Origin of the sequence: Alcaligenes sp. AB3 (genome assembly GCF_031844565.1) — a bacterium.
GTDB classification, from domain to species: domain Bacteria; phylum Pseudomonadota; class Gammaproteobacteria; order Burkholderiales; family Burkholderiaceae_B; genus Alcaligenes; species Alcaligenes faecalis.
In genome coordinates this window covers 56,655-152,823 of sequence record NZ_JAUZVM010000008.1, presented here as the reverse complement: position 1 = coordinate 152,823, position 96,169 = coordinate 56,655, and the positions used below count along the sequence as shown (strand labels likewise).

Annotated in this window: 93 protein-coding genes, 1 tRNA gene, 1 pseudogene and 1 riboswitch (1 of these 96 running past the window's edge); of the genes and pseudogenes, 45 read left to right on the top strand and 50 right to left on the bottom strand. The window is 56.8% G+C overall.

Annotated elements, in window-relative coordinates:
• Window positions 1-738: 738 nt before the first annotated feature.
• The 3 genes from thiC to Q9R35_RS15495 all read right to left on the bottom strand — a co-directional run bounded on the left by thiC (window position 739) and on the right by Q9R35_RS15495 (window position 3,811).
• Entirely contained in the window at window positions 739-2,655 is a 1,917-nt protein-coding gene (thiC, locus tag Q9R35_RS15505) for a phosphomethylpyrimidine synthase ThiC (protein WP_009460552.1), read from the bottom strand.
• A gap of 55 nt (window positions 2,656-2,710) precedes the next feature.
• Window positions 2,711-2,805: riboswitch (TPP riboswitch) on the bottom strand.
• Between the two features lie 40 nt (window positions 2,806-2,845).
• Window positions 2,846-3,223 carry a helix-turn-helix domain-containing protein gene (locus Q9R35_RS15500; RefSeq protein WP_042486484.1) on the bottom strand — a complete coding sequence of 126 codons (378 nt, stop codon included), beginning with the start codon at window positions 3,221-3,223 and terminating at the stop codon, window positions 2,846-2,848.
• A gap of 213 nt (window positions 3,224-3,436) precedes the next feature.
• The gene (locus tag Q9R35_RS15495; RefSeq protein ID WP_311220091.1) at window positions 3,437-3,811 is read right to left on the bottom strand and encodes a helix-turn-helix transcriptional regulator; all 375 of its coding nucleotides are present in this window, start codon (window positions 3,809-3,811) and stop codon (window positions 3,437-3,439) included.
• 112 nt (window positions 3,812-3,923) lie between these two features.
• Between Q9R35_RS15495 and Q9R35_RS15490 the strand changes: the two genes are divergently transcribed.
• A complete protein-coding gene (locus tag Q9R35_RS15490) occupies window positions 3,924-4,700 on the top strand; it encodes a response regulator transcription factor (RefSeq protein ID WP_086068623.1) in 777 nt (258 codons plus the stop codon).
• 72 nt (window positions 4,701-4,772) lie between these two features.
• On the opposite strand, the gene Q9R35_RS15485 is transcribed toward Q9R35_RS15490, so the two are convergent.
• From Q9R35_RS15485 to rplU, 5 genes are all read right to left on the bottom strand, one after another.
• Window positions 4,773-6,026: a D-amino acid dehydrogenase gene (locus Q9R35_RS15485; protein ID WP_109089134.1), complete on the bottom strand. Its 1,254-nt coding sequence runs from the start codon at window positions 6,024-6,026 to the stop codon at window positions 4,773-4,775.
• A 129-nt stretch (window positions 6,027-6,155) separates the two neighbouring features.
• Window positions 6,156-7,313, bottom strand: a complete 1,158-nt coding sequence (gene proB, locus Q9R35_RS15480) for a glutamate 5-kinase (RefSeq protein WP_042486473.1) — start codon at window positions 7,311-7,313, stop codon at window positions 6,156-6,158.
• Window positions 7,314-7,446: 133 nt separating this feature from the next.
• Window positions 7,447-8,535 (bottom strand): GTPase ObgE, encoded by a 1,089-nt coding sequence (gene obgE / locus Q9R35_RS15475; RefSeq protein ID WP_311220090.1) that lies wholly within the window; start codon window positions 8,533-8,535, stop codon window positions 7,447-7,449.
• A gap of 286 nt (window positions 8,536-8,821) precedes the next feature.
• Window positions 8,822-9,082: a 50S ribosomal protein L27 gene (gene rpmA, locus Q9R35_RS15470; RefSeq protein WP_009460566.1), complete on the bottom strand. Its 261-nt coding sequence runs from the start codon at window positions 9,080-9,082 to the stop codon at window positions 8,822-8,824.
• 50 nt (window positions 9,083-9,132) lie between these two features.
• Window positions 9,133-9,444 carry a 50S ribosomal protein L21 gene (gene rplU / locus Q9R35_RS15465; RefSeq protein WP_003801901.1) on the bottom strand — a complete coding sequence of 104 codons (312 nt, stop codon included), beginning with the start codon at window positions 9,442-9,444 and terminating at the stop codon, window positions 9,133-9,135.
• Window positions 9,445-9,839: 395 nt separating this feature from the next.
• Here rplU and Q9R35_RS15460 point away from each other — a divergent pair, with 395 nt between their 5' ends.
• Both Q9R35_RS15460 and Q9R35_RS15455 read left to right on the top strand, forming a co-directional pair.
• Window positions 9,840-10,043, top strand: coding sequence for a CsbD family protein (locus Q9R35_RS15460; protein WP_009460568.1), 204 nt, complete (start codon window positions 9,840-9,842; stop codon window positions 10,041-10,043).
• A gap of 105 nt (window positions 10,044-10,148) precedes the next feature.
• Window positions 10,149-10,310 carry a DUF1328 domain-containing protein gene (locus Q9R35_RS15455; protein ID WP_009460570.1) on the top strand — a complete coding sequence of 54 codons (162 nt, stop codon included), beginning with the start codon at window positions 10,149-10,151 and terminating at the stop codon, window positions 10,308-10,310.
• A gap of 73 nt (window positions 10,311-10,383) precedes the next feature.
• Here the strand turns inward: Q9R35_RS15455 and argJ are convergent, their stop codons facing one another.
• Window positions 10,384-11,610: a bifunctional glutamate N-acetyltransferase/amino-acid acetyltransferase ArgJ gene (gene argJ / locus Q9R35_RS15450; protein WP_063691480.1), complete on the bottom strand. Its 1,227-nt coding sequence runs from the start codon at window positions 11,608-11,610 to the stop codon at window positions 10,384-10,386.
• Window positions 11,611-11,703: 93 nt separating this feature from the next.
• Complete coding sequence (locus Q9R35_RS15445; RefSeq protein WP_042486464.1) at window positions 11,704-12,234, bottom strand: MarR family winged helix-turn-helix transcriptional regulator; 531 nt, start codon at window positions 12,232-12,234, stop codon at window positions 11,704-11,706.
• A gap of 732 nt (window positions 12,235-12,966) precedes the next feature.
• Here Q9R35_RS15445 and Q9R35_RS15440 point away from each other — a divergent pair.
• The gene (locus tag Q9R35_RS15440; protein ID WP_042486462.1) at window positions 12,967-14,616 is read left to right on the top strand and encodes an AMP-binding protein; all 1,650 of its coding nucleotides are present in this window, start codon (window positions 12,967-12,969) and stop codon (window positions 14,614-14,616) included.
• Between the two features lie 54 nt (window positions 14,617-14,670).
• Here Q9R35_RS15440 and hemL read toward each other — a convergent pair whose 3' ends face one another.
• The 3 genes from hemL to Q9R35_RS15425 are packed head-to-tail and all read right to left on the bottom strand — an operon-like array spanning window position 14,671 to window position 17,487.
• The gene (gene hemL, locus Q9R35_RS15435) at window positions 14,671-15,954 is read right to left on the bottom strand and encodes a glutamate-1-semialdehyde 2,1-aminomutase (protein WP_042486460.1); all 1,284 of its coding nucleotides are present in this window, start codon (window positions 15,952-15,954) and stop codon (window positions 14,671-14,673) included.
• A 44-nt stretch (window positions 15,955-15,998) separates the two neighbouring features.
• Complete coding sequence (gene thiE / locus Q9R35_RS15430) at window positions 15,999-16,685, bottom strand: thiamine phosphate synthase (protein WP_042486457.1); 687 nt, start codon at window positions 16,683-16,685, stop codon at window positions 15,999-16,001.
• On the bottom strand, window positions 16,678-17,487 hold the full coding sequence (locus tag Q9R35_RS15425; protein ID WP_063691640.1) for a bifunctional hydroxymethylpyrimidine kinase/phosphomethylpyrimidine kinase: 810 nt from the start codon (window positions 17,485-17,487) through the stop codon (window positions 16,678-16,680). Before Q9R35_RS15425 ends, thiE begins: the two co-directional genes overlap by 8 nt.
• 140 nt (window positions 17,488-17,627) lie before the next feature.
• Here Q9R35_RS15425 and Q9R35_RS15420 point away from each other — a divergent pair, with 140 nt between their 5' ends.
• From Q9R35_RS15420 to Q9R35_RS15405, 4 genes are all read left to right on the top strand, one after another.
• Window positions 17,628-17,792, top strand: coding sequence for a rubredoxin (locus Q9R35_RS15420; protein ID WP_009460582.1), 165 nt, complete (start codon window positions 17,628-17,630; stop codon window positions 17,790-17,792).
• Between the two features lie 112 nt (window positions 17,793-17,904).
• Window positions 17,905-18,426, top strand: a complete 522-nt coding sequence (locus Q9R35_RS15415) for a YqgE/AlgH family protein (protein ID WP_052362978.1) — start codon at window positions 17,905-17,907, stop codon at window positions 18,424-18,426.
• A complete protein-coding gene (gene ruvX / locus Q9R35_RS15410) occupies window positions 18,419-18,850 on the top strand; it encodes a Holliday junction resolvase RuvX (RefSeq protein ID WP_311220089.1) in 432 nt (143 codons plus the stop codon). Before Q9R35_RS15415 ends, ruvX begins: the two co-directional genes overlap by 8 nt.
• Window positions 18,851-18,873: 23 nt before the next feature.
• Complete coding sequence (locus tag Q9R35_RS15405) at window positions 18,874-19,638, top strand: 1-acyl-sn-glycerol-3-phosphate acyltransferase (RefSeq protein ID WP_080723795.1); 765 nt, start codon at window positions 18,874-18,876, stop codon at window positions 19,636-19,638.
• Window positions 19,639-19,643: 5 nt separating this feature from the next.
• Here the strand turns inward: Q9R35_RS15405 and Q9R35_RS15400 are convergent, their stop codons facing one another.
• The 8 genes from Q9R35_RS15400 to mpl all read right to left on the bottom strand — a co-directional run bounded on the left by Q9R35_RS15400 (window position 19,644) and on the right by mpl (window position 28,163).
• Window positions 19,644-20,480: a symmetrical bis(5'-nucleosyl)-tetraphosphatase gene (locus Q9R35_RS15400; protein WP_311220088.1), complete on the bottom strand. Its 837-nt coding sequence runs from the start codon at window positions 20,478-20,480 to the stop codon at window positions 19,644-19,646.
• Between the two features lie 3 nt (window positions 20,481-20,483).
• A complete protein-coding gene (gene lptG, locus Q9R35_RS15395; protein WP_252605514.1) occupies window positions 20,484-21,644 on the bottom strand; it encodes an LPS export ABC transporter permease LptG in 1,161 nt (386 codons plus the stop codon).
• A 53-nt stretch (window positions 21,645-21,697) separates the two neighbouring features.
• Entirely contained in the window at window positions 21,698-22,468 is a 771-nt protein-coding gene (gene mtgA, locus Q9R35_RS15390) for a monofunctional biosynthetic peptidoglycan transglycosylase (RefSeq protein ID WP_404977958.1), read from the bottom strand.
• Complete coding sequence (gene aroE / locus Q9R35_RS15385; protein ID WP_311220086.1) at window positions 22,419-23,270, bottom strand: shikimate dehydrogenase; 852 nt, start codon at window positions 23,268-23,270, stop codon at window positions 22,419-22,421. Before aroE ends, mtgA begins: the two co-directional genes overlap by 50 nt.
• A gap of 106 nt (window positions 23,271-23,376) precedes the next feature.
• Window positions 23,377-24,246, bottom strand: a complete 870-nt coding sequence (locus Q9R35_RS15380; protein ID WP_311220085.1) for a TonB family protein — start codon at window positions 24,244-24,246, stop codon at window positions 23,377-23,379.
• A 5-nt stretch (window positions 24,247-24,251) separates the two neighbouring features.
• The gene (locus tag Q9R35_RS15375) at window positions 24,252-26,141 is read right to left on the bottom strand and encodes an RNB domain-containing ribonuclease (RefSeq protein WP_311220084.1); all 1,890 of its coding nucleotides are present in this window, start codon (window positions 26,139-26,141) and stop codon (window positions 24,252-24,254) included.
• 41 nt (window positions 26,142-26,182) lie between these two features.
• A complete protein-coding gene (locus tag Q9R35_RS15370; protein WP_311220083.1) occupies window positions 26,183-26,770 on the bottom strand; it encodes a YqiA/YcfP family alpha/beta fold hydrolase in 588 nt (195 codons plus the stop codon).
• A gap of 28 nt (window positions 26,771-26,798) precedes the next feature.
• The gene (gene mpl, locus Q9R35_RS15365; RefSeq protein WP_311220082.1) at window positions 26,799-28,163 is read right to left on the bottom strand and encodes a UDP-N-acetylmuramate:L-alanyl-gamma-D-glutamyl-meso-diaminopimelate ligase; all 1,365 of its coding nucleotides are present in this window, start codon (window positions 28,161-28,163) and stop codon (window positions 26,799-26,801) included.
• A 141-nt stretch (window positions 28,164-28,304) separates the two neighbouring features.
• Here mpl and Q9R35_RS15360 point away from each other — a divergent pair, with 141 nt between their 5' ends.
• The 8 genes from Q9R35_RS15360 to Q9R35_RS15325 all read left to right on the top strand — a co-directional run bounded on the left by Q9R35_RS15360 (window position 28,305) and on the right by Q9R35_RS15325 (window position 35,067).
• Window positions 28,305-28,769: a TlpA disulfide reductase family protein gene (locus Q9R35_RS15360; protein ID WP_223253996.1), complete on the top strand. Its 465-nt coding sequence runs from the start codon at window positions 28,305-28,307 to the stop codon at window positions 28,767-28,769.
• Between the two features lie 161 nt (window positions 28,770-28,930).
• Entirely contained in the window at window positions 28,931-29,365 is a 435-nt protein-coding gene (gene aroQ / locus Q9R35_RS15355; RefSeq protein WP_009460608.1) for a type II 3-dehydroquinate dehydratase, read from the top strand.
• 86 nt (window positions 29,366-29,451) lie between these two features.
• Window positions 29,452-29,904 (top strand): acetyl-CoA carboxylase biotin carboxyl carrier protein, encoded by a 453-nt coding sequence (gene accB / locus Q9R35_RS15350; RefSeq protein WP_009460610.1) that lies wholly within the window; start codon window positions 29,452-29,454, stop codon window positions 29,902-29,904.
• A gap of 4 nt (window positions 29,905-29,908) precedes the next feature.
• The gene (accC, locus tag Q9R35_RS15345; RefSeq protein ID WP_009460612.1) at window positions 29,909-31,258 is read left to right on the top strand and encodes an acetyl-CoA carboxylase biotin carboxylase subunit; all 1,350 of its coding nucleotides are present in this window, start codon (window positions 29,909-29,911) and stop codon (window positions 31,256-31,258) included.
• A gap of 96 nt (window positions 31,259-31,354) precedes the next feature.
• The gene (prmA, locus tag Q9R35_RS15340) at window positions 31,355-32,275 is read left to right on the top strand and encodes a 50S ribosomal protein L11 methyltransferase (RefSeq protein WP_009460614.1); all 921 of its coding nucleotides are present in this window, start codon (window positions 31,355-31,357) and stop codon (window positions 32,273-32,275) included.
• Window positions 32,276-32,299: 24 nt separating this feature from the next.
• Window positions 32,300-33,568 carry a DUF3426 domain-containing protein gene (locus Q9R35_RS15335; RefSeq protein ID WP_311220081.1) on the top strand — a complete coding sequence of 423 codons (1,269 nt, stop codon included), beginning with the start codon at window positions 32,300-32,302 and terminating at the stop codon, window positions 33,566-33,568.
• Between the two features lie 8 nt (window positions 33,569-33,576).
• Window positions 33,577-34,518, top strand: a complete 942-nt coding sequence (locus Q9R35_RS15330) for a carbohydrate kinase family protein (RefSeq protein WP_042486409.1) — start codon at window positions 33,577-33,579, stop codon at window positions 34,516-34,518.
• A 57-nt stretch (window positions 34,519-34,575) separates the two neighbouring features.
• Window positions 34,576-35,067: a glycine zipper 2TM domain-containing protein gene (locus tag Q9R35_RS15325; protein ID WP_045929654.1), complete on the top strand. Its 492-nt coding sequence runs from the start codon at window positions 34,576-34,578 to the stop codon at window positions 35,065-35,067.
• 52 nt (window positions 35,068-35,119) lie between these two features.
• On the opposite strand, the gene Q9R35_RS15320 is transcribed toward Q9R35_RS15325, so the two are convergent.
• The 5 genes and pseudogenes from Q9R35_RS15320 to Q9R35_RS15300 all read right to left on the bottom strand — a co-directional run bounded on the left by Q9R35_RS15320 (window position 35,120) and on the right by Q9R35_RS15300 (window position 42,000).
• Window positions 35,120-35,734, bottom strand: coding sequence for a methylated-DNA--[protein]-cysteine S-methyltransferase (locus tag Q9R35_RS15320; protein ID WP_311220093.1), 615 nt, complete (start codon window positions 35,732-35,734; stop codon window positions 35,120-35,122).
• Window positions 35,729-36,364: pseudogene (locus Q9R35_RS15315) on the bottom strand (DNA-3-methyladenine glycosylase family protein); the annotation flags it as partial. The gene Q9R35_RS15320 and the pseudogene Q9R35_RS15315, both read right to left, overlap by 6 nt.
• Before the next feature lie 138 nt (window positions 36,365-36,502).
• A complete protein-coding gene (locus tag Q9R35_RS15310) occupies window positions 36,503-37,066 on the bottom strand; it encodes a YggT family protein (RefSeq protein ID WP_086068633.1) in 564 nt (187 codons plus the stop codon).
• Between the two features lie 114 nt (window positions 37,067-37,180).
• Window positions 37,181-38,080, bottom strand: a complete 900-nt coding sequence (locus Q9R35_RS15305) for a histone H1-like repetitive region-containing protein (protein WP_197313588.1) — start codon at window positions 38,078-38,080, stop codon at window positions 37,181-37,183.
• A 461-nt stretch (window positions 38,081-38,541) separates the two neighbouring features.
• Window positions 38,542-42,000 (bottom strand): indolepyruvate ferredoxin oxidoreductase family protein, encoded by a 3,459-nt coding sequence (locus tag Q9R35_RS15300; protein WP_311220080.1) that lies wholly within the window; start codon window positions 41,998-42,000, stop codon window positions 38,542-38,544.
• 112 nt (window positions 42,001-42,112) lie between these two features.
• On the opposite strand from Q9R35_RS15300, the gene Q9R35_RS15295 reads away from it, so the two are divergent.
• The 3 genes from Q9R35_RS15295 to Q9R35_RS15285 all read left to right on the top strand — a co-directional run bounded on the left by Q9R35_RS15295 (window position 42,113) and on the right by Q9R35_RS15285 (window position 43,805).
• Window positions 42,113-42,571, top strand: coding sequence for an Lrp/AsnC family transcriptional regulator (locus tag Q9R35_RS15295; protein WP_009460635.1), 459 nt, complete (start codon window positions 42,113-42,115; stop codon window positions 42,569-42,571).
• Between the two features lie 99 nt (window positions 42,572-42,670).
• A complete protein-coding gene (locus Q9R35_RS15290) occupies window positions 42,671-43,180 on the top strand; it encodes a hypothetical protein (RefSeq protein WP_042486398.1) in 510 nt (169 codons plus the stop codon).
• A 76-nt stretch (window positions 43,181-43,256) separates the two neighbouring features.
• A complete protein-coding gene (locus Q9R35_RS15285; protein WP_063691452.1) occupies window positions 43,257-43,805 on the top strand; it encodes a YaeQ family protein in 549 nt (182 codons plus the stop codon).
• Window positions 43,806-43,974: 169 nt separating this feature from the next.
• Here Q9R35_RS15285 and gltX read toward each other — a convergent pair whose 3' ends face one another.
• The 5 genes from gltX to Q9R35_RS15260 form a co-directional block, all read right to left on the bottom strand.
• Window positions 43,975-45,384, bottom strand: a complete 1,410-nt coding sequence (gene gltX, locus Q9R35_RS15280) for a glutamate--tRNA ligase (protein WP_009460641.1) — start codon at window positions 45,382-45,384, stop codon at window positions 43,975-43,977.
• A gap of 103 nt (window positions 45,385-45,487) precedes the next feature.
• A complete protein-coding gene (locus Q9R35_RS15275; RefSeq protein ID WP_311220079.1) occupies window positions 45,488-46,129 on the bottom strand; it encodes a response regulator in 642 nt (213 codons plus the stop codon).
• Complete coding sequence (locus Q9R35_RS15270; protein WP_042486387.1) at window positions 46,126-47,205, bottom strand: sensor histidine kinase; 1,080 nt, start codon at window positions 47,203-47,205, stop codon at window positions 46,126-46,128. The genes Q9R35_RS15275 and Q9R35_RS15270 overlap by 4 nt, the downstream gene beginning before the upstream one ends.
• A gap of 130 nt (window positions 47,206-47,335) precedes the next feature.
• Window positions 47,336-50,068 (bottom strand): magnesium-translocating P-type ATPase, encoded by a 2,733-nt coding sequence (mgtA, locus tag Q9R35_RS15265; protein ID WP_404977957.1) that lies wholly within the window; start codon window positions 50,066-50,068, stop codon window positions 47,336-47,338.
• 104 nt (window positions 50,069-50,172) lie between these two features.
• Complete coding sequence (locus tag Q9R35_RS15260; RefSeq protein ID WP_270117190.1) at window positions 50,173-50,391, bottom strand: hypothetical protein; 219 nt, start codon at window positions 50,389-50,391, stop codon at window positions 50,173-50,175.
• 391 nt (window positions 50,392-50,782) lie between these two features.
• Here Q9R35_RS15260 and Q9R35_RS15255 point away from each other — a divergent pair, with 391 nt between their 5' ends.
• The gene (locus Q9R35_RS15255) at window positions 50,783-53,254 is read left to right on the top strand and encodes a GNAT family N-acetyltransferase (RefSeq protein WP_063689925.1); all 2,472 of its coding nucleotides are present in this window, start codon (window positions 50,783-50,785) and stop codon (window positions 53,252-53,254) included.
• A 99-nt stretch (window positions 53,255-53,353) separates the two neighbouring features.
• Here Q9R35_RS15255 and Q9R35_RS15250 read toward each other — a convergent pair whose 3' ends face one another.
• Entirely contained in the window at window positions 53,354-54,022 is a 669-nt protein-coding gene (locus tag Q9R35_RS15250; RefSeq protein ID WP_035270496.1) for an alpha/beta hydrolase, read from the bottom strand.
• The gene (gene yjgA / locus Q9R35_RS15245) at window positions 54,019-54,573 is read right to left on the bottom strand and encodes a ribosome biogenesis factor YjgA (RefSeq protein WP_042486381.1); all 555 of its coding nucleotides are present in this window, start codon (window positions 54,571-54,573) and stop codon (window positions 54,019-54,021) included. Before yjgA ends, Q9R35_RS15250 begins: the two co-directional genes overlap by 4 nt.
• 67 nt (window positions 54,574-54,640) lie before the next feature.
• Between yjgA and pmbA the strand changes: the two genes are divergently transcribed.
• The 7 genes from pmbA (at window position 54,641) to erpA (ending at window position 60,999) form a co-directional block, all read left to right on the top strand.
• On the top strand, window positions 54,641-56,008 hold the full coding sequence (gene pmbA / locus Q9R35_RS15240) for a metalloprotease PmbA (RefSeq protein ID WP_063689914.1): 1,368 nt from the start codon (window positions 54,641-54,643) through the stop codon (window positions 56,006-56,008).
• Window positions 56,009-56,288: 280 nt separating this feature from the next.
• Window positions 56,289-57,392: a TRAP transporter substrate-binding protein gene (locus Q9R35_RS15235; RefSeq protein ID WP_311220077.1), complete on the top strand. Its 1,104-nt coding sequence runs from the start codon at window positions 56,289-56,291 to the stop codon at window positions 57,390-57,392.
• A gap of 330 nt (window positions 57,393-57,722) precedes the next feature.
• The gene (gene rplM / locus Q9R35_RS15230; RefSeq protein WP_003801836.1) at window positions 57,723-58,151 is read left to right on the top strand and encodes a 50S ribosomal protein L13; all 429 of its coding nucleotides are present in this window, start codon (window positions 57,723-57,725) and stop codon (window positions 58,149-58,151) included.
• 9 nt (window positions 58,152-58,160) lie between these two features.
• Complete coding sequence (gene rpsI, locus Q9R35_RS15225; protein ID WP_009460666.1) at window positions 58,161-58,553, top strand: 30S ribosomal protein S9; 393 nt, start codon at window positions 58,161-58,163, stop codon at window positions 58,551-58,553.
• Between the two features lie 159 nt (window positions 58,554-58,712).
• The gene (argC, locus tag Q9R35_RS15220) at window positions 58,713-59,777 is read left to right on the top strand and encodes an N-acetyl-gamma-glutamyl-phosphate reductase (RefSeq protein WP_311220076.1); all 1,065 of its coding nucleotides are present in this window, start codon (window positions 58,713-58,715) and stop codon (window positions 59,775-59,777) included.
• A gap of 35 nt (window positions 59,778-59,812) precedes the next feature.
• Window positions 59,813-60,550 (top strand): DUF6776 family protein, encoded by a 738-nt coding sequence (locus tag Q9R35_RS15215; protein ID WP_123794674.1) that lies wholly within the window; start codon window positions 59,813-59,815, stop codon window positions 60,548-60,550.
• Window positions 60,551-60,630: 80 nt separating this feature from the next.
• Complete coding sequence (erpA, locus tag Q9R35_RS15210) at window positions 60,631-60,999, top strand: iron-sulfur cluster insertion protein ErpA (RefSeq protein WP_003801826.1); 369 nt, start codon at window positions 60,631-60,633, stop codon at window positions 60,997-60,999.
• 215 nt (window positions 61,000-61,214) lie between these two features.
• Here the strand turns inward: erpA and Q9R35_RS15205 are convergent, their stop codons facing one another.
• Complete coding sequence (locus tag Q9R35_RS15205) at window positions 61,215-62,312, bottom strand: anhydro-N-acetylmuramic acid kinase (RefSeq protein WP_063689907.1); 1,098 nt, start codon at window positions 62,310-62,312, stop codon at window positions 61,215-61,217.
• Between the two features lie 3 nt (window positions 62,313-62,315).
• On the bottom strand, window positions 62,316-63,683 hold the full coding sequence (locus Q9R35_RS15200) for a M23 family metallopeptidase (protein WP_063689903.1): 1,368 nt from the start codon (window positions 63,681-63,683) through the stop codon (window positions 62,316-62,318).
• 242 nt (window positions 63,684-63,925) lie between these two features.
• Here Q9R35_RS15200 and tyrS point away from each other — a divergent pair, with 242 nt between their 5' ends.
• The 6 genes from tyrS (at window position 63,926) to Q9R35_RS15170 (ending at window position 69,225) form a co-directional block, all read left to right on the top strand.
• On the top strand, window positions 63,926-65,152 hold the full coding sequence (tyrS, locus tag Q9R35_RS15195) for a tyrosine--tRNA ligase (RefSeq protein ID WP_063689900.1): 1,227 nt from the start codon (window positions 63,926-63,928) through the stop codon (window positions 65,150-65,152).
• A 19-nt stretch (window positions 65,153-65,171) separates the two neighbouring features.
• A complete protein-coding gene (locus Q9R35_RS15190; RefSeq protein WP_063689896.1) occupies window positions 65,172-65,807 on the top strand; it encodes a YbhB/YbcL family Raf kinase inhibitor-like protein in 636 nt (211 codons plus the stop codon).
• Window positions 65,808-65,990: 183 nt separating this feature from the next.
• Window positions 65,991-67,241, top strand: a complete 1,251-nt coding sequence (glyA, locus tag Q9R35_RS15185) for a serine hydroxymethyltransferase (protein ID WP_042486362.1) — start codon at window positions 65,991-65,993, stop codon at window positions 67,239-67,241.
• Window positions 67,242-67,277: 36 nt separating this feature from the next.
• The gene (gene nrdR / locus Q9R35_RS15180) at window positions 67,278-67,739 is read left to right on the top strand and encodes a transcriptional regulator NrdR (protein WP_003801815.1); all 462 of its coding nucleotides are present in this window, start codon (window positions 67,278-67,280) and stop codon (window positions 67,737-67,739) included.
• 4 nt (window positions 67,740-67,743) lie between these two features.
• Window positions 67,744-68,892 (top strand): bifunctional diaminohydroxyphosphoribosylaminopyrimidine deaminase/5-amino-6-(5-phosphoribosylamino)uracil reductase RibD, encoded by a 1,149-nt coding sequence (gene ribD, locus Q9R35_RS15175; RefSeq protein ID WP_311220075.1) that lies wholly within the window; start codon window positions 67,744-67,746, stop codon window positions 68,890-68,892.
• Window positions 68,893-69,134: 242 nt separating this feature from the next.
• Window positions 69,135-69,225: transfer RNA gene (locus tag Q9R35_RS15170), tRNA-Ser, on the top strand.
• A gap of 105 nt (window positions 69,226-69,330) precedes the next feature.
• Here Q9R35_RS15170 and Q9R35_RS15165 read toward each other — a convergent pair.
• The 7 genes from Q9R35_RS15165 to Q9R35_RS15135 all read right to left on the bottom strand — a co-directional run bounded on the left by Q9R35_RS15165 (window position 69,331) and on the right by Q9R35_RS15135 (window position 74,904).
• On the bottom strand, window positions 69,331-69,738 hold the full coding sequence (locus Q9R35_RS15165; protein WP_311220074.1) for a NirD/YgiW/YdeI family stress tolerance protein: 408 nt from the start codon (window positions 69,736-69,738) through the stop codon (window positions 69,331-69,333).
• Between the two features lie 87 nt (window positions 69,739-69,825).
• On the bottom strand, window positions 69,826-71,226 hold the full coding sequence (locus Q9R35_RS15160) for an ATP-binding protein (protein WP_063689876.1): 1,401 nt from the start codon (window positions 71,224-71,226) through the stop codon (window positions 69,826-69,828).
• Complete coding sequence (locus tag Q9R35_RS15155) at window positions 71,223-71,891, bottom strand: response regulator transcription factor (RefSeq protein ID WP_063689874.1); 669 nt, start codon at window positions 71,889-71,891, stop codon at window positions 71,223-71,225. Before Q9R35_RS15155 ends, Q9R35_RS15160 begins: the two co-directional genes overlap by 4 nt.
• Window positions 71,892-72,037: 146 nt before the next feature.
• The gene (gene arsH, locus Q9R35_RS15150) at window positions 72,038-72,772 is read right to left on the bottom strand and encodes an arsenical resistance protein ArsH (protein WP_143243285.1); all 735 of its coding nucleotides are present in this window, start codon (window positions 72,770-72,772) and stop codon (window positions 72,038-72,040) included.
• The gene (gene arsC, locus Q9R35_RS15145; RefSeq protein ID WP_311220073.1) at window positions 72,741-73,172 is read right to left on the bottom strand and encodes an arsenate reductase (glutaredoxin); all 432 of its coding nucleotides are present in this window, start codon (window positions 73,170-73,172) and stop codon (window positions 72,741-72,743) included. The genes arsH and arsC overlap by 32 nt, the downstream gene beginning before the upstream one ends.
• A gap of 22 nt (window positions 73,173-73,194) precedes the next feature.
• Window positions 73,195-74,484, bottom strand: coding sequence for an arsenic transporter (locus Q9R35_RS15140; protein ID WP_236779474.1), 1,290 nt, complete (start codon window positions 74,482-74,484; stop codon window positions 73,195-73,197).
• Between the two features lie 96 nt (window positions 74,485-74,580).
• A complete protein-coding gene (locus Q9R35_RS15135) occupies window positions 74,581-74,904 on the bottom strand; it encodes a helix-turn-helix domain-containing protein (RefSeq protein ID WP_311220092.1) in 324 nt (107 codons plus the stop codon).
• Window positions 74,905-75,165: 261 nt separating this feature from the next.
• Between Q9R35_RS15135 and Q9R35_RS15130 the strand changes: the two genes are divergently transcribed.
• Window positions 75,166-76,287 carry a transporter substrate-binding domain-containing protein gene (locus tag Q9R35_RS15130; RefSeq protein WP_080723794.1) on the top strand — a complete coding sequence of 374 codons (1,122 nt, stop codon included), beginning with the start codon at window positions 75,166-75,168 and terminating at the stop codon, window positions 76,285-76,287.
• A gap of 9 nt (window positions 76,288-76,296) precedes the next feature.
• Here Q9R35_RS15130 and Q9R35_RS15125 read toward each other — a convergent pair whose 3' ends face one another.
• Window positions 76,297-77,175, bottom strand: coding sequence for a LysR substrate-binding domain-containing protein (locus Q9R35_RS15125; protein WP_063689854.1), 879 nt, complete (start codon window positions 77,173-77,175; stop codon window positions 76,297-76,299).
• A gap of 363 nt (window positions 77,176-77,538) precedes the next feature.
• Here Q9R35_RS15125 and Q9R35_RS15120 point away from each other — a divergent pair, with 363 nt between their 5' ends.
• Entirely contained in the window at window positions 77,539-78,174 is a 636-nt protein-coding gene (locus tag Q9R35_RS15120; protein ID WP_252605488.1) for a LysE family translocator, read from the top strand.
• Window positions 78,175-78,457: 283 nt separating this feature from the next.
• Window positions 78,458-79,762 (top strand): hypothetical protein, encoded by a 1,305-nt coding sequence (locus tag Q9R35_RS15115; RefSeq protein WP_311220072.1) that lies wholly within the window; start codon window positions 78,458-78,460, stop codon window positions 79,760-79,762.
• Between the two features lie 216 nt (window positions 79,763-79,978).
• Here the strand turns inward: Q9R35_RS15115 and Q9R35_RS15110 are convergent, their stop codons facing one another.
• Together Q9R35_RS15110 and Q9R35_RS15105 are read right to left on the bottom strand one after the other, a co-directional pair.
• Complete coding sequence (locus Q9R35_RS15110; RefSeq protein WP_149720818.1) at window positions 79,979-81,625, bottom strand: long-chain-fatty-acid--CoA ligase; 1,647 nt, start codon at window positions 81,623-81,625, stop codon at window positions 79,979-79,981.
• A 140-nt stretch (window positions 81,626-81,765) separates the two neighbouring features.
• Window positions 81,766-82,650 carry a LysR substrate-binding domain-containing protein gene (locus tag Q9R35_RS15105; RefSeq protein ID WP_045929688.1) on the bottom strand — a complete coding sequence of 295 codons (885 nt, stop codon included), beginning with the start codon at window positions 82,648-82,650 and terminating at the stop codon, window positions 81,766-81,768.
• A 113-nt stretch (window positions 82,651-82,763) separates the two neighbouring features.
• On the opposite strand from Q9R35_RS15105, the gene phnD reads away from it, so the two are divergent.
• The 5 genes from phnD to phnX are packed head-to-tail and all read left to right on the top strand — an operon-like array spanning window position 82,764 to window position 87,317.
• A complete protein-coding gene (phnD, locus tag Q9R35_RS15100; RefSeq protein ID WP_371317327.1) occupies window positions 82,764-83,654 on the top strand; it encodes a phosphonate ABC transporter substrate-binding protein in 891 nt (296 codons plus the stop codon).
• Window positions 83,651-84,472, top strand: a complete 822-nt coding sequence (gene phnC / locus Q9R35_RS15095) for a phosphonate ABC transporter ATP-binding protein (RefSeq protein ID WP_063693280.1) — start codon at window positions 83,651-83,653, stop codon at window positions 84,470-84,472. The genes phnD and phnC overlap by 4 nt, the downstream gene beginning before the upstream one ends.
• A gap of 2 nt (window positions 84,473-84,474) precedes the next feature.
• Window positions 84,475-85,290 carry a phosphonate ABC transporter, permease protein PhnE gene (gene phnE / locus Q9R35_RS15090; protein ID WP_172400376.1) on the top strand — a complete coding sequence of 272 codons (816 nt, stop codon included), beginning with the start codon at window positions 84,475-84,477 and terminating at the stop codon, window positions 85,288-85,290.
• 25 nt (window positions 85,291-85,315) lie between these two features.
• Window positions 85,316-86,428 (top strand): iron-containing alcohol dehydrogenase PsrA, encoded by a 1,113-nt coding sequence (gene psrA, locus Q9R35_RS15085; protein ID WP_311220071.1) that lies wholly within the window; start codon window positions 85,316-85,318, stop codon window positions 86,426-86,428.
• Between the two features lie 46 nt (window positions 86,429-86,474).
• Complete coding sequence (gene phnX / locus Q9R35_RS15080) at window positions 86,475-87,317, top strand: phosphonoacetaldehyde hydrolase (protein WP_086069177.1); 843 nt, start codon at window positions 86,475-86,477, stop codon at window positions 87,315-87,317.
• 76 nt (window positions 87,318-87,393) lie between these two features.
• On the opposite strand, the gene Q9R35_RS15075 is transcribed toward phnX, so the two are convergent.
• Entirely contained in the window at window positions 87,394-88,338 is a 945-nt protein-coding gene (locus tag Q9R35_RS15075; RefSeq protein ID WP_125302639.1) for a LysR family transcriptional regulator, read from the bottom strand.
• Window positions 88,339-88,520: 182 nt separating this feature from the next.
• On the opposite strand from Q9R35_RS15075, the gene Q9R35_RS15070 reads away from it, so the two are divergent.
• Together Q9R35_RS15070 and Q9R35_RS15065 are read left to right on the top strand one after the other, a co-directional pair.
• The gene (locus Q9R35_RS15070) at window positions 88,521-89,621 is read left to right on the top strand and encodes an alkene reductase (RefSeq protein ID WP_311220070.1); all 1,101 of its coding nucleotides are present in this window, start codon (window positions 88,521-88,523) and stop codon (window positions 89,619-89,621) included.
• Between the two features lie 31 nt (window positions 89,622-89,652).
• Window positions 89,653-90,675, top strand: a complete 1,023-nt coding sequence (locus tag Q9R35_RS15065) for a zinc-binding alcohol dehydrogenase family protein (RefSeq protein ID WP_125302647.1) — start codon at window positions 89,653-89,655, stop codon at window positions 90,673-90,675.
• Between the two features lie 136 nt (window positions 90,676-90,811).
• On the opposite strand, the gene Q9R35_RS15060 is transcribed toward Q9R35_RS15065, so the two are convergent.
• Entirely contained in the window at window positions 90,812-91,339 is a 528-nt protein-coding gene (locus Q9R35_RS15060; RefSeq protein ID WP_311220069.1) for a DUF2478 domain-containing protein, read from the bottom strand.
• Window positions 91,340-91,623: 284 nt separating this feature from the next.
• Here Q9R35_RS15060 and Q9R35_RS15055 point away from each other — a divergent pair, with 284 nt between their 5' ends.
• A complete protein-coding gene (locus Q9R35_RS15055; protein WP_045929699.1) occupies window positions 91,624-92,373 on the top strand; it encodes an IclR family transcriptional regulator in 750 nt (249 codons plus the stop codon).
• 182 nt (window positions 92,374-92,555) lie between these two features.
• Here the strand turns inward: Q9R35_RS15055 and Q9R35_RS15050 are convergent, their stop codons facing one another.
• The 3 genes from Q9R35_RS15050 to Q9R35_RS15040 are packed head-to-tail and all read right to left on the bottom strand — an operon-like array spanning window position 92,556 to window position 95,488.
• On the bottom strand, window positions 92,556-93,308 hold the full coding sequence (locus tag Q9R35_RS15050) for an enoyl-CoA hydratase/isomerase family protein (protein ID WP_063693307.1): 753 nt from the start codon (window positions 93,306-93,308) through the stop codon (window positions 92,556-92,558).
• The gene (locus Q9R35_RS15045; RefSeq protein ID WP_086069167.1) at window positions 93,305-94,456 is read right to left on the bottom strand and encodes a CaiB/BaiF CoA-transferase family protein; all 1,152 of its coding nucleotides are present in this window, start codon (window positions 94,454-94,456) and stop codon (window positions 93,305-93,307) included. The genes Q9R35_RS15050 and Q9R35_RS15045 overlap by 4 nt, the downstream gene beginning before the upstream one ends.
• A gap of 45 nt (window positions 94,457-94,501) precedes the next feature.
• A complete protein-coding gene (locus tag Q9R35_RS15040; protein WP_045929734.1) occupies window positions 94,502-95,488 on the bottom strand; it encodes an MDR family oxidoreductase in 987 nt (328 codons plus the stop codon).
• Window positions 95,489-95,829: 341 nt separating this feature from the next.
• Between Q9R35_RS15040 and Q9R35_RS15035 the strand changes: the two genes are divergently transcribed.
• Window positions 95,830-96,169, top strand: partial view of a tripartite tricarboxylate transporter substrate binding protein gene (locus tag Q9R35_RS15035; RefSeq protein WP_086061529.1) — the 5' end (the start) only. The gene runs 659 nt beyond the window's last position; only the first 340 of its 999 coding nucleotides appear in the window; it begins with the start codon at window positions 95,830-95,832; the stop codon falls past the right edge of the window.

The following is a 96,169-nucleotide window of genomic DNA, read 5'->3' as shown; positions in this document are numbered from 1 at the left end:
TCCCGCTCAACCAGCAGAGTGCTTGCACCCCGGATCATGCCCCCGCCCGCGGCAAGTACTCTGAATCGCCCCTCCGGGTCCCCACCGCCCCCAAGGGCCCATACCGTGGCTATTCAAGCAATCATGTATTAAGGGTCTGAGATTTGGGATCTGAAGTTTGGGGCTTGAGGTTTGACGTTTGACGTCGGAGGTGAAAGGACTGATGTGAGTAGTCGGAGGTGAGAGGCCTGAGGAGGGAGGCTTGAGGAGGGAGGTCAGAGATTCGACGCAGGCCAAGAAAGTGTCAGACGCCATCCGAGTATGTAGTTTGAACTGCTCAGAAAAAAACGATTGTGAGCCAGTTGAGCCTAGCTTCAGGGTGTCCGGGCGGTTCAGAGGGTTTGCCGCGGTCGGGAGATAGCGTAGGGGTGCAAGCATCCTGCTGTTTGAGCCGGACGCTTGTACTTGGTCCGGGGGACCAAGTACCCGGCGAGTTCAGGATGCGCCCGTAGTTATCTCCTGACAAGGGCACCGGTGCGCAGCACCGGCAAACACTCATCCCGGACACCCTGAGGCTAGGCTTAACTGGCGTCTCCTGCAACGATCTCTTCTGCCTGACAAACCTCGCGTTCCTACAAATGAAGCAACGAACCCTGCACAAAAAAGCCCCAGGCAGAAAAAATCCACCCAGGGCTTTAACCCATCAAGGCCCGATCAAACAACGATCATGTTCACACCAGACCCGTGTTCAACAAAGCATCAAGCCTCCTGATACAGCTTACTGCCCTGCTGAACGAACTGTACTGACATCTCCTTCATCCCCTGATCCACAGCGGACTGCTCATCCAGACCATTAGCCTTGGCATAGTCACGTACATCCTGCGAGATCTTCATGCTGCAGAACTTGGGCCCACACATGGAGCAGAAATGCGCCACTTTCATTGAGTCCTTGGGCAAGGTCTCGTCGTGGAATTCACGTGCCGTATCCGGGTCCAGACCCAAATTGAACTGATCATCCCAACGGAATTCAAAGCGTGCCTTGGACAAGGCATTGTCCCGGAATGCCGCCGAGGGATGCCCCTTGGCCAAGTCCGCTGCATGCGCTGCGATCTTGTAAGTGATGATGCCGTCCTTCACATCCTTCTTGTTCGGCAAACCCAGATGCTCCTTGGGCGTCACATAGCACAGCATCGCCGTACCTTGCCAGGCAATCATCGCCGCACCCAAACCGGAGGTGATGTGATCGTAGCCCGGCGCAATGTCTGTAGCCAAAGGCCCCAAGGTATAGAAGGGGGCCTCATGACAGTGCTCCAGCTGCAACTGCATGTTCTCTGGAATCAGATGCAAAGGCACATGACCGGGACCTTCAATCATGACCTGAACATCATGCTTCCACGCAACCTGAGTCAACTCGCCCAAGGTACGCAGTTCCGCGAATTGCGCCTGATCATTGGCGTCATAGCCCGACCCAGGGCGCAAGCCATCACCCAGCGAGAAAGCCACGTCGTATTGCTTCATGATCTCGCAGATGTCCTCGAAATGCTCGTACAAGAAGCTTTCACGATGATGCGCCAGACACCACTTCGCCATGATGGAACCACCACGCGAAACAATGCCCGTCATGCGGCTGGCCGTCATGGGAATAAAGGGCAAACGCACACCGGCGTGAATGGTGAAATAGTCCACGCCTTGCTCGGCCTGCTCAATCAAGGTGTCGCGGAAAATATCCCAGGTCAGATCTTCGGCAATGCCGCCGACCTTCTCCAGTGCCTGGTAAATAGGCACCGTACCGACTGGAACCGGCGAGTTGCGAATAATCCATTCGCGCGTCTCATGGATATTCTTGCCCGTGGACAAATCCATGATGGTGTCCGCACCCCAGCGAATCGCCCAGGTCATTTTCTCGACCTCTTCGCCAATGGTGGAACCCAGGGCCGAGTTACCAATATTCGCGTTGATCTTCACCAGGAAATTGCGGCCAATAATCATGGGCTCGGTTTCCGGGTGGTTGATATTGGCGGGCAAAATGGCTCGGCCACGCGCAATCTCATCACGAACAAACTCGGGGGTGACCGTGGTGGGCAAGCTGGCACCGAAACCTTGACCAGGGTGTACCTTGGTCAGGCGACGAGCCATCTCTTCGCCTTGCGGACCGCTGGCCCGCAAACTTTCAATGTATTGCTCGCGTCGCAGATTTTCCCGAATCGCCACAAACTCCATTTCGGGAGTGATGATGCCGCGTCGTGCGTAATGCATTTGCGTGACATTGGCTCCCGAAATGCTGCGTCGAGGCTGACGCTTCAACTCGAAGCGTAACGTGTCCAGTTCCGGGTCGGCCTGGCGGGCTTGACCGTACTGGCTATTGAGTCCTGCCATCAACTCGGTGTCTTTGCGCTCGCTGATCCAGGCTTGGCGTAGCGGTGGCAGGCCTTTGCGAATATCGATCTGTACCGAGGGGTCCGTGTAAGGACCACTGGTGTCATAAACGCTTAAGGGAGGATTCGGCTCGGCGCCGAAGTGGCTGGGCGTATCAGCCAGGGAGATTTCCCGAAAAGGCACACGCAGATCAGGCCGTGAGCCGGTTTGATAGATTTTTCGGGAGTTGGGTAATGGCTGGATCGCAGCCGGGTCTACGCTGGCCGCTGTGGCCGTAAAAGAAGGGGTTTTGCTTGTCATTGCAGCTCCAAAGAAATGGTGGAGCCGATATAGGAAGAAGTGCCGTGCAGGCATTGCACCTGTGGCACACGCTCCCAGCATCGGCATTATCCGTACTGGTACGAGGGTTTATCTCAACCCGCCAAATGGCGAGTACCCCTGCGTGCTGACAAGTATAGGTATCTTGGAGCTGCTTGTGGACGTATAAGGCTTATTTTCTTTTCATACCGTTGAGCAGATGACGGATGGTTTGATCCAGGTGGTCACGCTCTTTGGGTGGCAAAGCCACAATCTCGTCCACGGAAAAGCGGTTGAAGGGCCAGGTCACAATCGGTGGCCCTTCGCCAGAGTCTTGCAAGGTGGCAGCATGGGCTGCACTCAGCTCCATATTACCCAGCCCGTTCTTGAGCCATTGGGCGCTGATGTTCAGAGCTTTGGCCAGGTCCAGAATTTCACGCGCGTCACGCCGCGTGCCACTCTCGTAATTGGAGATGGCGCTTTGGCTAAGGTTGCACAGGCGAGCCAGTTCGGCTTGGGAAAAGCCGCGTTGCAGGCGGGCGTGGCGGAGGCGATCAGAGAAGTGTTTCACAGTACAGATTGTTCATGGAACGCCCTGCACGATGGTTTTGAGGAAAAATGTCGTATGTGATAAAAATATCTGGCTCAGTCAGCTGGATGAAGCAAAGAGAAGCTTAAGATGGGTGCAGCACTAGATTTGTCGGCTTCCAGCCTGTGTTCAGAGCTTGAGTGCCAGGGGGGCTTAACGGGGCAGGAGGTATAGGCGAGTAGAAAAGAGCTGGGCCTAGCGCTTTTTCATGCCGTCCAGTAAATGACGCAAAGTGCGATCGAGCAAATCACGTTCGCCATCTGCCAAAGCAACCACTTCATCGACGGAAAAAAGACGGAAGGGCCAGGTAACAATGGGAGGACCGTCTTGGGGTTCGGACAGTGTGTAGCTGTCATCCTTAAATTCCATCGTGCCGATACCCTTGCGCAACCACAAAGCGCTGACATTTAAGGCTCTAGCCAGATCCAGAATTTCACGTGCATCCCGACGCGTACCATTTTCGTAGTTGGAGATGGCGCTCTGGGTCAATCCGCATAGACGTGCCAAATCAGCCTGAGACAGACCGCGATATTGACGTGCATGGCGAAGGCGTTCGGAGAAATGTTTCACATAACAGATTGTTGATGCAAGCGCCAGCACGATGGTTTTAATTAAAAATCACGGTCGTGATTTATACTGTCCGGCATAGTCATCAGATGTCATTATAGTTAAGGTATCAACTATGTCGGTTGCAAATGAAATTGCTGGCGGTCCTGTTGTGCTGTACCTGGCCACGGCTATCCCTGATCGAAACTTACTAGAACAAAAAATTCAGGCTCTGGCAGAACGTGGTTATCGTCTTATTTTTTGTCCGGATGCGACAGCTTTATTGCAGTTGGCCCAAACACGAGGCCGATATGCGGGTTCTATATGTATTGCCTGGTTGGGCGGGGCCTTGGCAGAGATCTGCTCGGCAGCCGTGCGTTTGCGTATGCTGTGTCCGCAAATTGGAATCCTGATGCAGTCCGATGCGACGGATTCGGCCATGCTGCAAGCCTTGCATAGCGGGGGAGACCAGTTTTGTCCCAAAGATGCGTCTTTGGAGCTGCTGGCGGCCAGTTTGCATAGCCTGCAGCGGCGCATGATGCAGATGCCCCTCATTCCTGAACCGTCTCTACCCCAGGAATGGGTGCTGGATCAGGAGGGCTGGGCCTTGATATCCCCTGTGGGTATTTCGTTTAGCCTGACCAGCACGGAGCGCGCCTTTATCGTCCGTTTGCTGCGAGAAGAGGGTCGCCGGGCCAGCCATTACGAGCTGATGCAGGCTGTCGCCAGTAAAACGGATGTGATCAGCAATCCGCCTGGGGCTTTGCATATCAATCGTCTGGGGGTTTTGGTCAGCCGTATGCGGCGCAAATTCAACCAGGGTGGGACGGCTTTGCCTATCCGCTCGATTCATAACTGGGGCTATATGTTCGCTGCTAATTGCCAGTTGCTGACCGAGCCGATGCGTCATTAGGGCAGGGCAGTTGAAAAAGGCCCTGTCGGTCAAACCCGGCAGAGCCTTTGTTCATCGTGTGAGGGCAGGGGTTCAGTAGTAGCGCTGCACCGACAAGTCGTCTGCACGGATGGCAGGCTCCTTGTTGCTGATCAGATCAGCCAGCAATTGTGCACTGCCGGTAGCCAAGGTCCATCCCAACGTGCCGTGGCCTGTATTCAAGAACAGGTTGGGGTAGCGGCTGCGGCCCACAATCGGGGTGCTGTCCGGCGTCTTGGGACGCAGGCCGGTCCAGAAATGCAGGTCGGCATGGCTTTGATAGCTGCCGGGGAACAGGTCGTTCAAGACCATCAGCAGTGTTTGCTCACGGCGAGGGTTCAGACGCTTGTTAAAGCCGACTACCTCGGCCATGCCACCCACACGAATGCGATTGTCAAAGCGGGTCAGGGCGATCTTGTAGCTTTCATCCAGCAGGGTGGATTGGGGCGCACGGGAGGTGTCCGCAATCGTGGCGGTAATGGAATAGCCTTTCAAAGGGTAGACCGGGATGGCTTGCAGGTCTTTCATTAGACCCGTAGACCAGGAGCCCAAGGCCACCACGTAGGCATCGGCGGTCAGCAGGCCGTCGGAGCTTTGCACGCCGCTGATCTCTGTGCCATTGCTGTGAATGCGCTGAATGTTCTGGTTCCAGCGGAACTCCACGCCTTCCTGTTCAGCCAGTTCACTAAGGCGACGTGTAAACATCTGGCAGTCGCCGGTTTCGTCTTCAGGGAAGCGCAGGCCGCCGCTCAGTTTGTGCTCTACGTGGCGCAGAGCTGGTTCAATTGTGTGCAATTCGGAGGCAGACAGCAGCTCGTAAGGCACACCGGCTTCTTTCAGTACCTCGATGTCGGCAGCAATACCGTCCAGCTGCTTTTGTGTACGGAACAACTGCAAGGTGCCTTGGGCGCGGTGCTCGAACTGAATATCGGTCTGGGCGCGCAGCTCGGCCATGCAATGGCGGCTGTATTCAGCCAGACGCACCATGCGTTCTTTATTGATGGCGTAGCGGTCTGCCGTGCAGTTGCGCCACATGGCCAGCAGCCACTTGATTTGTGTCAGCGTGCCATCGGGACGAATAGTCAGGGCCGGGTGCTCGTCGAACATCCACTTGATGGCCTTGCGCGGGATACCCGGCGCGGCCCAGGGGCAGGCATAGCCAAAGGAAAGCTGACCTGCATTGGCAAAACTGGTTTCCAGAGCGGGCCCAGCCATGCGGTCGATGACCGTTACGCTGTGTCCTTGGCGGGCAAGATAATAAGCGCTGGTTACGCCTTCTACGCCAGCACCTAGCACGAGGATCTTCATACGGTTCCTTGGGCGCATCGCCCGAAAGGGGAAGTGTTGCGATCAGGCGCGGAAAAACCGCGCGTACTGTCGCAATTCGATACGTTTTATCCGTCTATTTCAACAGGCGGGCAGGGCAGGGGTCAAGGTTTAGTCCTGGTCCGGAGCACTGCGCGGGAACACCATATTGTTGCGGTGGATCAGTTCCGTATCGTGTTCGCTGCCCAGCAACTCATTGATCAGGTGGCTGGGCTGGCCCATGATGCGGCGGGTGTCATCCGAGGAGTAGTTGATCAGACCACGGGCGTATTCCACGCCGTGCTTGTCCACGCAGGCCACCACATCGCCACGGTCAAATTCGCCCTCTACGTGGGTGACACCCACGGGCAGCAGGCTCTTGTGGCCGTCTACCAGCGCACGTACGGCGCCTTCGTCCAGCGACACGCGACCACGCACACGCAGTTGGTCAACCAGCCAGCGTTGACGGGCCGAACGCACGGGCAGAGTGGCACGCAGCTCTGTGCCTATGCGTTCGCCTTGCGACAGACGCGACAGCACTTGCTGTTCACGGCCCGACGCAATAATGGTGTGGCCGCCGCTTTGCGCAGCACGCTTGGCCGCCAGAATCTTGGTGATCATGCCGCCGGTGCCGATGTTGCTGCCCGAGCCGCCTGCCATGGCTTCCAGGGTCGGGTCGCCCGCTTGTCCCAGCGAGATGAACTGCGCATCGGGATTGCTGCGCGGATCGGCGCTGTACAGGCCAGCCTGGTCGGTCAGGATGATCAGGGTTTCGGCTTCAATCAGATTGGTGACCAGCGCACCCAAAGTATCGTTGTCGCCCACGCGGATTTCATCCGTGACCACCGTATCGTTCTCGTTCACGATGGGCACCACACCCAGATCCAGCAAGGTGTTGATAGTGCCGCGCGCGTTCAGGTAGCGATGGCGGTCTGCCAGGTCTTCATGGGTCAGCAGGATCTGGGCGGTGCGCACGCCGTGGCGGGCAAAAGCCACTTCATAGGCTTGAATCAAGCCCATCTGGCCGACGGCCGCCGCCGCTTGCAACTCATTCATGGCCTTCGGTCGGCGCGGCCAGCCCAGGCGGGCCATGCCTTCGGCAATGGCACCGCTGGAAACCAGCACCAATTGCTTGCCTTGGGCATGCAGTTGAGCAATCTGGGTAGCCCATTGCTCTACGGCATCCAGGTCAATCCCTTTGCCCTCGTTGGTGACCAGGGAGGAACCTACTTTAATAACCAATCGGCGCGATTGCGCAACGGCCGATTCAGAATGAGAAGAGTGCTGCATGACGAGTTCAGAAATCCATCGCTTGGCGTGTAAATAGAGAAAATGCCAGGAGTAGGGCGGTTGGCTTAACCGCGTCTTCCGGGCATTTTGGGGTTCAGTCCTGGAGTCTAGATCCTGGATCTGTGTAGCACGATCAGTCTGGGGCAAACCTCTCGTCGTAAATATGGGTGCCGTCGGCAATATCTTGCTCGATATGCTCTTTGCGGCTTTCTTCATCCAGCCAGGATTGCAGCTGATAGACCAGATCCTGTGTACCGACACCGGTCAGGGCGGAGATACCAAAGACCGGGCCTTCCCAGTTCAGTTCTTTGAGCAGGCGGGCTTTCAGGTCTTCCGGGTCCGAGACCATGTCCAGCTTGTTCAGAACCAGCCAGCGTGGCTTGGCGTACAGCTCTTCGCTGTACAGACGCAGTTCTTCAACAATGGCACGGGCCTCTGCAGCCACTTTGGCTACAACATCCTCGTCCGGGTCCAGGCTGGATACGTCCAGCAGATGCAGCAAGATACGGGTGCGGGTCAGGTGGCGCAGGAACAAGTGTCCCAGGCCGGCACCTTCGGAAGCGCCTTCGATCAGGCCAGGAATATCGGCCACTACAAAGCTGTGGGCTTCGGACGAACGCACCACACCCAGGTTGGGGTGCAAGGTGGTGAAAGGGTAGTCCGCAATGCGAGGCTTGGCGTTGGAAATACGGGTGATCAGTGTGGATTTTCCGGCATTGGGCATACCCAGCAGACCGACATCAGCCAGCACCTTCAGCTCCAGACGCAGCTTGCGATGCTCGCCTTCCTTGCCATAGGTAAATTGACGCGGGGCACGGTTCACACTGGATTTGAAGTGTAGGTTACCCAAACCACCGGCGCCGCCTTGGGCCAGGGTGATTCGTTCGCCATGACGCTTCATGTCAAACAGCTGCTCGCCGGTTTCTGCGTCAAAAATCATGGTGCCTACGGGCACGCGCAGGGTGATGTCCTCGCCACCCGCGCCGTATTGGTCGGACCCACGGCCGTTTTCGCCGTTGCGAGCGCGGTGCAGGCGGGCGTAGCGGTAGTCGATCAAGGTGTTGACGTTACGGTCGGCCTCGGCATAGATGCTGCCACCGCGTCCGCCGTCGCCGCCATTGGGGCCACCTTTTTCAATAAATTTTTCTCGGCGGAAACTGGCAGCGCCGTTTCCACCTTTGCCTGCGACCACTTCAATGGTCGCTTCGTCTACGAATTTCATGGTGATGAGTGCTGTATAGGTCCAGGGGCCGCAGAACCGTACGGGCTGCTGGTCTGGGAGCAGACCATTTTAAACAAAAACCCCAATTGCTTAGTGTATAGGAGATTGGCTTATCTGCCGGTATGTGCCGTGATAGTGGCCGATTTTTAATCTCTTGCTGTGGCCGTAGGGAGACTGGCTAAGCCGGGTGTGCGGGTTTTCAGGATGGGGCAGGGGCCATGCATAAAAAAAGCCCTGCCTAGGGCGGCAGGGCTTTTTCGCAGCGAGTACGCTTTGATCGGGTGGCTTATTCGCCAGCAACGACCGAAACGGTACGCTTGTTCAGAGCACCAGTGATGGAAAATTTAACTTTGCCATCGACCAGGGAGAACAGGGTGTGGTCTTTACCAATGCCCACGTTCACGCCGGGGTGAAACTGAGTGCCGCGCTGACGAACAATGATGCCGCCAGCCGAAATTACCTGACCGCCGTAGACTTTAACGCCCAGACGTTTGGCCTGTGAGTCACGGCCGTTCCGCGTAGAGCCGCCGCCTTTCTTCTGTGCCATTTCTTTAGCTCCTAGATGAAGAAAATACCAAATTCGCTTTTAGCAACAACTTAGGCGTTGATCGCTTCGATGCGGATTTCGGTGTAGTTTTGACGATGGCCTTGCGTTTTGCGGTAGTGCTTGCGACGGCGCATTTTGAAAATCTTGATTTTGTCGTGACGGCCTTGCGCAAGAACAGTAGCCTTGACCACAGCGCCAGCAACGAAAGGAGCACCGATTTGCAGTGCTTCACCTTCGCCGACGGACAGAACCTGGTCAAGCGAAATTTCTTGCCCAATGTCTGCCGGTATCTGTTCTATTTTGAGTTTTTGGCCAGCAGTAATGCGATATTGCTTACCGCCGGTTTTTATAACCGCGTACATAGGGAATCCCTTAAAGAGTCAAACAGGCATCGCTTAAAAGGCCAATAAGAGCCCGCTACCATGCCATCTAACATAAAAAAATCTTGACACGCAAAATGCCAAGCAAAAAATAATAGGGCAAAAAGGCTTTGCTGTCAATGGCTTGGGCCTTCTCCTGTCTGTATTTTGCATCCAATCCTTTCGTTTTCCTCTGGGGAGCCAGGGGTGGCCCCTTGCCCGGGGATCGTAAAGGACGTGTGAGGGGGCCTGCCTCGGCTAAAACAGGGCATATCGCTAATTGGTTACATTTCTCCTCAATCTGTGGCCTTTGAGGGGCTCGCCTTCCGCTACGGTAGAGCTGTTGCGTTCACAGAAGCGTAAGTCATTTATTTTTCGGACCTACTAAGGGGAAACGTATGAATAAGGACACGATCGAAGGCAAATGGAAACAACTGGCTGGTAAAGCCCGCAGCGTCTGGGGCGAAATTACGGATGATGAGTGGGCCAAGGTGAAAGGGGATGCCACGCAATTGGCCGGTCTGGTGCAAGAGCGCTATGGACGTACCCGCGAAGAGGCGGAGCGTGAGGTTAAAGACTTCTACGACAAGTACGACCGTTAGCGGGTGGGAACCTTTTTTTGTCTGTAGGTATTTCATGAGCTGTCGTTGAGATGGCCCGTCAGACAAGGTGCTGTCCCTGTACGTACTGATGATGAGGAGAATCGTATGCTTTACTACGCCGTAATCTTTTTTATTGTAGCTATCGTGGCTGCTGTGCTGGGTTTTGGTGGCATTGCCGCTGGTGCTGCTTCGATTGCCAAGATCCTGTTTGTCGTGTTCCTGATTCTTGCGGTGCTCTCGCTGGTCAAGGGCATGGGCAAGAAATAGAACAGGCCCGCAAGAGGCGGGCCTGTCTGAACTGCAAAACCGTCTCCACCAATTGGGTGGGGGCGGTTTTTTATTACGAGCGGTAGTCGGCGTTGATGGTGACGTACTCGTGCGAGAAGTCGCAGGTGTAGACCGTTTCGCTGTGTTGTCCGCGACCCAGGGACACGCGGACCAGGATCTCGGCTTCCTGCATGACGCGCTGGCCGTCCTCTTCCTGGTAGTCGGGATTGCGACCGCCGTTTACGGCGACCAGTACATCACCCAGCCACAGGCGCAGCTTGTTGACGTCCAGATCGCTAATGCCTGCGTAGCCGATGGCGCATAGAATGCGGCCCAGGTTCGGGTCGGAGGCAAAGAAGGCTGTTTTCACCAGTGGCGAGTGAGCGATGGCGTAAGCCACTTTCAGGGCTTCTTCGCTGGAACCGGCGTCATCAACCTGAACCGTCATGAATTTGGTGGCGCCTTCGGCGTCACGCACGATTTTCTGGGCCAGCTCGCGCGAGGCATCCACCAGGGCGTCGAGCAAGGCGTTGTAGTTCGGGTCTGCGATGGACTCTACCGTGACACCGCTCTGGCCAGTGGCCATGATGATGAAGGAGTCATTGGTGGAGGTGTCGCCATCAACCGTAATGCGGTTGAAAGAGCGGTCCGCCGCCAGACGGCACATATCGCGCAGCAGTTCGGGAGCAATACCGGCGTCAGTGGCCAGGTAACCCAGCATGGTGGCCATATTGGGGCGAATCATGCCCGCGCCTTTGCTGATGCCGGTCAAGGTCACGGTTTTGCCTGACAGCTGAATTTGACGGGACACGATTTTGGGCTGCGTGTCGGTGGTCATGATGCTGTGGGCAGCATTGAACCAGTTGTTGTCGGCCAGATCGTTCACGGCGGCGGGCAGGGCACCGAGCAGACGATCCATAGGCAGGGGCTCCAGAATCACGCCTGTAGAGAAGGGCAGCACTTGCTGGGGCAGGATGTTCAGCAGGCGCGCGGCTTCTTTGCACGTTTGTTGTGCTTTTTCCAGACCAAGCTGACCCGTACCTGCATTGGCATTGCCAGTATTGATGACCAGGGCACGGATGCCATCGTGGGTAGCCAGGTGCGCTTCGCACACTTGCACTGGAGCGGCACGGAAACGGTTGGTGGTGAACACACCGGCCACGCTGGTGCCGGGGGCCAATTCAAACACGGTCAGGTCGCGTCGGTTGGCCTTGCGAATACCGGCTTCGGCAATACCGATTTTGACACCGGCAACGGGGTGAATATCAGATTCAGAGGGGATGAACAGATTGACGGCCATGACGCGATCCGAAAAACAATGTTAAAGGCGGCTCAAAGCAATAATGATACTTGCTTTGAGCCGCCTGAGCATAGCTTTGGTCGCCAGGCCAGATCAGCTTTCGCGGGCAGCCATGGCCACGTTGTTGCGAGTGATCAGTTTGAGTTCGCCCAAGGCTTCAAACAGGTTGGCGCGTGCCTTTTCCGACAGGTTGGCAAACATCTCCTGCAACCACTGTTCGTGGGAGGCGGCCATTTTCTTGAACTGGCGCTTGCCTTTGGGTGTCAGGCGGATCAGGGAGCTGCGACGATCGGTGAGCACCTTGATGCGCTCGACCAGGCCTTCTTTTTCCAGCTGGTCCGTAATGCCGGTGATATTGCCGTTGGTGACCATCAGGTGGCGGGACAGCTCGCTCATTTTCATGCCGGCGGGCTGACGTTGCAATTGCGCCATCAGGTCAAAACGAGGCAGAGTGGTGCTGTGTTCAGTACGCAGACGGCTGCGAATTTCGCCCTCGACCAAATTGGTGCAGGCCATCAAGCGTAGCCACAGTCGGGTGTCGAAGTGGTCGTCGCTGTGGGCACGGCTTTCCAAGTCGGGAGCGGCATCGGCGACGGCGGAAGCGGGGATATCGTTCATGATCATAGATAGCTTGCCTTAATGGTGCATGTCCAAAATATTTAGCTTTGAAGGACGCAGACCGCAGCCATGAGCAAGCTGGGTTAGCTTGGAAGGTATCTTAGGGGCTGGTTCGAAGTTTGACATTGCGACAGATCAAAGTAAATTCGTTTTTAAGCTTAAATTAATCAACTTGATAGAAAGCGCTGGCAAAGGTGACAAAGCATTGAGTAAAAAAATGCAAACTCTTGTCTGCTATTTACTTTTTCAACCGTGGCTTTGAATACTCCTGGGTCGGCGCTCTTACTTTGACCCGATGCGATAAGCTGGCTAAATGCAAGTGATTATTTAGTTGAAGTATAAGGCATTTGCTTCTGTATCGTTCATTTGCCTAATCATTTTCCTGCTATTTTTGATACTTTTTTTTGTTTCAAAAATAATGCCTGCAGTAATTTTTCTTAATTGAAAAATAGGCATGCTGTGGATCGATTTGTTTCTCGTATCCTGAAATTTATTATTGAATTTTGCGTTGCACAGGCAAGAACATCAGAGATTTACGGGCCAGTTCAGGATACCCCTGAAACAGCTGAGGATGATGCGCTACTGCGGATAACCCGTAGTCGGGATTGCTGATACTGAAGCGTTTTTTTTGCTAATATCCTTTAGAACTAAACAATATAGACCTTGCCAATTTGGCTGGCGCCTTTGATGGATCAGGGTCTACGCCTGAGTGGGGCGTAATCTACGCAGGAGATAAGGATGGAACGTTCAGCGCACCTTGATACCTTTGCACGCGACAATCTGCCACCCATGGAGTGGTGGCCGGAGATGTTGCTGGAAGGAAATCCGGATGTGGACTATCCCGCTCGTCTTAATTGCGCTGTCGCGTTGTTGGGGGAGCAGGTAGCAGCGGGGCATGGTGATCGCGTGGCTTTGCAGTGGGCACAGGGCGATGAGAATCGCAGCCTGACCTACAAGCAGCTGGACGTGCTGACCAACCGTATTGCTCATGTTCTGGTTGAGGATCTGAAGCTGGTGCCCGGCAACCGGGTTTTGCTGCGTGGCCCCAATAACCCCATGATGGCCGCTTGCTGGTTGGCCAGCATCAAGGCCGGTCTGGTGACGGTTCCCACCATGCCTTTGTTGCGTGCCGTGGAACTGAAGACCATTCTGGACAAGGCCGAGATTCATGCCGCCCTGTGTGATGAGCGCCTGCGCGAAGAGCTGGAGCACTGCATGGACTCCGCGCACGACTCCTACACGCCCGTTCTGAAGCAACTGCTGTGCTTTAACGATGAAAGCGCTAATGGTCTGGAAGCCTTGCTGGCTGACAAGCCCGAAGCGTTCACCGCTTGCGATACCGCGGCTGACGATATTTGTCTGATCGCTTTCACCAGCGGTACGACCGGCCAGCCCAAAGGTTGCATGCACTTCCACCGTGATGTGCTGGCAATGTGCGATACCTTCTCGCGTCACGTGCTGCGTTTGACCCCGGATGATGTGGTCTGCGGTACGCCTCCTTTGGCCTTTACCTTCGGCCTGGGTGGTCTGCTGTGCTTTCCGCTGCGTGTGGGGGCATCGACTGTCTTGCTGGAGCGTCTGACACCTTCCGATCTGCTGGGCATGATTGACCGCTTCAAAGTAACCATGAGCTTTACCGCGCCCACCTTCTATCGTCAGATGGCCGGTTTGGTGGACCGTTACTCCTTGGCCAGCTTGCGTGCCACCGTGTCGGCAGGCGAAGCCTTGCCAGATGCGACGCGTCAGCTTTGGAAACAGGCCAGCGGCATCGAGATGACGGACGGCATTGGCGGTACGGAAATGATTCACGTGTACGTGTCCAGTCCACCAGAAAAAGTGCGGGCCGGTGCGATTGGTCAAGTGGTGCCTGGTTATGTCGCCACGATTCTGGACGATGATCTGAATCCGGTGCCGGTCGGTACGGTAGGCCGCTTGGCCGTGAAAGGCCCAACAGGCTGCAAGTATCTGAACGATGAACGTCAGAAGCAGTTTGTTCAGGGCGGTTGGAATTTCCCTGGTGACACCTTCAAGATGGACGAGGACGGCTACCTGTATTACCAGGCCCGTAACGACGACATGATTGTTTCCTCGGGCTACAACATTGCCGGCCCAGAGGTGGAAGGTACCTTGCTCAAGCACGAGGCTGTTGCCGAGTGTGGCGTGGTGGGTGCTGCGGACGAAGAGCGTGGCCAGATTGTGCAGGCTTTCATTGTGCTCAAGCCCGGCTTTACCGGCAGCGATGAGCTCAAGAAAAAGCTGCAGGATTTTGTGAAGGAGAATGCCGCTCCCTACAAATACCCGCGTGCCATCGAGTTTGTGGCTTCCTTGCCTCGTACTGAAACAGGCAAGTTGCAGCGCTTTGTGCTGCGTCAGATGGCGCAGGACTGAGTCACCAGGCAATAAAAAAGCGGGCTTAGGCCCGCTTTTTTGTGTCCGGAGCGTTTAGTTCTTGAAAGTAGCAAAAACTTCGCGGGCCGCTTGCACGGTTGCGTCGGTAATGTCGGAGGTGTGCTGTACCGATACAAAACCGGCTTCAAAGGCTGATGGTGCAAAGTACACACCCTTGTTCAGCATGGCGTGGAAGAACTGCTTGAAGCGTTCGATGTCGCCAGCCGAGACTTCGGCCAGGGAGGTAGGGACGTTCTCGCTGAAGTAGATGCCGAACAAGCCGCCCTGGTGGTCGGCGGTGAAGGGCACACCGGCGTCTTTCGCAGCCGCTTTCAGGCCCTGAATCAAGTTGGCCGTATTGGCGGTCAGGGTGTCGTAGAAGCCGGGTTGAGCCAGTTTCTTCAAGGTGGCCAGACCAGCCGCCACAGCGACAGGGTTACCGGACAGGGTGCCTGCCTGGTAAACGCCACCGACGGGAGCGACGCATTGCATGATGTCGCGGCGACCACCGAAAGCACCAACGGGCATACCGCCACCAATCACCTTGGCCAATGTGGTCAGGTCAGGTCGAATGCCGGTCAGACCTTGTACGCCTTGAGGGCCAACGCGGAAGCCCGTCATGACTTCGTCAAAAATCAGTACGGCGCCGTATTCGGTACACAGTTCACGCAAGCCTTCCAGAAAGCCGGGGGCTGGGCGCACCAGGTTCATGTTGCCGGCAAAAGGCTCAACAATAATGCAGGCGATTTCGCTGCCTTTTTGTTTGAAAGCATCGCGCACGGCGTCCAGATCGTTGTAGTCCAGAACCAGGGTGTGGCCCACAAACTCGGCCGGTACGCCTGCGGATGTTGGGTTGCCAAAGGTCAGCAGGCCGGAACCGGCTTTGACCAGCAGGCTGTCGGCGTGGCCGTGGTAGCAGCCTTCAAATTTGATGATGGTGTTGCGGCCAGTAAAGCCACGGGCCAGACGAATGGCGCTCATGGTGGCTTCGGTGCCGGAGCTGACCAGACGCACTTGCTCGATGGACGGCAGCATCTTGGTCAGGGTCTCAGCCAGCACGACCTCGCCTTCGGTAGGCGCACCGTAGGACAGGCCGTGTACGGCGGCTTCCTGTACGGCCTTGATAACGTCCGGATCGGAGTGGCCCAGAATGGCCGGCCCCCAGGAGCCTACGTAGTCCGTGTATTGCTGGCCGTCTGCATCCCAGATGTAAGGGCCTTGGGCGCGTTCGACAAAGCAGGGTGTACCGCCCACGGAACCGAAGGCACGGACGGGCGAGTTGACGCCGCCGGGGATGACTTTGCAGGCACGTTCAAAAAGTTCGGAGTTACGGGACATGAGGCAAGAATCCAGAGGTGAAAAGGTCAAGGCCAGGCAAGGGATCAGCGCACAAAGCGCGACGGGGCCTGGGCGTGAAAGTAGTCGGTAAAACGTTGCGCCGTGGCGCGTATATCGCTGGTTTCAAACAGGCTGCTGATAACGGCAACGCTATCGACCCCTGCTTCCAGCAGTTCGGGCATTTTCTCGGGTGTGATGCCGCCAATCGCAACAATGGCAGCACGCCGTCCCTCGTGTTCTTGTTCTTGGCAAAGCAGTCTTGCTTGACGCAAGGTGTTCAGTTCAGCCGGTGGCGCTTCGGGTTTGACGCTGGAGGGATACATGGCTCCGAAGGCAATGTAGTCTGCATCGTCTGCCAGAGCCTGGCGCGCCAGATCCAGACTGTTGTAGCAGGAGCGTCCCAGCAGGGCTTGCGGCCCCAGTGCCTGACGGGCCTGGGTCAGTTCGCCATCGCTTTTGCCCAGGTGTGCGCCTTGCACGTCAAACTCTTGCGCCCAGCTCCAGTGGTCGTTTACCAATAGCGGCAAATCCAGGGACAGGCACAGCTTGATCAGCTCTTTGAGTTGCTGCTGGCGGATTGGTTCCGGGCCGTTCTTGCGACGGAACTGCAGAACCTGCAAACCACCTTCGTGAGCGGCACGCACGGCGTTCAACAAGCGGGCGGTGTCGTCCCATTCGGGAGTAACGCCGTAAAGACCGGCGGGAAAGCGCAAGGTGGTGGGGTCAGTCATCTTGGGGAGCAACAGGGTTGAACAGGCGATGGCCCATACCGGGCTGGAAGGTGTTGCTGGCGCGTGCCTGCAGATGCAACAAGGCTGATTCTACCGCGTTATCCAGCTCGTGACCTTGAGCCAGAAAGCTCAGGCAGGCGGTAGCCAGCAAACTGTCTATGTCCTGCTGGCGCAGGCCGCCATCCAGCGGCATGCTGTAGTCCAGTCGGCCATGGTGACCCTGGAAACGTGTGTGCCACTGCCCGGCGGTCCCTGGCACGCCCGTCACCAGTACGGCATTGGCACCGTTGTTCAACAAGGTTTCCACGGCATCCGGGGTGTCGCCCAGCAACTCGTCGGCTTGCCAGCGCTCCAGACTGGGATGGTCGATCAATAATAAGGAGCTCAGCGGCAGGAGCAGGCGTAAACTGGCATCAAGAGCGTCGTCCGCATCCAGTTCGTCCAGGCCCGTGGGCATGGCGCTCAGGTGCAGGACCAGGGGCAGTTCAGGGTAGTCAGAGCATAGCTCGGCCACCATGCTGGCGATTTCAGGGCTATAGACAGGTCCGCACTTGATGGCCTGGATGTTCATGTCTTCCAGCAAGCAGCGCGCCTGGTCGTCGGCAATGTCTTCTGCCAGGGTCTGGATGTTTTCCTGCTGGGCGCTATCGCGTACCAGCAGGGCGGTTGGCACACTGACGATATGGCAGCCCAGATGAGCGCCAGTGATTGAATCGGCAGGCAGGTGGGCTCCACCGCTTGGGTCATAAGGAGCCAGCACGAGCGCCAGGGCAGGACTTGAATTTTTGATTTCAGCAGCCATCTTGTCTTGGATACACATGCAGGGCCAGCACGGCTCTGGATGTCACGGGTTGAGTAATTTAGTAATATGAACCCCATTTTAATGGATTGCCCCGATTTGCACGCGGATCGGACTATGTTTACAAATACAGTAGGAATACTATGCGTACGTGGATGTGCCTGATTTGCGGCTGGATTTATGATGAAGAAGCAGGTTTGCCTGAGGAAGGCATTGCGCCGGGCACACTCTGGGAAGATGTCCCTCCGAACTGGGTCTGTCCCGAATGCGGCGCTCGTAAGGAAGACTTCGAAATGATCCAAGTGTGATCATCTCAAGTTCCAAGGTGGTTTGTTTTGACGGGAGGTGTGTATGAGTGCCACTAGCCAGTCCCCGCTAATCCAAGAAAGCGCTGATCTAACGCACCACCTGTTACTTGCCATGCCCGGTGTGGTTTCGGGCAGCTTGGCCGATACGGTGATTTATGTCTGTGAACATAATGAACAAGGTGCTTTGGGCCTGGTCATTAATCGACCAACGGATCTGAGCCTGGTTGAATTGCTGTCTCGCATCGAGGTGGACGTGGAAAACCGGGCTGATCTGGCCGCGACCTCCGTCTACTTCGGTGGGCCCGTGCAAACGGATCGCGGCTTTGTTCTCCATGATTCTGACAAAACCTATACCTCCAGCCTGGGGGTGGGTGATCTGACCCTGACAACCTCCCGCGATGTGCTGCAGGATGTGGCTCAAGGCCAGGGGCCAGTGCATATGCTGGTTACGCTGGGCTATGCCGGGTGGGGCGCCGGTCAGCTGGAAAGCGAGATGGCCGACAATGCCTGGCTGAGCATCAAGGCCACCCATGAAATCCTGTTCTCTACCCCGGTTGGGGAGCGCTATGATCGCGCCCTGGCTTTGCTGGGAATCAGTCCTTTTACCCTGACAGGTGCTGCGGGCCATGCCTGAACACGAAACACCGTCAACGGTCAGCTCGGCACAAACCTTGCTGGCTTTTGACTATGGCCTGAAAAAAATTGGCGTGGCGCTGGGCAACACCTTGACGCGCCAGGCCCGCCCTTATACGATTTTGCGGCCCGTGACACGGGAACAGCGCTTTGCGACGATCGAGGCCTTGCTCAAGGAGTGGCAGCCCGATCGCGTCGTGGTAGGTTTGCCTTTGACCCTGGATGGCGGCGAGCAGTATGCTTCGCTGCGGTGTCGGCGTTTTGCCAACCAGCTGCACGGTCGCTATGGCGTTGCAGTAGACCTGGTCGATGAGCGGGGCTCCAGCATGGAGGCTCAAGAATTGCTGGGCAATAATGACGATGATGATGCCATGGCAGCTTGCGTGATCCTGCAGCGATATCTGGACAGCCTGCCACCGGCCTGAGCCCTCTATAAGGTTGCAGCCTTTTGATTAGTTTATTTCGTTTTAGTTGGCGCGCTGTCGTTCTGATTGTGTGGATCGTGGTCGGCTTGTTAAGCGTCGGTCTGCTTTTTCCGGTATTGCGTCCAGGCGGACGCCGCGTCATGGTGCTGCGCATGTCGCGCCTCTTGATGCTGATCTGTGGCGTGCGCGTGCTCCAGCATGGCCAGGCCGTCCAGGATCGCTCGGTGCTGTATGTGTCCAACCATATTTCCTGGTTGGACATTTTTGTCCTTAACAGCGTGCGCTGCACTTCTTTCATTGCAAAAAGCGATATTCGCCGCTGGCCGGTCATTGGCTGGTTGGTTGCGGGTGCCGGTACGGTTTTCATCGAGCGTGGGCAGCGACGTGCCATTCAGGTCGTCAGCCAGCAAATGGCCGTGTGTTTCGAGCGTGGTGATGCCGTGGGCCTGTTCCCGGAAGGTACGACTTCGACGGGGCTGGATGTACAGCCTTTTCATGCCAGCCTGTTTGAGACCGCCATCAGCTTGAATGTAGATATCCAACCTGTTGCTTTGGTGTTTGAACAGAAAGGCCAGCGCAGCGAGCGTTTTGCCTTTGTGGGTGAGCAGTCTCTGGTTGGCAATATCTGGGTGTTGCTCAGCGCCCGCCATGTTTCCGTGCACTGCCATTTTCTGGATCTGATGCCTGCTCAGTCCTGTACGCAATGGGGACGCTCACAAACGGCACAAAACGCCCGTGAACAGATTCGTGCGATCGTGTGCCCCGAGGCTGTCACCGTCGAGGCCTGACAGGCTTAGCCCGGTTTCTTGCTTTCCGGGCAGTGGATCTGAACCAGATGCCGGTCTTGCAGGCGTACAGCGCTAAGCTGACGACCCCAGACGCAGCCGGTATCCAGACTGATTACGGTAGGCGTATTCAGCAAGCCTAGCGTAGACCAATGACCAAAAATAATAGGTACCTGGGCACAGGCACGATTTGGCAATTCAAACCACGCCAGCAAACCCGATTCGGCATCCGGCGCACCCTTGTGCTTGAAGTCCATGCGGCCATTCACCTCGCACATGCGCATGCGGGTCAGGGTACTGACAATGGCGCGCAGGCGGTCGTAACCTTCTAGCTTGGCATCCCAACGATCCGGGTGATTGCCGAACAATTCGATAATCTTGTCTTGCCAATCATCGGCGCGCAGAAGCGCTTCCAGTTCGTGGGCGTAGCCCAGCGTTTGCTCCGGGCTCCAGTCGGGATGCACACCGGCATGAACCATCAAATGTCCATGTTCGTAATGAGCCAGGGGCTGGTGTCGCAGCCAGTCCAGCAGCTCTTGTGCGTCCGGCGCAGCCAGCAGTTCCTGCAAGGTATCCTGCTTGCCGGATTTACGTACCCCGGCAGCAACTGCCAGACAGTGAATGTCGTGGTTGCCCAGCACGCAGACGGCGCGATCGCCCAGGGACCGAATCAGGCGCAGCGCACCGAGCGAGTCGGGGCCACGGTTGACCAGGTCACCCGCGAACCAGAAGGTAGCCTGGCTGTCGGACGCCACGTCAGGATGGCTGAGCAGGCTGTCCAGGGGGCGGCAGCAGCCTTGAATATCACCAATCGCCCAGATGGCGGGGGAAGTAGCTAAGGACATGATTTAGTTTGTTGTGCTGGAGTTGCGCCGCCGCCGGTTGTGCCGGTTTTCCATCATGATAAGAGCACTCAAGGCCATGGCCATGGCGATCAGGTTTGGAACCAGCGCGGTAACCCACGGTGCCAGATTACTGAGCATGGCCACGTTCAAGGCCAGCTGGTTGATCATGAAAAAGCCCACGCCCAGCAAGATACCGGTAAAGACCTTGGTGCCCACACCGCCGTGGCGGGTTTGCATGAAGCCGATCGGTGCCGCAATAGTAATCATGACCAGCAAGGTAAAGGGGTAGGCAACTTTGCGCCACAGGGCCACAACCTGACGTTTGGTCTGCAGCTTGTTAGCGTCCAGGTAGCCGATGTAGTCCTTCAGGTCCAGAATGGACATGCGCTCGGGTGTCACGACGCGTGCAATCAGTCGATCCGGCGTTAGCGTGGTGGTCAGCGTCAAGGTGGGGCGTTTTTCAATTTTGACCAGCGCTTGATCAGGTGCCTTATCCTGTGACAGAGCCGTGTGGGCCTGCTCATTGACGTGGGTCTCGGTAACGTCCTGCAAGTCTAGCTGGTTCTTGTGGAACTGCCCGCTGGGCGCTTGAGTCATTGCACTCAGGCGCTGCCCATCCGAGAAGTCGAACACGCTGACATCGCTTACCTTGCCATCGCCCTGCAGGTTGGCAATATTGATGATGCGCACCCCGCCATTGTCATTGTTTTCCTTGAACCAGTACCCGCTGTCCAGGCGTCCCCCGCCGGAGCGGCCCAGCAAGGCCATGCCTTGTTCACTGGATTTGATTTCGGCCATGGGGGTGACGTACTCGGACAGCACAAAGGCCCCCCCCACCAGGGGCAGGGTAATGGTCCAGAGCATCAGCATCATGTGCAGGCCACTGACGCCCGATGCACGCAAAATGACCAGCTCATTGCGTTGTGCCAGACTGGCCAGGGCCAGGGTGGCGCCAATCAGCAAACCGATGGGCAGCAGGTCGTACAAACGGGTGGGCAGTTCCAGGGCCTGGATGTAAAACAGATTCATCAGGGTGAATTTGGAACCGACCTTGTCCAGCTCTTCAATCAGGGCGAAAAAGGTAAACAGGCCAAGCAGGGCAATCAGCACCACGGCGCTGGAGCGATAGATTTCGGAAGCGAGATAGCGGCGTGCGGTGCGCATGAAAATAGGGCCCAGGAAAGACGTGGCTAGCTTAACAAAAATGCGGATTGCAGTCAGGGAATAGCGACTTGTCGCATACGTTGACTGATGGTGCGCGTGCGCGATTGCAAATAAGGGCTGTTACGGTTTTTGTCATAGTAGGCCGGGTTGGGCAGCATGCCTGCCAGACGGGCGGCCTGCATGGCACTGAGCTTGGCCGCATCCACCTTGAAGTAGTGGCGTGCCGCCGCTTGGGCGCCAAAAACGCCTTCCCCCCATTGGGCGACGTTCAGGTACAGCTCCAGAATGCGTTCCTTGCTCATGACGGTTTCAATCATATAGGTCAGAATCAATTCCTGACCTTTACGCAGATAACTGCGTGATTCCGACAGAAACAGATTCTTCGCCAATTGCTGGGAAATGGTAGAGCCACCGCGACGGCGGGCAGAGCCTTTTTCCGACTGACGGCGGTTGTATTCCCAGGCTTTACGAATGGCATCCCATTCGACACCCGAATGGTTCAGGAAGTTCGAATCCTCGGAGGCAATCACCGCGCGTTTCAAATTGGCGCTGATCTTGTCGTAAGGGACCCATTGGTAGCGCAGTTCGGCATCCGCATTGGCGCTGCGCAACTGGCCCTGTTCTGCCGCCATGAAGGTGGTCATGCGAGGTGGCACCACGCTATACCAGAGCACCATCAGGAACAGGGCAATCTGATAAAGCAGAACACCGGCGGCCACAGTCAGAACGGCCAGGCCAGCCAGTTTCCAGGGTTGGGCCAGAAGGCGACGCACGTCAGACTTGCCCGATGTCCTGGCGCAGCTTGGCCAGTACGGGTTCGACATCGGCCTCTACGCCGTGCCAGATCTGAAAGCTGGCGGCCGCTTGGCCGACCAGCATGCCCAGGCCATCTTTGCTATGTGTGGCACCGGCTTGCTCGGCGGCACGCATGAAGGCAGTGGGTTCACTGGCATAGAACATATCGTAGGCCAGGGAGTTGCTGCGGTAACGGGCGTCCGGCAGTTCGGGCAGATTCTGGTTCAGACTGGCCGAAGTGGCATTGATCACAATGTCCCAGTCGCCACAATGGTCATCCAGACCGCCCGCACTCAGGCGGCGCGAGGCATCCGGGTCCAGGGCAACGACCTGTTCGCGGATGTCGTAGGCTTTGGCGCTGGTGCGATTGATGATGTGCAGCATTTCGCAACCGGCTTCCAGCAAGGGAAACACCACTCCGCGCGAGGCACCACCCGCACCAATCAACAGAATACGCTTGCCTTCCGGGTTGTGGCCAACACGCAGCAGATCCGAGCACAGGCCCACGCCATCGGTATTGCAGCCATGCAACTGCCCCTCGTCCAGCCACAGCGTATTGACGGCGCCAGCCATGCGAGCACGACGGCTCAAGCGCGGGCCGACCAGATCGTAAGCCTGTTCTTTGAAGGGCAAGGTTACGTTCAGGCCACTGCCGTCCTTGAAAAACTCTTCCACCGTGGCGCTAAAGCCATCCAGTGGTGCCAGAATGCGCTCGTAGCTCAGGGGCAGGTTGAACTGGCTGGCAAACTGCGTATGGATTTGTGGGGAGCGGCTGTGCTCGATAGGGTGACCAATAACGCCGTAGCGCTTGGCGGGAGTCGTGTCGGGCATGGTTAAGCGATGCTTGTCTTGTTATGAGGTGTCAGCACCCAGGCTGAAAGCAGGTATTTTACCTCAGGGTCTGCTTTCGCTTGAGCTTGCTGTGGACAATACCGTCTTACTGCGTATCTGTGCTGTGCATACTGAGCCTGTCATGTGTAAAGCTCCAGCTGCGGGTAATGACGAGTACATCTGCGCCGGGGGCCAACTGCTCGGGCAGGGGGGCAAAAGGGGCGGCCAGTTCCACAATGCGGCGTGCGGCCAGATTCAAGGCGGCTTGTTCTGAGGGCTGAGTGATCTGGGCGCGCAGCAGGCTGCCATCACGCCGGATATAAACCGTCATTTGCAACTGGCCGTATAGCTGCTTGCCGTCCTGTTGCGGGTAGTGGCGTGTACCAGTTTGTTCAACTTTTTGACGCCACTGGTCCAGGTATTGGGCTTGCTCGCTGGCTTTGGCGCTGGGGCCCACGTAGTGGTAACGGGGCTGGCGTTGCTGCACCCGAATCTGCTCACGCAAGATTGCCAGTTGGCTATTTTGAACTTTGGGGGCCAAGTCATGGTCGTCCGGACCAGGCTCAATGGAGGCACCGATATATTCAGGACTGGGTGTGGAGGGAGGCACTTTGTCCTGACTGTCCAGTTCCCCCAGCAGGCGCTGCTGTTCGGCTTCCAGGCTTTGCTGGCGCGCACGCAAGGCCTCCAGCACTAACTGATTGGGCAGATTGGGATCAGTCAGCGGCAAAGGATTGCTGGCCTGTCCTTGCTGATGCTCTCCGCCACCGTCCAGATTCAGCTGCGCCAAGAGCTGAGGACTTAACGGTGCGGAGTCGGTGCTGAAATTGACCAGTGCCACATCCAGACTGTTGGCGGGAGCGGGCGAGGGCGCGCGAGTCGGCCAGAAGATCAGCAAAAGATGGATCAGTGCCGAAAGGGCGACCGCCAGCCACAAATAGTCTTTGGACGCGTGGCGGCGGTCGAGCTGGCTCATGGTCGTCAGTCAGCCGTGGCGACCGAGCGCAAACGGGCTTCTACTGTCAAAGCCAGTTCGTCAAAGGACAGCAGATCCAGCGTCACTTCCTGACCACGCTCCAGTGCAGGCAGGCCAGGAACGTGCAGAACCAGCGGCGCATTGGTCAGGCGCACCAGATCTTCCTTGATGAAGCTGGCCTGTACCTGCTTGATGTCGTTTTGTTGCAGCCAGCGCAGGCACCAGAAACGCTCCAGAGAGGACTGGTAGTCCGACCACTGTGTGTATTGCGATTCAAAGGCACCAATAATGGCGTACAAATCCGCATCTTTGGGTTGGAAGGGGGCGGCCAGACGCGCAGAAATTCCATGCTCGGCGGCTGCCAGAATCTGGCCCTGATTGATCAGGTCCACATAACGGCGCAGAGGCGAGGTCGACCAGATGTATTGCGGCACCCCAATGGATTCGTGCGGGCCGGGGGTGGTGGACATACGCGTACGCATGAACTGCTGGGAGCGATAAATACCGGGCACATTGTGCTCGGCCAGCAAACCGCCCCACAGCTGATTGGCCAGAATCATGTATTCAGCCACCAGCAGGCTTAGCGGCGCATTGCGCACGCGTGGCACCAGACGAATGATGGAGTTTGGATCGTCGTGCGGGCCATCCAGCTCGAAGCTGTATTCCACACGGTTATTGTTTTCCGGTTTGCCTCGCACGGCTTCACGCTGGGCTGACAGTTGGCGCGAGAAGTTCCATAGCGGACGCAGCCATTGTGCATAGGGCAGTTCGGCGTTTTCGTCGGCCAGAGCTTCTTCGCTGATGAGCGGGTCCAGCTCGTGCTGGCGCAGGTTGCCCGCCACGGTAATGCGTTCCAGACGAGTCTGATGCGACAGGATTTCACCAGTGCTGATGTCGGCGTCTACATACAGCGACAGGGTAGGACGAGTCTGCCCTTGATCCAGGGAGAAATGCGCGATCAGCTCGGGCGGCAGCATAGGGATCTTGTAGCCCGGTGTGTATACCGTTGCCATGCGATTGCGGGCAATCTGGTCGATCTCGTTGCCACGAGCCAAGGCCAGCGAAGGCACGGCAATGTGAACCCCGATACGCAGGCGGCCGGGTTCCGGATGCTGGACGGACAGGGCGTCGTCAATTTCAATCGTATTGGCGTCGTCCACCGAGTAGGCGGTGACATCGGCCTCGGGCAGGTCCTGCCCCCAATTTTGCAGGGCAATCTCCGGAAAGCCTGTCCCTTTGGGGAAGTGCGCGGCCAAAAAGCGATGTTGATGCAAAGTCAGTGGATTGGACCAGGCACCCAGCGACAGCAGCAGCTTTTCCGTGCTGACACCCAGTTCTTTCTGGGCCTGATCAAACGCTTTCCACTCCAGCGTGTTCTTGTCTGGCTGAGTCAGGAAGGTGCTGGCTTTCTCGGCAACTTCGGGCGGCAGTTCGCCCTTGATCATCTGTTCGGCCCAGGTCTGGATTTGCTCTTGCTGCAGGCGTTTCTTTTCAATGGCGGCCAGAGCGGCTTGCAAAATTTCTGGCGGAGCAGGGCGGTACAGCCCTTTGCCACGACGGTGAAAGTAGGCGGGTGCGCTGTGCAGGGCAAAGATGGTGCCGGTTTTTTCGACAGCGCTGGGCGCGTGACCGAAATAATCCTGTGCCAGCGTGGACGCTTCAAACTCCTCCTGGGGGGCGCATTCCCATAAAAAATTGATATCCAGGGATTCGGCCAGCGCTTGGGCTTTTTCCAGCAGTTCTGCCGGGGCGGGCTGCTCGAAGGTAAATAGAACGCTGTTTTTCTTTATTTTGCTGCGTTTGCCAGACGCGGATTCCACCTGCATGGTGGTATCGCTGTCAGAAAATATTTTTTCTGCTTTGAAATTACCGCTGTCTTCAAAAAGGACGTACATGATTTTCCATCTGGATGGTGCTGGCCATCCGGTAAAGATAGTTAAGGTTGTTGCAGGGCAAAGCGCAAAATTTCGTCGATCCAGGGATCAAAGTCGGTCAGGCCGTGATCTCCGCCTTCCAGAATGTGACCTTGGCTGCCTTTGTACCAGTCCGCCATCTCGCGCCAGTTCAGGACTTCATCACCTTTGGCGGCCAGCAGGTAAAAGCGCTGGGGATCGCTGGGGCGTGGTACGTGAATGTCGTTAAGCTCATCCACATAGTCGGGCAGGAAGTGAAACGGGGCGGGCGAGTGATAACAGACATGCTCGCCCACCTGCGTAGCCAGATCGCGCCCTGCGTAGACCACCGGGTTAAGCAGCACGGCGCGGCTGTGATAGTGCTGCGCCAGGTGGCTGGCATAGTAACCGCCCAGCGAGGAGCCGATCACACACAATTGATCGGCGCTCATGCCTGCCTGCATTTCCGTGTCCACAATGCGCTTGCACATGGCAATGGCCTGGGCCGGGCTGGCGGGCAATTGCGGGCAGCGCCACAGGTGCAGCAAGCCCCTGTCCTGCATGGTTTGTTTCAGGCGCTGCGCTTTGTAGGACGAAGGCGAGGAACGAAAGCCGTGTAGATAGAGGATCATGGAGGCACCTGCTATATAGATAAGAGGGTCAGCGTGACAGTTGATCCAGCAGGCGCTGATGAATGCCGCCAAAGCTGCCGTTACTCATCACGACAATGGCATCGCCGGGCTGGCTGGCCTGAACAATGGCCTGAACCATTTTATCCAAATCATTCCACGCTGTGGCGCGATCCCCTAAAGGAGCCAGGACCTTGGCCGCATCCCAACCCAGCGCGTGCTTGCCCTGGGTCTCGCCGTAGCAAAAAACCAGGTCGGCATCTTCCAGCGAACCGGGCAGGCGGGCAGCCATGGCACCCAGCTTCATGGTGTTGGAGCGTGGCTCCAGCACGGCCAGAACTCGGGTGGCTTTACCTGTCTGGCTGCGCAAACCGGCTAGCGTAGTAGCAATGGCGGTAGGGTGATGGGCAAAATCGTCGTAGACGGTAATGTCATTGACCACGCCACGCACTTCCATGCGGCGCTTGATGCCAGCGAATTGGCTCAGTGCCGCGCAAGCCTGTTCAGATTTGACGCCCACATGGTGGGCAGCGGCGATGGCGGCCAGAGCGTTCAGGCGATTGTGTTCGCCAGTCAGTGTCCATTGGACGATGCCTTGGGACTGGCCTTTGAACATCACGTCGAAAGAGGTGGCGCTGATTGCCTTGCTGTCCCAATCTCCGTCGGGGCCAAACTGTTCAACCGGCGTCCAGCATCCACGGGCCAGGGTTTCGTCCAGGCTGGGGGTGTGGGTGGGACGCAGAATCAGCCCGGTGGAGGGGATGGTACGCACCAGATGGTGAAATTGGGTCTGGATGGCGTGCAGATCAGGGAAGATATCAGCGTGATCGTATTCCAGATTGTTCAGGATGGCCGTGCGGGGGCGGTAGTGAACAAACTTGGAGCGCTTGTCGAAAAAGGCGGTGTCGTATTCGTCGGCCTCGATCACAAACAAGGATTGTTCTGGATTGAAGCGGGCCGACACACCCAGGCCGGGGGCCACGCCACCGATCAGGAAGTTGGGGGACAACTGGGCCTGCTCCAGGATCCAGCCCAGCATGGAGCTGGTGGAGGTCTTGCCGTGCGTGCCGGCCACGGCCAGAACGTGCTGCTTGTGCAGAATGTTCTCGCCCAGCCATTGCGGGCCGGATGTGTAAGGCAGGCCCTGATCCAGAATCGCTTCCATCAGAGGATTACCGCGCGTAACCACATTGCCCACTATATAGAGATCAGGGGCCAGCCTGGTTTGCTCTGCGCCAAAGCCTTCAATAAGCTCGATGCCTTGTTCTTCCAGCTGCGTGCTCATGGGCGGGTAGACCCCGGCATCGCAACCGGTAACCGTGTGGCCAGCTGAACGGGCAATCAGGGCCAGACCACCCATGAATGTGCCGCAAATTCCTAGTATATGTATGTGCATGACAATCCTCCGGCCTGTATTCTAGACGACTGTTTGATCTGATGCGTGAGCTTTGGTGAGGGCCGGTGCTATCATCCCCAGATGATATTTTTTCAGGTGTGAGCCGGTATGCGTAGGCGTCTTTTTCTGCAGAAATCGCTAGTGTGTGCAAGTCTTTTGGCCCTGCATCCCGCCCCTTGGGCCAGTTTGCTGCCTTCAGACCCTTTCCTGGCGCAAAGCTTCAAGGATCTTCAGGGCGAAGATCGCGCGCTGTCTACTTATATGGGCAAGCCTCTGGTGATCAACTTCTGGGCCACCTGGTGCGCGCCCTGCGTCAAGGAAATGCCGGATCTGCAGGAATTACACAAGCGTTACCCGGACGTGAACTTTGTGGGTATCGCAGTGGACTCGCTGGACAACGTGAACGAGTTTCTGGAGCGCGTGCCCGTCAGTTACGACATTTTGCTGGCCGGTTCAGGTGGCTTGAAACAAATGCGCAGCGTGGGTAATAAAAAGGGCGGATTGCCCTTTACCGTGGTCTTTGGCAGCAATGGCCGGGTCAGTGAACGCATTTTGGGCCAGATAGATCCCGAAAAGTTGGACGAAGTTATTAAAGCTCAACGCTAACTGGCCGACTTTTTCGCTTAATTTCGTCAAATTGTCGGTCTGGTCCACCCCTGTTTCAAACGGGATGGGACCAATGCTAACTGTTTGTAAGCCAAGCAGGTTTATGGACAAATGACGTTATTTAGCGTAAAAAGGCGGTCTGTCTTGACGAAAAATCCGCTATGGCGAAACATGTCCTGGTCCTTAACGGGCCCAACCTCAACCTGCTGGGTACCCGAGAACCCGATGTCTACGGACATCAGACTCTCGACGATATCAACAGTGGTTTACAGGTGCTGGCCGACCAGCATGGCGCGCAGTGTCATTTTTTTCAAAGTAATCACGAAGGCGGGCTCGTCGATCGAATTCATCAAGCCCGTACCGAGGGCGTGGATTTCATCCTGATCAATGCTGGGGCCTACACCCATACCAGCGTGGCGATACGGGATGCGCTTGCCGGTGTCGGTATTCCGTTTATTGAAGTTCATCTGTCCAATGTTCACCGTCGTGAGCCGTTCCGTCACCACTCCTATCTCTCTGACATCGCTAGCGGTGTCATTGTTGGTTTGGGGGCCTACGGTTATGAAGCCGCGCTGCGGTTTGCTTTGAATAGTTAGGCGGTTCGTTTCGTTTTTTTGACCAATATTTTTTTAATGCCGTCCTGACCCAGTCAGTGGCTAGTGCGGCGTTGCGGGAAGTACGCATGGATCTTAGAAAACTCAAAACCCTGATCGATCTGGTAGCCGAGTCTGGCATTGCCGAACTGGAAATCACTGAAGGTGATGACAAGGTTCGCATTGTGAAATTTTCGCAAAGCTCGGCAGCTCCCGTGGTCTATGCTCCCGAGGCTCCTGTAGCCCAGGTGGTAGCCCCCGCCGCTGGCGCTCCTGCCGCAGCTCCCGCTGCACCCGCCGTTCCCGAAGGCCACGCCGTCAAGGCTCCTATGGTCGGCACGTTCTACCGTGCTCCTAGCCCAGGCGCTGCTCCTTTTGTGGAAGTGGGCCAGACGGTCAAGGAAGGCGAGCCTTTGTGCATTATCGAAGCCATGAAGCTGCTCAACGAGATCGAAGCCGACAAGTCCGGCGTGATCAAGGAAATTCTGGTTGAAAACGGCGGGCCGGTGGAATACGGTCAGACTCTGTTCGTCATCGGTTGATGATATGTTTGAAAAAATCCTAATCGCCAATCGGGGCGAAATTGCCTTGCGTATCCAGCGCGCTTGCCGCGAGATGGGTATCAAGACAGTCGTCGTTTATTCTGAAGCTGATCGTGGTGCCAAGTACGTGCGTCTGGCCGACGAGGCCGTGTGTATTGGCCCCGCCCAAGCCCGTGACAGCTACCTGAGCATGCCTGCCATTATCTCGGCAGCAGAAGTCACCGATGCGGAAGCCATTCACCCTGGCTACGGCTTTATGGCTGAAAACGCGGACTTCGCTGATCGTGTCGAAAAGAGCGGTTTTGTCTTTATCGGCCCACGTCCCGAGAACATCCGCACGATGGGCGATAAGGTCATGGCCAAAAAAGCCATGATCGAGGCCGGTGTGCCTGTGGTTCCCGGTTCGGACGGCGCCTTGCCCGACGATCCCGCTGAAATCGTGCGCATTGCCCGTGAGGTGGGCTACCCGGTCATCATCAAGGCCTCTGGCGGTGGTGGTGGTCGCGGCATGCGCGTGGTCTACACCGAAGCCGCTTTGCTGACGGCCGTTGCCACGACCAAAACCGAAGCCGCCGCTGCGTTCAATAATCCCGAGGTCTACATGGAAAAGTACCTCGAGAATCCACGCCATATCGAAATTCAGGTATTGGCTGATGGTGATCGCAATGCCGTCTGGCTGGGTGAGCGCGACTGCTCCATGCAGCGTCGTCACCAGAAAGTGATTGAAGAAGCACCGGCTCCAGGTATTCCACGTCGCCTGATCGAGCGCATCGGCGAGCGTTGTGCCGATGCCTGCCGTCGCATGCGTTACCGCGGTGCTGGTACGTTTGAATTCCTGTACGAAAACGGCGAGTTCTTCTTTATCGAGATGAACACCCGTATTCAGGTCGAACACACCATCACTGAAATGATCACCGGCATTGATCTGGTCCAGGAGCAGATCAAAGTGGCCGCAGGCGAGAAGTTCGTGCTGCGCCAGCGTGACATCGAGTTTGAAGGTCACTCGATCGAATGCCGTATCAACGCGGAAGATCCATTCAACTTCGTACCAAGCCCGGGCTTGATTACCAAGTGGCACACTCCCGGTGGCCCTGGCGTGCGTATCGACTCGCACGTGTTCACCGGCTACACCGTGCCGCCGTACTACGATTCCATGATTGCCAAGCTGATTACCTACGGTAAGACGCGCGAGCAAGCCATTGCCCGTATGGACATTGCCTTGTCCGAAATGGTGGTGGAAGGGATCAAGACGAACGTGGATCTGCACCGGGAATTGATGCAGGACGCCAGCTTCAAGGCAGGCGGCACCAGCATTCACTACCTGGAACAAAAGCTGGCCCAACGTAGCAAGTAAGGGCAGCAACAGGTCAGGCCACAGGCCTGACCTGACAAGAATGATGACTATGTAAAACAGGGGCGAGCCCCCTGTTTTGCTTTATGGAAACTATGTATGCGTGAACTCTTACTGAGCTGCCAGGAACACGAGGCCGAGCGCTTGTCCGATGCCTTGCTTGAAGCGGGCGCCTTGTCGGTGTCGGTGGAAGATGCCGATGGAGATACCGACCAGGAAAAGCCCCTGTTTGGCGAACCTGGTATCGAACCGGATGTGCTGGCCTGGGACCGAAATCGGGTGGTGGCCTTGCTGCCCGAGGAGCTGGAGCCTGAAGAGTTGTTGCAACCACTTTTTGAAGCCGGTGTGCTGGATCCTGCAAAGGCCCAGTGGAGCGTGCGCGAAGTACCCGACGAGGATTGGGTTCGTTTGACGCAATCGCAGTTTGGTCCCATCCCGGTGGGCGATCGTATCTTGATTGTGCCCAGCTGGCACAAGGACGACGAGGACCTGCCAGTCGCCCAGGAAGGCGATGACGGCCTGGTGCGCATTGAATTGGACCCCGGCCTGGCCTTTGGTACCGGCAGTCACCCCACGACGCATTTGTGTCTGGATTGGCTGGCTCATCATGTGCAAGCGGGTCAGACCGTGCTGGACTACGGTTGTGGCTCCGGTATCTTGGCGATTGCCGCCCGCAAGCTGGGTGCTGGCCATACGGTTGGTGTGGACATTGACGAGCAGGCCGTGATTGCCACGCGCTACAATGCGCAAGTCAATCAGGTCGAGGTTGAAGGCTTGCTGCCCGATGCCATGCCCGCCGGGCAAACGGATCTGGTTGTCGCCAACATTCTGGCCAATCCCCTGCGTATGCTGGCTCCCATGCTGGCCAACCGTGTCAAACCGGGCGGGCATTTGATCCTGTCCGGTATTTACGATTGGCAGGCCGAGGAAATGATCGAGGTCTATTCCTCCTACTTGCCCATGTCGGTTTGGCAGGAGCGCGATGGCTGGGTGTGTTTGGCTGGTCAACGCCCGTTATAAGACGGCAGAACTTAAGGTGAGTTCATGGAGCTAAAGACTCGCTGCCCCCGTTGCGGGACATCGTTTGCAGCCAGTGTAGAAACGCTGCAACGCCGCCGGGGCTATATACGCTGCATTCAATGTGCGCATATCTTCGATGGCTTTGAAGAAGTCATTGATGAGCAAGCCCCTGAGCCTTCCTATCATTCCCCCGCCACGCCGGTTCAGATCGAGCCGCGCCTGGCGCCCGAGCCACCTGTTTCGCCACGGCAGGAACAGGTGCAGTCGGTGGACCTGCAAGCGCCCATTCCAGGCCCGCGTTTTGTGGAGCATTCCCGTCACGCCCCGCCGCGTGATGAAGGCACGGCCCACGAATCCTTGCAGGTACGCAAATTCCCCGACTCCATCCTGGCTCAAGCACCTGTCACTCCGGCAGAGCCTCCTGGCGTAAGCGCAGAGCCCTTTTTCCGTTCGGCAGAGCCGCCGGTTAACTCGGTAGAACACTCGATCCGCTCTGCGGAACCCTCTGTCATTCGCGCTCGCTCCAGACATGAGCCTTTGCTGCAGGATGATCAGGACACTCCGTTTTTTGTATCGGCTGGTCCTGCTTCTGAACCGGACGGTGATCATCATATTGGCCAGGCCTCCTGGTCGGCAGCCGAGCCCGAGTTCAGTGTGGGGGACCGTGCCAGTGCCTTGCGCGCTTCTTACCCCTCGCGTCAGGCTGATGGCACTCATGACGATGATGGCGAGCATTTCCAGCAGGACTGGGTCATTGATCCCAACCCCGCCTTGCAGCGCGAAACGCGTTACGAGGGCGAGGCCAGCTTTGGCCAGCGCGTGGGTTCCTTGATCTGGACCAGTTTGTGCATAGTGGGCGCGGTGCTGTTCATTTTGCAGCTGATGTACGTGTATCGCGTGCAGATTGTCAGCCAGATACCCATGCTGCGCCCGGTATTCGAGAGTACGTGCCAGACCTTGTCGTGCAAGGTTCCCTACGAGCGTCGTCTGGACCAGATTCGCGTGCAGGCTTCGGCCCTGCATAAAGCGCCGAATCAGCCCGGACAGTCCACCTTGGGCTTTACGCTGCGCAACGAGTTTGAGCGGCCCCAGGAGTGGCCTACGCTGGTCCTGGATTTGAAAGATTTTTCCGGAGCCTTGATCGCCCGGCGCAATATCACGCCCGATCAGTATCTGGCCCCCGAGCGACGCGAGCCCGCGTTTGCAGCGCGCAGTGAAATTATGGTGCGTCTGCCTTTGAATACCGGGCAGCTCCAAGTTAATGGCTACCAGATTAGCCCTTTTTTTCCTTAAGGTAATTTATGACCGAGCGAGTGCTGGTATGTGGTTCGATCGCGTTTGATACGATCGCGGTTTTCGAGGGGTACTTCAAAGATCACATCTTGCCCGATAGCATCAAGACCCTGAGCGTTTCTTTCTTTGTGCCCAGCTTGCGTAAAGAGTGGGGCGGTTGCGCCGGCAATATCTCCTACACGCTGAACATGCTGGGTGGCCAGCCTGTGCCTGTGGGTGCTGTTGGTAGCGACGGTGTGGATTATGTGCAGCGCCTGCAGAACCTGGGCATTGATACCAGCATGGTGCGTGTGATGCCCGAGATGTTCACCCCTCAGTGCTTCATCACCACAGACCTGGCCGCCAGCCAGATCACCTCTTTTCACCCTGGCGCCATGGTCAGTTCGGCCCAGATTGATTTGTCCGGTCAGGAAGCGGCCTGGGGCATTGTGGCTCCGGACTCCAAAGACGGCATGTTTGCCCATGCCCGCCGCCTGCATGCGCAAGGCACGCCCTTCATTTTCGACCTGGGCCAGGCCATGCCTTTGTTCGCTGGCGAGGACCTGCTGGAGATGCTGGAACTGTGTCAAGTTCTTACGGCTAACGAATACGAAGCCGAAGTGATTGAACAGCGCACTTCCAAGAGCATGGCCGAGATTGCCCAGGGCCTGCAAGCGGCTGTCGTGACGCGTGGAGAGCATGGCAGCACGCTTTACCACAACGGTCAGACCTACGAAATTGGCCCGGTGCCCGTGGAAAATGTGGTGGATCCTACCGGCTGCGGCGATGCTCATCGCGCAGGCCTGTTATATGGTCTTACAAAAGGCTGGAGCTGGCAGGAGGCTTGCAGCTTGGGCAACTTGATGGGCAGTATTAAAATCCAGGCTGATGGCCCACAAAATCATGAATTTAAACGGTCAGATATCTCGGCCATGCTAAAACAGCACTATGGGATTGAACGCAGTCTCTAAGATAGCGTCCAACAATTTTTTATGGTTCGGCCAGCTACGTTTTTCGGAGTAAACCGTATGTACGTCTCTTTTTTCGATCGACCCAAAGTACGTCTGCTGGTAGTCGCTAGCCTGGCAGCACCCGTGTTTTTGCTGGCCGGTTGTGCCAATAAATCGGCCTCCAGCTCGGTGTACAGCTACGGTCAGGCTCAGCGCGAACAAATCGTGCGTTTGGGTACTGTTGTTTCGGTGCGCGCCGTCACTATTCAGGAAGATCAGAGCTCCGGCGTGGGCACCGTGGGTGGTGCTGCCTTGGGTGGTGTGGCTGCCAGCAGCATTGGTGGTGGCCGTGGCAGCATTCTGGCCAGTATTGGTGGTGCCATTCTGGGTGGTCTGGTGGGTAATGCCGTTGAAAACCGCATGGGTAAAACCCAGGGTCTGGAAATCACGGTTCAGCTGGATAATGGCGAAACTCGTGTGGTGGCCCAGGAAGCCGACGTTCCTCTGTCCGCAGGTCAGCGTGTACGTATGCTTAGCGGTAACGGCCCAACTCGTGTGGTGCCCTTGTAATCAAGGTCCCAAAGCTTTGTGCATAAAAAACCCGGCCAATGGCCGGGTTTTTTTATACCTGCTGATAGAACCTGTCTTGGGCGCGCTCGCGCTCCAGCAAGGTTTTCTTGCGCTCCAGCCCCCAACGGTAGCCCGCCAGATCCCCGCTTTGCCGCAAGACTCGATGGCAGGGAATGGCGATGGCCAGGATGTTGCTGGCGCAGGCTCGTGCGACTGCTCGGGCGCCTTTAGGCATGCCCAGGCGCTCGGCAATCTCGGTATAGCTCAGCGTCTGGCCTGCCGGGATATGACGCAAAAACTCCCAGACACGTTGTTGAAAGGCGGTGCCTTGAATGTCCAGAGGCAGGTCCAGATCCCGGGCGGAGTCTTCCACCATGGCAAGCACTTGAACGACCCGTTGCTTGAGAAGAGAGTCCGCACGAATCAGTTCAGCAGCCTTGAAGCGATTCTGCAACTGTTCCAGCAAGACCTGGGCATCATCACCCAAGGAAATCGCACAAATCCCGCGGTCGCTTTCTGCAACCATCAATACTCCCAAGCTGGATTGGGTAATTGCAAAACGAATTGGGCTGCCTGGACCTTGCTGGCGAGGTGCCTTGGCCTGCACGCGTGGACTGCGATGTACAGCGTTTGGAGCAGGGGCGGTTGCGGGCGCCTGCTTGGGCATGCGCCACAAATACCAGGAAGCTACGCTGCGATAGGGGGCCCAAGCCTGGCCGATGTCACGCAAGGCGCGGGCTGAGGGGGCTTTGTCCAAGCGCTTCAAATGACGATAGCCCTCACGCACCCCGAAGTCGTCTGCGGGCAGAATATCCTCATGCTCCAGCGTGTACATCATCATCATTTCCACCGTCCAGCGGCCTATGCCGCGTAGTGTGGTCAGCTGCTTGATCAGATCTTCATCAGGCATTTGCAAAGCGGTGGCCTGATCGGGAATGATCCCATCCAGACGTGCCTGCGCCAGCCCCAGAATGCTGTTGGCCTTGGCCCCGGACAAGCCACAGGCGCGTAGGGTTTCATAGGGAGTAGCCAGCACCTCTTCGGGTGTTGGACAGTGGCCGTGCGGATAAATATCAATCAGGCGCTGCAGGATGCGTTCAGCGGCACGAGTATGCAATTGCTGATACACCACCGAGCGGATCAGGGCTTCGTACGGGTCGCGTTCGGGGCGTGGCTGATGGATGCAAGGACCCACGTGGACGACCAATGCTTGCCAGTCCGGGTCCAGCGCGGCCAGAAACTGTTCGGCCTCGCGGTAGCGGCTGGCGGGGTCCGGTTTTGATGGAAGACGAGTCATGACAGTGGCCTGCTGATGGGTGATGAGGCCAGTATAAAGTCGGTGCAGGGACAAGACACCCTGATTCTTGCTCTTGAATTCGGAGTGAAAAAAAACCTGGGCATGGCCCAGGTTTTTCAAGTTTTCAACGTGCAGTGCTTAGATTGGCACCAGGCTGAACGCCGTGCGAGTGATGACCATATTGAGCACTTGTGTCAGCAGCAGGATAACCAGCGGCGACAGGTCCAGGCCACCCAGATCCGGCAGGACACGACGTATCGGGTCCAGTAAGGGGGCGGTAATCGAGCGCAGCAAGGGCATGCTGGGTGATTGTGGCTGAATCCAGGACAGCAGCGCTTGCAGCAGCACGACCCAGAAGATCAGGCTCAAGGTCCAGCGCAGCACGGTAAAGATAGCGGCCAGCAAGAACATGGGGAAGTTCGAGAGCATGGACACTGAGCCGGTCAGCACCATGGCACTCAGAACCAGGTAGACCAGTGCGCTTAGCCAGGCTGCGACTAAAGAGGTCCAGTCCCAATGATTGCCGCTTTTGATCACGCGCCGCAAAGGCATGACCAGCCAGTCCGTGACCTTGAACATGGCTTGCGAATAAGGGTTGAAAGGATGGATTCTGAGCGCATACACCCAGGCACGCAGTAGCAAAATCGTGCCCAGCAGCGACAGAACAATATGGATTAGGAAGAGGGCGACTTCACTGAACATAGTTGCTTGGTATGAATTGATGGGAGAGGGAATTGTCGCATGCAAGTGCTACAAACCAAAGAGCCACCCTGATCAGGGTGGCTCTTTGGGGAGAAACATGAAAGCAGCGTGCGATTAAGGACGCTTGCCAGTTGGGAAGGGCCAGGAGCCAGCCGGGTTGACGTCTTCGCGGCGAGGTTCAGCAGGCGCTGCCGCCGTTTTGGTCGCTTTGCGAGCCGCTGTTTTATTGCCTGCTTTAGTGGTGGCTTTGGTCGTTGTGCTGGTCTTTGGGGTCTTGGTTTCTGCGGTCACGGATTTAACTTCTTTCTTCTTTGGAGCTACGGGTTTCTTGGCACTGCCAGTAGGACTGGCTTTTTTAGCCGCGGTCTTTACAACTGCCTTGGTGCCGGTTTTGGTGGCAGGTTTCGCTGCCGCTTTGCTGGGTGTGGCTTTTTTGGCCACGGGTTTGCTTGCCTTGGTGCTGGCCGGTTTTTTTGCGGCAGCGGTGGCAGCAGGTTTGGTGGTAGCGGGTTTGGCGCTGGCCGTTTTGGGCGCAGCGGCTTTTTTAGCTACCGTTTTTTTGGCAACCACTTTCTTTGCCACCGTTTTCTTGGCTACCGCTTTTTTAGCGACGGCCTTTTTGGCAACGGCTTTCTTGGCCACAGCCTTTTTAGCGACCGTCTTTTTGGCGGCTGCTTTTTTGGCTACGGTTTTAACGGCGGCTGTCTTGGTTGCGGCGGCTTTGACTGCCGTGGTTTTCGCTGGAGTGGCTTTCTTTACCGCTGCTTTTTTCGCGACTGTTTTCTTGGCAGTTGCGCTAGTCGCAGACTTGGCAGGGGCTTTTACAGCAGCCTTGCTGGTCTTGGTAGCGGTGGTTTTAGCGGGGGACTTGGGGGCAGCGGGTTTGCTGCTGGGACTGGTCTTGGTAGCAGTAGCTTTTACGGGTGCTGCGGCTGCTTTTGCTGGCGTTGCTTTTTTTGGGCTAACGGCTTTTGTGCTTGCTGCTTTTGCTGCGCCTTTCTTGGCTGTTGCCATGATCATGCTCCTTGAGAACAAGTCTTTAGTTTGTCCACACCCATTTGACCTGGCCTGGAAAACTGCAATGGCCTTTTTCAAATGACGCAGGCGTTTAAGGTCGATACCTTATACGCTTAGAAGTCTAACGCAAGCCCCTACACAGTCAAGCATTAATCATGGCTTGGGGCTTATGGATTTAGGAATCGGTGTCTGCTGTCTCAAATAAGTTGCGTTCTCGACACGCGCAATCACACCATTGCTGCATCCAAGTCCCTGATTTTTGACGCATTGCTGGATGGATTGCATGGCGTTTTTCTGCTTTGAATGCTTTGTTTTAAGCATGGAAAAGGCGCTTGAAAACGGTCTTTAATTCGTGGTTGATTGATGCTTTTCAATGTCGCTTCAAATCAAAAAAAAGCCCTGCATAAGCAGGGCTGAAAGGGCAGGTTAATCGTTTCGAAAGCCGCAGTGGGCAAGGCTTAGGCGGGAACAGCCTGAATTTCCGGACCTGTTTTTTTCAATTGCTGCGACAGCTCGGCAAAGCGGGCTTCATACTTCTTGGCCGACTCCATTTTCACGGGACCGAAGCCGCGCAATTGTTGAGGCAGTTCGGCCAGCTCCAAAGCGGTGGCGTAGTTGGCTTGGTCCAGATTCTTGCTCAAGTTGTTGAGCAGGTTCTGGTATTCGCGCCAGAACCGACGTTCCATCCGACGCTCATGGGTGTAGCCAAAGGGATCCAGTGCCGTGTTGCGCAGACCTTTGCCCTTAGCCATCCAGCGCAGCAAGGTGGCCGTGCGTGGACCCAAGGTGATCTTGCGTGGGCGGCCGGTAGCCGGATCACGGCGTGCCAGCAAAGGCGGTGCGAAATGAAAGCGCAAGGAGAAGTCACCTTCAAATTGCTGTTCCAGATCCTGGCGGAATGCAGGCGAGCTGAACAGGCGAGCGACTTCGTACTCGTCCTTGTAGGCCATCAGCTTGTACAAGCTGCGTGCGGCTTTTTCAGTCAAGGCAGGGCGCTGACCCGGACGCAGTTTTTGCTCGGCGTCACGCAGTGCATTGATGGTGTTGGTGAAGCGCTGGGCATAAGCGGCGTTCTGGTATTGCTCCAGGCTGCTGGTGCAGCGCTGCATGATTTGTTCCAGTGTTTCGCGACGCTGCAAGGTCACCACTTGAGCGGCCGGAGCCAAGAGGCTGGCCAGTGCTTTTTCATCGTGAGCCAATACGCGACCCAAATGGAAAGCATCCAGGTTGGCCTGAATGGCCACCCCGTTCAGACGGATGGCCTGTTCAACCGCCGCGCTGCTAACGGGCATGGAACCTTGCTGCCAAGCCATACCCATCAAGAGCATATTGGACAGCAGGCTATCGCCGAACAGCAGGGTGGCAGCCTGGTGAGCATTGAACGACCGTACCTGGTTTTCGCCAGCAGTGGTCTTCAGTTGGCTCAGCAAGTGCTGCGCATCCAGAGGAGCATCCGGGTTGCGGGTGAACTCGGCTGTGGGGGCCAAGTATTCGTTGATGATGGCGTGAGTATGACCAGGGCGCAGGCAGGACAGGGCATTGGGGTGAGCGGCTGCCACCACATCGCACAAGATCGCCAGGTCAGCCTGGCCGGGGTCAACACGCACGGCCCCCGTGGTCTCTTTATTGGCAGACAGACGAATGTGGCTGATGACGGTGCCGCCCTTTTGAGCCAGACCTGTCATGTCCAGCACCGAGCTAGAACGACCTTCCAGGTGCACAGCCATGGAGAGCACCGCGCCAATGGTAATCACACCCGTACCACCCACACCGGCCACAATCACATTGCAGTCGCGCGCTTGAATGGCGGGTTGTGGCAGCGTGTCCAGCTTGGCCAGCAACTGGGCCTTCATATCGGCCGGACCGTTTTGATCACCACGGCGCAGGGCACCGCCCATCACCGACACAAAGCTGGGGCAGAAACCGTCCACGCAGGAGTAGTCCTTATTACAACTGGACTGGTCGATCTGGCGCTTGCGGCCTTCAGGAGTTTCAGCAGGCACCAAAGACAGGCAGTTCGATTGCACACCGCAATCCCCACAGCCTTCGCAGACGGCCTTGTTAATAAAGAGGCGACGGGCAGGATCGGGGTACTCGTTCTTTTTACGACGACGACGCTTTTCAGCCGCACAGGTCTGGTCGTGAATCAGAATGGTGACGCCAGGGATCTCGCGCAATTCACGCTGCAAGCGATCCAGCTCGCGACGGTGATGTACATCCACACCGGCAGGCAGGCTGACACCGCGATAGCGCTCAGGCTCATCGGTGGTGATGACCACACGACGCGCACCTTCACCAATGGTTTGCTGGCAAATGCGGGGTACGGAGATCGGGCCGTCAACCGGCTGACCGCCCGTCATGGCAACCGCATCGTTAAACAGAATCTTGTAGGTAATGTTGGCACCCGCGGCAATCGCCTGACGAATCGCCAGATAGCCGGAGTGAAAGTACGTGCCTTCACCCATGTTCTGGAACATGTGGCCCGTTTGGATAAAGGGTGACAGGCCCACCCAGTCCGTGCCTTCGCCACCCATTTGAGTCAGACCACGGGTTTTGCGGTCCATCCAGGTTGCCATGTAGTGACAACCCACACCCGCCATAGCCTGGCTGCCTTCGGGTACTTTGGTGGAAGTATTGTGCGGACAGCCCGAACAGAAGTAGGGGCGACGTGTCAGACCATTGGTATCAATCGGTGCCAGGTTTTGCACCGTACAGGCAGGCAACTGCACATTGGCATGATGGCCCAGCCAGCGACGCAGACCCACGGCCACACGGGCAGGGCTGAGCTGGCCATCGGCAGGGATCAGCACTTCATTTTCGATATCGCGCTTGCCCGACACCGTAGGGCGCTGGGCACGGTTAAAGAGCAGATTCTTTAACTGGTCTTCAATGATCGGGCCTTTTTCTTCAATGACCAGAACGTGGTCCAGGCCTTCAATAAAATCGTTCAGTGATTGCGGGTTAACAGGCCAGCTCAAACCAATTTTCAGATGGCGAATGGCGGGCAGATTATCCAGACCGCTGAGCTGCTGCAGCGCGTCCAGCGTATCCAGTGTGGCTTTGCCGGTGGACACAATACCGATACGCGCATCAGGTGCCGCTTCCAGCACGCGGTCCAGGCTGTACTTGTGCGCAAATTCACGCACGCTATCCAGGCGGGCGTCCAGCGTACCTTCCATGGAAGGGGTCAGGAATTTGCTCGGGTCGTAAGGGTGTTTGCCGCCTTGCTTGTCGGCCAAGGCCGGGGCCAGATCATCCAGAGGGGCAATCTCGAAAGAGCGGCCGCTTTCCACGGTTTCGGTAATGGCTTTGAAGGCCACCCAGGAGCCGGAGTAACGCGACAAGGCCCAGGCCCAGATACCAAAGCGTTCGTATTCTTCAACCGAGCTGGGGTTGACCACCGGGATGCCCCAGGCGATCAGGGATTGTTCGCTGGCGTGGGGAATGGACGAGGACGAGGCCACGTGATCATCACCCACAATCATCAGGACGCCACCGTGTTGGGAGGCACCGGCAGCATGGCCGTGGTGCAAGGCATCGCCCGCGCGGTCTACACCGGGGCCCTTGCCATACCACATGGAGAACACGCCATCGACTGTACGGTCGGCACGCTCGCCAGCTTGCTGGGTGCCCATAATCATGGAGGCGGCCAGGTCTTCGTTAATAGCGGGTTGGAAACGGACCTTGGCCTGGTCCAGATACTTCTGGGCCTTCCACATGATCATGTCCACGCCACCCAGTGGCGAACCACGGTAGCCAGAGACAAAACCGGCGGTGTTCAAACCGTGTTCTTTATCCAGGCGGGCCTGGGTCAGCAACATGCGCACCAGGGCCTGTGTGCCAGTTAAAAAGATGCGTCCTGATTGTGCGGTCAGGTTGTCGCTGAGCTTGTATTGAGTGTCGACGGACTGCGTCATGATGAAACCTCCAGATAGAGATCATGATAGAGAGTCTGCCCTCGCTTTTTTTTGCGTTATAGTTGCGTGTATTCCCTATTCTTTGAAATTTTCATTTCGTAAATATTCAAATATGGATAAAACTGACTTAAAAATCCTGGATGCCTTGCAGCTGGATGGCCGAGCCTCGGCTCAGCAGGTCTCCGAGCAGGTGGGTTTGTCCACTGCGCCCGTCTGGCGGCGCATCAAAAACCTGGAAAAAAACAAGGTTATCCAAGGCTATTATGCGCGCGTGGATCGCCGTCAGGTGGGGCTGCAAAGTTGCATGTTTACCCAGATCAGTCTGGACCGTCACTCGGGTGAGATTGTCGATAACTTCATTCGTGCTGTGCGCGATGCGCCCGAGATTCTGGAATGCCACGCCGTGACCGGCGATGCGGATTTTCTGCTCAAGATCATGGTGCCCAGCGCCGAGTCCTACGACGATTTCCTGCACCGCTTTCTGTTCAATATGCCGGGCGTGCGTCAAACCCGCACTATTGTGGCCATGCGTGAAATCAAGAACGTGACCCGCTTGCCTTTGCCACTTTGAAGCATCTTGTTATGGGGTAATACAAGCGCCTTCAGGTAGAATAATCAGGATTCGCCGGCCTGTGGTGGGTCGGTATGTACGCATGAAGGACGGGGTTTTATGACGAAGGCGAATATCTTGCGACGCACTTCCTGGGTTGCTGTGCTGGCTACCGTGTTTTTAAGCGCCTGCGCGGTCAAGGCGCCGGCTCCCGAGCCAGCTGCACAAGCGGCTGCCAAGCCTGTTCATCCTGCATGTCAGCCTGCTGCAGCTGGAGAACAATTGGCTGGTAACTGGTTAAGCAAACACCGCCAGAAAGGCGTGGTTGGCGAGCTGCGTACCTTGTTCACTTTGCAAGCCGACGGTTCCATGGCTTATACCGAACAGGTCAAGCGTCCTAACAAACCTTCGCAAGGTTTGAACGAAAGCGGTTGCTGGGTACGCAAGGGCAATGATTTGCAAATCAGCACGCAAGAATCCAATGGCGTCACCACCGAACCTGGCGACCCGATTTACGAAAACCACTACAACATCGTCAGCCTGACAGCCCGCAATCTGGTGCTGCGTGACCAAAGTGGTACCACTTACCGCCTGACCAGAATGTCGCCTGGCTACCGCCTGCCGTTCTGATCACTGCTGGTTTGAATGATTCCTGGCCGTCCTGGGGGCGGCCAGTTTTTTGTCTGTTTCTTTTGCTGGACGCTCCATGGCTCTGCGCGCAACGATTTATAAAGCTGAACTTAATGTGGCCGATAATGATCGGGCCTACTACGGCAGTCATACCCTGACGCTGGCCCGTCACCCCTCCGAGACCGAAGAGCGTCTGATGGTGCGTTTGCTGGCTTACGGTTTGTATGCGCAAGCGGACGAAGCCCTGAGCTTCTCGCGCGGGCTAAGCGACTCGGACGAGCCCGCCCTGTGGGAGCATGATCTGAGCGGCAATCTGCTGCATTGGCTGGAAGTTGGCCTGCCGGACGACAGACGTCTGATCAAGGCCAGTGGCCGTGCCGAAAAAGTGACGGTGCTGGCCTATGGGCGCAACGTATCCGTCTGGTGGAGTGGCATCAAGGACAAGATCAGCCGCGCCCGCAATGTACAGGTCTATGCGTTGGATGCTGCCGGGACCGAAGCGTTAGCGGCCCTGGCCGAGCGTGGCATGACCATCAATCTGAATGTTCAGGACGGCACGGTCTGGGCCAGTAGCGACAAAGGCGAAGCCACTATCGAAGTCAGCCACCTGAATGCTGCCGCTTGATATGAGCCAGCAGCTCGCTGCGAAATAAAGTGGCCGCTGGCGCAAAGAGCATTGAGGTAGCTCCCTTGAAATCGGCGTATGGTTGCACTCAGGCTTAGCTTCTACGTCAGGGTATCAAACAAAAAGGGCACCTCGAATGAGATGCCCTTCAAGTACCGATCTATAACTCTTACAGCCCAGCCAAACGCCCCAACACCTTATCGCGCCCAACCAAAGCCAGCACAGCATCCACCGCAGGCGTCTGCTTCTGCCCCGTCACAGCCACCCGCAAAGGAATAGCCAACTTGGGCATCTTGACCTCATGATCGGCCAGAACCTGCTTGATCAAAGCAGCCAGATTCTCCGTATTCCACTGCGGCAAACTAATCGCCTTGCTGGCAAAGTCCCGTAGCAAAACACGCGCTTCCGGCGTCAACACCTCGGCCATCAGCTCATCGCTGGCAGGCTCGAAAGGACGGCAGAACAACAAAGCACCTTCAGCCAGCTGATTCAAGGTCTCGGCGCGGTCTTTCAACAAACCCATGATGCCGGGCAAATCCTGACCATCCGTCTTGCCACCCAAAGCCTCAATACGAGGCGCCACACGCTCGGCCAGATCCGCATTGTCGCTGGCCTTGATGTAATGGGCATTTACCCAGTTCAACTTCTTGGGGTCCCACTGCGAAGCCGACTTGCTCAGACTGCGCGTATCAAACCACTCTACCAACTGCTCGCGAGTGAACAGCTCGTCATCACCATGACTCCAGCCCAAACGGGCCAGGTAATTGATCATGGCTTCAGGCAGATAACCGTCCTTGTCGTAATCCATGATGCTGACCGCACCATGACGCTTGGACAGCTTCTCGCCATCAGGACCCAGAATCATGGGCACATGACCGTACTCGGGCAAAGTCGCGCCCAAAGCCTGCAAAATCACAATTTGACGTGGCGTGTTGTTCACGTGATCGTCCCCGCGAATCACATGAGTGATCGCCATGTCCCAATCGTCCACCACCACGCAGAAGTTGTATGTAGGCGTGCCGTCAGGACGGGCAATGACCAGATCGTCCAGCTCGCTGTTATCAAAGCTGATGCGGCCCTTCACCATATCGTCCCAGCTGGTCGCGCCGGACTGCGGGCTCTTGAAACGAACCACAGGCTTGCGGTCAGCCGGGATGGCAGGCAATTGCTTGCCAGCCTCAGGACGCCATGTACCGTCATAACGAGGCTTCAAGCCTTGTACACGCGCCTTTTCGCGCATGGCTTCCACTTCCTCGGGACTGCTGTAGCAGTAATAGGCATGACCGTCTTTCAGCAACTGGGCGATAACCTCGCGGTAACGATCCATGCGCTGCATCTGGTAGAACGGACCTTCGTCCGCATCCAGGCCCAACCATTGCATGCCATCCAGAATGCCTTGCACGGCCTCGGGGGTGGAGCGCTCCAGATCCGTATCCTCAATACGCAGCACAAAAGTGCCTTGATGATGACGGGCAAAAGCCCAGGAAAACAGTGCAGTGCGCGCGCCGCCCAGGTGCAGATAACCAGTGGGCGAGGGGGCAAAACGGGTACGGATGACGTTGGAAGTAGACGTGCTCATAACTTGTGTGTGGCCTTGACCTTGGGAAGCCCGCATACGGGACCGAATCTGCGTATTTTAACCCAGCGCGTCAACTAAGAAAGAACCGCTGCGCAGAAGTGTCCTAATGGCCGCTTTCTGTCTTGAGCTGATCGAACTGACGCACCAGCTCCGCCAGCGAACCGGCCTGCATTTTTTGCATCACGCGTGCGCGCCGCACTTTGACCGTAACTTCCTTCACATCCAGCTCGGCAGCGATCTGCTTGTTCAGCAGGCCTTGTACCACCCGCTCGAACACATCGCGCTCGCCCGCGTTCAGGCTGTCCCAGCGTTGCTGCAAGGTCAGGCGGGTTCTGGCTTCTTCCTTGCGCTGCGCGTCAGCGGCCAGAGCCGACTGCACGGCATCAATCAGGGCCTGATCCACAAACGGTTTAGTCAGAAAATCCCAGGCGCCATGCTTGATGGCCTTGACCGCCATATGAATATCGCCGTGGCCCGTAATAAAGATGACCGGCATGTGCAGCCCGCGCGACTCCATCTGCAAATGAAAGTCCGTGCCGCTTTGCTCGGGCATGCGCACATCCAGCACCAGGCAGGCGGGGGCCTCGGTTAAAGGGTGCGCCAGAAAGTCCCGCGTAGAGGCAAAACTTAGCGCGTTCAAGCCTACGCTGGCCAGCAAATCGTCCAGGGCAGCGCGAACGGACGGATCATCATCAATGATGTAGACCGTGGGCGTGTTCAGAGAGGAGTCCAGATTTTCTGTCATGGCGCCAAAGGTAAGGTGAAATGAAAGGCAGCACCGCCATCAGGCTGGTCAGTCGCCCAGATATGGCCGTTATTGGCATCAATAATGGTGCGGCTGATGGTCAGACCCAGGCCCAGACCGCTTGCCTTGGTGGTCCAGAAGGTATCAAACAATTGGGACAACTGCGTGCCCGACAGGCCGGGGCCATTGTCCTTGATGGAAAACAGCACCTTGTTGGCTTGCGGCTTGTCGCCGGGCAAGAGGCTGGTCTCTATGGTGATATGAGCCGCATGATAGTCCGAGGGAGGTGACAGGGCTTCGATGGCATTGAGCAGCAAATTGGCCATCACCTGCTGCACCTGAACCCGGTCGGCAAAGACTGGGGGCAGATCGGACTGCAAGGCCAGACGCAGATCAATATGCTGACGTCGCATCTCGCCACCGGACAGGCTCAGCAGCTCGGTCAAGGCCAGGTTCAGATCAAAAGCGCTGCTGGTCGGTGCTTCGTTACGGGTAATACTGCGTACCCGGTCCAGGACATCTTTGGCGCGCTGGGCGTCGTACACAATCCGCTGTGCGGCAGCCTGTGCCTTCTCCACATTAGGAGGCGAGGCCTCCAGCCAGCGCTGACAGGCACCCGCGCTGCTGTTGATGGCGGCCAAAGGCTGGCTGACCTCATGGGCAATGGAGGTGCTGAGCTGCCCCAGGGTAGTCAAACGGGACAGGCGCAGCAAATGCTCGCGTGTTTCATGCGCTGCTGCCTGCACGGACTTGAGCTTCAGCCCCAGATACGAGGTGATGGCGATGGCAATAATGCTGATGCCGGTATTGACCAGGCCCACATCGTAGTCGCCCGAGCGGGTCAGGGCGAAACTGATGACAGTCAGCACCATGCTGATGCTGGTCAGGGCAATCACCTGTCGGGCGGACAGGAAGCGAATCGCTATCAGCAGCAGCGGAGTATGAAAGACCGCGGCAGCGATAGCGTAGTTGGTGACCGTATCGGCAATAAAGACCAGTGCCATCAAGATGCAAATGCCGGTCAGGGCCAAGGCTCGGTACGTTTTGCTCGATAGGAAGCGAAGGGGTGGTGTCATATCTGTCGTGTATGGGCCAGGCTGCAGGATCGTGTCTGTAGTGTGGCCATCATATACCCGAGGTTCTGCCAGAATGCGCTTCAAGGCCGGGCCTGCCGGAAGGATTTCCGGAAGGCCTGACTTGTCAGGCTTAGAACCATTGGCCAAAGCGGCGGATGTACAACATTTTCATACCCTGTGCGACCAGGCAGTACGCCAGCAAGGTGCCGATCAGCCAAGGGAAGTATTCCCAAGGTAGTGGCTGCAGGCCCACCATGGCGCCCACGCCAGAGAAGGGCAGGTAAATGCCAACAGCGGCAATCAGGAAGGTCATCAGCATCACAGGCAGGGCTGCCGTGCTTTGGATGAAAGGGATCTTTTGCGTACGCAGCATATGCACGACCAGTGTCTGCGAGAGCAAGCCCTCAATAAACCAGCCGGACTGGAACAGCGATTGCAGTTCGGGCGTATTCGCTCCAAAGACGTACCACATCAAGACAAAGGTAGTGATGTCGAAGATGGACGAGGTCGGGCCAATCCAGATCATGAAGCGGCCAATATTCTTGGCATCCCATTTGCGGGGCTTGCGCAGAAAGTCCTTGTCCATGCGGTCCCAGGGCAAAGCCAGCTGGGAGATATCGTAGAGCAGGTTCTGAATCAGCAAGTGAATGGCCAACATGGGCAGGAAGGGGATGAAGGCACTGGCTACCAGCACCGAGAACACATTGCCAAAGTTGGAGCTGGCCGTCATGTTCAGGTACTTGATGATATTGCCAAAAGTCTCGCGGCCTTTGATCACGCCTTCTTCCAGAACCAGCAGGTTCTTTTCCAGCAGGATGATGTCTGCCGACTCCTTGGCAATATCCGTGCCGCTATCGACCGAAATACCCACGTCGGCATCGCGCAGGGCGGGGGCGTCGTTGATGCCATCACCCAGGAAACCGACGGTATGACCATTGGCCTGTAGCGCTTTGAGCACACGCGATTTTTGCAGGGGAGTGAGCTTGGCAAAAACTGAGTGACGTTCGACAGCGCAACGCAGATCGGGGTCTTGCATCAGCTCGATCTCGGGGCCGAGCAAAGGCTTGCCGGGCTCCAGGCCTACTTCACGGCAGATTTTCGCGGTAATGATTTCGTTATCGCCGGTCAGGACTTTCACAGCCACACCGTGCTCGGTCAGGGCGGCAATCGCTTGGGCAGCACTTTCTTTGGGTGGGTCCAGGAAGGTCAGCAAGCCTTGCACGGTCATCTCGCGTTCGTCCTGGGCCTCGTAACGGCTCTTGGCCTGTTCGACAGGAATGCGGCGAGTGGCGATCAGCAAGACACGGAAGCCGTCCGAGTTGTAGCGGTAGGCCATTTTCAGCAGACGGGCACGCTGCTCGGTATCCAGTGGCAAGCGCTGATCACCGTCTTGAACGTGGGTGGCAATGCTGAGCATTTCTTCCACCGCACCCTTGCAGACCATGAGCTGTTCGCCCCGCGGGTTTTGTACGACAACCGATAGGCGACGCCGCACAAAGTCAAAAGGCAGTTCGTCTATCTTGCGGTAGGAGCCGATGGCTTGCAGGGCAGAGGGTGTTTTCTCGGCAAAGCGTAGCACGGCCTGATCCATCAGATTTTTCACACCGCTTTGGTGCAGGCTGTTGAGCAGGGCCAGTTCCAGAATGCGTGGGCTGTTGCGATCATCCAGACCCAGATGGTGCTCCAGAATGATGCGGTCTTGTGTCAGGGTGCCGGTCTTGTCGGTGCACAGCACGTCCATGGCACCAAAGTTCTGGATCGCGTTCAGACGTTTGACCACCACCTTGTTCTTGGCCATGGCCACCGCGCCTTTGGCCAGGTTGGAGGACACAATCATGGGCAGCATTTCAGGGGTCAGGCCCACGGCAACGGCCAGTGCGAACAGGAAGGCTTCGGTCCAGTCGCCTTTGGAAAAACCGTTGATCAGCAGCACGATAGGCACCATGACCAGCATGAAGCGAATCAGCAGCCAGCTGACGCTGTTCACACCCCGGTCAAACGAGGTCTCGGCGCGCGAACCCACAATGGCCTTGGCCAGCGATCCAAAATAGGTCCTGGCGCCGGTGGCAATAACGACGGCCGTGGCTGTGCCGCTGACCACGTTGGTGCCCATAAAGCACATATTGTTCTGTTCCAGCACGCCGGCCTGGGAGCTGGACGCCGTGGCACTTTTGCTGCTGACTGCGCTAAAGACATCGTACTTTTCGACAGGCAGGGCTTCACCCGTTAGAGCCGCCTGGCTGACGAACAAGTCTCGGGACTCTATCAAGCGCAAGTCTGCCGGAATCATGTCCCCAGCCGACAGGCGCACAATATCGCCGGGCACGATCTGGCTCATGGGGATTTCGCGCATGACTGTGGCGCTGGACACGGTAGAGCGTCGTTGCACGCTGGCGGTGGTACGTACCATGGCTTTCAGGGCCTGGGCGGCTTTGCCTGAACGATATTCCTGCCAGAAACGCAGCAGGCCGCTTAATGTGACCATGACCACAATAATCAGCACGCCGGTGTAGTCCACTTCTTCGCCCGAGCGCATGGGCAAAATAATGTCGGTGACAGCACTGACGGCGGCCAGCACCATCAGGACCGCAATAAAGGGATTTTTAAAGGCCAGAGCCAATTGAATCAGGGCGTGGGCGGGCTTGTCCCGGGCGACCTCGTTAGGGCCGTATTCGGTCAGACGGCTCAAGGCTTCGGCGTCGGTCAGGCCGTTCAGATTGGCTTGCACAGAGGCCAGAGTCGTCTCCAGGCTAAGCCCGGTTTCGGTGGCCGTGCGCAGCTTGGCGTCGTGGTCCACTGAACGCAGTGGCGGACGGTGTTGTTGAATGCTCATGTAATGCTCCTGGGGTACAGGCGTGACCATGCCGCCCGTCCCAAAAGACGGGCGCAGCAGGTCCTGCCGACCGGTTTCAGGGTCGGCAAACTAAAGGTAAGAACAAGCGGATTTAGTTGGCGTCAGGCCAGCGTTTAGTGGCTGGGCAAGCTGTAGCGCCACACTCGCGCTGAGGGTGGTTTGTCACTGTCTGCAATCCAGTGAATTTCTGGTTTGCGACTGGCCGTGTTGATACGCCAGGCAATAGCGGGACGGCGACTGGGGGTAGTGCGCTCGCGTGGGCAATGTGTGGCAAGATGCGAACCCGATGAGCTCAGGGGCCGAATCGGTCCAGTATGAATAATGCGGTGCATGGTTGACTCCTGATCGTGCTGCGCAAGCCACATCAGCAGACAACCCGGTAGGTCAGTAATGTCTGAGGGGCCTGTGCAGCATCTTTCTTCGACTGTCGTCGCTGGACATAGTGTGTTTTTCCTGTCAGAGAGAACGAAAGGTGCTGCTTTCCGAACGGATGTTATTTTACGGTCTGCAAGCCGCTTTGCGACTGGCTTTGAGCCGTTTTTACCCAGGCATTGGCGTATGGCCGCTATACGAAAGTATATGAATGGTCCTTTGCGGGGTAAAAATCGGCGACATGATGCAAGACAGAGATAGCCGGCCAAGTCTCTTTTATTTGTAGACAGCTGTGCTTAAGATGAGGGAATTCATTATTTTGGTGTGTGGTCTTCTTATGGCGGAACAATCATGGCAGCCCTAAGGCATCGTCTGACAGCATTGTTTGAGCCCCGTTCGGTGTTGGTCGTTTCCACCTTGCCCTTGCCCCTGATCAACGAGATGCCAGCCCGATTGGCTGGACGGATCACGCAGGCACGGATTACGGCCACGCAAGTGCTGGTGCCCGATCGTCTGGAAGGATTGACCGATACACAGCGTCTGGATCTGGCGCTGGTGTGTATCGAGCCGGTGCGTTTGCCGCAGGCTCTGGATGCCATTCGAGTGCACAAGCCGCGTGTGGTTCTGCTCCTGCCTTCGAATCTGGCTTCCCGCGATCCCATGGAAGACATGGTGTATGCGCGCTCCTGGGCCCGCATCAATAATTGTCTGGTGCTGGGGCCGCGTGCCTTCGGAATACAGCGGCCACATCTGGGCATCAATTTAAGTCACGAGCCGCAAATGGCATTGGCGGGCCGCGTGGCGCTGGTGTCCCAGTCGCGCTCCATTACCTCGGCCTTGATGGACTGGGCTGAAGATGTCAGCCTGGGTTTCTCCGCCATTGTGTCGGTAGGGGACGAGGCTGTTATCGACGTGCCCGAGGTGCTGGAGTATCTGGCCATGGACCCGCGCACGGACAGTATTGCGCTGTATCTGGAACACACGCCTGCGTCTCGCCGTTTTACCAGTGCCTTGCATGCGGTGGCGGCTGTCAAACCTGTGGTGGTCCTGAAGGTAGGCGGCCAGCGTCAGCAGGGCGAGGCCCACGAGGCGGTATTCAATGCCTTGATGCGGCGCGTGGGGGCGGTGCGCATCCGTTATTTTGTGCAGCTGTTCTCGGCCCTGAAAGTGCTGGTGTATACCCGTCGTCCCAAAGGGCGGCGTATTGCCTTGTTTTCCAATGGGAACGGCGCGGCGCAGATGGCCCTGGATGTACTCGGTTCGGATGCGGCGGTGACGTGTCCGGAGTTGTCGCCCTCGACCCAGCGGGCGCTGGATAATCTGCTGGCGCCTGGCGACCAGGTTCAGAACCCGGTGGTGACCTATGTGCCGCTGACGCCCATGCGTATCGACTCGGTTATTTCTACCTTGCTGGACGATAAGGATATCGACGGGGTGCTGGTCTTGTTGACCCCGGACCCTTTGGCCGATATGCCGGCGGTATCGCGTGAGTTGGCCATGTTGTCGGCCAGTGCTCGCAAGCCCATCATTACCTGCTTGATTGGGGATGCGGATATGCGGCCCCTGCGTCATCTGCTGGATGGGGTGGGGACACCGGCTTTCCGTACCCCGGACACGGCGGCCAATGCCTTTGATCTGCTGGCTCGCTATCACTATAACCAGCACTTGTCGCAGCAAACCTTGCCGCCTTTGCCGCTGGGCACCTTGCCAGAGGTGGAGCCTGCTCGCGAACTGGTGCGCCAGATTCAAAGCGAGCGACGCGAGGCCAGTGAGCAGGAGTGTCGTGATTTGCTGCGCTACTTCCACGTGCCTGTGGTGGACTTGCGCGTGACGCACGATCAGGGAGAGCCTGATCCCGATGTTCCGCCCATGGGCCTGCGTTTTGAGACCGATGACAAGCTGGGCCCTTACGCCGTGTTTGGTGGAGCCGATCACGCGGATTGGCTTTCCTCATCCTATCCGGCGGTGGAACTGCCACCCTTGAACCGCTATCTGGCACGCCAGTTGGTAGAGCGTAGTCCTTTGTGGCGCAAGAGCCTGTCCTCGCAATTGACGCCTTTGGTGTTGACGCAGCTGTTGCAGGTGCTGGAGCGTTTGTCGGACTTGATGAGCGAGCTGCCCGGTGTGCGTCGCGTGGTGCTGGACCCCATCATGGCGGGCGAGAACAGTCTGTATATCAAGAGTATTTCGATCTCGTTGAGCAAGCAGTCCATGCTGGTGCTGCCCGAGACAGCGGGTTATCGCCATATGGCGATTCACCCCTACCCGCGTCACATGATTGAACGGCGTCAGTTCAAGGACGGGCAGCGCTGGACCTTGCGCCCCATCCGCCCCGAGGATGCCGAGGCCCTGCAGACCTTTATGCGTGGTCTGTCGGACGAAAGCCGCTACATGCGCTTTGTGTCCATGCTGCGCGAACTGACACCACGCATGCTGTCCCGCTACACCCGCATCGACTACGACCGTGAGCTGGCCTTGATCGCGACCGTGCGTTCACCCAACCCAGATAACCGTAACCATCCGCGCGACGAGATCATTGGCTTTGCCCACTATCTGCGTAATGGTGATGGTCGAGGGGCGGAATACGCCCTGGTCATTGGGGATGCCTGGCAGCGGCGCGGTCTGGGCGTCACCTTGATGGAGGCGCTGATACAGGCCGCCGCTGAGCAGGGGCTGACCTATATAGACGGTTATGTGCTGGCTTCCAATGCGCCCATGCAAGCCTTGATGAAACGTCTGGGCTTTCAGAACGACGCCGACCCGGAAGATCCCAGCATGCGTCGTGTCTGGCTGGATCTGGGCGAAACGCGCCGATCGGACTGATTTTCAGGCTGTATCAGTCCATAAAAAAACGCCACTGGATATCAGTGGCGTTTTTCTTGCACTTCGCCTGCCAGGCAATCGCTTTTGCAGGCGCGAAGCTTACTTCAGTACCTGCTTCAGAAACTGGCCAATCGCGCTGATTTCTTCTGGGCAAACAGCGTGGGGCATGGGGTAGACATTCCATTGCACCTGATAGCCCATGGCTTCCAGCTGCTGACGGCTGGCTTCGGCACGGGTAAGCGGTACGACCGGGTCCATGCTGCCATGCGCCATGAAAATAGGCGTGTTCTGATTGGCCTGATGACGTTCTTTTTCCACCGCAGCGGCCAAGGGCAGGTAACCGGACAGGCAGAGCATGCCAGCCAGGCGTTCGGGCAAGCGCAAGCCGGTTTGCAAGGTCATGGCACAGCCTTGCGAGAAACCGGCCAGCACAATGTTTTCTGTAGGTATGCCGCGAGCGTTTTCACGGGCAATCAGATTCTGCACTTCGATCTGCGATTGGCGCAGGCCGCTTTCGTCCTCGTGACGCACCAGGTCGGCAACATAAATGTCATACCAGGAACGCATGGCCATGCCGCCGTTAATGGTGACGGGCTGGATGGGGGCGTGCGGGAAAATGAAACGGATAGCGGGGGCGTTTTGCAGGCCCAGCTCTGGCACGATAGGGGCAAAATCGTGGCCGTCTGCGCCTAAGCCATGCAGCCAGATAACGGCGTGCTGGGGATTGGCACCGGTTTCAATTTCAATCGACTCAAGCAGAGGGTTCATGCGGACTCCGAAAGATCTACCAAGGTCTTGATGTACTGGTACAGGGCGCGGTAGTGCTTGCGTTGTGGATCCTGGCCTTGTACCAGTGTGGAATTTTTCTCCGCTTCTTTGCGTGCGGCACGAATCAGGGTGCGCAATTGCTGGATATCGGCGCCGGAAAATTCATTCATGAATTCGGTCAGAGCGTCGTCATCACGCAACAACAGGTCGCGCAAGGCTTCCAGCCTGTGCATGGCGCGGGTGTCTTCCTTGGAGCCGTTTTCCCAGACGTCCAGTTGTTTCAGGATCGGTTCGGGATCCACATTGCGCATCAGCTTGCCCACATAGTGGATTTGACGGCGGCGTCCTTCGCGGGCCGTCGGGCTGATGCGCTTGGCATCCTTGATGGCGGCCATCAAGGACTCGCCCAGATCAAGTTGTTTGAGTCGGTCGTCCGAGAGCTCGATCAGGCGTTTGCCCAGGTCGAGCAGAGCGTGCATTTCGCGTTTTACCTGCGATTTGCTGGGGCGGTCGTAACCGTTTTCATCGATTTCAGTGCGTGGACGGGCCATAAGAAGTGAAATAGCAAAGATTGTCGCCAATTGGCTATGATAACCGCCTAACCCTCAAAGAGTAGCAATGAGTCATCCAACTATTTCCCAATTGTCGATCAGCGCCAATCAGTTCCAGTTCTGCGAATTGGTGGACGAGGCGCTGCGGCATGCCAAAAAACTGGGCGCCAGTGATGCTGCCGTCGACATTTCAGAAAACAAAGGTCTGGCCGTCTCCGTGCGCCAGATGGAATTGGAAACGGTAGAGCAGACGCAAGACCGCTCCTTGGGTGTGACCGTGTTTGCAGGCCAGCGCAGTGGCTCGGCCTCCACGTCGGACTTTTCGGTCAAAGCACTGCGTGAGACCGTGGAAGCCGCCTGGCATATTGCCCGTTATACCGCTGAAGATCCCTTTGCCGGTCTGCCTGAAAAGGACATGCTGGCCCAAACCTATCCCGATCTGCACTTGCATCATCCCTGGATGCTGGATGCCGACCAGGCTGCCAAGCTGGCCATCCGTGCCGAGCAGGCTGCGCTGGAGTTGAGCCCCCTGATCAGCAATTCCGAAGGCGCGTCAGTCGATACGCTGGAAGGGCATTTTGTGATGGGCAACAGCCGTGGTTTTCTGGGGGGCTATCCCTACAGTCGCCACTCGCTCAGCGTCAGCCCCATTGCAGGCAAGGGTGACAATATGCACCGCGACTACTGGTACAGCAGCTCGCGTGATCCTTCGCGTCTGGCCAGCCCCGAGTCGGTGGGGCGCTACGCGGCCGAGCGAACCTTGTCGCGCCTGTCCGCGCGCCGGATTCCTACGGGCCGCTACCCGGTTTTGTTCGAGGCTCCTTTAGCCGTGGGCTTGATTGGTTCCCTGGTGCAGGCGACCAGCGGCTCGGCTCTGTATCGCAAAACCAGCTTCCTGCTCGATAAGCTGGGCAAGTCCGTCATGGCCAAGCACATTGATGTGCTGGAGCGCCCGCATCTGGCAGCGGCCATGGGCAGTGCACCATTTGATTCGGAAGGGGTGCGCACCTGCGACCGTGATGTGGTGCGCGGCGGCGAGCTGAAAGGCTATTTCCTGTCCTCTTACGCCGGTCGCAAGCTGGGCATGCCTTCCACAGGGAATGCCGGTGGCTCGCACAACCTCTTGCTGAGTTCGCGTCTGACTCGTCCCGAGGACGATCTGGATGCCATGTTGAAGAAAATGGGTCGCGGGCTGCTGGTAACCGAGCTGATCGGTCAGGGTATTAATTACCTGACCGGCGATTATTCGCGTGGCGCCTTTGGTTACTGGGTGGAAAACGGCCGTATTCAGCACGCGGTGGAAGAAGTGACCATTGCGGGCAATCTGGCCGAGATGTTTGCGCAGATTGTGGCCGTGGGTGCCGATACCTTTGCGGCCGGCTCCAAACGCACAGGTTCCATCCTGATCGAGCAGATGTCGGTGGCCGGTTCCTGATTTCTGCTGCCTGGAAAATTTGCTTGGCCCGCCATGCCTGGTCACAGTCAAGAGGGCGCTCAGAAATCAGATGATTACGGCCTGAGTTCGAACTTGCTTTCGACTCAGGCCGTTTTCCATGGGATGCCGTTCAGGTGTTTCAGATCAAAGACCCGACAATATAGGGCCGGATTTGCGGGATAATCCGGGCTTTCCCAGCCCCCTATTCGGGGCGCGCCAGTGTACTATCCATAGCATAAAAATATTTCCCAGTTACCGAATACCCACAAGGAGGTTATTCATGCAGCGTCGCTCGTTTCTGAAAAAGGCAGGTCTTGGCGCCGTAGCCAGTACTGCCGCTATTGCTGCTCCTGCTATTGCCCAAAGCAATCCCAAGGTTAATTGGAAGCTGACATCGACATACGGTCCCGCTACCCCGGCTCTGTTTTCGACAGCCCAGTCGTTTTGCAAGATGGTGGAAGAGGCCTCTGACGGCAATTTCAACATTCGTCTGTATCCTGCTGGTGAAATCGTCCCCGGTTTTGGTGTGATGGACGCTGTTAGCAATGGCACGGTGGAATGCGGCCAGACGGCCTCGTATTACTACTACGGTAAAGATCCTTCTTTCAGCTTTGACACAGCGGTGCCATTTGGTCTGAACGCTCGTCAGATGAATGCCTGGATGCAGGAAGGCAACGGTACCAAGCTGCTGCGTGAACTGTTCGCTACCCGTAACATCATCAACTTTGCTTTCGGTAATACCGGCACCCAGATGGGTGGTTGGTACCGCAAGGAAATCAATTCCCTGGAAGACCTGAAAGGTCTGAAGATGCGTACTGCCGGTTTTGCTGGTGAAGTGCTGGCCCGCATGGGTGTGGTGCCTCAGCAAGTGCCACCAGGCGATATTTATCCCTCGCTGGAAAAAGGCACGCTGGACGCCGTGGAGTTTGTGGGTCCAGTGGACGACGAAAAGCTGGGCTTCCAGAAAGTGGCCAAGTACTACTACTACCCCGGTTGGTGGGAAGGTTCGGCCCAGGTGTCGCTGTACGTGAACGACGCCGCTTTCCAGGCGCTGCCCAAGCAATACCAGTCCCTGATTGAAATTGCCTCGCGTGCTGCTGGCGAGCGCATGATCTCCCAATACGACGCCCAAAGCCCAGGCGCACTGCGTCGCCTGATCGCCAGCGGTGCGGTACTGAAAGCTTTCCCGCGCGACGTGATGGACGAGTCCTTCAAGACCGCCAATGTTCTGTACAAGGAGTTCTGCGACAAGGATCCTATGTTCAAGAAGATTCACGACGACTACATGGGCTTCCGTGACGCGATTGTGCCCTGGTTCCGTGTTGCCGAAGGCTCCTACGACAACTACCTGGGCATTGCTTTGGCAAACCAGAAAAAAAGCTGATCTCCGTCGCTTGGGCCGGGCAGAGCAATCTGCTCCGGTTCGACCGGCCAGTCTTGCTAACCCCTGTTCTTCCTTTGGAAGGCAGGGGTTTTTCATGCGCTTTCCCTCTATGAGAGCGCGCCGGTTTGTGGCGAAAAACCTGTGTTTTCGTACAAAACCCTAGTGTTATCCACTATTTATGTTATTATGGCGAGCTATTTGGCAGAAATGCACGGGCGGAATATAACGCCTTGGCAGGGCCAAATGGAGCTGCCCAGCTTGAAAAAGCGGGTGGATTGTATGGGCCAGGCATGTTGCTTTGACCCAGAATTTTAATATTTAGGAACCATCATGAAGACCTTCGTGGCCAAGCCGCTTGAAGTCAAACGTGACTGGTTTGTGATTGACGCTAAAGGCAAAGTCCTTGGTCGTGTGGCCAGCGAAGTCGCACGCCGTTTGCGTGGTAAGCACAAACCCGAATACACCCCTCACGTTGATACCGGCGATTACATCATTATCATCAACGCTGCTGACATTGCCGTGACCGGTAACAAGGCGCAGGATAAGAAGTACTATCGTCACTCGAACTACCCAGGCGGTATTTACGAAACCAACTTCCAAACCATGCAAGAGCGCTTCCCAGGCCGTGCCATCGAAAAGGCCGTCAAGGGTATGTTGCCAAAAGGCCCTCTGGGCTACGCCATGGCCAAGAAACTGAAGGTTTACGCTGGTGCCGAGCATCCTCACAGTGCTCAACAGCCTAAAACTCTGGACATCTAAGGATAGGTCATGATTGGTAACTGGAATTACGGTACGGGCCGTCGCAAGACCTCCGTTGCTCGTGTCTTCATCAAGAAGGGTACGGGTCAAATCGTAGTCAACGGCAAGCCTGTTGACGAATACTTTGCTCGTGAAACGGGTCGCATGATTGTGCGTCAGCCTCTGGTGCTGACCAACCATGTTGAATCGTTCGACATCAAGATCAACGTGCATGGCGGCGGCGAAAGCGGCCAGGCCGGTGCTGCCCGTCACGGCATCACCCGCGCTCTGATCGACTACGACGCAACACTGAAGACAGAACTGAAACAAGCTGGCTTGGTGACTCGCGACGCTCGTGCTGTTGAGCGTAAGAAAGTCGGTCTGCACAAAGCACGTCGCCGCAAACAGTTCAGCAAGCGTTAATTCGCCTCGCGACCTGTTTATGGTGCTCAAAAACCCCGGACCTGTCCGGGGTTTTTGTTTGCTGGCTACATTTGTCCTGCTTTGCCCGCTCTGGTGCTTGAGAACAGGCAGGACTACGTTAAGATAGAATTTTTGCTCGTCTCTCTTTCAGGAAAGTTCATGGCTACACATAGCGATACCCGGATCAAGGTAGGGATTGTCGGCGGTACAGGTTACACCGGGGTCGAGTTGCTGCGTCTGTTAAGTCAGCACCCTCAGGTGGAACTGGTCGCCATTACCTCGCGTAAAGAGGACGGCGTGCCTGTCTCGGATATGTATCCGAACTTGCGTGGCCATGTGGATCTGAAGTTCTCTACCCCTGAAAACGCCAATCTGGAACAGTGCGATGTGGTGTTCTTTGCTACTCCGCATGGCGTAGCCATGAGCCAGGTTGAACGTCTGCTGGAAGCAGGCGTGCGCGTTATTGACCTGGCCGCAGACTTCCGTCTGCAAGATACGGACGTGTTCCAGAAGTGGTACAAGATGGAGCACAGCTGCCCGGATATCCTGAGCCAGTCGGCTTATGGCCTGCCAGAGCTGCTGCGCGACAAGATTGCTCAAGCCAAGGTTATTGGTAATCCTGGTTGCTACCCCACCACCGTCTTGCTGGGCCTGGCTCCCTTGCTGGAAGGCGGCAAAGCGCTGGTTGATACCCAGCATCTGATTGCAGACTGCAAATCCGGTGTGTCCGGTGCTGGTAAAGGGGCTTCGGTTCCCAATCTGTTTGCTGAAGCCAGCGACAACTTCAAGGCTTACGGCGTGTCGGGTCACCGTCACCACCCGGAAATTGTGGAACAGTTGCAGCGCCTGGCCGGTGGCCCGGTCGGTCTGACCTTTGTGCCTCACCTGGTGCCCATGATTCGCGGCATGTTCTCCACAATCTACGCGCGCATCAAGCCGGAAGCCATGGATACAGACTTCCAGGCCTTGTACGAGCAGCGCTACGCCCAGGAAACCTTTGTGGATGTGCTGCCTGCCGGTACTCTGCCAGAAACCCGCTCGGTGCGCGCTTCCAATCAGCTGCGCATTTCCGTGCAACGTCCTGGTAATGGCGACCAACTGATCATTCTGGTGGTGCAGGACAATCTGGTTAAAGGCGCTTCGGGGCAGGCGGTGCAGAACATGAACATCTTGTTCGGTCTGCCAGAACAAGCCGGCTTGAAGCACGTTGCTATTTTGCCTTAAAGGGAACTTGGCCTTGGTGAACAGGTCAAATGTTTATGGCTGAATCACCGCAAAGCAATTCTCATACTGTCGCTCCTTCCCGCTCGCGGGGCGGAGCGACGACGATTGGACTGGCCGTATTGCTGGGAGTGCTGTTGGGCGGCGGGGGCCTGTGGCTTTATCGCAGCCTGACTCAGCCTGCCGATCAGTCCGAACAAATACAGCTGGCCATGCAGAATCTGGCGCGTAGTCAGCAATCCTTGAAGCAGATCCAAAGCGAGTTTGAAGGGCTGCGCGGCCAACTGGTGCTGGAAGAGAGTACGCGCAAGGGTTTGGAAAAGTCCTTGCTGGCCACCCAGACGGAACTGGCCCAAACGCGTGAACAACTGGCTTTCTACGAACAGTTGCTTCCGCCCGGCCCTAGTGGCTCGGTGACTGTCCGAGCTCTGGACGTTGCAAAAAGGGGCGATTTGCTGGAGTACAAGGTGCTGCTGCAACGTAACGCCCCAGAAGGAAAGGCTTTTTCCGGCCGCCTGCAGTTTCAGCTGACTGGGCGACAAGACGGAAAAAACGTTAAAATCGATTTATCACCCAGTTCCGGGCCGGACTCGGTACTGGCAGAGTCGTCTGTAGAACAGATCGATCCCTTGGTTTTAAACTTCAACCAGTTTCAGCGCGCCATGGGTTGGCTGGCTTTGCCGCCAGGCTTTGAACCCACCGCCTTGACGCTGAACGTCCTGGAAGGAAGCGTTATCCGCGCCTCTCGCCAGGAAAAAATCGCCCAGCCAGACTAATCACCTTACCCGCGGGTGGTCATGTGCAAGGCGATCACATGATAATTATTCATGCCGGCGGGGGCCGGCAGGAGAACCACATGAGCACTCTTACCGAATCCGTTGATCTGCAAGCCCCTCCTTCCCCACTGATCTTTACTGATTCAGCGGTTGAGAAGGTCCGTGAGCTCCTGATTGAAGAAGGCAGCCCCGAACTAAAGCTGCGCGTCTTCGTGCAAGGTGGCGGCTGTTCCGGCTTCCAGTACGGCTTCACCTTTGACGAACTGGTTAACGACGACGACACCATTATTGATAAGGATGGCGTGCAACTGCTGGTTGACGCCATGAGCTTCCAATACCTGGTGGGCGCAGAGATTGATTACAAAGACGACCTGGACGGTGCTCAGTTCGTTATCCGTAATCCTAATGCGACAACTACCTGCGGTTGCGGCTCTTCCTTCACGATGTAAGAAGAAAGGGGTGGCGCTGATTGTTCGGCGCTGATAGCTTTGGAAGGTTTATACAAAAATACCCCAGACTCTGAATGCAGGGTCTGGGGTGTTTTGTTTGCTAGGGTTGGGAGTCCGGGTGCGGCTGCTTGGTTGCGACGTTGTCGGCTGGGCTCTGACCTGTGGATTATGATTCCGCAGGTCTTTAAGTTAGCCTTGCTACGTCAAGATGGCTTTCAAGCCGGATAACAAGCGCCCAGCACCGTAGCGCGCCGTGCACCTGTCACAGCAGGCAGCCCGGCAGGAATGCGTTCGATATGCGCGTAAGCCAGCCAGGCAAAGGCCAGGGCTTCGATGGATTGCGGATCCATGCCCAGCTCGGCGCTGGAGCGGATAGGCATAGTCACTAGATCGCCCAGGCGTGTCAGCATGGCAGGATTGGCAGCGCCACCGCCACACACAATCAGCTCTTGAATCTGATCTGCGTAAGGCTTGATGGCCTGTGCAACGCTATGTACGGTCAAATCCATCAGAGTGGATTGCACCGTGGCAGGCTGAAGTTCGCCTTTCGGATCAACACGATCCAGGTGCTCCTGCAGCCACCCCAAATTGAACAGATCACGGCCCGTAGATTTAGGTGCAGGCAGAGCAAACCAGGATTCGCTTAACAGACTGGCAAGCAGGGCAGGGTCAGACGCCGCGCTATTGGCCCATTGCCCGTCCTTGTCGTAGGGCTGGCCTTCATGTTTGTTCACCCAGGCATCCAGCAGCATGTTTGCCGGGCCAGTATCAAAGCCAAAAACATCACACCCTGGCAGCAGCAGGGAAATATTCGCAATCCCGCCCAGGTTCAGAATGACGCGTCCATGCTCGTGACGGAAAAGCGCCTCATGAACAATGGGCACCAATGGCGCACCTTGGCCACCCGCTGCAATATCCCGGCTGCGGAAATCCGCAATCACGTCCACTGCGCAGCGTTCGGCCAGCAGGGCAGGGGCATTCAATTGCAGGGTATAGCCCTGGTCAGGCGCATGGCGGATAGTCTGGCCGTGTACGCCAATCGCTCGGATCAGGTCTTTCTCCGGGCCTTGGGTCCAGGGCAGGCAGGCTTGGGCGTAGAGTTCGGTCAACTGCAGGGCGGCGACACTGGCACGGGCCAGTTCATTGTGCCCAGGATGCTGTAAAGCCAGCAGCTCATCTCGCAGAGCAGCTGGCATGGTCAGGCTGTGGGTTTGGTGTATCTGTGCCCCCTGTGGACCGAAGGATGCCAGCACGGCATCTACACCGTCCATGCTGGTACCAGACATCAGTCCGATAAACAGGGGGGCTTTCATGGTTTAGCGGCTAGCCAGCTTTACGGGTTCAGCATCTGTGTGCAGCAAGGCAAAGCTGTTCTGGTAGGAGGCCAGGGTTTGTTGGAACTGTCTGCGCTGTGGGGCATCCAGAACGCGTGCGACTGGCAGGTCTACCGACAGGGGATCAACCGCTTTTTGGGCGATTCGGAACTCGTAATGCAGGTGCGGGCCAGTTGCCCAACCGGTCGAGCCTACATAGCCAATCAACTGACCCTGTTCCACGCGGTCGCCCTTGCGCAGACCGGCTGCAAAACGGCTCTGGTGAGCGTACAAGGTAGTGAACTGACCATGATGCTTCAGAATGATCGTATTGCCGTAGCCGTTTTGGCGGCCAATAAACTCGACCGTGCCATCTGCGGTAGCGTGGATCGGGGTGCCTGATGGGGCGGCATAGTCCACGCCTTTGTGGTTGCGCCAGCCGCCATGTACCGGATGGCGGCGGCCGCCAAAGGTGGAGCTGATACGGGTGAACTTCAGGGCAGTACGCAGGAACGCGCCTTTCAGGCTTTGGCCGCTGAAGTCGTAGTAACCGCCGGAGCCGTTTTCAGGCTGGAACCAGGCAGCTTCATGAGTTTTGCCCTGATTGATGAATTCCACGGCCAGCAGGCGGCCCGAACCCACGTCCTGGCCTTCATGGCCGTAGGACTCGTAGACCACGCGGAAACTGTCGCCCTTGCGCAGGTCTTTCAGGAAGTCAATCTTGCTGCCCATCACATCCGCCATTTGCAGGGTGATGTTGTCGGGAATGCCGGCCTGATCACTGGCGCCAAACAGCGAGCTGTTGATGGTGGCCTGGGCCACACGCACACGAGTCTGTGTCAGGTCGGTCTGTTCCTGGGCGGTAAAGCCGTTGTTTCCGTCCGGGCGTACTTCCAGCCAGCTGGCCTGGCCCTGGCCAGCTTGCTCGGTATAGGGGGTGTGGCGGTAGCGCAGCCATTGCAAATTGCCATTGGCATCCAACGCGGCTTGTATGGTGCGGCCAGGGTAAAGCTTGTAGATGGAGCGCGCTTTCTTGTCGTGCGTCAGAAATTGCAGCAGCCCTTCTTCGCTGACTTCCATGCGCTGGAGCAGGGCGGACAGGGTGTCGCCACGGCGGATGCGGGTTTCAGTAATGTAGGCTTGTTGATCCTGAGCTTGCAGGACGGTCAGGTCCGACGGCAGGGTCAAAGCGGTGCGGGCCTCGTAGATCTGGGGTTCCGGGCTGCTGGGCATGACCACGGCAAGTGCGCCGGCGGCTACAAAAGAGCCCAGAGCAAGCGTGATCAAACCGGCGCGGATAAAAAGGGCTCGGGCGGACCGAGGCTGGTGGATGTTGAGGTGGGAGGAGGAGCGTTTCCCTTTGCTGAACATAAAACCAGAACCTTGTTGGACGTACGGTTTACTGTCCACCCGGCAGGCAGGCGGAGGTCAGTTGTACTGGGCGGACAGAACATTCCAGCCCTGGCAATCTGACCTGCGCGGGAATGATAAAATAATTTGGTTTACGAAACCTTGCTCATTTATTAAGCACGTCTCGCAATAGCAGGCTATCCTAGCGCATTAGGCTTAATTTTTCGAGCATTTTTACTCATTAGTTTGTCACCAGATTTGTTATGTCATCCCCCTCAGAGCCCCTTTCTCCAGAAGTCCTGGCTGATTTAGCCATCGTCAAACGCGGCTGCGACGAATTGCTCGTCGAATCCGAGTTTGCCCGCAAACTGGCGCGCAGCCATGCAACAGGACAGCCCTTGCGTATCAAGCTGGGTCTGGACCCCACGGCTCCCGACATTCACCTGGGGCACACGGTGGTGCTCAACAAGATGCGCCAGCTGCAGGATCTGGGGCATACCGTCATCTTTCTGATTGGCGACTTCACCTCGACCATTGGTGATCCCAGCGGCCGCAACACGACTCGTCCGCCCTTGACGCCCGAGCAGGTCATTGCCAACGCCAAGACCTATTACGATCAGGCTGCGCTGGTTCTGGATCCGGCCCGTACCGAAGTCCGCTATAACTCGGAATGGTGCGACAAGCTCGGTTCGCGCGGCATGATTCAGTTGGCGTCGCGTTACACCGTGGCCCGCATGATGGAGCGTGATGATTTCACCAAGCGCTTTAAGGCGAATCAACCTATTTCGGTGCACGAGTTTTTGTATCCTTTGCTGCAAGGCTACGATTCGGTTCAATTGAAAGCGGATGTGGAATTGGGCGGTACCGACCAGAAATTCAATTTGCTGGTGGGTCGTGAATTGCAAAAAGAATATGGTCAGGAACAGCAATGTATTTTGACCATGCCATTGCTGGTGGGTTTGGACGGCGTAGAAAAAATGTCCAAATCCAAAGGCAATTACATTGGTATCAGTGAAACGCCGGACTCCATGTTCGGCAAGTTGATGTCCATCTCCGACACCTTGATGTGGCGTTACTTCGAGCTGCTGTCGTTCCGTAGTCTGGAAGACATCGCCGGTCTGCAAAAGCAGATTGAAGAAGGCCGTAACCCGCGTGAAGTCAAAGTGGAGCTGGCACAGGAGATCGTCACACGTTTCCATAGCGCCCAAGCCGCTGCACAGGCACTGGAAACATTTGATGCCCGTTTCCGTCGTGGCGAAATGCCCGAAGACATGCCCGAGGTAACCGTGGCCGGTGAACTGGCCTTGCTGCGCGTCTTGCGCGAAGCAGGTCTGGTTGCTTCTGGCAGCGAAGCCCAGCGCAACGTGGAGCAGGGCGGCGTGCGCATCAATGGCGAACGTGTGGACGATAAAGGTTTGCAACTGGAGCCGGGCAGCTATGTGCTGCAAGTGGGCAAGCGCAAGTTTGCGCGAGTCACTTTGACCGGCTGATTGATTGTGGAGGTCTGCAATGAAACTGCGTAGTGATTCTTTTCAAGATCAGAGCGTGATTCCCGAGCGTCTGGCGTTTTGCCGCTATGACGCACAATCGAGAGTCGCCTTGGCCGGTAACGCCAATCCGCATCTGGAATGGTCCGATGTTCCCGAGCAGACCCAATCCTTTGTGGTCATTTGCCACGACCCCGATGTCCCCAGTAAACCGGACGATGTGAACCAGGATGGGCGCGAGGTACCGGCGGATTTGCCACGGGTGGATTTCTTCCATTGGGTCTTGATCAACATCTCGCCCGAGCTGCGTAGCCTGGCTGAAGGCTCTTATTCCAAGGGCATTACGCCGCGCGGTAAAGCCGGTCCACTGGCTCTGGACGATACGCGCCAGGGCGTGAACGACTTTACCAACTGGTTTGCCAGTGACCGCGACATGAATGGTGATTACTTCGGCTACGATGGCCCGTGCCCGCCGTGGAACGATGCCTTGCCACACCGCTACGTTTTTACGGTCTATGCCCTGGATATTGCCGAACTGCCTTTGGAAGGTCGTTTCAGTGGCCAGGACGTGTTGCGCGCCATGGAAGGTCATATTCTGGGTCGAGCATCCCTGACCGGCCTGTATACCCTGAATCCCCGTTTGATCCAGCAATCCTGATTCCCCAGGGCGGACTGTTTGAGTTTTTTTCATATTCTCTTGAGTCCGCCTGCCGCCGCCTTACTTATTTCCGCATTTTTTGGGGTTTCTGCCACCGGAGACGTTTGTCTCGGTGGTTTGATGCGCTTCCGCGCTAAAATGTTGCTTTCTTAGTTTGCTACCACTTTATCCTTAGGAACCCTCATGTTTGACCGTTCTGCGACTCTTGACAAAGTTGACCCCGATCTTTGGGCTGCGATTCAAAGCGAAGATGTGCGCCAGGAGCAGCACATCGAGCTGATCGCCTCGGAAAACTACACCAGCCCCGCCGTGATGCAGGCCCAGGGCACACAACTGACCAACAAATACGCGGAAGGTTATCCGGGCAAGCGCTACTACGGCGGTTGCGAGTTCGTGGACGTGGTCGAGCAATTGGCTATTGACCGCCTGAAAGAGCTGTTCGGCGCTGAAGCCGCCAACGTGCAGCCCAACTCCGGTTCGCAAGCCAACCAGGGTGTGTACATGGCTGTGCTCAAACCCGGTGATACCGTTCTGGGCATGAGCCTGGCTGAAGGCGGTCACTTGACCCACGGTTCCCCCGTGAACGCCTCGGGCAAGCTGTACAACTTCGTGTCCTACGGTCTGGACGAGAACGAAGAGCTGGACTATGACGAACTGGAGCGCCTGGCCAAAGAGCACAAGCCCAAGCTGATCGTGGGTGGTGCTTCGGCTTACGCCCTGCGCATCGACTTTGAACGCATGGCACGTATCGCTCACGAAAACGGCGCCCTGTTGATGGTGGACATTGCTCACTATGCTGGTCTGGTTGCAGGTGGTGCCTATCCCAACCCCGTACCTCACGCTGACTTTGTGACGTCTACCACTCACAAGTCTCTGCGCGGTCCTCGTGGTGGCGTCATCATGATGAAGGCCGAACACGAAAAAGCCATCAACTCGGCTATTTTCCCCGGCATTCAAGGTGGCCCGCTGATCCACGTGATCGCTGGCAAGGCTGTTGCATTCAAGGAAGCCCTGGCTCCAGAGTTCAAGACCTACGCGGCTCAAGTTGTGAAAAACGCTGACGTTCTGGCCCGCACTCTGGTTGAGCGCGGTCTGCGTATCGTGTCCGGTCGCACCGAAAGCCACGTCATGCTGGTGGACCTGCGTCCTAAGGGCATCACCGGTAAAGTGGCTGAAGAAGCACTGGGCAAGGCTCACATCACGGTCAACAAGAACGCCATTCCTAACGACCCTGAAAAGCCATTTGTCACCAGCGGCGTGCGTTTGGGTACACCTGCCATGACCACTCGCGGCTTTAAAGAAGCCGAAGCGGAATTGACGGCGCATCTGATTGCTGATGTACTGGACAATCCTCACGACGAAGCCGTTTTGGCGGACGTTCGTCGCCGTGTACACGAGCTGACTGCCAAGTTGCCCGTTTACTCCTCCAAGTAATCCAGCCGGAGCGGGCCGCAAGGCCCGCGATCTTGAATGAAGTGTCCGTTCTGCCACCATGCCGATACCCAGGTGATCGACTCTCGAATCACCGAAGAAGGCGACGCCATACGGCGACGTCGTAAATGCTCGGCCTGTGAACGGCGCTTCACGACTTACGAGCGTGCTGAGCTGAGCCTGCCTGTTGTGGCCAAGCGCAATGGCACCCGTATGGATTTTGACCCCGCACGTTTGCGGGCGAGCATGGGCGTTGCGCTGCGCAAGCGTTCCATCCCCATGGCTCAGGTCGATGCCGCTGTGCAGCGCATCGAAGAAAAGCTTCAACTGACTGGCGAGCGCGAAGTCTCCTCCGAGACCATAGGCGAGCTGGTCATGGCCGAGCTCAAGCAGTTGGACCAGGTTGCGTATGTGCGCTTTGCTTCGGTCTACAAGAGCTTCAAGGACATCCGCGAGTTTGTAGAGGCGATCGACGAAATGAACGATCCCGACCGCGGCTAAGGCGATGGTCGAGCAAGAAGACGTCATCTGGATGCGGCAAGCCCTGGAGCTGGCCGAGCAATCCCTGTATATCAGTGCCCCTAATCCGCGAGTTGCCTGCCTGATCGTGCGCGATGGCCAGTTGCTGGCTTCGGGTTCGACACAGCAGGCGGGTGGCCCTCACGCAGAAGTGATGGCCTTGCGCCAGGCCAAAGAGCGCGGCGTGAATGTGGCGGGTGCTACCTTCTACGTCACCCTGGAGCCTTGCAGTCACCATGGCCGCACGCCTCCTTGTGCCGATGCCCTGATCAAGGCAGGAGCCGGGCGAGTCGTCTTTTCCATGTACGACCCCAACCCTCTGGTGGCAGGTAACGGCGTTTCACGCCTGCGCCAGGCGGGAATTACGGTAGATGGCCCTTTGTGCGTAGAGCAGGCGCTGGCCATCAACGCCGGTTTCTTTGCCCGCATGACGCGTGGACGTCCTTGGTTGTGGATGAAAATGGCGGCCTCGCTGGACGGTCGCAGTGCCTTGTCCGATGGCAGCTCTCAATGGATTACCGGGCCGCAAGCTCGTGATGATGGTCATCATTGGCGTGCCCGCAGTTGTGTCGTGTTGACGGGCATAGGTACGGTTAACGCGGATAACCCGCTAATGAATGTGCGGGCGGTTTCCACGCCACGTCCCCCCATCAAAGCCGTGCTGGATACGCATTTACGCCTGACCCCCAGCGCTGCCTTGCTGGATGGCACGCCTTGCTGGGTATTCAGCCACCGTCGTGATCCCGAACGCGAAGCCGAGCTGGCAGATCGCAATGCACAGGTGATTCCCATGCCTTTGCACGAAGGTCAGGTGGATGTGCGTGCTGTTCTGGACTGGATGGCAGATCAGCAGATCAATGAAGTGCACGCAGAAGCCGGTGCCCGTCTTTCCGGTGCCTTGATTGATGCAGGAGTGGTTGACCAATTGCTGATGTACCTGGCCCCCAAGATTTTGGGGCAGGGGCGGGGCGTTGCCGATATTACCGAGCTGGCTGGGCTGGACGATGTAGAGCCATTTGAGTTCACCGATGTGCGTTTGCTAGGTGCCGATCTGCGTGTCCTGGCACGCCAACGAGATCACTGGGAAGCCTTGCTGCGAGCGGTGGGTGGGGCTTATCCGTCGGATTCGGAATAACTCATTTTTCTGCATTATGGCTTGGCCCGGAATACAGGCAAGAGGTTTGCGAAAGCATGGCAGTGATCCTTATGCGCACGGGCCCACAGAACATGTTCAATGCAGATGGATGTTGCTGCTTGGTTGCCACCAACAATTAGCCACGGAAAAAATTTGAGCACTTGCGTTACAAGGATAAGTGCTGCTATTATTATGGACTTGGCATTAGCAGCTTCAAATTGCTTGGCCAAAAAGAACAATTAGGACAGGTGGCCGAGTGGTTGAAGGCGCACGCCTGGAAAGCGTGTATACGTTTATAGCGTATCGGGGGTTCGAATCCCCCTCTGTCCGCCAAGAATTCGATATGAAAACCCGCCCAGCACAAGCTAGGCGGGTTTTTTATTGCCGGTGGTGTCGGCGCCTTTCGGCTGTGGTGATGCTTCGCAGCACAGGCGCTGTTTAAGGAACCAGAGTCAGACGGTCGACTTCAAATTCAGTCTTGCGCAGGCCTTTGTCGAATTCCCCGGTCAGCTCCACTTTTTGTTCAGCACTGATGCTTTGGCCGGCCGGGAAGTCTTCGTTGTCGATCTCTACGGTGATACGACCGGTGGCGTCTTCAAACGTATAGCGTTCGTCGCCTTCAAAGGAGACCAGGCGACCTTGCAAACGCGCGATCTGGTCATCGCGGCCGGTTTCCAATAGTTGCTTGACCGTCATTAGCGGCACATTGCTAGGGCCCGAGTAAGGGCCTGTGGCATTGGTGGCCTGAGGGACATTGCTTGGGCCCGTGTAGCCGGCCGGTTGTGCGATAGCAGCGGTGGCGCTCAGGGCAAGGACGGCGGCGAGGGTAGGTAAAGTGAATCGCATGATTGGGTTTCCTGTATCGGGTTATCGGGTCAATGTTCCGCCGATTGCGGAATGGTTTTATTAAACCCCCCGAACCTGAAGGCAATCTTAAGACACTTGATTGGGTGGAAAATCCAGCACGACGCTCAGGCCCTGGCCGTCCAGTCCATCCTCAAAGGATAGCGTGGCATTGTGCAAGGCAGCGATGCGGACCACGATAGACAAACCCAGACCGTTGCCGGCTTGGCCGGTGCCCAGCACGCGAAAGAATCGCTCTCCTAGTCTGGATCGCTGTTCCAAGGGAACGCCAGGCCCGTTGTCGCGAACTGCCAGACGGACACCGCCATCATGTCTGCGCGTCGTTTCGATTCGTACCCGGACACCTGTGCCGCCGTAACGAATGGCATTGCCAATCAGGTTGCGTAAAGCGCTGCTTAATAATACGGGCGCCGCCTGCAAGCTTGTGACGGCCAAGGCCCTTTCCATATTCACTGATACAGATGGCCATGATGGACTCAGGCTGTCCAGGAGCTGATTCAGGTCTACGGTTTCAAGTTTAAGGGGTTCCGCCTGCGGTTCCAGTCTCGTCAGGGCGAGCAGGCTTTCTACTAGTGCGGTGCAGCGATCCAGGTCGGCACGCAATTGCTGCAGATGGGCATCAGGGAGTTGCAGCTCGCGCTCAATCAATTGAACGCGCATGCGCAGCCCGGCCAGCGGGGTACGCAGCTCGTGCGCGGCATCGGAGGTAAAGCGTCGCTCGCTTTCCAGGGCGGTGGATAGCCGTGCCATCAAGGTGTTGAGGGCATCCAGCATGGCCTGCAGTTCACGTGGCGGATTGCCCCCTTGCACGGGCGTGAGGTCATCGGGTGATTTGGAGTTGATCAGCTTGGCGGTGTCTTCTAATGGCCGCATCAGGCGTCGTATCAAGAGCCAGCTTGATAGGCCTAGTAGCGCCAGCAGCCCCAATGCGGGCCAAGCCAGATTTTCGGCCATATCTTCCAGCAGTTCCAGGCGCTCTTCCATAGGCTGGGCGACCTGGGCGGTGACCCCTCCCGAACCGGGGCGGACGTAAACCCGCCAGAGCTCATCGTCGACCCAGACAGTTGTGGTTTGCTTGCTGTGTGCCTGCGGTAAAAAAGCCGTTTCAGGAGTATCGTCACCGCGCAGCAGCACACGGCCGTCTGCCGCGACCAACTGGTAGTACATACGCAGCTTGAGTGCGTCGTCGCGGTTCAGGCGCGTGCCAGTAGTAGTGGCCCCGGCCGATGCCTCCTGCGGGTCCAGCATCAAGACCAGACGGGCACCTTCCTCCAGGGCGTCATCCAGAACATCACCGGTGGCGTGCCAGGCGACACCGACCACAATGGACAGGCTGACCAGCCACAGGCCAATACTGGTGCCCATGACAGTCAGCAGCAAGCGACGCCGTAGTGACCAGCCTTCGGCGCGTGATGCCGAGGACCTGGGCTTGGCGCGGCCAGGAGTCAGTTTCTGGAGCAAACGTTTCATGCGGGTGCCAACACGTAGCCTTGATTCCGTACAGTGACGATGAAGTCGCTGCCCAGTTTCTTGCGCAGATTGTAGATGTGGACTTCGATAGCGTTACTCTCTACTTCTTCGCTCCAACCATAGAGGGCTTCTTCAAGCTGGGCGCGACTCAAAATATGAGTGGGATGGTGCATCAATGCCTGTAGAACAGCGAATTCACGGGCTGTTACGGGCACGGGCTTATCGTTCAATGTGACGCGTTTGGCTGTCGGGTCTATGGCGACAGGGCCGTGTCGCCATTCGGGACTTGCTTGCGCGGCGCTTCGACGCAAGGCAGCGCGTACCCGTGCGGATAGCTCTTCCAGGTCAAACGGTTTGACCAGATAGTCGTCTGCCCCCAGGTCCAGACCCTGCACCCGGTCAGCCAGGGTATCGCGCGCGGTGATCACAATGACTGGAACCTGTGCATGGGACCCACCGGCCCCTCGCAGGGTGCGCAGGACCGCATCGCCGTCCAGACCGGGAAGGCCCCGATCCAGCAATATGCATTGATAGGTATGAGTCGCCAAAGCCGTTGCAACTTGATCGCCACGTTGCAACCAGTCCACAGCATAACCGTCCAGATGCAGCCAGGACTGCAAGGAACTGCCTAGCGAGGGATCGTCTTCGATTAAGAGAATACGCATGTGCAAAGCCTGGCAGGGAAAGATGAAGGGAATCTGATGCTAGTGTGAGGCATGCCTCAAAGCAGCTGCAAGCCCGGAAGTGCTTGTATAGCTGCCGTGTATTTTAAAAGCACGCAGGTTCTGTGTTTTCCGTCCCGATCGGGCTATTAGATATTTCGCTGTTGCACCCGTGCTGACAGTTCCTGTGCCGTTTCCTTGCGTTCACTGTATCTGTCGACCAGATACTCCGCGCAGTCACGTGTCAGCAAGGTGAACTTCACCAGCTCTTCCATCACATCCACCACCCGCTCGTAGTAGGACGAGGGTTTCATGCGACCTTCTTCGTCGAACTCCAGAAAGGCTTTGGCAACGGAAGACTGGTTGGGGATGGTGATCAGGCGCATCCAGCGGCCCAGGACCCGCATCTGGTTCAGGGCGTTAAAGGATTGGGAACCGCCTGAGACTTGCATCACGGCCAGGGTTTTGCCTTGTGTCGGGCGCACGGCACCGATGCTTAAAGGAATCCAGTCGATTTGTGCTTTCAGGACGCTGCTCATGGCACCGTGGCGTTCGGGCGAGGTCCAGACCATGCCCTCCGCCCACTGCACCAACTGGCGCAATTCCTGCACCTTGGGATGCTCTTCTGGTGCGCCATCGGGCAAAGGCAGCTCGTGTGGATTAAAAACCCTGGTTTCGGCACCCATTGCTTGCAGGAGTCGCGCTGCTTCTTGCGTCAGGAATCGGCTGTAGGAGCGTTCTCTCAGGGAACCGTATAAAAGCAGAATCCGAGGTGGATGTGTGGCACGTTGTGGAGGCAGCAACCGCGCCATGTCCGGGATTTTAAATGCGTGCTCGTCCAGATTGTCCAGGTCAGGATGGCTCAATTCTTTGTCCTTTTTCATCAATGACAGCTTGGCCGTCTTCTTTCCGGAATGCGCCTTGTTGAGGCTGGGGCAGTATTTCCAGCACCTGTTCCGAGGGGCGGCACAAGCGTGTGCCCAGTGGTGTGACAACAATGGGGCGGTTGATCAGAATCGGGTGCCGCAACATGAAATCAATCAGCTGCTCGTCACTCCACTTCGGGTCGCCTAGTTGCAGCTCCTCATAGGGCGTTCCCTTTTGACGCAGGACTGCACGCACACTCAGGCCACTGTCTGCTATCAGTCTCGTCAGCGTGGCGCGGTCTGGCGGTGTGTGCAGGTACTCGATGATGGTGGGCTCTTGTCCGCTATTGCGGATCAGGCCCAAGGTATTGCGGGAGGTGCCGCAGGCAGGGTTGTGATAGATGATGATGTCTGTCATGGCGCTGTCTTGATCTCAGGACTTAGTGAGCGATACCCAAGCGCAGGGCCAGGGCCGCCAGGGTGATCAGCAATACGGGCGTGGTCAGGATGGCTCCCACCTTGAAGTAGTAGCCCCAACTGATTCTTGTGCCTTTCTGGGCCAGTACATGCAGCCACAGTAAGGTAGCCAGACTGCCGATAGGGGTGAACTTGGGGCCCAGGTCGCTGCCAATGACATTGGCGTAAATCATGGCTTCCTTGATTGCGCCCTGGGCGCTGGAAGCATCAATCGACAAGGCAGTCACCAGCACAGTGGGCATATTGTTCATGACCGAGGACAGCAGGGCAGACAGAACCCCCGTGCCCAGGGCGGCCCCCCAGATTCCAGCCTGGCCGAATTTGTCCAGCAGCAGGGCCAGGTAGTCTGTCAGGCCCGCATTTCGCAGACCATACACCACCAGATACATGCCCAGCGAGAACACGACGATCTGCCAAGGAGCACCACGCAGGACTTTCCTGGTACTGATGACCGTGCCACGGGCAGCAACGGCCAGGAGGATCATGGCTCCCACGGCGGCAACTGCACTGACGGGAATGCCCATGGGTTCAAGTGCAAAAAATCCTGCCAGCAATAAGGCCAGTACTATCCAGCCTGCCTTGAAGGTTGCCATGTCTGTAATGGCGTGTGCGGGTGGTTTCAACTGCTCAAGGTGATATCGGGCAGGAATGTCACGCCGGAAATACAAGATCAGGACGAGCAGGCTGGCTAATACGGACACGATATTGACGGGCACCATGATGGCGGCATAGTCCGTGAAACCCAGTTTGAAATAGTCCGCCGAGACGATGTTGACCAGGTTGGAGACGACCAGTGGCAAGCTGGCGGTGTCGGCAATAAAGCCCGCCGCCATGACAAAGGCCAAGGTCGCGGCCGGCGAGAAGCCCAAGGCCAGCAACATGGCCATGACGATAGGCGTCAGAATCAGTGCAGCGCCATCGTTGGCAAACAGCGCGGAAACGGCAGCCCCAAGAATCACGATAAAAGCAAAGAGTTTGCGCCCACTACCTGCGCCCCAGCGTGCAACATGCAGGGCGGCCCACTCAAAGAAACCGGCTTCATCCAGTATCAGGCTGATGATAATGATTGCTATAAAAGTAGCCGTTGCATTCCAGACTATGCCCCAGACCACGGCCAGATCACTCCACTGCACCACACCTGAAAGCAGGGCGGCGGCAGCTCCCAGAGAGGCGCTCCAGCCTATGCCCAGACCTTTGGGCTGCCAGATGACCAGGATCAGAGTGGCAAGGAAAATCAGGGCGGATGTAATCATGGGAATGCTTGTCGAGAAGGGTAGGTAGCAGGGGGAGTGGGGGCAGGGCCAACAGGTGGCCTGCCGAGCCGAACTGGTGTGATTTGCCCCTTTCGTTCAGGGAAGTTGGCACGAGCTGGATGCCTTGATGCAGCTCTCCCCCTGACAACAGTTTTCAGTCAGGTAGGCGAGCAAATTATTCATGGTGGGAAAGGTGGCGCTGTAGAGCAGGTTGCGGCCTTGGCGCTCGGCATGGATGAGCCCCGCATTGCTTAACTCCTTTAAATGGAAGGAGAGGGCATTGGGGGCGATGTCTAGCTGTTCCGCGAGGGTGCTGGGAGTCAGCCCGGATGGGCCTGCGATGACCAAAGCGCGAAACACCCGCAGGCGGGCTTCGTGGGCCAGGGCGGCCAGTGAACGGATAACTTGAGATTCTTCCATCAATAGATAATACAACAATTCTTGAATTGTTGAATGAATATGTTTATGGGCCGCAAAGCAGGCCGTTTGCTCATACAAATGTGCGTGAGCATATTCATTTGTCAGGCATTGTGAAACCATCAGTCTGCATCTGCGGATCTGCGGGGAATTGGGAACAGGCCTGGTTTCAATTTGCTATCCTCTACCAGAATGTTCGTCCGTCCGTGTCATTCTCAGCCCGCCTGGTACACGGAATTTCTGACTGCTCCGACAAGACTGACTATGCAAACATCTCTTCTGAGCCGCCATCAGCTTGGCCGCCACATTGCTCAAGCACGACTTCTTTGCTTGGCTTTTTTTCTGGTTTTACTGGTCGCCTTTCCTCAAACAGGACATGGCAAAGAGCCGTCATTGACGGTAGGCGTATTGGTATCGCCGCCGTTTGTGATGAAAAATGATGGAGCCTTTACCGGCTTGGCGATAGACCTTTGGGAAAACCTGGCAGCAGAGAAAGACTGGGCGTACGAATACAAGGAATACAGCACATTTCGGGATTTGCTGGGAGCGACAGAGTCCGGAGCGCTTGATGTTGCCATGACCAATTTGACCATTACTCAGCAACGGGCGCTGAAGGTAGATTTCACACAGCCCTGGTTTGATGGTGGTATGCGCCTGATGGTCAGCTCCGATCAGGGAACGGGTTTTCAAAGTGTTATCAAGGGTTTGGCACAGGCTGGTTTTATCACCGCGTATGCATGGATTGCCTTTGTCATTCTGTTTGCCACTGGTGTTTTGACCTTGTTTGACCGACGCTTTGATCAATCTTTTCCCGCTCGCTGGCGTGATGGCGTAGCCGAGAGTTTCTATACCGTGATGTCTGTCGTGACCTCGGGGCGTGCTCCGGCCAGAAAAAATCTTTTTGGTTGGTTGGGGCGTATCTGGCAGGGGTTATGGCTGGTCTGCGGGGTAGGCATCCTGGCCTTTGTAACGTCCTCCGTCACCAGCGTGATGACGACCTTGGCTATCTCAAACCAGATCAATAGCGTGGATGATTTAAAAGGGCGGCCGGTGGGAGTGTTGGTCGGTACCGTAGAAGAAGACTATGCCCTCAAGCAGGGGCTGGCCATGCGCAGTTATCCTAGTTTGGAGGAGGCCACAACAGCCTTGGGCAACGGGGATGTCGTGGCCGTGATTGCCGACGCCCCTGTGCTGGAATATTACGTGTACACCAATCCTGGTCTGCCTGTGAATGTGGTGGGGCGGCTATTCGAGCGTGACAAGTACGGGTTTGCATTGCCACTGCAAAGTGAGCTCTCCCGAGAAGTCACCTTGGCCGTTCTCGGAGCCGTGGATGAAGGCAAGGTGGAAGAGTTCAAGACCAAGTATTTTGGCTTGGGCCAATAGTAGCCTGGCTCATTGGTGTGGATTCGTCCTTTGGCTCTCGAGTTGCTCGCTTAACCAGCTGGCGAACACTTCTGCGCGCGGGTTCTGATCCAGCGCCTGCGGGGAGAGCAGGTAGTAGGCCGAGCCGTCGGGGATGAAGCCTTGCGGGGCGATGAGCTGGCCGCTTTGCAACTCATCCTCCACCATCAGGCGCGACACGATAGTCATACCTTGTCCGGACAGGGCAGCCTGGATACATAAATAAAAATGCTCCAGCTCCAGCTTGCCGGCTGATCGCAGGGAGTTGCCGCTGAGCCGTGCCCACGTGGCCCAGGCCTGAGGGCGGGAGCTGCTCTGTATCAATATCTGCTTGGTCGTGTCTTGTATGTGTGGGTATTGAGCTTGGCAGACCGGCCCTATCATCTCTTCGCACAACTTCAGGCCGCACACCGAGTCTGCCCAATGAAAGTCGTCGCGGCGTATGGCCAGATCCACTCCCATTTGAGCAAAGTTCACCGGGCCTCCGGCCGTTATCAGGTGCACGGTGATGTTGGGGTACAGAGTGTGAAAATCTCCCAGACGCGGAATCAGCCACTTCATGGCAATAGTGGGCTCGCAGGAGACGGCCAGAGCATGTTCGCGCTGGGTTTGCTGCAGTTGGTAAACCACATCTTCCAGGCGCTCAAACATGGGGGCGGTGACGTGCAAAAGCTGGCGGCCTGCAGGCGTCAGAAACACGGCCCGATTGCGCCTTTCAAACAGTTCTACCCCTAGAGATTCTTCCAATGCACGAATTTGTCGGCTGACAGCGCCGTGAGTGACATGAAGCAGCTGGGCTGCCTGCACAAAACTGCCTGCCTGAGCCGCAGTATCGAAGTAGCGAAAGGCCGTGAGGTTGGGGATTTGCATGGTCGATGAAAACTCACAGAAGGGACGTAGTAATTATCGTTTTTAAATTAGCACAGGATTATCAATAATGACATCCTGTCAGGGCAGATGTGAACAGGAAATGAATTGCTTATGGTTGATTTTCTTTCCTGTGGCTGAAGAATTTTGATTATTCGGACCAAGAATGAAAATGCCTTGGAAATTCGATGGAATCATAAGTTCTCCGAAAATATGCTCTGTACCTGACAAAACTGCCTTTTTGCAGATTGCTGTCCCGCTGGGCAAGACTGTATCTCTTGCCAAGAGTGTAGGACTGGTCCTGCGTTTTGGCTGCTCGTGCAGTCGCTCATAAGGCCGATTTCATCAAACTTAGGCTTGTTAAACATGCATGAACTGTTGGCTGTTGCCACTATCACTATCCTGGCTGTGATCAGCCCCGGCCCGGACTTCGCCATGATCACGCGCAATGGTTATTCCTTTGGTCGCAAGACGGGTCTGATTTCAGCGTTGGGCATTGCGGCCGGAGTGCAGGTGCATGTGGTCTACACGGTGCTAGGCGTGGCGATTCTGATTACTCAATCCCCCACTCTTTTTTGGATGATGAAAGTGGTGGGGGCGGCGTACCTGATGTACCTGGGCTATCAGTCTTTCAGTAACCGTGCTGCGCTTGATACCGATGGCGACGCGGGCAGTGTGCCCAGCGCCTGGCAGGCTTTTGGCATGGGTTTCTTAACCAATGCCCTGAATCCGAAAACCATGTTGTTTGTGGTGGCCACCTTCACCCAGCTGGTGCAGCCGGATGCGCCGTTCTGGCTGAATTTTGCCTACGGTTTCTGGATGTCCTTCGCGCATTGGGTCTGGTTCAGCATTGTGGCCCTGGTGTTTTCAAACAAGCGCCTGCGGGCGGGCATGCTGGCTCGGCAAAGATTGCTGGACAAGGTGATTGGTGTGGCCTTGCTGGGGCTGGGCGCCTCACTTCTCTTTGCCAACTCGGTGCCCCGGGGGGAGCTTGCTGGATAGGTGCCGGGGAGAAAAGACGGTGTGAATGGCCTGATTATTCAAGTTTTAATGAATTTTTTATTGGTTGAATAATTGGAATTATTTTTGAGTTTTTGTTTTTTAATTATTCAGTAATTGTTTATAAGGTGATTAATATTAAAAATTTAAAAATATAGAAAATTATATAAATAAAATTTTAAAAAGAATATCTGTTATTTTTTGTCATTTATTGATGAGTGTCTGGGTATTATCGACAAGGTGCAGTATGAGGTTTCGCACACTACTTGTAGATAGGGAGACACGAATGACTTGCCATCATCTAAATGCAAAAACGATAGCGGGTTCCTGCCTGGCTTTATTAGCTGTCTTGCAGGGCCCTGCCATGGCCCAAAGCCTGGAACCCCGGCTGGATACCAGCCAGCTCTATGCTGACGTACATTTTCATGCATCCAACTATGCCATGCAGGGGATTCCTTTAAAGAAATATGCAGAGCGATATATGCGTGGCAATCTGCAGCAGATTGTGCGCTCGACCATCATGCCCATTCCTTTGCAGCAACGGTGGGACGGGTTCGAGCAATATCAGGCTCAGGGCCCAGGCAATCAGATGTACGGGCCCAATTACTATATTGGCCCCAAGGCAGACCTGTATTACTACTCCTTTGTTGATGCCATGTTTGCACGCGAGTACGAGCGGCTGCCACCGCAATATCAGGAAAAGCTGGATGTCATGATCACGGCGTTCAACCCGATGGACGTGTATGCCTCGCAACATATCAAGCGTGCGGTGCTCAGTTTTCCAGGCGTGTTTTCCGGGGTGGGGGAGTTCACCATTCATAAGGAGCTGGTGTCCAGCAAACTGGCTGGTGAAACCGTAGAGCAAACCAAGGCTCCCTCGGTGCCCTTGCCACCGGATGCGGGTGATGGCAGCAAGGTGTCGCTCTATTCCGAATCTCTGGAATACCTGTTCCAGACGATTGAGGAAATTGGCCTGGTCGCGATTTTGCACAACGATATGTACCGGGTTGAGGTCAATTATCAGGGCGAGCTGGAGCATGTCTACCCCGACCAGGATTATGTGGATGGCTTGAAGCACGTGTGCGGACATGCACCCAAGGCCAGGGTGGTGTGGGCGCATACCGGCTTGGGGCGCTTTGTGAAACCGACTCAGGATCACCTTACGCGCGTCAAGAAAGTGCTGGATGCTTGCCCCAGCTGGTCTACCGATATTTCCTGGGATCTGGTGCAGGACTATATGCTCAATCCCGAGCCCGGAATGCCCAGCCGTCAGGATTGGCTGAATTTCTTCAAGGAATACAAAAACCGGATTCTGTGGGGGTCGGATGTGGTGATCTTCACACGTAACCGTTTTGAATCGACCCCTCCCACCTCGGTGACACCGGGCGGCTTGATGTCGCCAGACCAGTATCACGCGGATCTGTCCAAGATGAGGGACTTCCTGGGAGAACTGCCTTTGGACGTTGGCAACAAGATTCGCTATGAAAACTATCTGGCGCTGTTCAACCGTGCCAAGTTCTCTGTAAGGGCTTGGGAGCGTGAGAATGCGGACCTGAATATCTGGGACATTCCTACACCCGTTCATCCTTGAGAAGGGCCTGTTGCATAGCCATAGCCAGAACCAAAGCCTATGTCTCTGGTCCTGGCAAAGGCGAAAGTAAAGCTAAAAGCAAAAAAACTGCCCCCCGAATATTTGGATAGTTATCCAGCTTTCGGGGGGCAGTTTGCTATCGCACTTCAAGGCCGCCTAGACCGGCTTCTTGATTTTGCTGTCAGACGCCTGGTTTAACGTCTGTTTGGGCATCGCTTAGATCGCCTTGTTTTGCGCAGCCAGCCTGTCCAGATCTTCCTGAATCAGCTTGCGAATAGCGGTTTTCAAGAGCTTGCCCGTTGCTGTGTGGGGCAGCTCATCCACCACGATCAGTTCATCAGGAATGCTCCATTTGGAGACTTGCTCTGTAAACAGATCAATCATGTCCTGCTTGGTGAAGGTGGCATCTTCTTGCAACTGCACCACCAGCACCGGACGCTCGCCCCAGCGCTCGTCGGGCTTGGCAACCACGGCCGCTTCCTTGATGGCCGGGTGAGCCTGGGCAATGTTCTCCAGCTCGATCGAGCTGATCCATTCGCCACCGGATTTCACCACGTCTTTGGTCCGGTCCACGATCTGGATAAAGCCGTCTTTATCAATGGTGACCACATCGCCGGTATTGAACCAGCCATCTTCCGTGTGGGCGGAAGAGTCCTTGCTGTTGAAGTAAGCGCTGGCAATCCAGGGGCCGCGCACCATCATGGCACCAAACATTTTGCCGTCGCGCGCAATGGGCTGGCCGTCGTCGCCATCCACTCGGAACTCGACGCCAAATAGCGGACGCCCTTGCTTGGCCAGCAACTTGAGTTTTTCGTTCTCGGGCAGGGCTTCGTGCTGGGGCAGCAAGGCTGCGGCCAGGCCGACTGGACTGGTTTCGGTCATGCCCCAGGCGTGGCGCACTTTTACGCCCAGCTTCTGGAAGCGGGTAATCATGACAGGTGGCGCAGACGAGCCCCCAATGACCAGGCGTTGCAGGCTGCTGAAGGTTTTCCCATTGGCTTGCATCCAGTCCAGCAGACCCAGCCAGACCGTCGGCACCCCGGCCGTCATGGTGACGCCTTCGTTTTCAAACAAGGTGTGCAGGCTGGCGCCATCCAGTTTAGGGCCGGGCAAGACCAGCTTGGCCCCCACCATCAAGGCGGCGTAGGGCAGGCCCCAGGCGTTGACGTGGAACATGGGCACAATCGGGGTAATGGTGTCGGAGGCCGACAGACTCAGAGCATCGGGCAGGCTCAAGGCAAAGGCGTGCAAGATGGTGGAGCGATGGCTGTAGAGCACGCCCTTGGGGTTGCCCGTAGTGCCGGAGGTGTAGCACAGGCCCGATGCAGTGTTCTCGTCAAACACCGGCCAGTCGAATTCATCTGACTCGTTGGCAATCAGGGTTTCATAGCACTTCAGATTGGGCAGCAAGTCCGACTTGGGCATGTGCGCTTCGTCGGTCATGATGACCACGGCTTTCAGCTTGGACAGTTGCTCGGCCAGGGCCTCCAGAATTGGCATGAAGCTCAGATCGGCAAACAGGACACTGTCGCCAGCGTGTTCAATGATGTAGCCGATTTGATCCTGAAACAGACGCGGGTTGATGGTGTGACACACCAGGCCCGAGCCTGATACGCCGTAATACAGCTCCAGGTGACGATAGCCGTTCCAGGCCAGGGTGCCCACGCGGTCGCCTTGCTGCAAGCCCATTTTCTGAAGCGCATTGGCCAGTTTCTGGCTGCGCTTGGACAGATCTGCATAGGTGTAGCGGTGGATGTGGCCTTCTACCGTTTGAGAGACAACTTCGCGGTCTGCGTGGTAGTTGGCCGCATGACGCAGTATGGATGACACTAACAGCGGGGTATTCATCATCATGCCAAGCATGGTTTTCGTCCTCCCTGGGAGTAAATCAAACAGAACTGACGGGCCTTGAAACTGTGAGTCTACGCGCAGAAAATGGACGAAACACATCACTGACTGTCATGGCCTCCTGATGCACAGTAGCCTAAAACTCACAAATGCGTCTATGTAGTCGTTTGTATTTGCTTGCGTAATGCCAAAGCTTCTGTGAAAAATTGGGCAATCATGCGGCTGTCCCGGCGCTCGGCCAGGCAATACAAGTACGTGTCGGTGCGTACCGGATCGCCCTGAATACGAACCGCTTTGAAGCGATGGTCCGGGATGAACTCCGCCTCGGACACCGTGCCTACGCCCAGCCCTCGGGCAACGGCTTCACGCAGGGCTTCCCGGCTGCCAATTTCCATGACCGCGCGGGGCCGTATATTTTCCTTTTCCAGCGCCGCTTCCAGGCAGGCACGGGTGGTGGAGCCCGACTCCCGCTGCAGCAAAGGAGCATCCTGCAAGGCAGATAAAGGCACACTGTCGTACCGGGCCAAAGGGTGCGACAAGGGGGCGAACAGAATGACAGCATGGCTGGCGTAATGTTCGGTGTGAAAGGCCGAGTCCTCGCAGGCTCCGGCCAGCACGGCAATATCGGTGGCATAGTCGGCCAGATCTGCCAGCACCTGTGCCGAGTTCCCCATATGAATAGAGATATCCACGCCGGGAAACAGCCGGTGATAGGCCTCTACCATCTCAATCACATGAAAAGGCCCGACTGCGCCAATACGCAGTCGGCCTACATGCAGTTTTCCACTGTCATGCAGCAGGTTGAAGGCATCAACTTCCAGTGCTCCCAGTTGCTGCGCGACCGGCAGCAGCGCCATCCCCACCTGGGTCAGTTGGACACCTCTGCCCCGGCGATGAAACAACTCCACATCATGTTGCTGTTCCAGCCCCTGTACTTGTTTGGTCACAGTGGGTTGAGCCAGTCCCAGGGCGCGGGCCCCGGCGCTGAAACTGCCATGACGGGCAACAGCCAGGAAGGCGCGCAGGCGTGCGGCGGACATATAGACTCCATCTATAGATAACTGATGTTTTGAATCCTAAATCGATAATATGAAGGCAATGTGACCTTTCTACTATGTCGGCATTCCTCCTACAAACCTCAAGGACGACTGCCGTGAACAAGAACGTATTTCAGACAGCCCGCCGCTCTTTCATCGCGGCAAGCGCCGCCACTATTATTTTTTCGGTGTTTGGGACTGCCGCCCACGCCGCCCAGGACACCTTGACGATTGGTCTGATCCCGGCCGAAGACTCGCAGGCCATGATCGAATCGAGCAAACAGGTTATTGAGCAACTGGAGCGCGAGTCCGGCATGAAGGTCGAGCCCTTTGTGGCGACGGACTACAACGGCATTATCGAAGCCTTGCGTGCCAAGAAGCTGGACGTGGCCTACCTGGGGCCATTCTCTTACGTGCTGGCCAGTTCGGTGGCCGATGTGGAAGCCTTTGCGGTTGCCGTCACCAAGAAAACAGGTAAAAGCGCCTACAAGAGCCTGATCGTGGTGCGTGCCGATAGCGGGATCGACAATGTGGATCAGTTGAAAGATCGCACATTTGCCTTTGTAGACCCCAGCTCGACTTCCGGCCACCTGTTCCCTAAAGCGGGTCTGGAAAACGATGGCTACAAGCCTGAAGAGCTGTTCTCCCGCGTGGTGTTTTCTGGTTCGCACGATGCCAGCCTGTTGGCTGTAGCCAACAAGAAAGTGGATGCTGCCGCTGTAGCCGATCGTATTTACGCCAGCGCGATTTCCAAAGGCCAATTGGCTCAGGATGATTTGAAAGTGGTGTGGTCCTCCAGCGATATCCCCGAGTCGCCCATGGTCTGGCGCAAGGATCTGGACCCCAGCGTCAAAGAGAAAGTGGCCAAGGCTCTGGCCAATATCAAGGATGTACCCTGGGGTGACCAGGGCATGTTGAATGGCTTTCAGGCTACCGACGATGCCGCTTACAACGTGGTGCGCGATACCGCCAAGGTGCTGAACCTGGATCTGCGGAGCATGAAATGATCCGTTTGCGTGGCCTGAACAAAAGTTATGGCTCCAATGATGTCCTGTGCGGTGTGGACATGGATGCAGAAGCCGGTGAGTTTCTGGTTGTGCTGGGTCAGTCCGGAGCGGGCAAGTCCACCTTGCTGCGCTGCATGAACCGGCTGGCGCAGGCCGATACGGGCGAGATGTCGGTGGCCGGTATTGATGCCATGTCGGCCCAGGATACTCGGGCCTTGCGCCGCCAGGTTGCCATGATTTTCCAGCATCACGATGTGGTGCCTCGTTTGTCAGTGCTGCGCAATGTATTGACCGGGCGTTTGGGGGCGGTTCCCGTGTGGAGCTCGATCCTGCAACTGTTCAGCCGTGCTGATATTGCCTTGGCCAAAGAGTGTCTGGAACGTGTGGGACTGGCGCATAAAGCCCAGGCTCGCACGGATTCCTTGTCGGGTGGTCAGCGTCAGCGTGTGGGCATTGCCCGTGCTCTGGCGCAGCGTCCCCGCATTATTCTGGCCGACGAACCAGTGGCCAGCCTGGACCCCAAAACAGCGCGTCTGGTGATGCGTTATTTGCACGACGCTAGTCGGGAACTGGGTATTACCGTGGTGTGCAACCTGCACCAGGTTGATTACGCCCGTGAGTTTGCGGATCGCATTGTGGGCCTGGCCCATGGCCGCGTGGTTTATAACGGCGCCCCTGATCTGATGACGGAAGATGATCTGGCCCGCATCTATCCTGGTCCGGAGCCAGGGCAGGGCGGTGCTCACTCCCAAGAAGCCAGTGAGGTGGCTGCCTCCTTCCTGAACGAACCACTGACCATCGCGACCAAGGGAGCCTGATCATGGAACACAAATATGCCTGGGTCATGTCCACGCCTACGGGTATGAAGGGCTGGGTCACCACGGCTTTGCTGCTCGCTGCGATTGTGGTGGGGCTGCAATGGAGCGCTGAAGGTGCACAACTGAGCGCCGCTGAATTTGCGGCTGGCCTGCCGCAGATTGCCGACTTTCTAAGTCGCACCTTCCCGCCAGACTGGAGCATTTTGGGCAATCTGGTTGCACCTGCGGTCGAGACCATTCAGATCGCGATCTGGGGCACGGTGCTGGGTGTGCTGGGAGCCGTACCGGTATCGTTTCTGGCCGCCCGTAACCTGAAGGTCAACCGCTATCTGTACGGTTTTACCCGTCAAAGCCTGAACGTGATACGCAGTATCAACGAGCTGATTCTGGCCTTGGTCTTTGTAGCTGCAGTTGGGCTTGGGCCTTTCCCCGGTGTGTTGGCTCTGGCTGTGCACGGCGTGGGGATGCTGGGCAAGTTCTTTGCTGAAAGTATTGAGGAGATTGATCAAGGCCCGCTGGATGCCTTGCGCGCTACTGGCGCACGTCCCTTGCAAGTGATTGTGTTCGGTGTCTTGCCCCAGGTGATTACAGCCTGGATTGCGGTGATTCTGTATCGCTTCGAGGTCAATCTGCGCTCGGCTACCGTGCTGGGCATGGTGGGGGCCGGTGGTTTGGGCTTTGAGCTGGTCAGCAGCCTGAAACTGTTCAAGTACCAGGAGACCGCAACCTGCATCGTGGTCATTACGGTGATGGTGGTGGTAGCCGACCTGATTTCCAATCGCCTGCGTGAGGCCATTCGCAACAACGGGCGCGATTGATCGTCGTTTTTATTCGAGATTTTTTATGTGGCATTTTTTCAATCCTGTTCAGATCGATGCTGGCGAAGGTGCTTTCGAGCGCTTGCCCGAGCGTCTGGGCAACCGACGGGCCATTCTGATTGCTTTCCCGCAGGCACGCGAGCTGGGACAGTGCGAGCGCTTGCAAGCCTTGCTGGGCGAGCAGCTGGTTGCGATTGAAACGGATATTCAGCCCAATCCGGATGTGTCCTGGTTGGCGCCGTTGTACGAACGTCTGTGGCGTGACCACCCCGAGGCCGAATGCATTATTGCCTTGGGGGGCGGCAGCGTGATTGATTGCGCCAAAGCCATGTTGACCAGCACTCCTTCGGGAACGTTTGCCGAACTGCTCGACTGCTTGTCGGGCAATACCAGCCTGAGCCAGCCTCCAGGGCGGGTGCGCAGCCTGATTGCCGTGCCCACCACGGCAGGAACCGGGAGCGAAGTGACCCCCTGGGCAACCATTTGGGATAAGGGGCAGGGACGCAAGTACTCCCTGCATCTGCCCTGGACCTGGCCTCAGGCCGCGATTATTGATCCGGCCCTGATGTGCAGCCTGCCTGCGGGCGCGACCTTGGCCAGTGGACTGGATGCCTTGTCGCATGCGCTGGAGTCCTTATGGAATGTGAATCGCAACCCCGTATCGGCCAGCCTGGCAGTGTCGGCGGCACGGCAGATTATCAGCAGCTTGCCCTTGCTGATGCAGGATCTGTCCAGCCTGGAATTGCGCACTCAACTGGCTGTGGCTGCCGCCATGGCGGGCCTGGCTTTTTCCAATACCAAGACGGCTCTGGCGCACTCCCTGTCCTACGACCTGACTCTGGAGCAGGGCTTGCCGCATGGGATTGCATGCTCGTTCAGCTTGCCGCATGTCATGCAGATGGCCTTGGGGCAGGATGAGCAGCTGGATCAGTTTTTATTGTCGATTTTTGACGCTCGCAACGGCCCTCAAGCTGTCTCGGCCTTGAGCGGTTTTTTGCAAGGCCTGGGGGTCAGCACGGACCCGGCCAGCTACGGGGTATCGCCCGAACAGTGGCAACAACGCATTGTCCAGGCAATGCAAGGACCACGCGGACGTAATTTTATTGGTGCACATGCTCTGGATGCAGTGCAGGTATAAGCCGGTTTTTGACCCGGCTTGTTTTTAGGACTGAAGGTTGCAAACAATGACTCAGAATTTCAATGCGCTCAATACGCTGATGTCGGACAAGGTCGAAGCCGTTATTTTTGACTGGGCAGGCACGCTGGTCGATTTCAGCTCCTTGGCACCGACACAGATTTTTGTAGATGCCTTTGCCACTTTTGGCATTCAAATCAGCCTGGAGCAGGCACGTGGCCCGATGGGCTTGTCCAAACGGGATCACATCCGTACCTTGCTGGCCACCGAGTCGATTCAGGATCAGTGGCTGGCTCAGTTCGAGCGTGCGTCTACCGATGCCGACATTGACGCCATTTACGAGCGTTTCATGCCCATGCAAATCGAGAAGGTAGCGGAATACTCGGCCCCTATTGAAGGTGCCGCTGCGGTGCTGGAAGAATTGCGTGCCAAGGGCATCAAAATTGGTTCTTGTTCCGGCTACCCGCGTCAGGTGCTGGATGTTCTGCTGCCCGCCGCAGCCAGTCAGGGCATTGCGCCGGACTGCATTATTGCGGGTGACGAGTTGCCTGCTGGTGGCCGACCCGGTCCGTTCATGGCGCTGGCCAATGTGCTGGCTCTGGGTGTGGGCGATGTGCGTCGTTGCATCAAAGTGGACGATACCGTGCCGGGTATTGAAGAAGGCCGCCGCGCCGGTATGTGGACGGTAGGTTTGAGCCTGTCGGGCAATGAAGTGGGGCTGTCCCTGGACGAGCTGGCCCAAACTGATCCGGCAGAAGTGCAAGCACGTGTCGAGCGTGCCAGCGAACGTTTGCGTCAGTCGGGTGCTCATTACGTGATTGAAACCGTGGCCGATTTCCCGGCTGTGGTGCTGGCGATTCAGGCACGTCTGGCGCAAGGCGAGACACCCTGATTCTGTGGGGGCATTGAATCAGGCCTGGTAAGAAGGGCGGGGCGACAAACCCCGCCCTTTTTGCTGCCTGCTTGTTTCAGGCGGCCGTGCTGGCGACGGACAGAGCGCTTTGATGGTGCTGCTGCTCCCAGTGCTCCAGACGCTCCTGCATGAATTGATGCAGCTGGCGCAGCAGGGGGGTAATTTGCTGCCTCCCGGCTACCAGCAAATACAGGGGCGTGCTTTCGCCTTGCCAGTCCTCGCAGATCGCGTGCAGACGGCCACTGGCAAGGTCCTGGGCCACATCGAAGTAGGATTTGTACGCAATGCCTTTGCCCAGTAAGGCCCAGCGTCGGACCACATCCCCGTCGTTGGAGACATTCACGGCCCGGACACGGACAAAGGTGGCGGGCTGGCCGTTGCGCTCGAACTTCCAGCGGTCGTGCACATCATCCCCCAGCATGAAGCACAGGCAGTCATGCTCCTGCAGCTCCAGAGGGGAGGCGGGCGTGCCGCGATGCCTTAAATAAGAGGGGGCAGCGCACAGGACACGGCGGTGTGTCGGAGCCAAAGGCAGAGCCACCAGATTGGAGTCTGCCGGATGGCCATAGCGAAAGGCTGCATCAATAGGTTCGCTGTAGACATTGGCCAGCCGATCGGACAGATGCAGGCGTATATCCACGCCCGGATTGGCGTCCTGAAACTCGTTCAACCAAGGCAAGAGCACATTGCGGCCCAGGTCGGACGGTGCAGCCAGCTTTAGTTGGCCACGGGAACCGGGGCCGCCGCTGGCCAGTTGCAGGCTGGCTTGCTGCAAGGCGGACAGGGCAGGACGGCATTGAGCCAGGAATACTTCGCCTTCAGAGGTCAGCCGCAAGTGGCGGGTGGAGCGCAGAAAAAGCTGCACCCCCACTTCCGCCTCCAGGCGTTTGAGTGCCGCACTGGCGGCTGCCGGTGTGATGCCCAAACCCCGTGCCGTGGCGGACAGGCTGGCCGTGTCAGCGGTGCGAACAAAAATTTCCAGATCCTGCAGGGCTTTCATGGCGTGTCTCGCTGGGCTGAGTTCAATGTTTTTATGCTGGAAAGCGAATCAATGGGATTAATTATGACTCTATTTTCAAAATATTTTTGAAGATCATTTCAAACAATGGCCTGTTTTTCTAAAGAGTCTGAAAAGGCACACTGTGATCCACATTTTCATTTTGTTGATGAGGCACACGAATCATGGGTTTAGCGACATCTACTTTGTTTTCAGCATTACAAGTGGGCAGCTTGCAGTTGCCCAACCGTATCGTGATGGCTCCCATGACACGCAGCCGTACCGACCAGCCGGGTGATATTCCGAACGCGCTGATGGCCCAGTACTACGCTCAGCGTGCCAGTGCAGGCTTGTTGATCAGCGAAGCCACGCAGATTTCGCGACAAGGGCAAGGCTACAGCTTTACGCCCGGTATTTACACCCAGCAGCAGGTGCAGGGCTGGCGCCTGGTAACAGATGCCGTGCACCAGGCCGGTGGCCGGATTGTCTTGCAACTGTGGCATGTTGGTCGGATGTCGCATGCCAGCTTTCATGCAGATGGGCAGACTGTGGCCCCTTCTGCCTTGTCACCCCAGGCGCAGGTTTGGGTGGTGGGGGAGGATGGGGTGGGACGGATGCTGGATTGCCCCGTGCCGCGCGCCCTGAGCGAGCAAGAAATTGCAGCCGTGGTTGAGGACTACCGCCAGGCGGCTGCCAAGGCCATGCAGGCGGGATTCGATGGTGTGGAAATCCATGGTGCCAATGGCTACCTGATTGATCAGTTCCTGCGTACCACCTCCAATCACCGTGAAGATGCGTATGGCGGCAGCGTGGAGAACCGTATTCGTTTTGCCAGAGAGGTGGTTGAAGCAGTAGCGGGAGAGATAGGGGCAGAGCGCACGGGTATCCGTCTGGCTCCCTTTATTACGCAGCGAGCCATGAACTGCCCCGAAATCATTCCAACCATCTTGCAGTTGGCGAAGGTACTGGACGGCAAGGGCCTGGCCTACATGCACTTGTCAGAGGCTGATTGGGATGATGCCCCTGAGATTCCTGATGATTTTCGCCATGCTTTGCGTGCCCATTTTTCGGGTCGAATTATCGTTGCGGGCAAATATGACGCATACCGAGCCGAGCAGATTGTAAAGAGTGGCCTGGCTGATCTGGTGGCGTTTGGTCGCCCCTTTATCGCCAATCCGGATTTGCCTGCCCGCTTGCGTGATCAGCTCCCCTTGGCAAATTTTGATCCCCAAACCTTGTTTGGGGGTGGCGCCCACGGGTATACCGATTATCCGGGCATGGCCTGAGACAGACGATTGATTTTACAAAGGAAAAAAGATGAAAGCGATTGCCTACAAGGTTCCTCAAGCGATAGCGTTGCCCGAGTCCCTGATGGATATTGAACTGCCTGAGCCGGTCGCCACAGGTCGTGATCTGCTGGTGCAAGTACACGCGGTCTCGGTCAATCCGGTCGATACCAAAGTTCGCCAGTCGGCCTTTCCTGCTGATGGAGAGGAATACAAAGTATTGGGTTGGGATGCCTGCGGGATTGTGCAGGCGGTAGGGCCACAAGTTAGTTTGTTCAAGCCTGGTGATCGCGTCTGGTATGCCGGCTCCATTGCTCGCCCCGGCACGAATAGCCAACTGCATTTGGTGGACGAGCGCATCGTGGCCCATGCCCCGAAAACGCTGGATTTTGCGGCGGCGGCTGCCTTGCCCCTGACTACCATCACCGCTTGGGAGATGCTGTTCGATCGCTTGGGCGTGGCCCCAGGAAAAGCTCCCACGGACAAGGCCATATTGATTATTGGGGCTTCGGGTGGGGTGGGTTCCATTTTGACGCAGTTGGCTTCCCGCATGACCGCTTTGACCGTCATTGGCACCGCCTCCCGTCCAGAAACCCAAGCTTGGGTGCAGGATCTGGGCGCGCATCATGTCATTGATCACAGCCAGCCTTTGGCGGAGCAACTGGAGCGGATCGGGCATCCGGAAGTGGATTATGTCGTCAGCCTGACGCATACCGATCAGCATTTCGACCAGATCGTGCAGCTTATTGCCCCCCAAGGGAAGTTCGGTCTGATTGATGATCCGGCCAGTCTTGATGTGGGCAAGCTCAAACGCAAGTCTGTGTCTTTGCACTGGGAGTTCATGTTTACCCGTGCCCTGTTTGGCACAGATGACATGCAGGCCCAGCACCGTTTGCTAAGCGAAGTCGCAGCCCTTATTGATGCGGGGCTGATACGTACTACCCTGACTGAGCGCTTTGGCAGCATCAATGCCAGCAATATGAAGAAAGCCCATGCCCTGATCGAGTCGGGCAAGGCAAAGGGCAAACTGGTTCTGGAAGGTTGGGGTCAGTAAAAGAAGCTCGTGCTTCAGCCTGTTCCAGGCTTGGTGCTTATTGCTGTTCTGTTGTGGAGCCGTTTGGCAGGGGCTGGCCGTATGGTTTCGGGTGATGGTGCAGACCCTGTGAGAGCAGTCGTGTCAGGTGATCGATTCAGGCTGCCTGACGACTGCTCTCGAACCAGTTCCACAGTGCCTCACTCTCCGGCGCCAGTTCCACCGCCAGGCCACCCGTAAACTCACGCCACGCAGGCAGGTAAGTGTGGGCCACTACGGTCAGCACCGGATAGCCCTGGTCGATCAAGGCCATGATCTCGTTATTAAAGCCCTGGCCATCCGCTTCCATGATTCCAAAGCGATTCACAATTACCAGATCGGCGGGGCTTTCCAGCGCCTGCCGCAGCACTTCGCTGGCCTCCAGCAAGGCGCCAATATCCAGACAACAGGCCGTGGATTCCGAACCCAGGTTCTGGGTGATGGGATAGAGCGTGCCCTTGTCCAGATCCTGCACGGTGCGCAGGTTATGGTCTTCCTTCTGGATTTCCGGGCCCTGCACCAGACCACAAACGCGGTAGTTTTTCGCGCGCAATTCCTGCACGAATTCCAGCAGCAAGGCGTCGGCGCTGCCTTTGCCTGCATGCACGATGGCCGCAAGGGCTAAGGGCGTAGAAGGGGGGTCCATCGGGGTTTGGCTCCGGGGGGATGAAAGAGGGGCAAGGCTCTTTGTACACGTTTTTGGCTTGCGCTGGAAAGCAGAAAAATCCCTGTGCTGCTGGCCGGTTTTGGGGCCGGGTGGATAGTGGGCTTGTTGTTGAAGGTTCAAGTGTGCACGCCCGTCTGCCTGCATGTCTGATGAATCTGTTGCGAAAGCCGCTTGCCGCTTTGCTATACGGGCTTGTCTGGCTATGGTGTGGCCCGGTTCCATGAGACAATTCATGCACTTTTAGTGATTGATGGGATATTCGATTGGACAAGACTTTTGTTAAGGGCCTGGTGCTCCTGGAAGCCCTGGCCAAGCACGAACGAGGCTCGGGTGTGACCGAGCTGGCCAATCAACTGATGCTCAATAAAAGCAATGTGCATCGTCTGTTGCAGGCGCTGGTTCACCAGGGCTTTGCACGCAAGAACGACGATACCGGACGCTACGAGCTGACCATGAAGCTTTGGGAACTGGGCTCGGGCCTGGCTAACCGGCTGGATGTGCGCGTGGAGGCCTTGTCCTTCATGAAAGAGCTGGCCGAGCAAACCCAGGAAACGGTGCATTTGTCGCTGCTGGACGGGGTAGAGGTGCTGTATATCGAAAAGATCGACAGCCCGCAGCCGGTGCGTGCCTACACCACGGTGGGCGGACGCTCGCCCGCGCAATGTGTAGCAACCGGCAAGGCCTTGCTGGCCTGGGCCAGTGAAGACACCTTGAATCTGGTCAAGAACCGCCTCAAGCCTTATACGCCTCGCAGCCTGGTCAAGTTCGGTGATTTGCGCCGAGAGCTGGAACAGGTGCGCGAGCAAGGCTATGCGATTAACCGTGGCGAGTGGCGTGAACAGGTTGTGGGTGCGGCTGCACCTATTTACGATAGTCGGGGAATGGTAGTGGCGGCCTTGGGGATTTCCGGGCCAGCCGAGCGTCTGGAAGAAGCCCGCTTGGTTCAGGCTGGTAAAACCCTGATGACGGCAGCAGCGCAGATCTCGCGCCGCTTGGGCTATAGTGGTCGCTAAACGTTATAGAAGATAGGTTCCGGGCTGGATGAAACAGCCCGGATTGGAACTGCTGTTAAAGCTTGGACGCCCCTCCCATTTTTTGTCGCCGGGCTGTCCCAAGGCAAAAACTCCGCCTCGGGGGGCAGCAAGCCGAAGGCGCAGCGTGGGGGCTTTTTTTTGGGGTAGTTCAATGTCAGAGTTCAAGATTTTGCGGCCTGCCTGAAGGCCGCAATTCTTTGCTTGATACCGGGTGCGGAAGCAGAGCGCACCAGGGCCGCCATATCCCGATCCGCCTGTTGTGGGCAGCCCGTTAACTGATGCAGATAGGCGCGACTGGTTGCGTCCAGCAAGCCCGCTGTCTGTTGAGCTTGTTCGATGACCGCAGGCCACGCGTCAGGCTCTTGTATGCCTTCAATAAAACCCAGTTGCTCCGCTTTGGCAGCATCAAAAACCTGGCTTCCCGCCAGCAGCTGATGAGCCTGCTGGCCGCCAATCAAAGCCGCCAGTCTGCCGGTTCCCAGAGCTAAGCCAAACTGCAGTCCAGGCATGCGAAAGCGGGCATCCGCACTGGCGACGCGCCGACGGCAGACGGCAATCAAATCCACGCCTGCACCAAAGTTTTGTCCATGCGCCAGTGCGAGGGTGGCGCACGGTGTGTGGGCCAACATCTGCAAGAGGGTTTCGATGCGGACAAAGCGCAGCACCAGATCCCCCTCGCTTTGTTGCTCGTAGTCGCTGAAGTCAAAACCGGCACTGAAGTTGCGGCCTTCACCGCGCAAAATCAGCAGATCGGCCTGGGCCCGTTCCGCGGCCTGGACGGCCGCGATCAAGGCTTCTACCAGATCGGCCGACAAGGCATTGCGCTTGTCGGGCCGGTTCAGTGTCAGGGTCCAGACTTTGCCCGCGCAGTCCACATTCAGACTGGGACTGCTGCTGCAATACGGCGCTGTCATGGGGTGACTCCGTGCAAGATGCTGTCGTTATGTTCGCCCAGCGCGGGTGGTGCCAGACGGACGGGCAAGCCCACCCCATTGATACGCAGGGGCGAGACAAAGGTGCGGGTTTCGGTGTCTGTGCCCGGCAGGCGAATGTTTTGCACCCATTCCATGTGCTCGACTTGCGGGTCGCGCAAAACGTCGGAATAGCGGTTGATCGGGCTGCACGGCACGCCTTGGGCACGGAATTGTGCCAGCCAGTGTTCGGAGTCGTGTTGCACAAAAATGGCTTCCAGCAGTTCACGCAAGGCGTCTTGATGTTTGGCGCGCAAGGTGGTGCTGGTGAAACGCTCGTCCTCGGTCAGATCAGGGCGTTCGACTACCTGACAGACGGAGCGCCACAGCGCATCGTTGCCCGCTGCCATGGCGAAATAACCCCCTTTGCATTGGAACGCCTGGTAGGGAGCATTGCGTGGGTGGGCGGAGCCCAGCTTGTCCGGGTCGCGACCACTGCCGAAATACTCGGAGGTTTGCAGCGCTGCGATGGCCAGCGTGGTTCCCAGCATGGGCACGTCGATATGTGCACCCTGGCCGGTGGCGCGGGCCTGTGGCAAAGCGGCACTGATGGCAAAAGCGGCATACAAACCGGCTGCAAAGTCCGCCAGTGGAACACCGCATTTGACGGGGGCTCCACCTGCTTCGCCCGTCACGCTCATCACGCCGCTCATGGCCTGAATCGTCAGGTCAAAACCGCCTTCCTGCGAACGAGGGCCGCTTTGTCCATAGGCGGAAATTGAGCAATACAGCAGTCTGGGATTAATAGCTTTCAGACTTTCGTAGTCCAGTCCTAAACGCTGCATGACGCCAGGCCGGTTGTTCTCCAGCAAGACATCGGCATCCAGCACCAGTTGGCGTGCCTTGGCCACATCTTCAGGGTTCTTCAAGTCCAGCGTGACCGAGCGCTTGTTGCGGTTCAGCGAAGCGAAGTTCTCGCTATACCCTTGGTTGATGGGCGGCCAGCTACGCAAGGTGTCACCCCCCTTGGGGTGTTCGATCTTGATGACGTCGGCCCCCATATCGGCCAACAACATACCGCAGTACGGGCCTGCGGCCACATTGCAAAATTCCAGTATCCGAACCCCGTTCAGGGGCAATGTCGTATCCATGAATCAGCTCCAGAGCGTGATAGGTAAATGGGGGCCGACAGGGCCTTAGGCGTTCACATCAACCACGATGCGGCCGCGTACCTTGCCTTCCAGTAGCTGGCCGGCCTGATCAATGGCTTGGGAAAGCGTGATGGTGCTGGCACCGATGCGCTCCAGGGCTTCGATAGACAAATGCTTGGCCAGCAAATCCCAGGCCGCCAGGCGCTCGGGTTTGGGGCAATGCACGCTATCCACCCCAATCAACTGCACGCCGCGCAGAATGAAGGGGGCCACGGAAGCAGGGAAGTCCATGCCTTGAGCCAGACCGCAAGCAGCGACTGCACCCAGGTATTGCGTGCCTGCGACAACATTGGCCAGCGTGTGGCTGCCCACACTGTCGATGGCACCGGCCCAGCGTTCCTTGCCCAGCGGTTTGCCGGGTTCGCTCAAGGTGTTGCGGTCCACAATCTCGCTGGCGCCCAGCGCCTTCAGATAGCTTTCTTCCTGAGGACGGCCCGTGCTGGCCATCACGGTGTAGCCCAGTGCATGCAGCAAGGCCACGCTGACACTGCCTACGCCACCAGCGGCACCCGTCACCAGAATCGGGCCCTTGTCGGGCGTGACGCCCTGGCGCTGCAAGGCACGTACGCACAGGGCGGCGGTATAGCCTGCGGTGCCAATCATCATGGCTTGCTGGGTAGAGAAAGCCTCAGGCAGGGGAATCAGCCAATCGCCTTTCACGCGTGCCTGTTGTGCCAGGCCACCCCAATGTACTTCGCCCAAGCCCCAGCCATTGAGCACCACTTTCTGGCCGGACTTGAAATTCGGGTCGCTGCTGTCGGTCACCGTGCCGGCAAAGTCGATGCCGGGCACCATGGGAAACTGGCGTACCACCGGGGATTTGCCCGTCATGGCCAAGCCGTCTTTGAAGTTCAGGGTGGAGTAGTCGATGCGAACCGTGACCTGGCCTTCGGGCAGGGCGGACTCGTCCAGCGATTGCAGGCTGGCCTTGTATTGGCCGTCGGTTTTGTCGATGACGATGGCAGAGAACATGAATGAATTCCTTCGATCAGTTAAGGGTTTGTGTTCTGATATTTGGAACAGCGTTCTTCAAAATGACATAAAAAATCTGTATTTTCATTTTATCCAGAAGCTCGTTGCGGTCAAGCCCAAAGCGACAAGATGATCGGACTGGGGAAATCCCGAGGGGCTTTAATAGTTGACACTTGAAATCAAATCTCCCTATATTTGAACCGTTGTCCTAAGTTGCTTGTGTTGTTGCTGTCTGTTGTATTCAAGCCGTTTTCACGGCATTTTTAATATCAAAAACAAGAACAGCGTTCTATATATTGGAACACCAAGAGAGAAAAACTCTCACACAGGAGGCAAGGATCATGTTCAGTTCTTTTTTTTCGCGCACCGGGTTTCTACGCACAGTACTGGTCTCGGGACTGGCGGCAGTCAGCAGCTTTTCTGCCCCGGCGGCCATCGCGGCCGATACCTATCCCAGCCGTGAAGTGACCTTTGTGGTTCCCTATCCCCCGGGCGGCAACAGCGACAATCTGGCGCGTCTTTTTGCCGACCGTCTGCGCGTCAAGCTTGGCGTTCCCATCGTGATTGAAAACCGGCCCGGCGGCACTACCTCGCTGGGTACGTCTATCGTGGGTCGTGCCAAACCCGATGGCTATACCTTGTTGTTGGCCACCAGCACCGCCTTCACCGTGCTGCCCTATA

Excerpts from the sequence above, each read along its gene's own strand:
- thiC (WP_009460552.1), bottom strand. The coding sequence starts at position 2,655 with ATGACAAGCAAAACCCCTTCTTTTACGGCCACAGCGGCCAGCGTAGAC.
- Q9R35_RS15490 (WP_086068623.1), top strand. The coding sequence starts at position 3,924 with ATGTCGGTTGCAAATGAAATTGCTGGCGGTCCTGTTGTGCTGTACCTG.
- Q9R35_RS15485 (WP_109089134.1), bottom strand. The coding sequence starts at position 6,026 with ATGAAGATCCTCGTGCTAGGTGCTGGCGTAGAAGGCGTAACCAGCGCT.
- proB (WP_042486473.1), bottom strand. The coding sequence starts at position 7,313 with ATGCAGCACTCTTCTCATTCTGAATCGGCCGTTGCGCAATCGCGCCGA.
- obgE (WP_311220090.1), bottom strand. The coding sequence starts at position 8,535 with ATGAAATTCGTAGACGAAGCGACCATTGAAGTGGTCGCAGGCAAAGGT.
- rpmA (WP_009460566.1), bottom strand. The coding sequence starts at position 9,082 with ATGGCACAGAAGAAAGGCGGCGGCTCTACGCGGAACGGCCGTGACTCA.
- rplU (WP_003801901.1), bottom strand. The coding sequence starts at position 9,444 with ATGTACGCGGTTATAAAAACCGGCGGTAAGCAATATCGCATTACTGCT.
- Q9R35_RS15460 (WP_009460568.1), top strand. The coding sequence starts at position 9,840 with ATGAATAAGGACACGATCGAAGGCAAATGGAAACAACTGGCTGGTAAA.
- Q9R35_RS15455 (WP_009460570.1), top strand. The coding sequence starts at position 10,149 with ATGCTTTACTACGCCGTAATCTTTTTTATTGTAGCTATCGTGGCTGCT.
- argJ (WP_063691480.1), bottom strand. The coding sequence starts at position 11,610 with ATGGCCGTCAATCTGTTCATCCCCTCTGAATCTGATATTCACCCCGTT.
- Q9R35_RS15445 (WP_042486464.1), bottom strand. The coding sequence starts at position 12,234 with ATGATCATGAACGATATCCCCGCTTCCGCCGTCGCCGATGCCGCTCCC.
- Q9R35_RS15440 (WP_042486462.1), top strand. The coding sequence starts at position 12,967 with ATGGAACGTTCAGCGCACCTTGATACCTTTGCACGCGACAATCTGCCA.
- hemL (WP_042486460.1), bottom strand. The coding sequence starts at position 15,954 with ATGTCCCGTAACTCCGAACTTTTTGAACGTGCCTGCAAAGTCATCCCC.
- thiE (WP_042486457.1), bottom strand. The coding sequence starts at position 16,685 with ATGACTGACCCCACCACCTTGCGCTTTCCCGCCGGTCTTTACGGCGTT.
- Q9R35_RS15425 (WP_063691640.1), bottom strand. The coding sequence starts at position 17,487 with ATGGCTGCTGAAATCAAAAATTCAAGTCCTGCCCTGGCGCTCGTGCTG.
- Q9R35_RS15420 (WP_009460582.1), top strand. The coding sequence starts at position 17,628 with ATGCGTACGTGGATGTGCCTGATTTGCGGCTGGATTTATGATGAAGAA.
- Q9R35_RS15415 (WP_052362978.1), top strand. The coding sequence starts at position 17,905 with ATGCCCGGTGTGGTTTCGGGCAGCTTGGCCGATACGGTGATTTATGTC.
- ruvX (WP_311220089.1), top strand. The coding sequence starts at position 18,419 with ATGCCTGAACACGAAACACCGTCAACGGTCAGCTCGGCACAAACCTTG.
- Q9R35_RS15400 (WP_311220088.1), bottom strand. The coding sequence starts at position 20,480 with ATGTCCTTAGCTACTTCCCCCGCCATCTGGGCGATTGGTGATATTCAA.
- lptG (WP_252605514.1), bottom strand. The coding sequence starts at position 21,644 with ATGCGCACCGCACGCCGCTATCTCGCTTCCGAAATCTATCGCTCCAGC.
- mtgA (WP_404977958.1), bottom strand. The coding sequence starts at position 22,468 with ATGTCGAACCCGTACTGGCCAAGCTGCGCCAGGACATCGGGCAAGTCT.
- aroE (WP_311220086.1), bottom strand. The coding sequence starts at position 23,270 with ATGCCCGACACGACTCCCGCCAAGCGCTACGGCGTTATTGGTCACCCT.
- Q9R35_RS15380 (WP_311220085.1), bottom strand. The coding sequence starts at position 24,246 with ATGAGCCAGCTCGACCGCCGCCACGCGTCCAAAGACTATTTGTGGCTG.
- Q9R35_RS15375 (WP_311220084.1), bottom strand. The coding sequence starts at position 26,141 with ATGTACGTCCTTTTTGAAGACAGCGGTAATTTCAAAGCAGAAAAAATA.
- Q9R35_RS15370 (WP_311220083.1), bottom strand. The coding sequence starts at position 26,770 with ATGATCCTCTATCTACACGGCTTTCGTTCCTCGCCTTCGTCCTACAAA.
- mpl (WP_311220082.1), bottom strand. The coding sequence starts at position 28,163 with ATGCACATACATATACTAGGAATTTGCGGCACATTCATGGGTGGTCTG.
- aroQ (WP_009460608.1), top strand. The coding sequence starts at position 28,931 with ATGGCGAAACATGTCCTGGTCCTTAACGGGCCCAACCTCAACCTGCTG.
- accB (WP_009460610.1), top strand. The coding sequence starts at position 29,452 with ATGGATCTTAGAAAACTCAAAACCCTGATCGATCTGGTAGCCGAGTCT.
- accC (WP_009460612.1), top strand. The coding sequence starts at position 29,909 with ATGTTTGAAAAAATCCTAATCGCCAATCGGGGCGAAATTGCCTTGCGT.
- prmA (WP_009460614.1), top strand. The coding sequence starts at position 31,355 with ATGCGTGAACTCTTACTGAGCTGCCAGGAACACGAGGCCGAGCGCTTG.
- Q9R35_RS15335 (WP_311220081.1), top strand. The coding sequence starts at position 32,300 with ATGGAGCTAAAGACTCGCTGCCCCCGTTGCGGGACATCGTTTGCAGCC.
- Q9R35_RS15330 (WP_042486409.1), top strand. The coding sequence starts at position 33,577 with ATGACCGAGCGAGTGCTGGTATGTGGTTCGATCGCGTTTGATACGATC.
- Q9R35_RS15325 (WP_045929654.1), top strand. The coding sequence starts at position 34,576 with ATGTACGTCTCTTTTTTCGATCGACCCAAAGTACGTCTGCTGGTAGTC.
- Q9R35_RS15320 (WP_311220093.1), bottom strand. The coding sequence starts at position 35,734 with ATGCCCAAGCAGGCGCCCGCAACCGCCCCTGCTCCAAACGCTGTACAT.
- Q9R35_RS15310 (WP_086068633.1), bottom strand. The coding sequence starts at position 37,066 with ATGTTCAGTGAAGTCGCCCTCTTCCTAATCCATATTGTTCTGTCGCTG.
- Q9R35_RS15305 (WP_197313588.1), bottom strand. The coding sequence starts at position 38,080 with ATGGCAACAGCCAAGAAAGGCGCAGCAAAAGCAGCAAGCACAAAAGCC.
- Q9R35_RS15300 (WP_311220080.1), bottom strand. The coding sequence starts at position 42,000 with ATGACGCAGTCCGTCGACACTCAATACAAGCTCAGCGACAACCTGACC.
- Q9R35_RS15295 (WP_009460635.1), top strand. The coding sequence starts at position 42,113 with ATGGATAAAACTGACTTAAAAATCCTGGATGCCTTGCAGCTGGATGGC.
- Q9R35_RS15290 (WP_042486398.1), top strand. The coding sequence starts at position 42,671 with ATGACGAAGGCGAATATCTTGCGACGCACTTCCTGGGTTGCTGTGCTG.
- Q9R35_RS15285 (WP_063691452.1), top strand. The coding sequence starts at position 43,257 with ATGGCTCTGCGCGCAACGATTTATAAAGCTGAACTTAATGTGGCCGAT.
- gltX (WP_009460641.1), bottom strand. The coding sequence starts at position 45,384 with ATGAGCACGTCTACTTCCAACGTCATCCGTACCCGTTTTGCCCCCTCG.
- Q9R35_RS15275 (WP_311220079.1), bottom strand. The coding sequence starts at position 46,129 with ATGACAGAAAATCTGGACTCCTCTCTGAACACGCCCACGGTCTACATC.
- Q9R35_RS15270 (WP_042486387.1), bottom strand. The coding sequence starts at position 47,205 with ATGACACCACCCCTTCGCTTCCTATCGAGCAAAACGTACCGAGCCTTG.
- mgtA (WP_404977957.1), bottom strand. The coding sequence starts at position 50,068 with ATGGTCACGCCTGTACCCCAGGAGCATTACATGAGCATTCAACAACAC.
- Q9R35_RS15260 (WP_270117190.1), bottom strand. The coding sequence starts at position 50,391 with ATGCACCGCATTATTCATACTGGACCGATTCGGCCCCTGAGCTCATCG.
- Q9R35_RS15255 (WP_063689925.1), top strand. The coding sequence starts at position 50,783 with ATGGCAGCCCTAAGGCATCGTCTGACAGCATTGTTTGAGCCCCGTTCG.
- Q9R35_RS15250 (WP_035270496.1), bottom strand. The coding sequence starts at position 54,022 with ATGAACCCTCTGCTTGAGTCGATTGAAATTGAAACCGGTGCCAATCCC.
- yjgA (WP_042486381.1), bottom strand. The coding sequence starts at position 54,573 with ATGGCCCGTCCACGCACTGAAATCGATGAAAACGGTTACGACCGCCCC.
- pmbA (WP_063689914.1), top strand. The coding sequence starts at position 54,641 with ATGAGTCATCCAACTATTTCCCAATTGTCGATCAGCGCCAATCAGTTC.
- Q9R35_RS15235 (WP_311220077.1), top strand. The coding sequence starts at position 56,289 with ATGCAGCGTCGCTCGTTTCTGAAAAAGGCAGGTCTTGGCGCCGTAGCC.
- rplM (WP_003801836.1), top strand. The coding sequence starts at position 57,723 with ATGAAGACCTTCGTGGCCAAGCCGCTTGAAGTCAAACGTGACTGGTTT.
- rpsI (WP_009460666.1), top strand. The coding sequence starts at position 58,161 with ATGATTGGTAACTGGAATTACGGTACGGGCCGTCGCAAGACCTCCGTT.
- argC (WP_311220076.1), top strand. The coding sequence starts at position 58,713 with ATGGCTACACATAGCGATACCCGGATCAAGGTAGGGATTGTCGGCGGT.
- Q9R35_RS15215 (WP_123794674.1), top strand. The coding sequence starts at position 59,813 with ATGGCTGAATCACCGCAAAGCAATTCTCATACTGTCGCTCCTTCCCGC.
- erpA (WP_003801826.1), top strand. The coding sequence starts at position 60,631 with ATGAGCACTCTTACCGAATCCGTTGATCTGCAAGCCCCTCCTTCCCCA.
- Q9R35_RS15205 (WP_063689907.1), bottom strand. The coding sequence starts at position 62,312 with ATGAAAGCCCCCCTGTTTATCGGACTGATGTCTGGTACCAGCATGGAC.
- Q9R35_RS15200 (WP_063689903.1), bottom strand. The coding sequence starts at position 63,683 with ATGTTCAGCAAAGGGAAACGCTCCTCCTCCCACCTCAACATCCACCAG.
- tyrS (WP_063689900.1), top strand. The coding sequence starts at position 63,926 with ATGTCATCCCCCTCAGAGCCCCTTTCTCCAGAAGTCCTGGCTGATTTA.
- Q9R35_RS15190 (WP_063689896.1), top strand. The coding sequence starts at position 65,172 with ATGAAACTGCGTAGTGATTCTTTTCAAGATCAGAGCGTGATTCCCGAG.
- glyA (WP_042486362.1), top strand. The coding sequence starts at position 65,991 with ATGTTTGACCGTTCTGCGACTCTTGACAAAGTTGACCCCGATCTTTGG.
- nrdR (WP_003801815.1), top strand. The coding sequence starts at position 67,278 with ATGAAGTGTCCGTTCTGCCACCATGCCGATACCCAGGTGATCGACTCT.
- ribD (WP_311220075.1), top strand. The coding sequence starts at position 67,744 with ATGGTCGAGCAAGAAGACGTCATCTGGATGCGGCAAGCCCTGGAGCTG.
- Q9R35_RS15165 (WP_311220074.1), bottom strand. The coding sequence starts at position 69,738 with ATGCGATTCACTTTACCTACCCTCGCCGCCGTCCTTGCCCTGAGCGCC.
- Q9R35_RS15160 (WP_063689876.1), bottom strand. The coding sequence starts at position 71,226 with ATGAAACGTTTGCTCCAGAAACTGACTCCTGGCCGCGCCAAGCCCAGG.
- Q9R35_RS15155 (WP_063689874.1), bottom strand. The coding sequence starts at position 71,891 with ATGCGTATTCTCTTAATCGAAGACGATCCCTCGCTAGGCAGTTCCTTG.
- arsH (WP_143243285.1), bottom strand. The coding sequence starts at position 72,772 with ATGAAAAAGGACAAAGAATTGAGCCATCCTGACCTGGACAATCTGGAC.
- arsC (WP_311220073.1), bottom strand. The coding sequence starts at position 73,172 with ATGACAGACATCATCATCTATCACAACCCTGCCTGCGGCACCTCCCGC.
- Q9R35_RS15140 (WP_236779474.1), bottom strand. The coding sequence starts at position 74,484 with ATGATTACATCCGCCCTGATTTTCCTTGCCACTCTGATCCTGGTCATC.
- Q9R35_RS15135 (WP_311220092.1), bottom strand. The coding sequence starts at position 74,904 with ATGGAAGAATCTCAAGTTATCCGTTCACTGGCCGCCCTGGCCCACGAA.
- Q9R35_RS15130 (WP_080723794.1), top strand. The coding sequence starts at position 75,166 with ATGCAAACATCTCTTCTGAGCCGCCATCAGCTTGGCCGCCACATTGCT.
- Q9R35_RS15125 (WP_063689854.1), bottom strand. The coding sequence starts at position 77,175 with ATGCAAATCCCCAACCTCACGGCCTTTCGCTACTTCGATACTGCGGCT.
- Q9R35_RS15120 (WP_252605488.1), top strand. The coding sequence starts at position 77,539 with ATGCATGAACTGTTGGCTGTTGCCACTATCACTATCCTGGCTGTGATC.
- Q9R35_RS15115 (WP_311220072.1), top strand. The coding sequence starts at position 78,458 with ATGACTTGCCATCATCTAAATGCAAAAACGATAGCGGGTTCCTGCCTG.
- Q9R35_RS15110 (WP_149720818.1), bottom strand. The coding sequence starts at position 81,625 with ATGCTTGGCATGATGATGAATACCCCGCTGTTAGTGTCATCCATACTG.
- Q9R35_RS15105 (WP_045929688.1), bottom strand. The coding sequence starts at position 82,650 with ATGTCCGCCGCACGCCTGCGCGCCTTCCTGGCTGTTGCCCGTCATGGC.
- phnC (WP_063693280.1), top strand. The coding sequence starts at position 83,651 with ATGATCCGTTTGCGTGGCCTGAACAAAAGTTATGGCTCCAATGATGTC.
- phnE (WP_172400376.1), top strand. The coding sequence starts at position 84,475 with ATGGAACACAAATATGCCTGGGTCATGTCCACGCCTACGGGTATGAAG.
- psrA (WP_311220071.1), top strand. The coding sequence starts at position 85,316 with ATGTGGCATTTTTTCAATCCTGTTCAGATCGATGCTGGCGAAGGTGCT.
- phnX (WP_086069177.1), top strand. The coding sequence starts at position 86,475 with ATGACTCAGAATTTCAATGCGCTCAATACGCTGATGTCGGACAAGGTC.
- Q9R35_RS15075 (WP_125302639.1), bottom strand. The coding sequence starts at position 88,338 with ATGAAAGCCCTGCAGGATCTGGAAATTTTTGTTCGCACCGCTGACACG.
- Q9R35_RS15070 (WP_311220070.1), top strand. The coding sequence starts at position 88,521 with ATGGGTTTAGCGACATCTACTTTGTTTTCAGCATTACAAGTGGGCAGC.
- Q9R35_RS15065 (WP_125302647.1), top strand. The coding sequence starts at position 89,653 with ATGAAAGCGATTGCCTACAAGGTTCCTCAAGCGATAGCGTTGCCCGAG.
- Q9R35_RS15060 (WP_311220069.1), bottom strand. The coding sequence starts at position 91,339 with ATGGACCCCCCTTCTACGCCCTTAGCCCTTGCGGCCATCGTGCATGCA.
- Q9R35_RS15050 (WP_063693307.1), bottom strand. The coding sequence starts at position 93,308 with ATGACAGCGCCGTATTGCAGCAGCAGTCCCAGTCTGAATGTGGACTGC.
- Q9R35_RS15045 (WP_086069167.1), bottom strand. The coding sequence starts at position 94,456 with ATGGATACGACATTGCCCCTGAACGGGGTTCGGATACTGGAATTTTGC.
- Q9R35_RS15040 (WP_045929734.1), bottom strand. The coding sequence starts at position 95,488 with ATGTTCTCTGCCATCGTCATCGACAAAACCGACGGCCAATACAAGGCC.